The 113584-nt window shown below is 62.5% G+C and carries 101 protein-coding genes and 2 tRNA genes (1 of these 103 only partly in view); 55 read left to right on the top strand and 48 right to left on the bottom strand.

The genetic code is table 11. From position 1 onward, the window contains the following. Positions 1 to 2 precede the first annotated feature (2 nt). Positions 3 to 239: a TrbC/VirB2 family protein gene (locus KK137_RS09930; protein ID WP_214536283.1), complete on the bottom strand. Its 237-nt coding sequence runs from the start codon at positions 237 to 239 to the stop codon at positions 3 to 5. Positions 240 to 253: 14 nt separating this feature from the next. Next, positions 254 to 469 (bottom strand): hypothetical protein, encoded by a 216-nt coding sequence (locus tag KK137_RS09925; protein WP_250893813.1) that lies wholly within the window; start codon positions 467 to 469, stop codon positions 254 to 256. Between the two features lie 331 nt (positions 470 to 800). Here KK137_RS09925 and KK137_RS09920 point away from each other — a divergent pair, with 331 nt between their 5' ends. From KK137_RS09920 to KK137_RS09910, 3 genes are all read left to right on the top strand, one after another. Next, positions 801 to 1418, top strand: coding sequence for a hypothetical protein (locus tag KK137_RS09920; protein ID WP_214536282.1), 618 nt, complete (start codon positions 801 to 803; stop codon positions 1416 to 1418). Between the two features lie 30 nt (positions 1419 to 1448). Then, positions 1449 to 5864, top strand: a complete 4416-nt coding sequence (locus tag KK137_RS09915; RefSeq protein ID WP_214536281.1) for an RHS repeat domain-containing protein — start codon at positions 1449 to 1451, stop codon at positions 5862 to 5864. A gap of 581 nt (positions 5865 to 6445) precedes the next feature. Then, positions 6446 to 7234 (top strand): hypothetical protein, encoded by a 789-nt coding sequence (locus tag KK137_RS09910; protein WP_214536280.1) that lies wholly within the window; start codon positions 6446 to 6448, stop codon positions 7232 to 7234. On the opposite strand, the gene KK137_RS09905 is transcribed toward KK137_RS09910, so the two are convergent. The 4 genes from KK137_RS09905 to KK137_RS09890 all read right to left on the bottom strand — a co-directional run bounded on the left by KK137_RS09905 (position 7231) and on the right by KK137_RS09890 (position 11048). Beyond that, complete coding sequence (locus KK137_RS09905) at positions 7231 to 7941, bottom strand: hypothetical protein (protein ID WP_214536279.1); 711 nt, start codon at positions 7939 to 7941, stop codon at positions 7231 to 7233. The genes KK137_RS09910 and KK137_RS09905 overlap by 4 nt on opposite strands. A 32-nt stretch (positions 7942 to 7973) precedes the next feature. Next, complete coding sequence (locus KK137_RS09900; protein WP_214536278.1) at positions 7974 to 8774, bottom strand: hypothetical protein; 801 nt, start codon at positions 8772 to 8774, stop codon at positions 7974 to 7976. Position 8775: 1 nt separating this feature from the next. Then, positions 8776 to 9228 carry a hypothetical protein gene (locus KK137_RS09895; protein WP_214536277.1) on the bottom strand — a complete coding sequence of 151 codons (453 nt, stop codon included), beginning with the start codon at positions 9226 to 9228 and terminating at the stop codon, positions 8776 to 8778. A gap of 530 nt (positions 9229 to 9758) precedes the next feature. Next, on the bottom strand, positions 9759 to 11048 hold the full coding sequence (locus KK137_RS09890) for a S1C family serine protease (protein WP_214536276.1): 1290 nt from the start codon (positions 11046 to 11048) through the stop codon (positions 9759 to 9761). Positions 11049 to 11478: 430 nt separating this feature from the next. On the opposite strand from KK137_RS09890, the gene KK137_RS09885 reads away from it, so the two are divergent. From KK137_RS09885 to KK137_RS09875, 3 genes are all read left to right on the top strand, one after another. Continuing rightward, positions 11479 to 12639: a restriction endonuclease gene (locus KK137_RS09885; protein WP_214536275.1), complete on the top strand. Its 1161-nt coding sequence runs from the start codon at positions 11479 to 11481 to the stop codon at positions 12637 to 12639. Between the two features lie 57 nt (positions 12640 to 12696). Beyond that, positions 12697 to 13926 (top strand): hypothetical protein, encoded by a 1230-nt coding sequence (locus KK137_RS09880; protein ID WP_214536274.1) that lies wholly within the window; start codon positions 12697 to 12699, stop codon positions 13924 to 13926. A gap of 374 nt (positions 13927 to 14300) precedes the next feature. Next, positions 14301 to 15173, top strand: a complete 873-nt coding sequence (locus KK137_RS09875) for a hypothetical protein (protein ID WP_214536273.1) — start codon at positions 14301 to 14303, stop codon at positions 15171 to 15173. Positions 15174 to 15322: 149 nt separating this feature from the next. On the opposite strand, the gene KK137_RS09870 is transcribed toward KK137_RS09875, so the two are convergent. After that, positions 15323 to 17683 (bottom strand): hypothetical protein, encoded by a 2361-nt coding sequence (locus KK137_RS09870; RefSeq protein ID WP_214536272.1) that lies wholly within the window; start codon positions 17681 to 17683, stop codon positions 15323 to 15325. Between the two features lie 800 nt (positions 17684 to 18483). Between KK137_RS09870 and KK137_RS09865 the strand changes: the two genes are divergently transcribed. Genes KK137_RS09865 through KK137_RS09855 form a run of 3 tightly spaced genes read left to right on the top strand, consistent with a single transcriptional unit; the run spans position 18484 to position 20853 of the window. Next, a complete protein-coding gene (locus KK137_RS09865) occupies positions 18484 to 18816 on the top strand; it encodes a DUF3489 domain-containing protein (protein WP_250893812.1) in 333 nt (110 codons plus the stop codon). Next, a complete protein-coding gene (locus KK137_RS09860; RefSeq protein ID WP_214536271.1) occupies positions 18813 to 19256 on the top strand; it encodes a DUF2924 domain-containing protein in 444 nt (147 codons plus the stop codon). The genes KK137_RS09865 and KK137_RS09860 overlap by 4 nt, the downstream gene beginning before the upstream one ends. Beyond that, the gene (locus KK137_RS09855; protein ID WP_214536270.1) at positions 19249 to 20853 is read left to right on the top strand and encodes a recombinase family protein; all 1605 of its coding nucleotides are present in this window, start codon (positions 19249 to 19251) and stop codon (positions 20851 to 20853) included. The genes KK137_RS09860 and KK137_RS09855 overlap by 8 nt, the downstream gene beginning before the upstream one ends. 198 nt (positions 20854 to 21051) lie before the next feature. Here KK137_RS09855 and KK137_RS09850 read toward each other — a convergent pair. Beyond that, positions 21052 to 21127, bottom strand: a tRNA-Thr gene (locus KK137_RS09850). An 87-nt stretch (positions 21128 to 21214) separates the two neighbouring features. After that, positions 21215 to 22687 (bottom strand): FAD-dependent oxidoreductase, encoded by a 1473-nt coding sequence (locus tag KK137_RS09845; RefSeq protein WP_214536269.1) that lies wholly within the window; start codon positions 22685 to 22687, stop codon positions 21215 to 21217. A gap of 112 nt (positions 22688 to 22799) precedes the next feature. On the opposite strand from KK137_RS09845, the gene KK137_RS09840 reads away from it, so the two are divergent. Continuing rightward, positions 22800 to 22873 (top strand) — tRNA-Cys (locus tag KK137_RS09840). A gap of 204 nt (positions 22874 to 23077) precedes the next feature. Here KK137_RS09840 and KK137_RS09835 read toward each other — a convergent pair. Beyond that, on the bottom strand, positions 23078 to 23560 hold the full coding sequence (locus tag KK137_RS09835; protein WP_250893811.1) for a DUF2141 domain-containing protein: 483 nt from the start codon (positions 23558 to 23560) through the stop codon (positions 23078 to 23080). A 201-nt stretch (positions 23561 to 23761) separates the two neighbouring features. Between KK137_RS09835 and KK137_RS09830 the strand changes: the two genes are divergently transcribed. The 3 genes from KK137_RS09830 (at position 23762) to KK137_RS09820 (ending at position 27240) form a co-directional block, all read left to right on the top strand. Then, positions 23762 to 24289 carry a pyridoxamine 5'-phosphate oxidase family protein gene (locus KK137_RS09830; RefSeq protein WP_214536268.1) on the top strand — a complete coding sequence of 176 codons (528 nt, stop codon included), beginning with the start codon at positions 23762 to 23764 and terminating at the stop codon, positions 24287 to 24289. Between the two features lie 167 nt (positions 24290 to 24456). Next, complete coding sequence (locus KK137_RS09825) at positions 24457 to 25005, top strand: lipocalin family protein (protein WP_214536267.1); 549 nt, start codon at positions 24457 to 24459, stop codon at positions 25003 to 25005. 135 nt (positions 25006 to 25140) lie between these two features. After that, complete coding sequence (locus tag KK137_RS09820; RefSeq protein ID WP_214536266.1) at positions 25141 to 27240, top strand: PAS domain-containing protein; 2100 nt, start codon at positions 25141 to 25143, stop codon at positions 27238 to 27240. A 424-nt stretch (positions 27241 to 27664) separates the two neighbouring features. On the opposite strand, the gene KK137_RS09815 is transcribed toward KK137_RS09820, so the two are convergent. The 6 genes from KK137_RS09815 to KK137_RS09790 all read right to left on the bottom strand — a co-directional run bounded on the left by KK137_RS09815 (position 27665) and on the right by KK137_RS09790 (position 32068). After that, complete coding sequence (locus KK137_RS09815; RefSeq protein ID WP_214536265.1) at positions 27665 to 27922, bottom strand: hexameric tyrosine-coordinated heme protein; 258 nt, start codon at positions 27920 to 27922, stop codon at positions 27665 to 27667. Between the two features lie 95 nt (positions 27923 to 28017). Beyond that, positions 28018 to 28917, bottom strand: a complete 900-nt coding sequence (locus KK137_RS09810) for an alpha/beta fold hydrolase (protein WP_250893810.1) — start codon at positions 28915 to 28917, stop codon at positions 28018 to 28020. 353 nt (positions 28918 to 29270) lie between these two features. Continuing rightward, entirely contained in the window at positions 29271 to 29912 is a 642-nt protein-coding gene (locus KK137_RS09805; RefSeq protein WP_214536263.1) for a glutathione S-transferase N-terminal domain-containing protein, read from the bottom strand. 4 nt (positions 29913 to 29916) lie between these two features. After that, positions 29917 to 30684 (bottom strand): sensor histidine kinase, encoded by a 768-nt coding sequence (locus KK137_RS09800; RefSeq protein WP_214536262.1) that lies wholly within the window; start codon positions 30682 to 30684, stop codon positions 29917 to 29919. A 67-nt stretch (positions 30685 to 30751) separates the two neighbouring features. Continuing rightward, positions 30752 to 31216: a carboxymuconolactone decarboxylase family protein gene (locus KK137_RS09795; protein WP_214536261.1), complete on the bottom strand. Its 465-nt coding sequence runs from the start codon at positions 31214 to 31216 to the stop codon at positions 30752 to 30754. A gap of 54 nt (positions 31217 to 31270) precedes the next feature. Continuing rightward, entirely contained in the window at positions 31271 to 32068 is a 798-nt protein-coding gene (locus tag KK137_RS09790) for an SDR family oxidoreductase (protein WP_214536260.1), read from the bottom strand. 365 nt (positions 32069 to 32433) lie between these two features. Here KK137_RS09790 and KK137_RS09785 point away from each other — a divergent pair, with 365 nt between their 5' ends. From KK137_RS09785 to KK137_RS09765, 5 genes are all read left to right on the top strand, one after another. Continuing rightward, complete coding sequence (locus tag KK137_RS09785; protein ID WP_214536259.1) at positions 32434 to 33255, top strand: alpha/beta fold hydrolase; 822 nt, start codon at positions 32434 to 32436, stop codon at positions 33253 to 33255. A gap of 112 nt (positions 33256 to 33367) precedes the next feature. After that, positions 33368 to 34246: a hypothetical protein gene (locus KK137_RS09780; RefSeq protein WP_214536258.1), complete on the top strand. Its 879-nt coding sequence runs from the start codon at positions 33368 to 33370 to the stop codon at positions 34244 to 34246. A gap of 132 nt (positions 34247 to 34378) precedes the next feature. Continuing rightward, a complete protein-coding gene (locus KK137_RS09775; RefSeq protein WP_214536257.1) occupies positions 34379 to 34909 on the top strand; it encodes an RNA polymerase sigma factor in 531 nt (176 codons plus the stop codon). Continuing rightward, complete coding sequence (locus KK137_RS09770; RefSeq protein WP_214536256.1) at positions 34899 to 35891, top strand: FecR family protein; 993 nt, start codon at positions 34899 to 34901, stop codon at positions 35889 to 35891. Before KK137_RS09775 ends, KK137_RS09770 begins: the two co-directional genes overlap by 11 nt. Positions 35892 to 35963: 72 nt before the next feature. After that, complete coding sequence (locus KK137_RS09765) at positions 35964 to 36728, top strand: response regulator transcription factor (protein WP_214536255.1); 765 nt, start codon at positions 35964 to 35966, stop codon at positions 36726 to 36728. Here the strand turns inward: KK137_RS09765 and KK137_RS09760 are convergent. Further along, a complete protein-coding gene (locus KK137_RS09760; protein WP_214536254.1) occupies positions 36645 to 39692 on the bottom strand; it encodes a TonB-dependent receptor in 3048 nt (1015 codons plus the stop codon). The two genes, KK137_RS09765 and KK137_RS09760, sit on opposite strands and share 84 nt — an antisense overlap. 302 nt (positions 39693 to 39994) lie before the next feature. On the opposite strand from KK137_RS09760, the gene KK137_RS09755 reads away from it, so the two are divergent. Both KK137_RS09755 and KK137_RS09750 read left to right on the top strand, forming a co-directional pair. Then, on the top strand, positions 39995 to 40780 hold the full coding sequence (locus KK137_RS09755) for an SDR family NAD(P)-dependent oxidoreductase (RefSeq protein WP_214536253.1): 786 nt from the start codon (positions 39995 to 39997) through the stop codon (positions 40778 to 40780). 93 nt (positions 40781 to 40873) lie between these two features. Then, positions 40874 to 41836 (top strand): SDR family NAD(P)-dependent oxidoreductase, encoded by a 963-nt coding sequence (locus tag KK137_RS09750; RefSeq protein ID WP_214536252.1) that lies wholly within the window; start codon positions 40874 to 40876, stop codon positions 41834 to 41836. 83 nt (positions 41837 to 41919) lie between these two features. Here the strand turns inward: KK137_RS09750 and KK137_RS09745 are convergent, their stop codons facing one another. The 5 genes from KK137_RS09745 to KK137_RS09725 are packed head-to-tail and all read right to left on the bottom strand — an operon-like array spanning position 41920 to position 47069. Beyond that, a complete protein-coding gene (locus tag KK137_RS09745; RefSeq protein ID WP_214536251.1) occupies positions 41920 to 42624 on the bottom strand; it encodes a response regulator in 705 nt (234 codons plus the stop codon). A 10-nt stretch (positions 42625 to 42634) separates the two neighbouring features. Next, positions 42635 to 43219: a potassium-transporting ATPase subunit KdpC gene (kdpC, locus tag KK137_RS09740; protein ID WP_214536250.1), complete on the bottom strand. Its 585-nt coding sequence runs from the start codon at positions 43217 to 43219 to the stop codon at positions 42635 to 42637. Between the two features lie 11 nt (positions 43220 to 43230). Continuing rightward, positions 43231 to 45258: a potassium-transporting ATPase subunit KdpB gene (kdpB, locus tag KK137_RS09735; protein WP_214536249.1), complete on the bottom strand. Its 2028-nt coding sequence runs from the start codon at positions 45256 to 45258 to the stop codon at positions 43231 to 43233. A gap of 9 nt (positions 45259 to 45267) precedes the next feature. Further along, on the bottom strand, positions 45268 to 46968 hold the full coding sequence (kdpA, locus tag KK137_RS09730; RefSeq protein WP_214536248.1) for a potassium-transporting ATPase subunit KdpA: 1701 nt from the start codon (positions 46966 to 46968) through the stop codon (positions 45268 to 45270). A gap of 11 nt (positions 46969 to 46979) precedes the next feature. Further along, positions 46980 to 47069, bottom strand: a complete 90-nt coding sequence (locus KK137_RS09725; RefSeq protein ID WP_214536247.1) for a potassium-transporting ATPase subunit F — start codon at positions 47067 to 47069, stop codon at positions 46980 to 46982. 251 nt (positions 47070 to 47320) lie between these two features. On the opposite strand from KK137_RS09725, the gene KK137_RS09720 reads away from it, so the two are divergent. Then, positions 47321 to 49963, top strand: a complete 2643-nt coding sequence (locus KK137_RS09720) for a sensor histidine kinase (RefSeq protein ID WP_214536246.1) — start codon at positions 47321 to 47323, stop codon at positions 49961 to 49963. Between the two features lie 117 nt (positions 49964 to 50080). Continuing rightward, the gene (locus KK137_RS09715; protein ID WP_214536245.1) at positions 50081 to 50530 is read left to right on the top strand and encodes a DUF1810 domain-containing protein; all 450 of its coding nucleotides are present in this window, start codon (positions 50081 to 50083) and stop codon (positions 50528 to 50530) included. 215 nt (positions 50531 to 50745) lie between these two features. Here KK137_RS09715 and KK137_RS09710 read toward each other — a convergent pair whose 3' ends face one another. After that, positions 50746 to 52335, bottom strand: coding sequence for a GMC family oxidoreductase (locus KK137_RS09710; RefSeq protein WP_214536244.1), 1590 nt, complete (start codon positions 52333 to 52335; stop codon positions 50746 to 50748). A gap of 138 nt (positions 52336 to 52473) precedes the next feature. Between KK137_RS09710 and KK137_RS09705 the strand changes: the two genes are divergently transcribed. Together KK137_RS09705 and KK137_RS09700 are read left to right on the top strand one after the other, a co-directional pair. After that, on the top strand, positions 52474 to 52944 hold the full coding sequence (locus tag KK137_RS09705) for a DUF3237 family protein (protein ID WP_214536243.1): 471 nt from the start codon (positions 52474 to 52476) through the stop codon (positions 52942 to 52944). A 3-nt stretch (positions 52945 to 52947) separates the two neighbouring features. Then, positions 52948 to 53463, top strand: coding sequence for a nuclear transport factor 2 family protein (locus KK137_RS09700; protein WP_214536242.1), 516 nt, complete (start codon positions 52948 to 52950; stop codon positions 53461 to 53463). 9 nt (positions 53464 to 53472) lie between these two features. Here the strand turns inward: KK137_RS09700 and KK137_RS09695 are convergent, their stop codons facing one another. Beyond that, entirely contained in the window at positions 53473 to 54261 is a 789-nt protein-coding gene (locus KK137_RS09695) for an SDR family oxidoreductase (protein WP_214536241.1), read from the bottom strand. Positions 54262 to 54753: 492 nt separating this feature from the next. Between KK137_RS09695 and KK137_RS09690 the strand changes: the two genes are divergently transcribed. The 3 genes from KK137_RS09690 (at position 54754) to KK137_RS16605 (ending at position 58196) form a co-directional block, all read left to right on the top strand. Continuing rightward, the gene (locus tag KK137_RS09690) at positions 54754 to 56055 is read left to right on the top strand and encodes an alpha/beta fold hydrolase (RefSeq protein WP_338028037.1); all 1302 of its coding nucleotides are present in this window, start codon (positions 54754 to 54756) and stop codon (positions 56053 to 56055) included. 88 nt (positions 56056 to 56143) lie between these two features. Next, positions 56144 to 56809: a winged helix-turn-helix domain-containing protein gene (locus KK137_RS09685; RefSeq protein WP_275950699.1), complete on the top strand. Its 666-nt coding sequence runs from the start codon at positions 56144 to 56146 to the stop codon at positions 56807 to 56809. Beyond that, the gene (locus tag KK137_RS16605; protein WP_214536240.1) at positions 56799 to 58196 is read left to right on the top strand and encodes a sensor histidine kinase; all 1398 of its coding nucleotides are present in this window, start codon (positions 56799 to 56801) and stop codon (positions 58194 to 58196) included. The genes KK137_RS09685 and KK137_RS16605 overlap by 11 nt, the downstream gene beginning before the upstream one ends. 152 nt (positions 58197 to 58348) lie before the next feature. On the opposite strand, the gene KK137_RS09675 is transcribed toward KK137_RS16605, so the two are convergent. Then, the gene (locus KK137_RS09675; protein WP_214536239.1) at positions 58349 to 59491 is read right to left on the bottom strand and encodes a trypsin-like peptidase domain-containing protein; all 1143 of its coding nucleotides are present in this window, start codon (positions 59489 to 59491) and stop codon (positions 58349 to 58351) included. 309 nt (positions 59492 to 59800) lie between these two features. Between KK137_RS09675 and KK137_RS09670 the strand changes: the two genes are divergently transcribed. From KK137_RS09670 to KK137_RS09650, 5 genes are all read left to right on the top strand, one after another. Then, positions 59801 to 60238: an META domain-containing protein gene (locus KK137_RS09670; protein WP_214536238.1), complete on the top strand. Its 438-nt coding sequence runs from the start codon at positions 59801 to 59803 to the stop codon at positions 60236 to 60238. A gap of 180 nt (positions 60239 to 60418) precedes the next feature. Then, positions 60419 to 60877: an outer membrane lipoprotein gene (locus KK137_RS09665; RefSeq protein WP_214536237.1), complete on the top strand. Its 459-nt coding sequence runs from the start codon at positions 60419 to 60421 to the stop codon at positions 60875 to 60877. Positions 60878 to 61071: 194 nt separating this feature from the next. Then, complete coding sequence (locus KK137_RS09660; protein WP_214536236.1) at positions 61072 to 62532, top strand: basic amino acid/polyamine antiporter; 1461 nt, start codon at positions 61072 to 61074, stop codon at positions 62530 to 62532. Between the two features lie 31 nt (positions 62533 to 62563). Next, the gene (gene arcA / locus KK137_RS09655; RefSeq protein ID WP_214536235.1) at positions 62564 to 63811 is read left to right on the top strand and encodes an arginine deiminase; all 1248 of its coding nucleotides are present in this window, start codon (positions 62564 to 62566) and stop codon (positions 63809 to 63811) included. 2 nt (positions 63812 to 63813) lie between these two features. Beyond that, the gene (locus KK137_RS09650) at positions 63814 to 64356 is read left to right on the top strand and encodes an HdeD family acid-resistance protein (protein ID WP_214536234.1); all 543 of its coding nucleotides are present in this window, start codon (positions 63814 to 63816) and stop codon (positions 64354 to 64356) included. Positions 64357 to 64506: 150 nt separating this feature from the next. Here KK137_RS09650 and KK137_RS09645 read toward each other — a convergent pair whose 3' ends face one another. The 3 genes from KK137_RS09645 to KK137_RS09635 all read right to left on the bottom strand — a co-directional run bounded on the left by KK137_RS09645 (position 64507) and on the right by KK137_RS09635 (position 68142). Further along, positions 64507 to 65958, bottom strand: a complete 1452-nt coding sequence (locus KK137_RS09645; RefSeq protein ID WP_214536233.1) for an MATE family efflux transporter — start codon at positions 65956 to 65958, stop codon at positions 64507 to 64509. Then, positions 65955 to 66689 carry a 7-carboxy-7-deazaguanine synthase QueE gene (locus KK137_RS09640; protein ID WP_214536232.1) on the bottom strand — a complete coding sequence of 245 codons (735 nt, stop codon included), beginning with the start codon at positions 66687 to 66689 and terminating at the stop codon, positions 65955 to 65957. Before KK137_RS09640 ends, KK137_RS09645 begins: the two co-directional genes overlap by 4 nt. 253 nt (positions 66690 to 66942) lie before the next feature. Next, entirely contained in the window at positions 66943 to 68142 is a 1200-nt protein-coding gene (locus tag KK137_RS09635) for a retropepsin-like aspartic protease (RefSeq protein WP_214536231.1), read from the bottom strand. Between the two features lie 50 nt (positions 68143 to 68192). Here KK137_RS09635 and KK137_RS09630 point away from each other — a divergent pair, with 50 nt between their 5' ends. Beyond that, a complete protein-coding gene (locus tag KK137_RS09630; protein ID WP_214536230.1) occupies positions 68193 to 68780 on the top strand; it encodes a helix-turn-helix domain-containing protein in 588 nt (195 codons plus the stop codon). Between the two features lie 54 nt (positions 68781 to 68834). Here KK137_RS09630 and KK137_RS09625 read toward each other — a convergent pair whose 3' ends face one another. Next, complete coding sequence (locus KK137_RS09625; protein ID WP_214536229.1) at positions 68835 to 71606, bottom strand: valine--tRNA ligase; 2772 nt, start codon at positions 71604 to 71606, stop codon at positions 68835 to 68837. 128 nt (positions 71607 to 71734) lie between these two features. Here KK137_RS09625 and KK137_RS09620 point away from each other — a divergent pair, with 128 nt between their 5' ends. From KK137_RS09620 to KK137_RS09605, 4 genes are read left to right on the top strand one after another with little or no spacing between them, the layout of a single operon-like run. Beyond that, positions 71735 to 72844 carry an MlaE family ABC transporter permease gene (locus tag KK137_RS09620; RefSeq protein ID WP_214536228.1) on the top strand — a complete coding sequence of 370 codons (1110 nt, stop codon included), beginning with the start codon at positions 71735 to 71737 and terminating at the stop codon, positions 72842 to 72844. Further along, positions 72841 to 73737 (top strand): ABC transporter ATP-binding protein, encoded by an 897-nt coding sequence (locus tag KK137_RS09615; protein WP_214536227.1) that lies wholly within the window; start codon positions 72841 to 72843, stop codon positions 73735 to 73737. The genes KK137_RS09620 and KK137_RS09615 overlap by 4 nt, the downstream gene beginning before the upstream one ends. Positions 73738 to 73746: 9 nt before the next feature. Continuing rightward, positions 73747 to 74685 carry an MlaD family protein gene (locus KK137_RS09610; protein WP_214536226.1) on the top strand — a complete coding sequence of 313 codons (939 nt, stop codon included), beginning with the start codon at positions 73747 to 73749 and terminating at the stop codon, positions 74683 to 74685. A gap of 20 nt (positions 74686 to 74705) precedes the next feature. Then, complete coding sequence (locus KK137_RS09605) at positions 74706 to 75284, top strand: ABC-type transport auxiliary lipoprotein family protein (protein WP_214536225.1); 579 nt, start codon at positions 74706 to 74708, stop codon at positions 75282 to 75284. A 29-nt stretch (positions 75285 to 75313) separates the two neighbouring features. Here the strand turns inward: KK137_RS09605 and KK137_RS09600 are convergent, their stop codons facing one another. The 5 genes from KK137_RS09600 to crcB are packed head-to-tail and all read right to left on the bottom strand — an operon-like array spanning position 75314 to position 78386. Continuing rightward, on the bottom strand, positions 75314 to 76009 hold the full coding sequence (locus tag KK137_RS09600; protein ID WP_214536224.1) for an ATP12 family chaperone protein: 696 nt from the start codon (positions 76007 to 76009) through the stop codon (positions 75314 to 75316). After that, positions 76006 to 76227, bottom strand: a complete 222-nt coding sequence (locus KK137_RS09595) for a hypothetical protein (protein WP_214536223.1) — start codon at positions 76225 to 76227, stop codon at positions 76006 to 76008. Before KK137_RS09595 ends, KK137_RS09600 begins: the two co-directional genes overlap by 4 nt. After that, positions 76220 to 76870: an HAD-IA family hydrolase gene (locus KK137_RS09590; RefSeq protein WP_214537455.1), complete on the bottom strand. Its 651-nt coding sequence runs from the start codon at positions 76868 to 76870 to the stop codon at positions 76220 to 76222. Before KK137_RS09590 ends, KK137_RS09595 begins: the two co-directional genes overlap by 8 nt. Positions 76871 to 76872: 2 nt before the next feature. Next, on the bottom strand, positions 76873 to 77982 hold the full coding sequence (locus KK137_RS09585; RefSeq protein WP_214536222.1) for an RluA family pseudouridine synthase: 1110 nt from the start codon (positions 77980 to 77982) through the stop codon (positions 76873 to 76875). Beyond that, the gene (gene crcB, locus KK137_RS09580) at positions 77979 to 78386 is read right to left on the bottom strand and encodes a fluoride efflux transporter CrcB (RefSeq protein WP_214536221.1); all 408 of its coding nucleotides are present in this window, start codon (positions 78384 to 78386) and stop codon (positions 77979 to 77981) included. The genes KK137_RS09585 and crcB overlap by 4 nt, the downstream gene beginning before the upstream one ends. 204 nt (positions 78387 to 78590) lie before the next feature. Between crcB and rpsU the strand changes: the two genes are divergently transcribed. From rpsU to KK137_RS09545, 7 genes are all read left to right on the top strand, one after another. Next, the gene (rpsU, locus tag KK137_RS09575; protein ID WP_055922130.1) at positions 78591 to 78797 is read left to right on the top strand and encodes a 30S ribosomal protein S21; all 207 of its coding nucleotides are present in this window, start codon (positions 78591 to 78593) and stop codon (positions 78795 to 78797) included. Positions 78798 to 78882: 85 nt separating this feature from the next. After that, complete coding sequence (locus KK137_RS09570) at positions 78883 to 79485, top strand: FKBP-type peptidyl-prolyl cis-trans isomerase (protein WP_214536220.1); 603 nt, start codon at positions 78883 to 78885, stop codon at positions 79483 to 79485. 131 nt (positions 79486 to 79616) lie between these two features. Beyond that, positions 79617 to 81311: a DUF4153 domain-containing protein gene (locus KK137_RS09565; RefSeq protein WP_214536219.1), complete on the top strand. Its 1695-nt coding sequence runs from the start codon at positions 79617 to 79619 to the stop codon at positions 81309 to 81311. A gap of 47 nt (positions 81312 to 81358) precedes the next feature. After that, on the top strand, positions 81359 to 81661 hold the full coding sequence (gene gatC, locus KK137_RS09560) for an Asp-tRNA(Asn)/Glu-tRNA(Gln) amidotransferase subunit GatC (RefSeq protein WP_214536218.1): 303 nt from the start codon (positions 81359 to 81361) through the stop codon (positions 81659 to 81661). Beyond that, positions 81661 to 83145 carry an Asp-tRNA(Asn)/Glu-tRNA(Gln) amidotransferase subunit GatA gene (gene gatA / locus KK137_RS09555; RefSeq protein WP_214536217.1) on the top strand — a complete coding sequence of 495 codons (1485 nt, stop codon included), beginning with the start codon at positions 81661 to 81663 and terminating at the stop codon, positions 83143 to 83145. Before gatC ends, gatA begins: the two co-directional genes overlap by 1 nt. 1 nt (position 83146) lies before the next feature. Next, the gene (locus KK137_RS09550) at positions 83147 to 83692 is read left to right on the top strand and encodes a TIGR00645 family protein (protein WP_214536216.1); all 546 of its coding nucleotides are present in this window, start codon (positions 83147 to 83149) and stop codon (positions 83690 to 83692) included. 48 nt (positions 83693 to 83740) lie between these two features. Then, positions 83741 to 84901: an acyltransferase family protein gene (locus tag KK137_RS09545; protein ID WP_214536215.1), complete on the top strand. Its 1161-nt coding sequence runs from the start codon at positions 83741 to 83743 to the stop codon at positions 84899 to 84901. Between the two features lie 4 nt (positions 84902 to 84905). Here KK137_RS09545 and KK137_RS09540 read toward each other — a convergent pair whose 3' ends face one another. Continuing rightward, positions 84906 to 85334 (bottom strand): MAPEG family protein, encoded by a 429-nt coding sequence (locus KK137_RS09540; protein ID WP_214536214.1) that lies wholly within the window; start codon positions 85332 to 85334, stop codon positions 84906 to 84908. Positions 85335 to 85453: 119 nt separating this feature from the next. Here KK137_RS09540 and gatB point away from each other — a divergent pair, with 119 nt between their 5' ends. Further along, positions 85454 to 86956 (top strand): Asp-tRNA(Asn)/Glu-tRNA(Gln) amidotransferase subunit GatB, encoded by a 1503-nt coding sequence (gatB, locus tag KK137_RS09535; protein WP_214536213.1) that lies wholly within the window; start codon positions 85454 to 85456, stop codon positions 86954 to 86956. 8 nt (positions 86957 to 86964) lie between these two features. On the opposite strand, the gene KK137_RS09530 is transcribed toward gatB, so the two are convergent. Beyond that, positions 86965 to 87384 carry a YbaY family lipoprotein gene (locus KK137_RS09530; protein ID WP_214536212.1) on the bottom strand — a complete coding sequence of 140 codons (420 nt, stop codon included), beginning with the start codon at positions 87382 to 87384 and terminating at the stop codon, positions 86965 to 86967. Between the two features lie 201 nt (positions 87385 to 87585). On the opposite strand from KK137_RS09530, the gene KK137_RS09525 reads away from it, so the two are divergent. Then, positions 87586 to 88044: a tRNA (cytidine(34)-2'-O)-methyltransferase gene (locus KK137_RS09525; RefSeq protein ID WP_214536211.1), complete on the top strand. Its 459-nt coding sequence runs from the start codon at positions 87586 to 87588 to the stop codon at positions 88042 to 88044. On the opposite strand, the gene KK137_RS09520 is transcribed toward KK137_RS09525, so the two are convergent. After that, the gene (locus KK137_RS09520) at positions 88041 to 90887 is read right to left on the bottom strand and encodes a M16 family metallopeptidase (RefSeq protein ID WP_214536210.1); all 2847 of its coding nucleotides are present in this window, start codon (positions 90885 to 90887) and stop codon (positions 88041 to 88043) included. The genes KK137_RS09525 and KK137_RS09520 overlap by 4 nt on opposite strands. Before the next feature lie 163 nt (positions 90888 to 91050). Here KK137_RS09520 and KK137_RS09515 point away from each other — a divergent pair, with 163 nt between their 5' ends. The 4 genes from KK137_RS09515 to KK137_RS09500 all read left to right on the top strand — a co-directional run bounded on the left by KK137_RS09515 (position 91051) and on the right by KK137_RS09500 (position 96126). Next, positions 91051 to 91527 carry a nuclear transport factor 2 family protein gene (locus KK137_RS09515; protein ID WP_214536209.1) on the top strand — a complete coding sequence of 159 codons (477 nt, stop codon included), beginning with the start codon at positions 91051 to 91053 and terminating at the stop codon, positions 91525 to 91527. Between the two features lie 125 nt (positions 91528 to 91652). Then, entirely contained in the window at positions 91653 to 94232 is a 2580-nt protein-coding gene (gene clpB, locus KK137_RS09510) for an ATP-dependent chaperone ClpB (RefSeq protein WP_214536208.1), read from the top strand. Between the two features lie 108 nt (positions 94233 to 94340). Continuing rightward, positions 94341 to 94844: a hypothetical protein gene (locus KK137_RS09505; protein ID WP_214536207.1), complete on the top strand. Its 504-nt coding sequence runs from the start codon at positions 94341 to 94343 to the stop codon at positions 94842 to 94844. Between the two features lie 28 nt (positions 94845 to 94872). Beyond that, a complete protein-coding gene (locus KK137_RS09500) occupies positions 94873 to 96126 on the top strand; it encodes an aspartyl/asparaginyl beta-hydroxylase domain-containing protein (protein ID WP_214536206.1) in 1254 nt (417 codons plus the stop codon). Between the two features lie 104 nt (positions 96127 to 96230). On the opposite strand, the gene KK137_RS09495 is transcribed toward KK137_RS09500, so the two are convergent. Continuing rightward, a complete protein-coding gene (locus tag KK137_RS09495) occupies positions 96231 to 99119 on the bottom strand; it encodes a TonB-dependent receptor domain-containing protein (RefSeq protein WP_214536205.1) in 2889 nt (962 codons plus the stop codon). A 315-nt stretch (positions 99120 to 99434) separates the two neighbouring features. On the opposite strand from KK137_RS09495, the gene KK137_RS09490 reads away from it, so the two are divergent. From KK137_RS09490 to KK137_RS09480, 3 genes are all read left to right on the top strand, one after another. Beyond that, a complete protein-coding gene (locus KK137_RS09490) occupies positions 99435 to 100217 on the top strand; it encodes an SDR family NAD(P)-dependent oxidoreductase (protein ID WP_214536204.1) in 783 nt (260 codons plus the stop codon). 18 nt (positions 100218 to 100235) lie between these two features. Beyond that, a complete protein-coding gene (gene mtnP, locus KK137_RS09485; RefSeq protein WP_214536203.1) occupies positions 100236 to 101117 on the top strand; it encodes an S-methyl-5'-thioadenosine phosphorylase in 882 nt (293 codons plus the stop codon). A gap of 61 nt (positions 101118 to 101178) precedes the next feature. After that, the gene (locus KK137_RS09480) at positions 101179 to 101658 is read left to right on the top strand and encodes a MarR family winged helix-turn-helix transcriptional regulator (protein ID WP_214536202.1); all 480 of its coding nucleotides are present in this window, start codon (positions 101179 to 101181) and stop codon (positions 101656 to 101658) included. Between the two features lie 96 nt (positions 101659 to 101754). Here KK137_RS09480 and KK137_RS09475 read toward each other — a convergent pair whose 3' ends face one another. The 7 genes from KK137_RS09475 to KK137_RS09445 all read right to left on the bottom strand — a co-directional run bounded on the left by KK137_RS09475 (position 101755) and on the right by KK137_RS09445 (position 109104). Continuing rightward, positions 101755 to 102765 (bottom strand): type II secretion system F family protein, encoded by a 1011-nt coding sequence (locus KK137_RS09475; RefSeq protein ID WP_214536201.1) that lies wholly within the window; start codon positions 102763 to 102765, stop codon positions 101755 to 101757. Between the two features lie 19 nt (positions 102766 to 102784). Further along, positions 102785 to 103756 carry a type II secretion system F family protein gene (locus tag KK137_RS09470; protein ID WP_214536200.1) on the bottom strand — a complete coding sequence of 324 codons (972 nt, stop codon included), beginning with the start codon at positions 103754 to 103756 and terminating at the stop codon, positions 102785 to 102787. 68 nt (positions 103757 to 103824) lie between these two features. Then, a complete protein-coding gene (locus KK137_RS09465) occupies positions 103825 to 105117 on the bottom strand; it encodes a pilus assembly protein CpaE (protein ID WP_214536199.1) in 1293 nt (430 codons plus the stop codon). Continuing rightward, complete coding sequence (locus KK137_RS09460) at positions 105117 to 105764, bottom strand: CpaD family pilus assembly protein (RefSeq protein ID WP_214536198.1); 648 nt, start codon at positions 105762 to 105764, stop codon at positions 105117 to 105119. Before KK137_RS09460 ends, KK137_RS09465 begins: the two co-directional genes overlap by 1 nt. Before the next feature lie 16 nt (positions 105765 to 105780). Then, a complete protein-coding gene (locus tag KK137_RS09455) occupies positions 105781 to 107373 on the bottom strand; it encodes a type II and III secretion system protein family protein (protein ID WP_214536197.1) in 1593 nt (530 codons plus the stop codon). 72 nt (positions 107374 to 107445) lie between these two features. Continuing rightward, positions 107446 to 108537: a Flp pilus assembly protein CpaB gene (gene cpaB / locus KK137_RS09450; RefSeq protein WP_214536196.1), complete on the bottom strand. Its 1092-nt coding sequence runs from the start codon at positions 108535 to 108537 to the stop codon at positions 107446 to 107448. A 75-nt stretch (positions 108538 to 108612) separates the two neighbouring features. Beyond that, complete coding sequence (locus KK137_RS09445) at positions 108613 to 109104, bottom strand: A24 family peptidase (RefSeq protein ID WP_214536195.1); 492 nt, start codon at positions 109102 to 109104, stop codon at positions 108613 to 108615. 111 nt (positions 109105 to 109215) lie between these two features. Here KK137_RS09445 and KK137_RS09440 point away from each other — a divergent pair, with 111 nt between their 5' ends. Together KK137_RS09440 and KK137_RS09435 are read left to right on the top strand one after the other, a co-directional pair. Next, a complete protein-coding gene (locus KK137_RS09440; protein WP_250893809.1) occupies positions 109216 to 110169 on the top strand; it encodes an alpha/beta hydrolase in 954 nt (317 codons plus the stop codon). Beyond that, positions 110166 to 111263: an NAD(P)/FAD-dependent oxidoreductase gene (locus KK137_RS09435; RefSeq protein ID WP_338028034.1), complete on the top strand. Its 1098-nt coding sequence runs from the start codon at positions 110166 to 110168 to the stop codon at positions 111261 to 111263. Before KK137_RS09440 ends, KK137_RS09435 begins: the two co-directional genes overlap by 4 nt. A gap of 742 nt (positions 111264 to 112005) precedes the next feature. Here KK137_RS09435 and rnhA read toward each other — a convergent pair. The 3 genes in view from rnhA to ispH are tightly spaced (at most 5 nt apart) and all read right to left on the bottom strand, a layout consistent with a single transcriptional unit that may run on beyond the window. Further along, positions 112006 to 112443, bottom strand: a complete 438-nt coding sequence (gene rnhA / locus KK137_RS09430; RefSeq protein WP_214536193.1) for a ribonuclease HI — start codon at positions 112441 to 112443, stop codon at positions 112006 to 112008. Between the two features lie 5 nt (positions 112444 to 112448). Beyond that, positions 112449 to 113432: a homoserine kinase gene (gene thrB, locus KK137_RS09425; protein ID WP_214536192.1), complete on the bottom strand. Its 984-nt coding sequence runs from the start codon at positions 113430 to 113432 to the stop codon at positions 112449 to 112451. A gap of 4 nt (positions 113433 to 113436) precedes the next feature. Beyond that, positions 113437 to 113584, bottom strand: the 3' end of a protein-coding gene (gene ispH, locus KK137_RS09420; RefSeq protein ID WP_214536191.1) for a 4-hydroxy-3-methylbut-2-enyl diphosphate reductase. The gene runs 842 nt beyond the window's last position; only the last 148 of its 990 coding nucleotides appear in the window; its start codon lies off the right edge, out of view — the gene reads right to left on this strand; it ends in the stop codon at positions 113437 to 113439.

Here is a 113584-nt window from a genome sequence, read left to right as displayed (position 1 = left end):
GTTCAGCCCCCTACAGCGGCGCTGCGAATCCCGGCAACGATACTGGCGGCACCGAACAGGATAAAGCAACCCACAATCACCGTCGCGCCATGGCGCCAGTTGATCCGGCCGGTCAGCATCATGAAGCCGACAGCCGCTACGGCGATGACAGCCACGGTTGTGGCGACAGTACCGAGAAGGGTGCCCTGAAGCCAGTTAACGGCGCCCACGAGGACGCCTGAACCTTGAGGATTGGTCACGACAAAGCTCGCCCTTACGCCCCGGTTGTGGTGACGTTGGTGCGGTTGCCTTCCTTGTCGAGGGTATAGACCGTCTGCTCGTTGTTGTTCACGGTGCCCGTGCGGACAATCTTCACAACGCGCCCGCGTGCGTCATAGGTGTAAGTGATGGTTTCGGCCGCTGAAGCGGCGCTTGCGGCGACCAGCGCAGCCGTTGCGGCGGTCATGGCGACGGCGATTCTTATGGTCATGGTATCCTCCCCTAAGGCACCAAGCCTCTCGCAACTCGCGGCGCCGCGCAAGAGCTTTTTTCAGAAGTTATCCGTCCGTTATTTATCTCAACGCGATAAAATAGACGCAAATCGCGCCGGAACGCTTATTGGTTGGGTGATTTTCTCACTGCCGCGACGAACACTGGGAGTATAACCTCCGGATTACGCAATGTTACGTATAGACAAGCTGCTTTGCCTATGAAACGTTTCGCATGATTCGCGATGCTGACCGCAAATTAGGCGGCAGTAAGTGAGTAATCTGCCGACGGATGATTGCCGGCCTTAAATGCAGCTGGCGAAATGGGGGGATATGGCGGGCTTGACTATCGCCGGTAAATTGTGCGCGCCTGCGGGCAAGCATTCCGTCATCACGGCCCTTGCTGGCCTTGCGGTTTCCATCATGCCTCATACTGCCCTTGCTCAATCGAGCTCAGGCTATGATGCGCTTCCTCTTTCAAATGCGCGCATCTGCAACGTCGTGGCGCAACCCGCCTCGGCAGAGAGCGGCGAAGCGGTTCACGCCTGGTGCTGGGGAAACGGTGTCGTTCTCGGCGCTGCCGACCGGTTCACCTCCTCGACGAACATCGATCTCGAGACGACTGTAATCGAGATCGAGCACCAAGGGCGGACCCGCGTGCTGTTGGTGAGACCGGACAAATCGGGGCAGCCGCTAGTGGAAGACTTCAGCGGCACGCTCGCGGCCTCAGTCGGACGGGTGCCGTGGGACGGGCTTGCCGGACTAACGGTGGCTCTGGACCGCTTCATGAGCGATGGAACGCTCGCCGTGACAGCCGCCGAGGCGGCTACGGCCGATGGATTTCAGCGGCGTACGGTTAATATCGCGCAGTCCGCCTCGGAAGTTCGCATCGCCGACCACCTCGCGCACGATTCCGAGCGCGCGACCGCGTCCGCCGCGGACACTCACTAAGACATCTACTCGGCTCAGGGGAAACCGAAAATGGGCAATTCACCGCTCGGACGGCTTGTCGCCGGCGCGACACTTCTATGCGGACTTTTGCTGGGAGCAGTGCCGGCGACGGCGCAGGACACCCCGGTTCCTCCACCGCCAGTACGCTCGACCGTCGATAGTACCGGGGTAGACCTTCTTTCAGGCAAAGTCCTGGTCGGCGCGACTGACGTTGCTATCGGGCCCGACGATCATCGCGGCCTCAGGTTCGGGCGGCAGTTCGTCGAGAACGGCTGGCGCTTTTCCGGCATGCCCACGCTCAACGGTAGCACCTCCAATCCGATCGTGTCGTTTCAGGGCCAGTCGATTGCGTTCAAGCCGGTGACCGGTGGCGGGTATGAACCGTACTTCCAGAACGGCGCGACCCTCAATGCGGCGCGCACGCTGTTCACCGGCCCCGACGGTACGCAGATCGTATTCGGGCCGAGTGTCTATGCTTACCGGCCGATGGACTCGTCGCTCGGACGTCCTTCGACGGTCACCTTTCCCGATGGCGTGGTGTGGACCTATCACTACAATGACGTCAGCTACACGACCTCGACACCCCTGAATCTGCCAGAGATCTGCAACAATCCGCCGGATCCAACCACTGCCGCCAATTGCGGCGCGCTTTACTACGCGTGGCAACAACAGCAGGGCATCGTCCAGAACTGGTCGCGGTTGCGTTCGATTACCAGTTCGACCGGCTATCAAATCAAGCTCGAATACCTCGGTGACACTGCCGCAACTGACACAATCGGATCTTGGTTGACCCTGACTGCGGTAACCGCGATCAATAACGCGGTTGAGTACTGCTCGCCGACCGCCGCCTGCACGCTTACTGGGAGCTGGCCGCGCGCGACTTATACCGGTCAGGTTGGATATAACCTGGGGAGCGTCACCGGGCCCGAGAATCGTGTGACCACCTATACTTATGCTACCGGTTTGCTTACGGGCATCAAGCCGCCCGGAGCGTCGGCAAACGCGGTCACCTACACGTATACCAGCGGCAAGGTGACGAGTGCCTCGGTCGCGGGCGCGGGGACGACTGGCTACAGCTACGCTACCGGCACGACCACTGCGACTGATCCGTTCTCGAAGACAAGAATTGTTACCTACAGTGGTGGTGCGGTAAGCTCAGACACGAATGAGCTCGGGTATAAGACCGAGTTTGATTATTGCGAGACGGCCGATACGAACTGTCCCGCAGGGCTGCTGAAGACGGTGAGCGCGCCGCTCGGTAACTCGGTGACCTATGCTTATGACGCCCGCGGCAATGTGACTTCGCAGACCTTTGCGGGGACGGGCGTCACGAGCATCGTGACGAGCGCCGCCTATCCTGCGACCTGCACCAATCCCAAGACCTGCAACAAGCCGACGAGCACCACCGACGCTCGCGGCAAAGTCACGGACTATCGCTATGACGGTTCGACAGGTTTTGTGACCTCGGTGACACTGCCCGCGCCCAGCGGCACGTTGCGGCCCAAGACGACCTACAGCTACTCAGCCTACCAGGCATACTACAAGAACAGCGCGGGCAGTATCGTGGCTTCGGGTGTGCCCCTGACCCTGCTGACCGGTTCGTCTGCCTGCCAGACGACCGGCGTTGCCACACCCGATACGGCGCTTCCTTGTCTTGGCGGAACCGATGAACGCAAGACAGTCATCAACTACGGAGCGCAGACTGCTGGTACCGCAAATAATCTCAATCCTGTCAGCGCGACGACGTCTCTCGGCGATGGCACACTCGCCGCGACGACGACACTCACTTACGACAGTTATGGCCGCCCTCTTACGAACGACGGGCCGCTGACGGGTGCAGCGGATCTGACCCGCTTGCGCTACAACGCAGCCGGCCAGGTGATCGGCCAGGTGGGACCCGATCCCGATGATACCGCGCCCGCCAAGTTCCAGGCGACACGCTACACCTACAACGCGCGGGGCCAAGTCTACCTGACTGAGACCGGCACGGTGAACGGCCAATCGGATGCCGACTGGGCCGCGTTCAGCCCGACCGGCAACACGCTGACCGAGTTCGACACCCACGGCCGGCCGGTACGGCAGAAAGTGCGCAACGGCACGAGCGACTACCAGGTGGTCGACACGGTCTACGGCACCGGCGGCCGGGTGAGCTGCTCGATCGTGCGGATGACCCCGGCGAGCTGGGGCACGGTGGCCAGTTCGTGTACCCCGCCGCAGGCGGGCGACCGGGTAACTTACAACACTTACGATGCGCTCGGTCGCGTGAGCATGGTCACCAGCGGCTATGGCACGACCGAAGCGGCCAACGATCAGACGCTGACTTTCACCAACAACGGTCAGGTGGCGACGGTCAAGGACGCCCAGGCCAACCTCACTACTTACGAGTACGATGGCCACGGCCGCCTGGTGAAGACCCGCTTCCCGTCGCCGACCAAAGGCGCCAACGCGAGCTCGACCACCGACTACGAGCAGGTCGGCTATGATGCGGCCGGCAACGTCACCAGCTTCCGCACCCGGCGCAACGAGACGCTGACGCTGACTTACGACAACCTCAACCGTCTGGTGACCAAGGTCGTGCCCGAGCGTTCGGGTCTCGATGCTAACCACACGCGCGACGTCTACTTCGGCTACGACTTGCTGGGGAACCTGGCTTACGCCCGGTTCGACAACGCCACGGGTCCAGGGATCACCAACGCCTATAACGCGCTCGGCCAGCTGACCGGCTCGACCAGCAATGTCGATGGGACCTCGCGCGAGCTGTCGTACGGCTATGACCTGGCGGGTAACTTCATCCGTTTGACGCATCCTGATGGCTACATTTTCAAGTATGTCCGAACCGGCGCCGGGGCCTTGTATGCTGCGGACGTAAACGGTGCGGGGCTGTTCTACCCGACCTACGACGCGGCTGGGCGGGTGAATGTGCTTTATCGGCGTAACGGGATGCTCGGGACCTGGGGGCCGACGGCCGGCTTTGCGTCCACCTTTGGCTACGATCCCCTGTCGCGGCTGTCCTCGCTGGTCAATGACCTGACCGGCACGACGCACGACAGCACGAGCACGTTCACCTACAACCCGGCGAGCCAGATCGCGAGCAGCCAACGCACCAACGATCTCTATGCCTGGAATGGCGGAGCTAACGTCAACCGCGACTACGCCGCGAACGGGCTCAATCAGTACACCACCGTCTGGGGCTGGAGCTATGGCTACGATGCCAACGGCAACCTCACCTCAGATGGCACGCAGACCTACGTCTACGATGTCGAGAACCGGCTAGTGAGCCGCAGCGGGGGCGGTACGACGGCCACCCTCAAGTACGACCCGCTCGGGCGGCTCTACGAGGTTACTGGCAGCGTTACAGGCACGACCCGGTTCCTCTATGATGGCAGTGACCTCATCGCCGAGTACAACGCCAGCGGCACGATGCTGCGGCGCTACGCCCATGGACTGAGTGCTGGAGACGATCCGCTGGTTTGGTTCGAGGGCACCGATCCGATCGATAGCACCAAGCGTCGATACTTCTTCCCCGATGAGCGCGGCTCGATCGTCGCGGTGGCCGATGGCGGCGGTAACATCGTCAACGTCAACACTTACGACGAGTATGGCATTCCGGGATCAACCAACGCCGGACGGTTCCAGTACACCGGCCAGATGTGGATTCCAGAACTCGGCATGTATTACTACAAGGCTCGGATGTACTCGCCCACGCTCGGCCGGTTCATGCAGACCGATCCGATTGGATACGGCGACGGGATGAATATGTACGCCTACGTCGGCGGGGATCCGGTGAATGGCGTCGATCCGACTGGGATGATCTGCTGGGATGAGGGAAAGTTTGGCTTCTGGCAGAATGCCACCCCCGAATGGTGTCAGAAAGCCGGCCTGGAGTGGTTTAGCCCCGATACCATTTTTGTGTTCGGAAACGGACAACCGAACCAGTACACCCCTGGAAGCCAAGTAGTGGCAGACTACTGTCGCATGTATGGCTGCGACAATGGTGCCGGTGCCGGTGGCGGCGGCGGTAGCGGCGATGGCAGCGGCGGCGGCGGCGGTGACGGTGGTTCCGGCTCGGCGGGAACGCAGGAGCCTGAAGATACTCCACTCTGTCGACAATTGGCGAATCGGGCCAGCGAAGCGCGATCGCGGTTGCCCGCCCGGGTCACCGATCCGCGTGTTTGGAGTGATCCTGCTGCGTTAAAGTTCTTCCAAGCCACATATCAAGACAACGCGTTTGACGCCAAAGTCGCAAATAAGATCCTGGGGCTTGGTTCAATTCCACTCGCTCTTATTCCTCAGGCGAGGGCGGTTGGCGTCGCGACAGCGGCTGTCGGCTTTTCGGCCGCTGAGGGGCTTTCAAAAGTTGAAGATCACTATGCGGGGCTAGCTAACGACATCCAGATTAGGTTGGACGTTCTGCAGGCACAGGGAAATGGTTCATGCCCAAATTGACGAAGAGAGAGATACTTCGAGACTTTAGAGAGCATTCGCTGTCGCTGATTCTGGTGATCGCCCTATCGGCAATTACATTTGGAGCCGTGACTGGAGGTGGAAGTTCGGCTAGTCAGATCCTATTTGGCTTAGCCCGTTACTGGCCAGGCTTTATTTTTCTTGTCTTGTTCGGATTTGTTCTTAGGTACTGGTGGCTGTCCTGGCATTCCCGCGACCTCTGATTAGATAGAATTCTGGCTATTGGATCGATCGCCTGACCGGCAAAAGCAGTATTTCCCGGTACGGCCGACGACTGCGCCCGGCGGTGCCAGAAGTACGACCCCGAAACGGGTCCAGACGGAGCTTTAGCTTTCGGCATCACCCGAGCGCTCAAGCGACAATCGGTTGCGAGCATAAAGGGCGTTATCAATCTGGGTGGCGCGATGGGTGCGGTTGGGGATGGGATGACCGATATACGCCCGTTCAGCCTGGTTGAGCGCCCCCCGGAACCTGCCGTTCGTTCATCCGGCTCTGATATGGCGAGTTGATTAAACCGATAGCGCCACGTTGCGGCTTGGCGATGGCTTCTTATGTGAGAGCGTATGTTTAATTTGACCGACCGGGACTGGGCGCACTTTTACTTCGAGGAATACGATCTCGAGGCTCAACTGATCGCGATCCGCGCGTTTCTCGCAAGTTCCAGAGAGGCCGAGGCGGGACAGGCAACAGAGATCAAAGCGCTCGCAGAGCGAGCCGAAAAGGCGCGATCGGAGCACGTCGTGGGCATGTGGACCGATGCCCTTCACGCGTCGGTCTATCATGATGCGGCTCGCAGTGCCGCCGCCGTCGGCATGCTCGCGCCGTTCGTCGAGAACCTGTTCACCGGCATCTTTCGCGGTATCAGCAAAATGGGCGTCGACACTCTCGGCCCTGTTCCTGACAGCCCTCGATCGGCAAGAACGAAGGCGTTGTTCTGGGACCCTCACCATTATCTAGGAGACGGTGAGATCAAGGGTGATCTCGTCCGCGGCATCGTGCAGCTCGCAGATGCTTCAGGCCTCCGTCCACATCTACCTCAGGATCTCGAACCCGTGCTGCAGGCTCTGCTGGGCTATCGAAACCAAATTCTTCACAATGGGCTGGAATGGCCTCTCGAGCGTCGCGAGAAATTCGCGAACCAGGTGGCTAGATGGCCGAAAGGCTGGTTTGAAAAAGCCGAGAGCAACCGCAAGCCATGGGTCTGGTATATGTCCGACGCGTTCATTCAGCGCGTGCTACGTTTCATCGACGAGGTCCTCGATGCTGCCGGGCAGCACATCCGTCTACACTACGTGCCTGAGGAGGCAGCCTCGGAGGACGACATCGAGGCGTTGGCCCCATCCTCCGCCTAATATTCCTGCGATTTGATCGGCCTGACTGGGGCTCGCCCCATGATTGCTTCAGCTTCGGCGGCGGAAACAGGATATCCATGCGCGACACATGCTCCGAGGTCGAGATCGATGACCAGGTGCTGGTACCGATTGCCATTTTGCTCGCCGATAACCGAGCATGTGTCGAAGGCGATCCTGAAATTCCGCCCAGCGCAGAAGTTGTCCCACAACCCGTCCACCTTTAACAGGAAGTCTATGGGGCCATTCCGTGGCGGAACCTCGTTGACGCTCATCATGTCTGAAAACCACAACCAGAACAGATTGGCGAGAGTGTCGGGCTCCCAGTCGTGATAGAAGTACGAGACGTTCTTGGACGTTTTCTTCGGGCCAGCAATTGAGAAGTGCTTGCCATGAACGGACGGCCGCACGAATTGTAAGAGGCGTAGGCGGCCTATTTCGTTCATATAAAGTGCCTCCGCGGCGGGCTTTCGTGCTTCGAGATTTAGGCGTGTGGCCTCGTCAGGCGCATCATACAGGTCGTTGTCGAACAAGACGGTCTCGACGAGTTTGAGCTCCTCACTCGACACCGACACTTTCGCGATCGCTCTCACCCATTCGTAGTGGAGCAGTTCGAGCGCATCGGGGCATTTTTCACCGAAGCCGGTGATGTTCTTCCAGTCGACAGGACAGGCACAAAGATCACGAATCTCTTGCGTGGGTTCGTTCACATGATGTGGCATTCGATCCGATCCGCTACCCGTCAGAAACTGGCCACACGCGAGAGGGTATCGCGGAAGTTGTCTTGCAAACGGTTGATCTCGTTAGGGATCGTATAGACTGTTCGATAGTGCCCAATCGAGTAATGACCTGCAAGCGTCGTAGCTCCAGACTGGAACTGGCCGGCGCGCACGATTCCAAATGTGCCCTTTTGGAAGAACGCGATGTAGCGCGAGCTTTTCCGACCCCACCGAGTATGCGTGTTGGTTTCGAAGATTCGGCAGGACCACCCAGGAATGGGCTGAGTGACCAGCACGAGATCATACATGCGAGCAAGCGTCTGCCGCGTCTCGTCGAGGGGGCCATAACCCGTCTTGTCCTTGCACTCGACCGCGACAAGCGGAAGTCCGTGGGGATATCCGCCCCCATTGTCCCGGATGGCTTCACCAATCGACGCGGGAAGCATTGACACGTCGATCTCATGCTTGGCGTCGCTTCGGCCTTTCCATTGGACGCTACCCCGCAATTCGAAGCGGCGGTCGGTATGGATTTTATGCTCGATGAGGACGTATCCAGGAGCTGTCGCGCTGCTTGGCTGAATTCGCGAGCGTTGGCTGGGAAAATTGAACGTGGATCCCGCAGGCAGGTTGGTCCCGTCTCCCTTTCGCAACGATACGCGCCAGAACCGGTTCATTTGGAGGCTGACGGTGTTGGCGAGTTTCATTAAGACCCAGGCTTCGAGCGCCTTACCCTCGCCGGTGGGAGCGACCATGCCGGAATGCGCTGCCCGGAACGCGCGGAGGGTATTCCTTAACTCGGTTTCTGCCGCGATGCTCAGTGCCACATCAGACTCCGTTAATCTCGGGCGGGATGATCATATTGGGAAGCCGCGTAAGAAGAGCATCAAACTCATCGGCGATGCTGGTATCGCCCACGTCCCGAGTGCTGATTGGCGGTGTCGCGGTGCGTTGTTCGGGATCGATGAAACCTATGCGAACTTGACCATCCCCGACGAGTTCGCTCGCAATTCTTTCAGCCTCGACAAAGGCTCGGACGGGCAGCACGAGCCGTGATCGCAAGATGTCCATGGCAACTTGCAACTGATCGGGCTCCTCGATCGGTACACGCAGAACAATTGTCTCGACTGCGCGTGCCTTGTCCGACCGATCCTCTAAAAAGTCTTCCTTTTCGACCTCACGGCCTAAGCTGATCTCGGTGAGGATTTCCCCGGCGAGAGCGCCGAAACCCTCCTCTTCGAGAATCAAAATGATCTGTCGAACGTCGTCGCTAATTGCCAAGTAGCCGCCCCCTCTTGATTCTCCAGAAAGTCAGTGCGAACCCCTCCGTCGTACTCTTCTAGCTTACCTCACCATTTTCGTCTTTCTAGCGGAAGGCAATTCGACAGTGAAATGCGAAGATCGGGAATACCGTTCGATACCTAGGTGTCGATATCGGGACAAAGATATCGGGACGCATAGACGTCATTATTTGTCGTTACGGCCGCGTCGGCCCTCGCGATTACCATCCAATTTGTCCCAGGCGCACTTCAGGGCTCGCCTTCTTGCAGATCGAAGCGATGGGCGGCTTTTCGGTCTTGATGACCGAAAGCTGCCTATCAGTTCCCGGCCAATGTCTGCCAAAAGAATGCTGTTCAGTTGGCGACGGCTTGTGGCCGATTGCCGACCGTCCGCTTTCGGGCGGAACGGTCGGCAAAGAGGACGCGCTAGTCTAGCAGTAGGCGGCCTAACCGCCGCATGCGCTAGGGTTTTGCCCCAGGGAAATCACCGGATTAGCATCATTTTCACGACGAAGACGACGCATGGCAACTTCAGTGGCTCGGTGCGTTTGTAATGCCGAGGAAACTCTTTGCATCAGCGATGGGAATGAAAAGATTCACACCCAAAGGTATCCCAGCTTTGGTGAGACCGGCCGCCGTCATGCCTAGGACATTCCCGTCACGATCGAGGAGAGGTCCCCCACTATTCCCACCGATCACCGAGACGTCGCTCTGGATAAACGAATATCCTTCCACGACCCGATTTGCCGAAACAATTCCTCGAGTGACCGTATTTTGTAGGCCCTCGTCGAGGGGTGCGCCGATCGCAAAGACGTCTTCTCCAACCAGTGGCGCAGTGCCTCTAATTGGCAGAGGAACGTGCCCATTTGCCTCGGTCTTTAACACGGCGACATCGCGGCCCTGATCTACCCGCAGGACTTCACCAAGGCCTTCAGTGCCGTCGGACCAGCGAATCTTCAGATACTTGGCAGCGCCCACAACATGGGCGTTTGTTAAAATGTGGCCTTCCGGACTGACCAAGAAGCCACTTCCATGGCCGTCACCGGCAAAAATCAGCACAGTGGAACTTACGGCATCGCTTATCTGCACAGGCTTTGCCGGAAGTGCCGACATGGAGATTGCCTCAAGATTCGAAGGAGCCTGTCGAGCCACTGACATGTCAGTGGGGCTGCCCACGAAGATTTTCTTGAAGCCGTCGCTTGAAGCAAGCTGTCGCACGCTGTCGGCGAAGGCGTTCAGAAGGATGGAGTACGCCCCGCCGCTTTGGCTACCGCTCTTGATGTAGCCGGTAGTCTCATGAGTGCCGATGACTTTACGATCAAGCTTGGAGTAAATCTGCCACTCTACGGTGATGGACGCCTCGCCCTTCGAGGTGTCGAAGTCACCAAAACCGCCCATTGGAAAGCACACCGCCGCATTGATGTGCTTGATCCGGCCACCGATGAGGTATTCAGATCCGCTATCGCCGGCGTTCGCAAAGAGGTTGTTGGGATCGCCGGCCACGGTGTAGCCAATTCGCTCCAGTTCGTCGCGAAACGCGTCGTCGAACTCGGCGGTATCTAGCTCAAGCTGTCCGCCCGACTTCCAAGTGAGCGGCCCGCCAACCATGCAGATCACACCTTGCTTATAACGGCCGATGTTCTCACCGCGTCTCAGGTCAGCAACCAATCGGGAAAGTTCGACAGGTCGGGTCGGGGTCCCAGGGGCCAAAATCTCAGAGCCATCGCTGGCGGTGGTTGGCTTGTCATTGTCGCGGGCGATGGCCGGCATCGACGAACAGACAGCGCCTGCGAGCAGTGCCGCAGCTGCAAAACCTCTCATAAGTCCCCCATTTTGACGCACCCCCTGCGTCGAAATCAGGCTCTAGACAATCGCATATGCCAACTCAATCCTTCCTGAAAATGAGCGCGCGCTGTGATTTGGAGACAAGGCTTTCCCGTTTGTTGCATTTGCAGGGGCGGGGCTGCTTGGAGGCGGGCGAGGTGAATGTAAGGGACGCGTTAGAGCAGCATGAAGCCTTGCAGGGATGCTCACAAAGCTGTCTCGGTCGACCTGCGCAATGGCAGAATCTGGCCGTTAGCGGACGTTCCGCTTTCGGTAGTCAACCAAAAGAAGCCGACCCGCCTTCAAATAGCCAAGGCGCCTCACAACGCGGCCCAATTCGTCAATTTCAAGGTTCAGCTGGGTTGGGCGGCAAGTCCGCTGGGAGAAGGTCAGTTGATGATCAGTGTCTCTGCACTATCAATGCAGGATGATCAGCAACGATGAATATCTGGAGCGCGTGGTTGCTGGAATCCACGCGATAAGCAGCAACGACGCAGATGTACGTTGGAATGAAAAGATCAACGGCCGGCAATTTGACGTTGTCGTGCGTTTCCGGCTTGGGACGCTCAACTATCTGGTGCTGGTCGAGGTAAAGAACAGGACTCGGCGGGCAAGCGCCTCCGACGTCGAGGCTTTTGTCACGAAAGCGCGCGATCAACAGGCGAGTAAGGCAGTTTTCGTCACAATGGCGGGCTTCCAGGAGGGAGCCGTCTCCGTCGCGGAGCGACACGGCGTCGATCTATTCAAGATCACCTTCGACAGCGCTGCGATCGCGCTATCCGCGACGACCACCTATTTCACACATCACAACCCTGACTACGTTGGGGATCCAACCCCAACGCTGACGATCAGCGAACCCACGTTGACCGACGTGATTGAAAAGGTGCGGCTCCGATATGCCGACGCCCGTTGGTTCGATGTGCCTAGTGAAGCGTCGCAGATGAATTACTATGCCGCGCAGACGCAGCTCGAAGATGGCCGTGTACTGGGCGAATTGATGCAGACTGTGCCGCAGCGTTTTCTCGAGGAGGGAAGAAGCAGAACCGAGACGATCGAGCTCTCGCCTGCCCTCGAGATCATCCCGCCGGACGAGTATCACTTTCCCTTTGGAACGCTGGCGCGCATCGAGCTGACGCTGGTTGCGCGCATGTCGCGCTTTTTGTCAGGAAACATCGGCATTGAGCCAACCTCGTTCAGTTGCCCAGTCATCTACACCAACGTGCTCACGGGCGAGCATACAACCTACACGCTTGACCAGCTGCCACTCAACACAGCGCCACTGTCGGCTGGCAAGTTCTACTTGCAACTTCACCCGATGCGCTATTTCCATTGCGCAGAAGTCAAGAACAACAAGGTCACCTGGCATCTGATCGAGAGCTTCCAGCACCATCAGCTAATCCGCAGCACTTACATCCAAGACGAGAAATATGGCGCGTTCTATGTCCCGGTGAGCGACAAGCCGACGATCAAACGACTAGAGGGACGGCTCGCTGAGTATCTAAGCCCTTCTCGCCCGCCTACACCTGTAGAGCCAAGTGCACGGGCGCTTAAGCGTAAACGGAGGCCCAAAGCGCTACGCGGCAAATAGGGACCCACGCTTCTGGGCGGATTTTGTTAAGCACTCATCGTACTCTAATATGGGCGCATGACGACAAAGACCTTCACTTGGGAACGCGGCCCCTTTGACACTTGCTGGAAATGCGGAGAAAAAGAAGCATTCGGCATCTTGTCGGTCGGCGGTGATCGCGTGGTCAAGCGCTGCACGAAGTGTCGCCACTCCCATGCCGAAACGCTGCCCGATCTCGACAAGAAGGTTATCTACTTGGATCAGTTCGCATTCAGCGAACTGCACAAGGTGCGGTCCGGCACGCGGCGACCAGACAAGTGGAGCGACTTTTGGGCGCAGGTTGATGACCTGCTGACGCGGGCGGTTCTGCTGCAGCAGGCGGTGCTTCCCCACTCTGACATTCATCATAAGGAGACAATCGTTAGTCCGTTCGCAGGTGCACTGCGCGACACGCAGGAAGCTATTGGGGGGGACATCGAGTTCGTGAGCACGAACGACATCCAGCTCAGCCAGATCGAGGAATTCGCTAGGGCGTTTTTTGCTGGTGACGATCCTCGGGTGACTTTCGACGTTGACGACGTCTTGGAAGGCGATCGCAACTCCTGGCTGCCTGATATGCGCATTACCGTAGGCATGGATTGGTCAAGCTTCGTTCCCGACACCCGTAAGGGCCGGGACGAAACGCATGCGAGCGTCGCGAGCTTGATAGAAGGCTGGCGAAAAGCGGGAGACGGCTTCGATGAGGTGCTCGAGCGCGAATTCGGTGCCTACCTTGCCAGTCGACAGGACGCGCTACGGCATTCAATGAAACGGTTTGAACAGGGGCTGGCCGAGAACGACCTCTTCGCTCTTGCCGAGTTCAGCCATGGTTTCGTTCAGCGGGAGATAGAGCTGGTGCGGCGTCACGCGCGCAAGGCCGGAGTTGTCGAAGATCGCCTGACAGGGGCCACCACGGAGTTCTGGAACTGGAATGGAAACCGCGAGCAGCCATTCGCGAAAATTTCGGCGTACCTGTTCGCATCGTTGGCCGCCCAATTCAAAGGGGGTCGGTCCAAGATGCCGACCCCCGGTCTTTTGAATGATATCAATGCGATTTCGGCATACGCACCTTACGTCGATGCTATGTTGGTCGACAACGAATGCGCCGAACTATTGCGCCATGGTCGCTGTCTCAAAGAGCTATCCTATAAGGCGCGCATCTTCTCGCTAAGCAGCGCGACCGCCTTTATCGATTATCTGCGAAGCGTCGTGGACCTTACCCCCGTCAATGTCGGTCGCGAGGCGTCGCAACTCTACGGAATTGGCTGACCCGCGGCCGATATACCGTAGCCGCATTCGGCCGGACGTATAGCCTCTGGCTTGAAGACATTGGAGGCAAGTTCGTATTCGTAGAACACCAAGGGAACGACCGCTTTTGAGCGCTGGCAACAGTTGCTTGAATGGCGGCATCGGGCGGTTATGGCCGATAGCGGTCGGTCCGGTTTCGGTGCGAGAGCGGAGTGAAGCAGATCGACAGCTATCGGCAAGCCTTGCATCGTTGGGACAGGACACGCTGTTCCTGAGCTACGGAGTGACGCTCGAATCGGCTGATTACGCGGTCCGGACACCGATCGAGAAAAGGCCTGTTCTGATTTTGCTCCACATCGCTTGCACAGCGATCGCCGGGAAGGCTTAATGCGGGAATGGCGGGAGCTCCAAGCGAAGACGAGATCATGGCCGCGATCAGAGCGTCGGGCTACCTCATGGAACAGGAGGTTGCGACGCAACTCGAGGGGCGCGGCATGCATGTTCGCACGAACGTTGCATTCGAGGATTCCGAGGAGGGGAAGTCGCGGGAAATCGACGTGACGGCCATCACCCGGGTCGCTGTGGACGAGGATGCGAAAGTAGGTGCGCTCGTCGAATTGCTGGTCGAATGCAAGAACAGTTCCAATCCGTTCGTGTTCATCGCCAGGCCGAAGAACGAGGCCGACCGGCGGAGCAAGCCTGAGGAGTTCGTCTTCCCCTTCGAATACAAGATGAAGAAGGACTTGAGCGCTGGCCGAAGCACGTATCGGACGTTCCCGGCCTTCAATCACCTGGGCTTCGACAAGGTCTTTGACGGGCATGTGAAGCCGTGGAAGGCGGTTCAGTTCTGCCGGATCGACCGGAACGGCAAGGGCTGGCACGCAAACCACGGTGGTCTCTATGACGCCATTTTCTATCCCATGGCTAAGGCGTTGAACGCTCGGCGCAAAGAGCGGCCGAAGGGATCGCAACCTCAGGATTGGCGTTACATCTGGCTATATTTTCCACTTGTCGTCACTTCGGGTGACCTCTTTCTGGTGGACACGAGTGCAGACGAGCCACGGCCCGAGCCTGTCGACCACGTGTCTTTCCAGCGCGAACTAAAGTCGGCGAAGCTGTCCGGAACCTTTATGGTGACATTCGTCCGCCAGCAGGCGCTCGAGAAGTTCATGGCCGACGTGGTGGATCCGCTTTCGGAGCTGTGCCGTGACCTGATTGAGCGCCGCCTGGCGTTCCTAAAAGACACGGAGCTGCCTTGGGCCGAGTAGGCTGGAGGGCCATCGGCTGGAAGCGGGCTGTCAGGTTTTAAGGACGATTCTACCGGCACTGCCATCGGCGGCCGGCTCAGGATTGTGAAGCCAACCGGTAATCGAAAACTTCTGACAACCGCAGGCGCTGCACTTGATTCGTTCTCCCTTTAGCTATTCGCCGCCTGCGTTTTGCGCTTCGCTCTTCCCTGCGAAGATTTCGATCGGGACTGTTGATTGGCCGATGTCCACACCCGCCTCCGTGGCCCGTACTGAAGGTCGGCGACGACTTCAGGCTCCATTTCGAGGTGCAATTCCTGGGTGGCAGCGGCAAGGGTAGGAAAGTCAAAAATATGCTGGTGACGCAAAAACGCTTCTTTCGCTCGCCCTCCAGCCTCCTTCCAATCGTGAGATAACGGTCCGTCGCCAAACAACTCCAGGCCGGTCAAGACGATCAGTGGCGACGGACGAGGGAGCGACCAGCCCCACGCTGCTAGCTCCCTCAAGCGCGACAATTCATCCGTCGACAGGCGGTCCTTCATGCTCGCTGTGATCAAGTAGGCGCCAGGGATCAATTCCGCGAGATGTTTGAGGTTATTTATATCGGCATCCTTGAAGCTATCTGACCCAAGGCTTTTGCACTCGCCGATGAGTGTTAGCGGGCTACGTGACGCACGGCTGAAACCATCCGCAGAACGCCAAGCGTAGAAATCGGCTTCCTTCGTAACCCCATCTTTGCTGAGCTCGATACCGGTCGAGAATGTCAAATTGCCGAACGAACCGAGTTCGTCGTCTAGGAAACGCAACGCCAGAGCGACGGTATAGGCACCGCGAGCAAAATGCGGCGTCGCAAACGGCCCAATGACCCGATATGCCCAGTTCGCTGCTTTGCTGTTTCCTTGAGGAAACAGGAATTGCTTGAGACACCGTGAGCAGCGGATGTGACTTTCTACTTCGTCGATGCTGTACCAGTTTGCCTGGGTACAATGGGTGCAGTTTAGGGAAAGACCCAATCGTAGCATCCCACGCTCAACCAGAGTGTCGAGGGTGCGCCACCTGCCCCAAGTCCTTTTTTGCAGCGGCCCGAGCACTTTAAGCCATTCCTGCACGGTAGCGGTTCGATCACCAAACTCGTCGCTCGATCCGTCCGAGTACTCCCGTCGATTTCGAGCCATTTTGTCGAGTAATTCGACAATACGTTTGTCACGAAACGCATGAGTGCCGCCCAGGCCGCCAACAGATTCGATGATTTGCTCCGCCACTCGGCCGGCATCGGATGGTTTCGCCTCGATACCGTCTGCAGCCAACCAACTCGTAATCGCTTGGGCTGGAGATGGGAGTTCAAGGTAGGCTTCGTCATGCGCGAATTGCTGAAAAGTCACAAAGCCTTCGCGCGACACGAATTGCTTGCCCAACCCGACGCTCGGGTAGCGCCTTTTTCCTTCAAATCCGGCCGATGGCAGAACCAAGGCGATATCGGGCTTCGCGCTGTATTGCTTCACAGCAACCGTGTTTACCCACTTCGGGCCTGCTCCGATCGCTCCTCCGTCGAATTCTGGGGCGAGCGTTGGGAAGCGAAGCATAATTCGTCCCTCGCCTGTTGGAGTGATCTGAATGTCGCGCTCAAGGGCCGAGAGGATCGACGCTGTCGGACGCAAGACGCGATCATCGTCATCCCAAGCCTGCCAAACAGGTTGATACCAATCTTGGAAGGTGCAGCTGTTTTTCGGCAGTTCGAACTCGGTAAGGTTGAGCTCGTCGATCACACTCTTTAGGTCAAGCGACCGCGCTATGTGAATCGACGCATTGATCATCACCCCGTTTCGGTTTCCTGGTAGGGGTCGATAATTCTGCCTGATGAATCTCCCGATGAACTCTCGCGACTGAGCAAGCCAGCGACTGTTTACCGGCAAAGCGGTTGGAGTAAAAATCCGGAAATTCCAAAAGTCGATGACATCTGAAGGCTTTGACGGGTCGAAGATGAAGATCGCTGGATTTGATCGGTGCCCGGACTGCACCTCCATGTCTCGGCAAGTGTAATAGAGCGGATATCCGGCCCTTCTTTCAACAATCTCAAGCCAAGTTTGGGCTGATGGAGCCGCTTCTTCTGTTTCCAGGCTGCGACAATAAAGTTCAGAGAAATAAGGGAGCTCTTCCTTCGGAAAATATCCGAAGGCAGCTTCAAAGAAAGCTGTATCTGCCTTGGATCCTTCGCGAAAGCTCAGGATTCGGGGCTTCTTTCGTTTCTTGAACTGAAATTCGGTCTTGAAGAGGTGTTGGTATCGGCAGCACATATTCAAACCAACATCGAGATCGGCTTCCATTCCCGCTTCCCGCCTGATTACTCGATCGAGTGAATAATATCGCCTCTTCTCGAAGGACTGACCATCATCAAGACCCAATCTCTCAAACTGATCGGGCCGCGTTTGTATTAAAACATCCGGCTCAAAGAAGCGCAGATAACCCTTTGACATATCGAGCGGCTTGATCTGAAAATGGTCCTGGCGCCATTGAGAGGGAAGCTGGCGCATAACTGGAATGATTGGACACATCTGTCCGCCCCACATGGTCGTAGCTAGCCGCAGCACGCTCGATATAGCTGCTTGATCGCTAGGACTTACTAAGAACCCGACCCGAACGGGCCGCAGGTTAATCTTGGCGTTTACGGGTTCCAGTGGTTAGCTCCCAACAACAACGGTGCCACGATGGAGCCCTTCGCGTCTATCGGGCTGGCCGAGTAAACCGTGCAATGCTCGACAGCCTTCGACATTTCAACTTCAGCCCATCAGCTTTCCAACATCCAGCGTAACCGTTCGGATTTGGCGAAGACATCCGTTTCTAGAACGTGAAACGTCTACCTTCGTGAACCCATTTATTGCGGCCGCTTATGGGATCGCGTCGCACCTCGCTGAATGACCAACTTGGGCGCGAAGCTGCCTTAGAGCTCCAGAGCCCGTACAGCCCTGACCAATTCGTCCATCTTCTCGATCGCGTTAGCTAACTGAGCGAGTGAATCCGTTCTCGCACCGTTCCTGAGAGAACCGACACTCAGGGCGATAACGCAGGCGTCTTCCATTAAGATGCCTATCCGCGTGCAAAGAAGCGTGACCAATTCGGCCGTGTCGTCGTCCATGGCGGACACCACGCCGAGACCTGTCTGACAAGTCCACAACCAGCTTTCGACATCTCGCGACTTTTCCATTCGACTTCGCTGTCGAACCGAGCATTGGAGAAGTGCGCCAGAAGATGCGGCGTTCGCCCTGGCCGGCACGACTGGCGGGGCTTCAGGTGGTGGGAACAGCAACGGTGCTGTCCCGATGGAGGATCACCGATGACCCCGACTGCCAAACCCAAACGCCAATTCGCGCGGATGCCCAAGGCTGAAGCAACCCTAGGAAGTGCTGCTCCCCAAACGCCGCCCAAAGCGGCAGCCTGCGACTCCGCATCCCTTGCCCCCAATCCCGCCAGCAAAGCGATGCGCATTACTCTGCTCATGCAGCGGCCTGAAGGTGCAAGCCTTGACGAGATGGTCGCTGAGACCAGCTGGCTGCCTCATACCGTGCGCGCGGCTCTGACTGGGCTTCGCAAGAAGGGGCACAAAATCGCAAAGTCCAAGGTCGACGAGGTGACTCGCTACACGATTGCCCCGGCATCCTTGTCATGAGCTGTTTCAATATCGACCTGGCCGGGCTGGCGAGCCTTTCGCCGGCCCAATTGCGAGCCGAATGGCATGTTCAGTTTCGCACCGTAGCGCCGCCCATCGGTCCCGACCTTTTGCGAAGAGCCATTGCTTGGAAGCGGCAGGCACGCGTTTATGGCGACCTGCCGACACCCGCCAGGAAAGCGATCGAAGCAGCCCTGGCACAACTCGAACGAACCGGTCGAGTCGAGGCAGCCGCGCTTCGCATCAAACCGGGCACGCGGCTGGTCCGGCGATGGCATGGAAAAACCCATCATGTGCTCGTGCTAGAGGACGGCTTCGAACACGACGGTCGCCGCTATGTGAGCTTGTCGCAGATCGCTCGCGCTATTACCGGCGCTCACTGGTCGGGACCGAGGTTCTTCGGTCTGCGCAAGAATGCGTCGGACGGCGGCGATGACTGAACGCAAACGCTGCGCGATTTATACCCGCAAGTCGACCGAGGAAGGACTGGAGCAGGCCTTCAATAGCCTCGATGCGCAGTACGAGGCATGTTCCGCGTATATCTTGAGCCAAGCTCACGAGGGCTGGGAACAGGTGCGCGAGCGCTACGATGATGGCGGCTGGTCTGGTGGTAACATGGACCGGCCAGCGCTCAAGCAACTGTTGCAGGATGTCGAAGCAGGTCGGGTCGATATCATCGTCGTCTACAAGGTCGATCGGCTGACACGCAGCCTCGCGGACTTCGCGCGGATTGTCGACACGCTGGACAAGGCCGGCGCTTCCTTCGTGAGTGTGACCCAGGCGTTCAACACCACCAACAGCATGGGCCGGCTGACCCTCAATGTCCTGCTCTCCTTCGCCCAGTTCGAGCGCGAGGTCACGGGCGAGCGCATTCGCGACAAGATCGCCGCCTCGAAGCGCAAGGGTATGTGGATGGGTGGCCCGGTGCCGCTCGGTTATCGGGTGGAGGATCGCCGCCTGGTGATCGAGTCCGATGAAGCACGGACAGTGCAAATCATCTTCGAACGGTACGCCGCGTTGGGATCCATCCAGACCGTCGCGGATGAACTGAACGGGCAAGGTCTGCGCACAAAGGTAAAGCGCTTGCGCGATGGCCGGGTGCAGGGCGGGGTGAAGTTCAGTCGCGGTCCCTTGTCGCAGCTGCTCAAGAATCCAGTCTACATCGGCAAAGTGCATCACAACGGCGAGCTCTACGAGGGACAGCACGAGGCGATCATCAGCGCCGTTCTGTGGGAAGATGCGCAGCGCATTCGCAACACAAATGGGAGCGAGCGGAAGCTCGGCACGAAGTTGCTCGCGCCCAGCTTGCTTACAGGGTTGATCACCGACCCCGACGGCCGCGCCATGACCCCCTCGCACTGTGTGAAAGGGGCGCGTCGATATCGGTACTACATCTCGCGCGATGACGAAGAGCAATCGCGGGCAAGTCTGTGCCGCGTTCCGGCCCGAGAACTGGAAACCGTCGCTCTGAGCGGATTGAAGACGTTGCTTCTCCGGCGGGCCGAATGCGCATTGATCGAGGGCAGTGTAAGCGAAGATGAGTTCGAGGGTGCTGTGGATGTCGCCACGAATCTCGTTGCCCTATCGATCCCCGAGCAGCGCGCTGTCGCACTCGAGGTGGGATTGAGTGTGCGCCTTTCCGAAACAGCGATTTCGCTCCACTTGGCGGCGGGAGAGGGCGAGCTTCGACTTGACCTGCCGGCACGGCTGGTGCGCCGGGGCCATGAGTTAAGACTTGTCCTGGCACCAGACCACCACACACCCGGTCGCTCGCCCGATCCGGTGCTGCTCAAGCTCCTGGTTCAAGCAGCGGCTGCGCAGCGAATGATCGTCTCGGGAGAGGATCGGCCAACTGTCGCTCGGTATGGCAAGCGGCACCTTTGGCAGCTGCTGCGGATCAGTTGGCTGGCCCCCGATATCACGAATGCCATTATCGAAGGCAGGCAACCGGTCGAGTTGACCGGGCGCACTCTTCTGCGGGCCACGAACATTCCGCTCGACTGGAGTGAACAGCGCGCCTTCTTCGGTTTCGCCTAAGCGCCCCCGGCGTATCGAATCTGGAATCCGCAAATTGCCGAGCAGAGATATCGGCCTGAATTGGACGTCGTTCGGCGGGCCGAAAACGTCTCTGCTCAGTGTGCGTCGACCATTCGCAGAGCTAACTGACGGAAGTGTCGCGCTGATTTCGCTCGAAGGAGCGCCAAAGTGGCGCCAGTGCCGAAGTGTGGGACTGAGTGGTGCCGCTTACGTGACTCGAACACGTGACCCCATCATTACGAATGATGTGCTCTACCAACTGAGCTAAAGCGGCACTGCGGCGGGCCCTTATCGGCCTTGGGCGTGACCTGCAATGCCTGAGATAGCGGAGGTCCCCGGAAATAGTGATCCGGCAGCCCTGCTACTCGGCGGCTTCGGCGTGTCCGGCAGCGGCGACCGCAGCATCGTCACTGAGGTGGGCACCTTGCTGGCGCAAGATGGATCGCACTTCGTTAACGTCGACTTCGCGTGGCTGAACGCCGCGATTGGCGGCGACGGCGGCGCCGACGCCGGCAGCATGGCCGGTCAGCCAGCACTGGGGAATCTCGCGCATGAAGCCGTGGCTGTTGGCGTCGCAGCTAATGTGCCGGCCGGCCGCGAGGAGGCCATCCAGGGCACGAGGGACGAGGCTGCCGTAGGGTACCGAGACCACCGGGAACTTCGGACTGATCGACGGGCTCACGCCCACCTCGTCGGCCGCCGCGGTGCCGTCGCCCCAGTTCTTGCGCTCGATACGGCCAATACCGGCGAGGCGCCGCGTGTGGCGCACGCCGAGCTGGCTTGCGCTCTGGAGGCTATAGACCGCCTCGAACCCCGGGGCATGGCGACGGAAGAACTGGCAGTGACCTTCCATCAGGCGGTGGCTGCGAATCTCGACCTCGGTCATGTCGTCGACGTCGAGGGCCGAAAGCCCGGACTGGCGCGGCCCCAGAAACAGCGCAATATCCTTGCGCCAGCTGACATAGGGCGTCTGGAAGAAGCCAAGCTCCTTGCGCCCCATCTCCATGAACTCACGCAGCTGGTCCGGGTTATGGATTTTCCAGTCGATCCATCGGTCCATGTCGACGCCGCCGAGCACCCAGCCGGTGTTCATCGAATGGTGGACGTCGCCCTCTTCTATGTCAGTATCGAACTCTGCCCCCGCGCGGGCGAACATGTCGCCGTCGCCTGTGGTGTCGACCACGACCTTGGCGAGAATCGCGTTCCGGCCGGCCTTCGACTCGAAGATCACGCCCCTGGCCGTGCCTTGCTCCACCAAGGGGCGCGCGGCCCAGGCGTGGAACACGATGCGCACGCCTGCCTGCAGCAGCATTTCCTGATTGTTGAGCTTCATCCGCTCCGGATCGAGGGTGGGGGCCCACTGGACGATGCCGTGGAACGCGGTGGTACGGTTCCCCCAGTACTGAACCTTCGCGGGGTCCTTGCTCCCCCAGTCGGCCATCGGCGGCCCGGCGACGCCGTCGCGCGGCATCCGCTCGATGAACTCGCGCGCGAAGCCCTGGATGACAGGGTTGCCTTGCCAGTCCGTCATGCGGTCGATCCACATGACGAGGCCGCCCGTGGAAAGCCCCCCAAGGCAGTTGTAGCGTTCGACCAGGGTCACGTCGGCCCCGGCCTTTGCCGCAGCCCAGGCCGCGGCGCAGCCGGCAGGGCCGCCCCCGATCACCACCACGTCGCATTGGTGATAAATGTCGATCTCTCGCGCGTCCTCGCGCAAAGTGCCGCCCTTTCGCGGCGGCGGGAGATTGCGGCCGGAGCTTTCGAATACGTCGGATCCGAGGAATCGCTCCTCGCTATGCCCAGCGATCCGTTGCATCTTCACTTCGTCGGCCATCGCATCCTCGCCCTATTTCGATAGCTCGCTAATCATTAACTGGCCTCACGGCAAGCCGAGGGTCGAATGTCCGTTGCGCCGCCGCCACCCTTTCGCTAGGGGCGCCCATTCCGGCCCGATGGCGGAGTGGTTACGCAGAGGACTGCAAATCCTTGCACGCCGGTTCGATTCCGGCTCGGGCCTCCACCTTTTGACGCTCCAAACTAACGATGTGAATCGTTAGGCGCGGAGTCCGGGCTCTCCGCACGGACAGAAGCCGCTATCCTCGCGATCTGAGCTATCCGCAAAGGGTTCGGACCATCTTACAGGCTTTTTTGTGGTTTTGAGCGACTGGGATCGGTCCTCCCCTCCGCGTGACGGTAGGCGGCCCGACTAAGGCAGCCTCAGGGACTAAAGGAGGTAACGCATCTTCACCACCTGCAGGTTCGGACCGGGCGTCAAAGTAAAACTGGCTTCGCCGAATTTGGGCGGGCCGAACCGCATCGGCGGGTTACCTGAAAAGCCAAACCCCTCTCGCGGGATTTTAGCGAACGTGTCGAGCTTTCCGTTGCCGTTCTCGTCGTGGATGATGGATAGCGCATAGGTACCGCTGGCCAAATGACGAAACGTCAACTCGCCCGCCTTGCTCGCCGCGACGCTCAGGCGATGGGCCCGAGCATCGGACTTGCAGTCGGGGAAGTTGGCTTGGTCCATCGTGAGGCAGACGTGGACCACTCCCTTGGCGTTGCGCAGTTGGGAGACTTCGACCCGAAGCTCAAATTCCTGAGGCTCGGCCGCCTGCGTTGCAACGGAAGTCGCCAAGATGCCGGTCAGCACGGCAGATCCAAACCCAAAAACGGGGATAAAGCTCATAGTAGCACCTGTGATCGCCATGATGTCTCTGGCCGTGCGCCACAGCTATCAGCCATTTGCCCACCCGACCATGAACCAGTCGCGAGGGCAGTAGGTCCTCGGGGCTCGCATGATGGACGGCATCACGCAAGGAACAGTTTCGGCTCCAGCAGGACGGGAACCAATCGGGAGTGCGAGGTATTCAGGAGCCCTGTCAAATCTAACGGCTTTGAGGCTCATGTCATGGTCAGTGCTAACGACGAATTGGATCTAAAGCGAGATTTCTGGAACGCGCTTGAGGAGAGCCAGACGCTAATGCTGGGTCTCGTCGGGGACAGTACGAAAATGCTCAGGCCGATGACCGCTCAAATCGATCGCTCGCCCCTAGATGAAAGCGATAGCTCAGCAGAAATCTATTTCTTTGCCTCGCGGGGGGAGGGTGTTGGCGCGAGCCTTTTGCAGGGTGGAAGCGGGAGCGATGCTATCGCCGCCTTCCAGTCGAAAGGACATGAGATTCTTGCCTCCATCCGGGGGAGCCTCTCTGTTGTCGAAGAACGCGCGACGGTCGATCGGCTTTGGTCACCTTTTGCTGAACTCTACTACGAAGAGGGAAAGGCAGATCCCAACCTGCTCTTGCTCCGACTGGATTCAGCCACCGCCGAGATTTGGCGAGCCGACGCGACCGGATTCTTCAAGTCTATCGCATTCAAGTTGCTCGGAAAGGATCCGGGCCGCGCAAATCCCGAGGACCGAGGTGCGATCTCCATTTAACGAGACGAAGAGCTGCCGGAGCCAGCCTCTCGTTCGCTTCGCTTGATGGTCGCGTCAGGCGAACGCCAACCGTCTTGTTGGCCAGGGAGCGCAGGAGACGAGGCCCTGGCTAGCTGCAACCCGCGCGGGATCGGAACGTATTGTTCTCAGACCTTGAAGGAAATCCGATGAGAAAGGCGATTCTGGCGGGCGGCATGCTCGGCGCCACGATTTTGATGGCAGCTTCTGCTCTCGTCTCGCGGCGAGGGCCCGTGGGCAACAAATCGGTTCCGGAACCGGCAAAACCTGTCGCCCTCGAACCTTACATGGGTCGGTGGTATGAGCAGTTCCGCTATGAAGCGTGGTTCGAAAGGGACCTCGATGCTGTCACAGCCGACTATCGACTGAACGGCGATGGCACGGTTACCGTCCTTAACAGAGGCCGAAAGGGTGGGCGCGGCGGGCGGATAAAGCAGTCCACCGGCAAAGCGAAAACTGCTGATAAAGTCACCAATGCTAAATTGCGTGTCGCATTCGTAATACCGTTCTACGGAGATTATTGGGTATTAGATCATGGCGACGATTATGAGTGGTCCATTGTTGGTGAGCCCTCGGGTCGTTATCTTTGGATGCTCACAAGAGAAGCGAATCCAAACCCGGAACTCTTGGAGCAGCTAAAAACTCGAGCGCAGGAGATGGGGTACGATCTTTCGACATTGAGAACTACCAAGCACTGATGGGCTGCCGCGAGGCTGACTTAGGCGCGGACGCGGGATATTCGCCGGCCTGCAAATCGGAAGACGAGGAACCGGCTTTTTTGTAGAGAGTTGCGATAAGGGTCCGACGGGGAACGGATCTGGGGGCGGCCAAAAATGCACGTTAGGTTAGAGAGCACCTGTTCGACGCCCGCTGAAGGCGCGTTCCTGGGTGACAGCGACACCGCCAGGCTAATCGCACAACGCGACTGGTCGGGAACCTCGATTGGCCCAATCGCGCAGTGGCCTCAGTGCCTCAGAGCGACCGTAAGTATCATGATGCATAGCACCGTTCCGATGGTGCTGTTGTGGAACGAAGACGGCGTCATGCTCTATAATGACGCCTACTCGCGCTTCGCGGGGGGGCGACATCCCGAGTTGCTCGGCACCAAGGTCCGCGAAGGCTGGCCCGAAGTGGCCGACTTCAACGACAACGTCATGCGGGTGGGCCTTGCCGGCGGAACCCTGTCCTACAGGGATCACGAGTTGACGCTACGGCGTCATGGCCATCCCGAGCAGGTATTCCTGGACCTCGCCTATTCGCCCGTGCTTGACGAGAGCGGCCGGCCGGGCGGCGTGCTATGCGTCCTGGCCGAGACGACCGAGCGGGTGCAATCACAGCGTCAGACTGAAACCGCCGAAGCGGCGCTGCGCGAAGCCAAGGAAACCCTTGAACGGCGGGTGCAAGAGACGCTGGCCGAACGCAACCTGCTGGCCGACGTGGTCGAGAGCACCGACGCCATCGTTCAGATCGTCGCGCTCGATTATACTTTTCTCGCAATCAATCGCGCGGCGGCCGATGAATACGAGCGCATGTTCGGCTTTCGTCCGAAAGCGGGCGACAACAAGCTCGATCTGTGCCGGGATCAACCCGCCTATTGGGCCATGGCCCACCGTCTGTGGGGACGTGCCCTTGCGGGGGAGGAGTTCGCCGAGGTGCACCATATGGTGGATCGCGGGGGCCAGGAACGCTCCTACGAGATGCGCTTCAATGTGCTGCGCGATGCCGAGGGCCGGCAGATCGGCGCCTCCCAGTTCGCGCATGAGATAACGGAGCGATTGAACGACCATCGGCGTTTGGCCGAAGCGCAAGACGCACTGCGGCAGAGCCAGAAGATGGAAGCCGTCGGCCAGTTGGTTGCGGGTCTTGCTCACGATTTCAACAACGTGCTGGGCGCGGTCATCGGTGCGCTCGACCTGATCGGCCGCCGGCCCGATGACGGGGATCGGGTACGCCGCTTTGCCGAAGCTGGCCTACAGGCTGCGGAACGCGGCTCTAAGCTGACATCGCAACTTCTCGCTTTTTCGCGTTCGCAAAGGATCGAACTGAAGCCGATTTTCGTGTGCGACGTGATCGAGAATTTGCGCGAGATGCTCACTCGGACACTCGGCCCGATGATCGAACTCGACTTCGGGCTCAATCCCGATCCGGTGCCCGTCCTCGCCGATGCCACGCAAGTCGAAATGACCGTCCTCAATCTCGCGCTCAATGCGCGCGACGCGATGCCCGAAGGCGGCCGTCTCAGCATTTCCACCAGCACTCGGTCGATCTCCGGTGACGCAGAGTTGGCCGACGGCGACTATGTCGAGTTGACCGTGGCGGACACCGGCACAGGAATGGACCGGCACACGTTGGCGCGGGCTATGGATCCCTTCTTCACCACTAAGCCGCTGGGGAAGGGGACTGGACTGGGCCTGGCACAAGTCTACGGGAGCATCCGACAGGCCGGAGGAGCCGTGCGTATCGAAAGCGTACCGGCCCAGGGCACGGCCGTGCGCGTCCTGCTTCCCCGTACCGATCTCATCTCTCATGGGCCCGAGAGCGGCAGCGTGGCCTCCTCGTCGAGCGAGCCCGGAAGAGGCCTTGTTCTTGTGGTCGACGATGATTTCGACATGAGGGGTATGATCGTGAACTCGCTTGAGACGCTCGGCTTCAGTGTGCTCGAGGCGGCAGATGGTGCGGCGGCTCTCGCGGTACTCGAGACAACGCGCCCTGACGCACTGGTCGTGGATTTCGCCATGCCCGGTATGACCGGCGCCGAACTCGCCGCGGCCGCTCGCGATCGTTATCCAGATATCCCTATCGTAATTGCCAGCGGCTACGCGGACAGCGCCTCGATCGAAAGGGCCGTAGGAACGAGCGCGCGTCTTTTGCGCAAACCCTTTCGCGTCGACGAACTCCTGAGCGCCGTGAGCGAAGCCATTCGCATGGGCTGAGCAGGAGTTTGATAGAAGCGCCGCGATCGTCGCTCGCCTTAAAGCGGGGCGTCTGCAAGCGACCCATGGGCGAGATCGACTCTTACCCGTTTTCCGTGGCCCCCCGGCGCTCGCGAGGCTTCCTGATCGAAGCCAACGCGGCCTTATGCCAGTTTACGATGCGTCGACTTCAAGCGGAAAGCGATCTTTCTCCCCGACGTACGGGCCGAAGGGCTACTCAAGCGAGGCACGGGAGATCGCTCGCGAAGCTGCGCGAGCTTCCTTCCTCACTCGGTAGGTCTGGTCACGTGGGGGCGGTCGTCCTAGCCTTCGCCTTCAAAAAATGTCGGTCTAACGGCTGAATGAGGAAGACCGTTTGCCGTTGCTCGGATTAATCCGATCAAATGGCAATTGCGTCGCCCTCGGAGCACTGTCGCCCCGAGCTCTAGACCGTTGCGCCGCGCCAGTAGCCGTTGGCGGCAGCAATAGTCGCGAACTCAACGGCGATGACGTGACTGGCGGCGATGAGTCCAAATGGGTCATGCGAATACTGGGCCCGACCATTCGTAAGGACCTCCAGTTCGTGTTGCATCGCATGGACGGAATGCCGAGCAAGTGTGATCGCAAGTGCTCTCCCGTCTTCGGGCGTGGCCGTGATCAGCGTGTTGTCGGGCACGAGTGGTGTGCTGGGTACTTGGGTCATATCGGACTCCCTCAGGTAAGCCGAAGCGCGGCCAGTCTTTCAGTCAGACGGGTGCTCTTGGCTGCTGTTGACGTACGTGGATTCTGGCGGTTGCTTCACGCCAAGGCAGAAGCCTCGGAGATGGCGTCACTGAACGCTCTGGGTGCTTCTTGAGGCAAATTGTGGCCTATGCCGCCTTGGATCAAGCGGTGGACATAGGGTCCCCTAAACTTGGCGGCATAGCTCGCAGGGTCGGGGTGTGGCGCCCCGTTGGCATCACCCTCGAGCGTGACGGTGGGGACCGTTATATCCGGCATTTGAGCCAAACGCAGCTCGTAGGGTTCCAAGCGAGGTTCGCCGGCGGTCAGGCCGAGCCGCCAGCGATAATTGTCGATCACGATAGCCACGTGATCGGGATTGTCGAATGCCCGGGCCGAGCGCTCGAAAGTGGCGTCCTCGAAGCTCCATTTCGGTGACGCGGTCTGCCAGATCAACCGAGCGAAATCCTGTCGATTGGCCTCATACCCGCGGCGACCGCGCTCGGTGGCGAAGTAGAATTGATACCACCACGCGAGCTCCGCGCGGGGCGCGAGCGGCGCTTGGTTAGCGGCCTGGCTACCGATCAGATAGCCGCTTACCGAAACATGCGCGCGGCACCTTTCAGGCCAGAGCGCGGCGACGATGTTCGCCGTTCGCGCACCCCAGTCGAACCCGGCGATGATCGCCTGCGGAATGGAGAGCGCATCCATCACGTCGATCACGTCGAGGGCCAACGCCGACTGCTGCCCGTTTCTCATTGTCTCTGTCGAGCGGAACGAGGTGGTCCCATAGCCCCGCAAGAACGGGACGATTACGCGAAACCCCCGCTGAGCCAGGTCCGGGGCCACTTCGGCAAAGCTGTGAATGTCGTAAGGCCAGCCGTGCAACAGGATCACCGGGGGTCCTTTCGAGGGACCAAATTCGGCATATCCCACATCGAGAACCCCGGCAGCGACTTGCTTTAGCGAAGCTGACATCGAGATTCCCGCGCTTTCTGTCTGGCTGACTGCAGGAGAACTGACCTGTACCGCCGCCAGTACGAAAGCAGACTGACCGAGAAAGTGGCGTCTATCACCGACGAAACTTGGGGGCATGGTTGGAGATCCTGTCACGGTTCGCCTTGCATCCTAATGCTCGGACGTACGGCTGGGAATGAGGACTTCGATTGCGGCTTCGAGGATGCCAGAGCCTTGCTTAACACCTTGGGCGACACAACCGGGCAAAACCCGGGACTGCGATTGCCGTGTGACCCTAACGATCTCGTACTGCCCGCGTTTGCGTTCGGGTGATCTCTGTTGCGCTCTTTCCGGCGGGCGGAGCGAGCCTTGGGCTACATTGCTGTTTCCTGGGCACTCGTATGACTCCCAAAGAACGGTGAATGGAGATCGCCGCGCAGCCCCTCTTCCGCCAGAGATTGGCGGACGGCGGGTCTTTCGGCGACCCGCTCAAAATAGGCGAGAAGTTCAACCGGCATCCAGGCTCCGAAGGCCTTTGCCCAACGCAACATCACGAACAAATAGGCATCCGCTACGGTGAAGCGCGGACCGAACAGGTAGAGCTCACGAATCTGTTCCGCGACCAACTCCAGCCTACTGGTAACCGCTTCGCGGGCCGCAGCCTTCTCGATGTCATGAGCACCGTGCCAGAGCGGCTTAAAGGCAGGATGGAGCTCGGTCGCCAGGTACGACAGCATTTCGACCAGCCGAATTCGTCCTAGCGGATTGCCCGGTTCGAAGGGCGGCTGCCGGTCGGCAATAAGCAGCAGGATCGCGATGTTCTCGGTTATGGCCTTCCCATCTTCGAGAACCAACATCGGCACGTAGCCCTTTGGGTTGAGCTGCGAATATTCTTCCCCGAATTCGGTGACCTTCGACTTCAGATCAACCCTTTCGAATTCTACGGGCACTTCGGCCTCGTGAAGTGAAATGCGGCTCGCCAGACTGCAGGCGCCTGGAGCGTAATAGAGTTTCATCGAGCTAACTCCGGTGGAGGGAAGCGTTTGGGATCGCGGGCAAGCGCAGGGTCACGCGCGTTCCGACACCTCGTTTGCTTTCAAGGCCAATGTCGCCTCCTGCGTCGCGAACGAAGCGATCCACCATGGCCAGGCCCACGCCGCCCAGTCCGTCGCTCTTGGTCGTAAAGAATGGCTCCAACGCACGGACGATCGTCGCGCGTGACATACCGATTCCGGTGTCGACGACGCGAAGTTCGACACTCGTGCCGTCGCTATCCGCCCGCGCCGAAACCGACACGAGTCCGCCTCCGGGCATGGCGTCCCGCGCGTTGAACACGAGATTGAGCACAGCATTCTGCAAGCCCATCGCCTCGCACCTCGCTCGCGGTAGGCCAGGTTCGATGTCGAACTTGAGGGCCAGCCCCGGTTCGCCCATGGCCTCGACCAAGGTGGCGACATCATCGAGGCATGCTGCGATATCAGTGCTATCACTACCGGCGATCGAGCGTCCCCGCACAAGGCCGATGTTCTTCCTGACGAGAGCGCCGGCTTGGTCGAGACAGGAGCGAGCCCTTTCCAGCATCGGTCCGGATTGTGCGGTTGGCATGTCTGGATTGCGTGCGATCACAGAGATCGCAGATGTCGCAACTTGGATCAGGTTGCCGAGGTCGTGAACCACACCGGCTTCGGATATGTCGGTTTGGTCGTCCCACTGCCTGTTCGATCCTTCGATATCGGCAAGCCGGGCGTGGGTGGGTAAGGGATCGATTGGATGGCCAACGGGCACCATGGGAGCCTCCCTAGTGAGCCGGGTGCGGGACACGGGCTCTGCCACATGCCCCAGACCCTTCCGGCGATCAGGCGGCAGCAGCCGTCGGCTCTTCGATCGGGTGGACTGCGCGGAGGCCGACCTGAACCCGATTCCAGACGTTGATCGAGCCAATGAGCAGCGTGAGGAAGGCGATCTCCTTTTCGCTGAACTGACTCTGCAGCATCGCGAAGTCCTCGTCCGGTGCGTGCGTCTTGGAGATGCGCGTGAGCGACTCTGTCCAATTGAGCGCGGCCCGCTCGCGATCGGTGAACAACGGTGAGCCGCGCCACGCGTCGAGCATGTGGATGCGCATATCGCTCTCTCCGTTCTTCACTGCGTCCTTGACGTGCATGTGGATGCAGAAGGCGCAGCCGTTGAGCTGAGACGCGCGCAGTCGCACCAGCTCGAGCAAACCGTGCTCCAGTCCGCTTTGTTCGATGCTCGCTTCAAGGGCGAGCATGGCCTTGGTGCCTTCCGGGGCGACCTGGAAAATGTTCATGCGGGGAGTCATCGTATGTTTCCTTCGTGGTTGAATTGGACCGGGGGTCGAAACCGCCAATCGCGGTCAGGCGCGCGCACCTGGAATGGTGACGAGAGGCGGGACCGAGCGCGGCAGCGGCGCGCTGGAGAGCCACTTTTCGAAGGTCGTGGTTCCGAGCCGAGCGTTCCCACCCGGCATCAGCGAAGCCTCGTTCAGCCTGACGCTGAAGTAGGGCGCGTCCGCGCTGCTCACGACGGCGCGCTTGTCTCCGTCATGTTCGAGCACATGCGCTACCAACTCGTCCATGAAGTAGCTTTGAGGGCCCGCCACCTCGATCATGCCGCCAGTGGGTTCATCGAGGGCCGCTTGCACAAGGGCGAAGGCGACATCCTGTGCTGCCATGGGTTGGAAGAGCGCGTGGGGTAATCGGACCTCAGCTCCGCGCGTCGCGTCGTCCGCAATACGCCGAAGGAACTCGAAGAACTGGGTTGCCCGGACAAGGGTGTGGGGGATCGCCGAAGCGGCGATCAGGCTTTCTTGCGCCAGCTTTGCTTGGAAATAGCCGCTGTCCTGCAGTCGTTCGGTGCCGACCACCGAGAGGGCCACGTGATGACGCACACCGACGGCCTTCTCGGTGTCGAGGAGATTGCTTCCCGAAGTCAGGAAGAAACGCTTCGCCTCGCGCCCGTCAAGGGAAGGCGAGTTGGAGGCATCGATCACGACGTCTGCACCATCCAGGGCATCGTAAAGACCCTCGCCGGTTATGGTATTCACTCCGGTATCGGGAGCAGCCGCGATGGTCTGGTGACCTCTCTCGTCGAGAAGCGCCACGACCTTTGAGCCGATCAGGCCCGTTCCGCCGATCACCACGATCTTCTTCATCTCTCACCTCGTCGTTGGGCAGGCCGCGAACGCTACTGCCGGTCGAAATCGAGATGAAAACTGCCCCCCGCAGACTGTTGGCGCCATTGTTCGAAGTGCGGTTTAGGCCTGTACCGCCCGTCAACTCTCAGGCGACGAAGGGATAGATTCGCGCCGAGTGTGGTCAGCAAAAAGGTGTGGTGAACGATGCCGAACTTACGCCCTTGGCATAGTCGGGCCCAACCTTTCGGCAGTCCGTCCCGGCCTTCCGCACAAGCCGCACTGGGCACGGGTTCAATCGACCGCGGGGGCCGGCCGCCTCAGATCGGGCGGGCGCGGAAGGCGGACCGCTGCGGATCGCCGGCGCTTACGAACAGGTGACTTGTATGCCCACCATCAGACTCCGCGACGGACATGAGATCTACTACAAGGATTGGGGAAAAGGCCCGATCGTGACCTTTTCGCACGGCTGGCCGCTCAATGCCGACGCCTGGGATGGTCAGATGCTGTTCCTTGCCCAGAACGGCTATCGTGTGATCGCTCACGACCGGCGAGGTCACGGCCGTTCCGCACAGACCTCCGAGCGCAACGACATGAATGGCTATGCGGACGATCTTGCTGAATTGATCGAGACGCTCGACTTGCGTGACATCACCATGGTCGGTCATTCGACGGGCGGTGGCGAGGTCGCCCGATACATCGGCCGCCATGGTACCGATCGTGTCATCAAGGCGGTTCTGCTCGGAGCCGTTCCGCCGATCATGCTTAAGACCGACGCCAATCCGGAAGGAATTCCGATCGAGGTGTTCGACGGCCTGCGTCGTGACATCGTGCGTGATCGGTCGCAGTTCTATCGCAACTTTGCCCTGCCGTTCTACGGCGCGAACCGGCCGGGCGCCCAGGTCCCGCAAAGCCTGCTCGACGAGTTCTGGCTGCTGAGCATGCAGGCGGGCCTCAAGAACGCGTACGATTGCATCAGCTCCTTCTCGGAAACCGACTTCACCGAGGATTTGAAGAAGTTCGACATTCCGACGCTCGTCGCCCACGGCGAGGATGACCAGATCGTGCCTATCCAGGATACGGCGCACAAGTCAGCGCGGATTCTCAAGGATGTGCGGGAAATCTACTATCCGGGCGCGCCACACGGTCTGACTGCCACGCATGCCGATCGGTTCAACGCCGATCTCCTTGCCTTTCTCCGCAGCTGAGCGACAAAGGCTCGCGACGAACGCTCGGTCCGATCTAGTATCGGGCGTTCGATCGCGAGAATCCGATTCCTGATCGTAAACGACCGGATCAGCTTGAATCTGGGAGGTGTTGATGAGCAATGCGCCGATCAAGATCCTGCTCCAGACTACCATCGAGACGACCGAAGACGATTGGTCGATCGCCCGGTTCGGACGCTTGGCCGAATTGCTGAGCACCGCAGTCGGCGACAACGAATTGGGGCTTTACGAGGTGACCGCTCGTGATCGCGGTCCTTTGACCGCTCCTGATCCGGTGCTCTCGGCACTGGACCAGAGCGACTTTGACCAGCTGTGGCTCTTTGCCGTCGATTCCGGTGACGGCCTCAGGCTGGAAGACTGCGAAGGCATCACGCGTTTTCGCCAGCGGGGTGGCGGGCTGCTGGTGACAAGGGATCACATGGATCTCGGATCGTCAGTCTGCTCGCTCGGAGGCGTGGGTGCCGCTCACTATTTCCATACCCGCAATCCCAATCCGGATCCGAGCGTTTGCGTGCCGGACGACCCTTTCACCACCGCCATTTCATGGCCGAATTTTCACTCGGGCGCGAATGGCGACTTCCAGACGGTGGAACCCACCTTCCCCATTCATCCCGTTCTGCGCAATGCGGCCTCTCCCGATGGCATCATTCACTTCCTGCCCTCACATCCGCACGAAGGAGGCATTCGCGTCCCTGAAGGGGCAAACGCGCGTGTCATCGTCAGCGGACACAGCAAGATTACGGGCCGGGCGTTCGATATAGCCGTGGCCTTCGAAGAAGGGCCCGACGGGGGCCGCGCCATCGCGCAGAGTACGTTTCACCACTTTGCCGATTACAACTGGGACACTCGCTCGGGATGTCCCAGCTTCGTGACTGAAGCGCCGGGGGAGGCCCTGCGACGCCATCCTGAGGCCTGGGCCGACACCCGGGCTTACGTGCTTAACCTGGCCGAGTGGCTGGGATCCAAGTCGTAGTCGGTAGCCGGCTGGAGCGTCGCAGTCACCCGCGTGACTGGAGAACTTGAGGGCGGTTCGGGTAGAGTGATTCCCTACATCTAGAGATCTGCCTTGGCCTTCCCGGGCGGGATATGGAAGAAGGGCCCCGCGATGGAGAGCGGCCAGGCCCAGTCATCAATTGAATTGCTCGCCCGCGAGGCGAAGCCCGTGCGCCACTGGCTGAAAGGGTATTTTCGCCGACGGATTGGAGCCGAGAGCGACGTCGACGATCTCGTCCAAGAGGTGTTCAGGCGGATCGTTTCGCGCGACAGCATCGAGCCCATCGGAAGTCTGAACGGCTACGTCATGAAAGTCGCGGCCAACGTCCTCACGGACAACGCGCGCCAACGATCCTCGCGTCACGTTGGCCGGCATGTCGAATTCGACGCCGATCTGCATGGCGATATGGAATTTGACCCGGAGCGCGTCCTTACGGGAAAGGAAGAACTTGATGCCGCTACCAGCGCGCTGTTGTCGTTGCCCGAGCGTACGCGGACGGTGTTCATCCTCCGGCGGCTCGAAGGCTGGCGGTTCGCCGACGTGGCCAAGCACCTTGGCATTTCGGTCAGCGCTGCGGAAAAGCATATGGTGAAGGCGATCCGACACCTCAGCGACGAAATGGAGAGACGCCATGCTCCGTGAGGCGCTGACCCTCGAGAGACTCAGCGCCATGGCGCCCGATGAGGCGGCCGCGTGGTTCCTTGCCCAACGTGACGAGGGGCTCGCGGCGCACGAAGAGACGATACTCGCGGATTGGCTTGCCGCGGATCAGGCCCATGGTGAAGCCTATCGGCGTGCGGAACGCGCATGGGAGGCATTCGCGGGGGCTGAGGACAACGAAGTCGTCGCTGCCATGCGTACCCATGCGCTTTCCGCGAAGGCGCCGTCCCGGCGGCCAACTCCTCAGATGGCCATGGCGGCCGCCGTGCTGATGGCCGTCGTGTTGGGCGTGGTATTGCTCTTTGGGCGCATGACGACACCCCAGGCGGAAGTCGTTCGCTATGATACCGAGCGCGAAGTCCGGGACATTAGGCTGCCGGACGGCAGTTTGATGACCCTGGACGCTCAGAGCGAGGCCCTCGCGAGCTTCAGTGACCAGGAACGCTCCCTGGAATTGAGACGCGGGCGGGCGCTGTTCGCTGTCGAAAAAGATCGGTCGAGGCCGTTTGTGGTCAGTGCCGGGGCGCGGCGGGTCGTCGCCTTAGGCACCCAATTCGAGGTCGATCTCCTGCCGGCTGGTCTGACGGTCACGCTCTTCGAAGGCCGAGTGGCGATCGAGCCAAAATCGGGCAAGGCCCTCGCCACACTTTCGCCAGGTGAACAGTACCTAGAGACCAACGGCTCGTCAGTTGTGCGCAAGCTTGCCGGTGACGATCTTGAGCCCGCCGCGTGGCGCAACGGCTTGCTGAACTTCGACGATCGGTCCCTTGAAGAGGCTGTGGCCGAGGTTAACCGCTATGCCCGAGAGCCCATCGTCATCCGGGATCCCAAAGTCGGCGCGATGCGTATCTCCGGACAGTTCAAGGCAGGAGACGCGGAACGCTTCGCGCGCACCGTCGCCGAGGTTTACCCGTTGCAAGTTGTGCGTCAGGCAGGCCAGCTCGAACTGGTGACGAGCGACTAACGGCGTAACCCGAAAATTGAAGTGAGGGTTTTTGCTCGCCTCGCGTCCTTATGCGCGAAGGGAGTGAGAAGCATGACTTCGATCACGGCGTTGAATGGGTATGGAAACGCATCGCAACCGGGCATGCCTGCCACGACGTTGGAGCCTTTCGAAGAACACGCCACCGTCCATGCGGTGGGTTTCGATCCCCCGATGCAAGATCAAATCGGCGACTTGTTCCGCTCGGTAGGGCTCAAGACCCGGATGCATGCCCACCTCGATGCCTTCGCCGGTGACCCATCACTGGACAGCGGATGCGTCATGGTCCGCGCGCGATCGGCTTTAACAGGGGTCATGGACTTCCTCTCGCAACTCCTTCGAGGAAGGTGCACGCTCCCGATGATCGTTGTCGCCGACCGCGCCGACGTACGGATGGCCGTCCTGGCCATGAAGGCCGGCGCGATCGACTTCCTCGAACATCCGCTACGCGATCACGACGTGCTTGAAGCTGTGGGACGAGCTCTTCGAATCGATTACGCGCAACGCCAGGTCGAAGCGCCACGGCGGGAGTGGCAAGCGCGCTATGCGCGGCTTTCTCCGCGCGAGCGACAGGTCATGCTGCTCGTCGCTCAGGGGCGCCTTAATAAGCAAGTTGCCGGCGATCTCGGTCTGAGCGAAGTGACCGTGAAAGTTCATCGGAGCTCGGCGATGCGCAAGATGGGAGCCCGAACGCTCGCCGATCTGGTGCGCATGGCCGATGCCGTGACGGCGAGTTCAGAATTCGGCGCTGAGAACCAGTTGAAAGCGGCGCCCGCGCGGATCGCCGTACATGCTGTAGAAGGCAGGCCCCGATGCTAGAGTGGCCTCGCGCGGCGGTGCCTGGTCGAGCGCGTTGATGATCCCGAAATCGAGGCTCGCGTCAAAGGTTTGGGTTCGAAACCGTCGGCCGACATATATATCCAGATAGGCCTGCGAGCCGACCCATTGCGAACCCTGAAGTTCGACCGCCCTTTCGTCGACACCTAGGTTGGAAGCGGAGACTCGGTAACGGCTGAAATATTGCAGATTGGCGCCCAAGGAGAGGGGGCCCGAGGTGAAGTCGAAGCCGCCGTTTGCTCTCCACCCCAGCGGCTCGCCCAAATATCCCACTCGTTCGACGGGGTCTGCGAAGGGTTCGACCAGTTCGTTGCTGATTTGCCAGGTCGCCACGGCGTAGGGGTGTAGCGTACCGCCGAGAAACGGTACGCTCCACTCGAGAACACCGTCGACCGTTTCAACTTTCACCCGCCCGGCATTGGTCACGCTCGAGTCGAGCAGCAGGATCTTGCCTCCAGTATAGCCCAAGGCCCGGTCCTCGTCTGTCAGCGGCTCGCGGATCACACGCTCGGGCCAGTCATCCTCGTGATCGAGGACCGACGCGGGCATGAAGGGATCGCCAGTCCTGTTGATGCGCGAGTAGTCCAGCGAGAAGCGCGGAGCGTTGTCGCCGAAGGGGTTGAGCACGGCTCCCAGCGACAGCGTGCTGGCCTCGATTTCCTCAAGATCGGGATTTCCGCTCATCCCCTCGATATAGGTCCCCTCGTCGGTGAAGAAGGCGTTGCCGCGCTTGGGATCCAGCAGGAACATCCGGTCGGCTTCTATTTCCAACGGGACGAGCAGGTTCGGGGAGGGCGGTTGCGCACCGGTGGCATAACTCGCGCGCAACATCAGCCAGGGGAGGGGCGAAACTTTCGCTCCGGCCGTGACTGACGTGCCGGAGAAGCGCCTGTCCGCAAAGGTAGACGTTTCGGGTTCATAGGCATCCGACGCGAACACGAATTTCTGGCGGTCGTGACGCAGGGCGAGTTGCAGCTCCAGATTGTCGAGCAGCGGCACCGGCGCTCCACTTCCAAATATCGGCGCCCGCAGTTCGCCATAGAGCGATTCCTCGGCAACCGAGCGAGCCAGAGCCTGCGTGCCGCTCCTTTCCGGAAGCTTGTCCGTCAGGGATCGCACATAGCGTGGCACCCGCTCACGGCGGCGTTGCGCCAGAACCGTGAGCGTGGTCGCGCCGCTTCCCAAGTCGAACAAAGGGCCCGCGAGGCGAAGCGACTGTTCCTGGTAGCGATTGCGCCCTCGGTCCGCCGAGGATCCGTCGGTTTGATACTTTTGGGTCGCCTGCAGGAAATCGTCCCAATTGCCGAAAGGCGTGAGTTCTGGATCGTCGCCGGGAAAGCCGAACAGAAAGAGCGGACCGTCGTAGGAATGCTCGGTACCTCCGGCGCGATCATACTGCGAATAGCCGAAAGTCGCTTCGGCGGTTCCGCTCCAACCGAGCGGCAGCGGTACGATGGCCCCCGCCGTTAAGCGGGCGCCCTCGAATGTGGTGCGCGCGTATCCGTCTTCCGGTGATGCGGGGAAGTATACGGTAACGAAGTCGGTAAAGGGGTTCTGCGGCGCGTCCGGTGACATCGTGAGCGAGCCAAAGGACGTATGGAAAAAGTTGGTCCCGCGGTTGCGCAAGTAGAGCGCGTCGAAATAGCCTTCCACGCCGCCGCCGAAATCGTGTCGCAGGCTGGCGATGCCGGAAAGTGTATTGGCGTTCGAGCCCATCTGGCTCTGGGCTTCGGCTTCGGTGATGCCGAAATCCGGCAGCCCGCCATTCGGGCTCAGGGCTGCAAAAAGGTCTGAAGGATTTCCGCCGAAACCGACCGGTAAGAAGGCATAGCCACCGCTCAGCTCTCCCCCGCCGTATTCGGGTTTCAGCACGAGCGGCCCAAAGCCCAAGGGCCCAATCGCGAGAGCTCCATTCGCGTTGGCGGGAAGTAGGAACATGCTGTCCGGTGAGAGTTGGAAGTTCCGACGCCGGTTCTTCACCGTGTAGTCCCGCTGGCCAATCAACAGGGGTTCCTCGGATGACCAGCCAAATCCAAGCATGACGTCGGTGCGTCCGTCGTCGGGTGTGAAGCCGAACCGTCCCTCGAGACCCAGCCGCTCTGCATCGCCGCGCGCGCTGATCCCACCCGTCGCATGCAGCTCGGCACCACGATAATCGCGCTTCAGAACGACGTTGACCACGCCGCCCAAGGCGCCGAACCCGTGGATACCGCCAGCCGTGCCGGTCAACGTCTCGATCCGCTCTACGGCGTGCAACGGTATCGCGTTGATGTCGGGCTGCGCAGTCCCCAAATTGATGTCCGGAACGCCTGGCATCCGCCGCCCGTCGATGAGGACCATCGTTCCTGCGGTACCCATACCGCGCAAGTCGATCTGCGAGTTGGTCGCGCCGCGGTCGAACAGGTTTGGCGGAAGGGCCTGGGTGTTCCCGGTGATACGGCTGCGGAAATACTGGTCGAGATTGTCCCGGTGGGACCGGACGATCTCCTCCCCGGTCGTCACCTGATAGGGCTGGATGTCATTTTCGCGCCGTTGGATGTCGACGTTTTGGCTACGGCGTGCGGTAACGAGAATCTCGGGCGCCGGCAGATCGACCGGCGGTGGGATGAATGCAGGGATCTTCGATGGCGACTCTGCCGGGCGCCGCCGCTCGATGACCCAGGCGCCTGATGAAGCCCGCCGCGTGGTCAGGTCGGTTCCAGCGAGAATCTGCCTTAGCGAGGCCTCGACCGTGAGGTTGCTGCGGATGCGGGGAGAGCGCTTGCCGCGCAGAACAGCCTGGTCGTACAACAGCTCGCTGCCGGTTTGGCGAGCCAGGTCGCGCAAGGCCGACGTGAGCGGCTGAGGACGGATGTCGATCGGAAAGGCGTATCCCTGGGCCGTCGCACTAAGAGGCAGCATGAGCGCTGATAGCACCAGGGCGCCGCCTACCATTTTCCGGAACATACCCGTCCCCCCTACGAGTGGTCCGCCATCCTTGACCAAAAACCACGAGAGCCGACAACCAACAATTTCTCCTTTGAAGTAACGATTTGGCGATAGCCTCCCAACCACTCCGCAGGAGCAGGCCATTTGTACCCGGTTGACTGCCTTCATTGCAGGCGCCTTGATGCGCGTGAAGCGGAGAGGCACGAGCCCAAGGTGTATCTGAGGGTGTCCTTCGGGATCGAAAAGCTAGACCTAAGAACAATTTAGTCCGCCAGGCGCGGCCCTATTCTCCGGAGGATCAGTCTGAAAGGAACGATCTCATGGAAATGCTGGCCGGGAAAACGGCGATGATCACAGGAGCGGCCAGCGGGATTGGGCTGGCCATTGCCAAGCGCTTCGCAAGGGAAGGGGCGCAAGTGATCATCTCGGGCCGGCGCCAGGCCCAGTTACAGGAAGCGGTTCGTGAGATCGGCCCGGGTACCCTCGCCATAGAAGGCGATGTAGCCGACCCGATGCACCACGCGCAGGCAGCCGACGAAATCGCCACGCGGTTCGGTGGGCTGGATATCTACGTGGCCAACGCGGGCATCAACACGATCCGCCATTCGGCCCTTGTTTCCGAAGCCGACTATGACGCGCAGTTTGCCACCAACGCGCGCGGCACCTTTTTCGGTGTGCAAAAGATGGTGACCGTGATGCGCGATGGTGGCGCCATCGTTCTGACCGGCTCGATTGCGAGCGAGAAGGTGCTCGACGGTCATGCCGTCTACGCTGCCACAAAGGCGGCCATTGGCGCTTTCGCTCGGAGCTGGGCGATCGAACTCAGCGAGCGCCGCATTCGGGTCAATGTGCTGAGCCCGGGACCGACGAACACGTCGATCCTCGCCAAGCTGGGCGTACCGGAAGAACAGCGCGAAACGTTCGAGCGAGCCATGGCCTCTGCCATTCCGCTGGGGCGGTTGGGTGACCCCGACGAGCTGGCGCAGGCGGCGCTGTTTCTGGCCTCCGACGCGAGCCATTTCGTGACTGGCATCAACCTGAGAGTAGACGGGGGGATGACGATCTTTGACGGGTCATCGAAGAAAAAGGGCCCGCCAGTCAGTTGATTTGAGGCGCGTCGCCCAGTGATTTCCACGCGGCCCGGAGATGGAGAGGCGAAGGATGTTCGGCCTTGCAGCCCGCAGACTGAGATGGATCGAATGCAAACAGTTCAACGTCCCATCGGATCGGGCTTCGATGCCTTCACCACCGCCGCAGAGGTAATCGCTGGCGTGGATCTCTCGGGCAAAGTCGCGATCGTGACGGGTGGCTATTCTGGACTTGGCCTCGAAACCGCTCGACAGTTGGCCGGGGCAGGCGCCGAAGTCTTCGTCCCGGCACGTTCGATAGACAAGGCGAGGGCGCAGGCTGCGGGCATTCCGCGCTTAACCCTGCTACCGATGGATTTGCTCGATCGTTCGACGGTCGATGCCTTTGCCGACCAATTCCTGGCCACGGGAAGGCCGTTGCACTTCTTGATCAACAGCGCGGGCATCATGATGCCACCACTCTTCCGCGATGACCGCGGCAACGAGGGGCAATTTGCCGTCAATCACCTGGGTCATTTCCGCCTGACCCAGCGGCTCATACCCGCGCTTGAGCGAGCGAACGGGGCTCGCGTGGTTTCGGTCTCATCGCGCGGCCATTTTCGTGCCGGTGTCGACTTCGACGATCCAGCCTTTCAGGCTCGCGCCTATGATCCCGGTATCGCCTATGGACAATCAAAGACCGCCAATGCGCTTTTCGCCTTGGGTCTGGACATGCGTTATCAGGATCGAGGCGTTCGCGCGTTCTCGCTTCACCCGGGCGCAATCTTCACCGAGTTGATGCGCAACATCCCGCGGGGAGTGCTCCTCGAAAATGGCATCACGGATGAACAGGGCGGAGCCGTGGTCGATCCGGCCAAAGACAGGAAAAGCGTGCCGCAGGGCGCAGCCACTCAAACATGGTGCGCGATCAGCCCCCAGTTGGAGGGCATGGGCGGCGTCTACTGTGAGGATTGCGACATTGCATGGCCCTCTCCAGCCGACTCTTCTATCGCGAAGGGAGTGAGGCCCTGGGCCATGGATCCCGGTCTCGCAGATCGGCTCTGGACACTTAGCGAAGATCTAGTCGCGTCCTAAGCTGTCGATCCGCATGGTGGGGTTCTCCATTGGTCCAAGTTTTGGGCGATCCAAGTGTTGGTTCCTCACTGACGCATTTGAGGTCAGTCCAGGACCTTCTCCCCGCTATTGATCCGGTATCCCACGCCTAGCTCGTTGACGATGACTCGTGGCCGCGAGGAGTCTTCTTCCAGCTTCTGCCGCAAGTTCCGCACCACGATGCGCAGGTAGTCAACGCGAGTTTCATGCGCCGGGCCCCAGACAGATCGCAGCAATTGGGCGTGGCTGATTACGCGATCAGGGTGTTTCGCCAGTTCGGCGAGGACATCGTATTCCTTGCGCGACAAGTGCACGTCCTTGCCAGAGCGCGTAACTCGTCGATGGCCCAGATCGATCACTATATCACCGGCCTTGATAACCTCGCGCTCGGCATGACTGGCCAGCCGGTGGCGAAGAGCGGTGCGGATCCGGGCAAGCAGCTCTTCCGTGTCGAAGGGCTTGGTCAGGTAATCGTCCGCCCCGAGATCTAAGGCTGCCACCTTCTCCGCGACGTCCTCGCGAGCCGATACAACCATGAGCGTCGCATCCGAACGGGACTTGATAAGCGGGATCATCTCCAGGCCGTCACGATCGGGCAGGCCAAGGTCGAGGAGCACTGTGTGGGGTTTGACGATGTCGATTAGCGACAACCCCTCTCGCGCCGTCCCCGCCTCGGTAACCTCGTGCCCCGCGCGCTGGATAGCGGCGCGGAGCAGTCGGCGAACGTGTCCGTCGTCCTCGACGATCAAGATCCGGGTCGGCGGTGCCATCGCTTTCAATTTAGGGGCGCGCGTTCAATCGGTCGAGATCACGGTTGAGGGCGAGGACATTTACCCGCGGTTCGCCGAGGAAGCCTAGCGCCGGTCCCTGGACATGCTGCCGGACCAGGTTGCGCAAGTCATCGGCCGCGATGCCTCGCGCCTCGGCCACCCTGGTAACCTGGTAAAGGGCGGCTTCGGGGCTGATGTGGGGGTCAAGCCCCGAAGCCGAGGTGGTCACCAGATCAGGTGGGACATCAGAGTCTGGCGATTGAGGAAGAGCGGCGAGATCGCCTTTCACCCTGTCGACCAGCGCTTGGCTAGTCGGCCCCAGATTGGAGCCCGCAGAGGCTGTCGCATCATAGCCGTTGCTCCCCGCGGCTGACGGGCGGCCATGGAAGTAGCGGTCAGTGGCGAAGGCTTGACCGAGCAGCTCGGAGCCGATCACACGATCGTTCTCGCGGATGAGGCTGCCGTTTGCCTGGTGCGGAAAGAACGTTTGCGCGAGCCCGGTGATCACAGCCGGGTAGAAAAGACCCAGCAACGCGGCGAACAGGAGCGTCAGTACCAAGGCAGGACGCAGGGCGGTCTTGATGTCAGTAAGCATTGGGTCTGTCCTCAGGCAAGCTGGAAGCCGGAAACGGCGAGATCGATGAGCTTGATGCCGATGAACGGCGCCAGGAGGCCGCCGAGGCCGTAGATCGCGAGGTTACGTGCGAGCAGGGGTCCCGCACCCATTGGCTTGTAGGTCACCCCCTTCAGCGCCAGTGGCACGAGTGCCGGAATGATCAGGGCATTGAAGATGATTGCGGAAAGGATCGCGCTCTCCGGGCTGGCGAGACCCATCACGTTGAGCACTCCGAGGCCGGGATAAAGCGCGATGAACATCGCCGGGATGATCGCGAAATACTTGGCGACGTCGTTGGCGACCGAAAACGTGGTCAGCGCCCCGCGTGTCATCAGCAGTTGCTTGCCGAGCCCGACGATCTCGATAAGCTTGGTCGGATCGCTGTCGAGGTCGACCATATTGCCGGCCTCGCGCGCGGCCTGGGTGCCGGTATTCATCGCCACGCCGACATCCGACTGCGCGAGCGCGGGCGCATCATTGGTCCCGTCACCGCACATCGCCACCAGACGCCCGCCCGCCTGCTCCTTGCGGATCAGCTCCAGCTTGTCCTCGGGCGTCGCTTCGGCGAGGAAGTCGTCCACGCCGGCTTCAGCCGCAATCGCGGCCGCGGTCAGCGGATTGTCGCCAGTGATCATCACCGTGCGAATGCCCATGCGGCGGAGTTCGGCGAAACGCTCGCGCACGCCGGCCTTGACCACGTCCTTGAGCGCGATGGCACCCAGCAGCTTGCCATCGCGGCTCACCGCGAGCGGCGTCGCGCCGGAACGGGCAATCTCGTCGGTGATCTCGCGCAATTCGGCCGCGGCTGGGGTGTCGGCAAGCTCCGGCTCGGCCTTGAGGATGGAATCGACGGCTCCCTTGCGGATGACAACGCCGGCGACCTCGACGCCCGAAACGCGCGTTTGGGCTGTGAACGGGATCACTTTGGCATCGGAGGGAAGTTCGCGGGTGGGCATCGCGTACTTCTGCCGGGCCAGCATCACGATCGATCGGCCTTCGGGCGTCTCGTCGGACAGACTGGCGAGCAGGGCCGCGCTAGCGAGAGTGTCGGTGTCGACGCCGCTGAGCGGGCGCAGCGCGCTGGCTTGGCGGTCGCCGATGGTAATCGTGCCGGTCTTGTCGAGCAGCAGCACTCCGATGTCGCCGGCGGCCTCAACTGCACGGCCCGATTTGGCGAGGACGTTGAAGCGCACCAGCCGATCCATGCCCGCGATGCCGATCGCCGAAAGAAGCGCGGCGATCGTGGTTGGGATGAGAGTGATCAGCAGCGCTGCAAGTATCGCCACCGGCACACCGCCCCCGGCATAGCTCGCAAAGCCCGGAATGGTCGAAACCGCGATCAGGAAAATGATCGTAAGGCCGACCAGCAGGATGGTGAGCGCGATCTCGTTAGGGGTTTTCTGGCGTTCGGCACCCTCGACGAGCGCGATCATCCGGTCGAGGAAGCCCTGTCCGGGTTCTTGTGTCACGCGCACCTTGATCCGGTCGGAAATGACCCGCGTGCCGGCGGTAACGGCCGATCGGTCGCCACCGGCTTCACGGATCACAGGCGCGCTTTCGCCGGTGATTGCGGCTTCGTTGACTGAGGCCACGCCTTCGATGACCTCGCCGTCAGCAGGTATCAGGTCGCCGGTCTCGACCAGGACCACTTCACCCTTCTCCAGTTGCGAGGCGGCGACCATTTCATAGAGATCGTCCGTGCCTAGCAGCAACTTGGCCTTGAGTTCGGACTTGGCCGCCCGCAGGGATGCGGCCTGCGCCCTCCCTCGACCTTCCGCTAGCGCTTCGGCGAAAGTCCCGAACAGCACTGTCAGCCAGAGCCAGACGATCAGTTGCACCTGGAACCCGACCGCGAGACGTTCGCCGCCGATCAGCAGCAAGACCGTCAGGAGGGTTGCCACTACCGCCGTTGTGAACAGGACGGGGTTGCGGACGAGCTGGCGCGGGTTGAGCTTCTTGAAAGCGTCGCCGATCGCGGGAAGGATCAGGTCGGCTGTGAATACGCTGGGTTTGGTCATGGACGTCACTCAAAAGAGCTGGCCGCGGACCATCGCGATGTGGTCAGCGATGGGTCCGAGCGCGAGGCTGGGAAGGAAGGTCAGACCGCCAACGATCAGGATGATCCCGACGAGCAGCCCGACCCACAGCGGGCCGGTGGTGGGGAAGGACCCCGCGGTCTCCGGAGTATACTTCTTGGCGGCGAGGCTGCCGGCCACCGCGAGGATCGGGACGATCATGAAGAACCGCCCCAACCACATCGCAGTGCCAAGCAGGCCGTTGTAGAACGGTGTGGCCGCCGTCAGCCCGGCAAAGGCCGAACCGTTGTTTCCGGTCGCCGACGTGTAAGCGTAGAGGATCTCCGTAAAGCCGTGTGGTCCCTTGTTGAGCGGGCCGGCCAGGCCCTGCGGCAGGACCGCCGAGAGCGCGGTCAGGCCAAGGATCGACAGCGGCAGGATGGCGATCGCCAGCACGGCCAGCTTGACCTCGCGGCTTTCGATCTTTTTGCCGACGTATTCCGGAGTGCGCCCCACCATTAGCCCGGCGACGAACACTGCCAGGATGGCGAAGACCAGGAAGCCGTAGATACCCGCGCCGACACCGCCAATGACGACTTCCCCGAGCTGCATGTTGAACAGCGGGATCATGCCGCCTAGCGCGGTGAAGCTGTCGTGCATGGCGTTCACCGCCCCGCATGACGCGGCCGTTGTGACGACAGAAAACAGCGCGCTCGCGGCAATGCCGAAGCGGACTTCCTTGCCCTCCATGTTGCCCCCGGTGAGCCCAAGGACGTGAAGGTTGGGATTGCCTGCGGCTTCCTGCCAGTAGGTCACGCTTGCGCCGGCGAGGAACAGGATCATCATCGCGGCGAGGATGGCCCAACCCTGTCGGGTGTTGCCCATCGCCTTGCCGAAGCACCACGTCATCCCCGAACCAATCGCGAAGATCGAGAGCATCTGCACCAGGTTGGTCAGCGCGGTCGGATTCTCGAATGGGTGCGCCGAGTTGGCATTGAAGAAGCCCCCACCGTTAGTGCCGAGCATCTTGATCGCTTCTTGCGATGCGACCGGCCCGAGCACGATCGATTGCTTGGCGCCTTCAAGCGTGGTCGCATCGACGAGGCTGGCAAACGTCTGCGGCACGCCGCTGGCGACAAGGAACAGGGCGTAAACGAGGCAGATCGGAAGCAGCAGGTAGAGCGTAACCCGTGTGAGATCGGCCCAGAAGTTGCCGATTCCGCTGGCCTGCCGTCGCGCGAAGCCGCGGAACAGCGCGAAGGCGATCGCAATGCCTGTCGCCGCCGAGAGAAAGTTATGGATCGTCAGCCCGAGCATCTGACTCAGGACCGACAAGGTCTCGCCCGAATAGCTCTGCCAGTTCGTATTGGCCGTGAAGCTGATCGCCGTGTTGAAAGCGAGATCGGGGCTCTGCCCGGCCAGATCTCGGGAGTTCAGCGGAAGAACGGCTTGTAACCGCAGGATCGCATAGGTGAATAGCAGCGTCGCGACCTGAAACAGCAGCATATGCACCGCGTACCGGCGCCAGCTTTGATCAGTCGTGGGGTCTATCCCGGCGAGCGTGTAGAAGCCGCGCTCGATCGGACCGAGCACGGCATGGAGCGGCGTCCGCCGTCCGTCATAGAGTGCGTAGAGCCACAGCCCGATCGGCTTGGCCAGGGCGACGGTGAGTGCCGCGAAGATGAGGATCAGCGCCCATCCCTCGAATGTCATGGTGAGTGCCTTCAGAATTTCTCAGGCCGCACGAGCACGGCGAGGAGGTAGAGGAGGAGGCCAAGGGCGGTGAGGCCGGCGAGCGCCAGATGGGTCGTCATAATCACGCCGCGTCGCACAGACGGACGTAGGCCAGCGTGGCCGCGAACAACCCTCCGAGCCCGGCAAGCCAGAGCAGATCCTGCATTGGGAGAACCTTCGTTCTGCGCCGCGCAATTGTGGCGGCACAGCTCAACTAGGCGTTCCTGGCATTAAGGTTCGACGGCGAAAGCTGGCCGCTGACATTAAGATCGCATTAGGATCGGCGTCGTCTCGTTGGCATTCGGCGTTAACCGGACGTAATTGGGCAGCGATGTCGCCGAGCGAATCCCGCCCCTCACCCGAAGCCCTGCTTCGCGCCGCCAGGCGCGAGGCGCGCGGCAAGCTCAAGATCTTCCTTGGAGCCGCTCCAGGCGTAGGCAAGACCTTCGAGATGCTTCGCGAGGGCGCTGAGCGGCTGAAGTCGGGCGTAGATGTCGTGGTCGCGGTCGCCGAGACTCACGGCCGGGCCGAAACCAAGGCTCTGCTCGAACCCTTCGAGATCATTCCCCGGCGGCAGATCGACTATCGCGGTCATGCGCTGGGGGAGATGGACCTCGACGCGCTGCTCGTTCGCCAGCCGGAGCTCGCCCTGGTTGACGAGTTAGCGCACACCAATGTCGAGGGCAGCCGGCACCCCAAGCGCTGGCAGGACGTCATGGAACTGCTCGACGCCGGAATCGACATCTACACGACGCTGAACGTTCAGCACGTCGAGAGCCTGAACGACGTGGTCGCCAGTTTCACCAAGGTCCGGGTTCGCGAAACGGTGCCGGACAGCGTGTTCGATGGCGCAGAAATCGAAGTTGTCGACCTTCCGCCGGACGAGCTCATAGAGCGCCTCAAGGAAGGGAAGGTCTATATCCCGGACGAGGCCAGCCGGGCGCTGGGTCATTTCTTCTCCAAACCCAATCTCTCGGCTCTGCGCGAGATGGCGCTGCGCCGGGCGGCGCTAAGTGTCGATCGGGCCTTGCTGGACGATCTCGACGCAGGAGCGGTCGTCGGATCTTACGCTGGCGGAGAGCGTGTGCTGGTTGCCGTTAGCGAGTTGCCGGGCTCAGACACGATTGTTCGTGCTGCGAAGCGGCTTGCCGATGCGCTCCGTGCTCCCTGGCAGGCCGTCTATATCGAGACGCCTCGAGCCCAATCCTTCAGCGAAGACCAGAAGCACGCCGTTGCCGATGCGTTACGCCTGGCCGCAAACCTGGGCGCGACCATAGCCACTGTTCCTTCCGAAAGCGTGATCGAGGGACTCACCAGCCAGGTCCAGCAAACCCGTGCTACTCAGCTTGTGTTGGGAAAGTCCGTCAGGAGCTGGTGGTTCGAGGTTCGTCACGGCTCGGTCGTGAACGCCATGCTGCGCGCTGGCGAAGGACTGGCGGTGCATGTCATTCCCGCAAGTCCGGACGCGCCGCCCAGCCGCAAGTCCCCCGGCGTGTCGGGTCGCTGGGGCAAATCCTCCGACTACCTTGCCATCGCCGGCCTCATCGCCGGGACCACCGCCGTCGGCAAACTGGTCGAACCGTTGATCGGGCTTGGCGGGGTGGATCTGGTCTACCTTCTGCCCGTGATCCTGGCTTCGGGCCGGTTCGGGCTTCGGCCGGGACTTGTCGCCGGCGTCGTATCAGCGCTCGCCTATAACTTCTTCTTTCTGCCCCCGATCTACACATTCACGATTGCCGCCCCGCAGAGCTTGCTGACGATGTTCGTCCTGATCGCGGTGGGCGCCTTTACGGCAAATCTCGCTGGGCGGCTCAAGGCCCGCGCGTCATTAGGCGCTCGCAGCGCCCAGGAGAACGCTGCGGTTGCGGCCTTCGGGCAGATGCTCGCCCGAACGTCCGACTGGAAGTCGACCAGCGAGCTCGTCTGCAACGAGATCGCGCGGCTGCTCCAGCTCAACGTCCTCGTCCTCAACGACGATGCCGGAAAGCTTCATATTGTCGCAACGACTTTGAATGTCGACGAACTCAGTCCGATCGATATGGCCGCAGCCGAATGGACCTGGGCACGAGGTGAAGCGGCCGGCGCGGGCACGGGAACGCTCAACGCCGCTGATTGGCAATTCCAGCCACTGAAGACATCTCTCGGCGTATTGGCCGTAGTCGGCCTCTCAAGGGAGGACGGCCAAGATCCCGTCTCAGCCGACCGGGTCCTTTTGCTCCAGACCTTGCTTGGGCAGGCGGCGCTCGCGCACGAAAGGTTGAAGCTGGAGGCAGAGGTCCGCGAGATAACTGTGCTCAAGGAGCGTGATCGTCTGCGTGCCGCCCTGTTGTCTTCGATCGGACACGATTTGCGTACGCCGCTGACATCGGTGTCGAGCGCGATCGAGGCCATCGCGGTTGAACATCCCGGCGCGAGCACTCTTCCGGTCGCGCGCATGGAGCTGGCAAGACTCCGGCGTTTTCTCGACAATCTGCTCGACATGGTGCGGATCGACGCCGGCGCGCTGGCCATGCATCCCGAACCGATCGACCTGGTCGATGCCATCGGCAGCGCGGTGCACGATCTCAAGGATCTGTTTCGAGGCCGGCACATCGACTTGAAGGTGCCGGCAAACCTTCCTTTCGTGACCGCCGATCCGACTCTGCTCCACCACATCCTGATCAATCTACTCGCCAATGCCGCTCAGCACGGCGGAGAGAGCGGTGTCATCACGATCGAAGGCAAGCGCACACCCGATGCGGTAGTGCTTTCGATCAGAGATCAGGGGCCTGGGCTGGCTCCTGGCAACGAGCAACGGATCTTCGAAACCTTCGCGCAAGGACGTGGCAGCGATCGCCATGGGGGAAGCGGTCTGGGCCTGGCCATCGTAAAGGGGTTTGCGGAAGCGATGGGCGTGAAGGCCACGGCCTTGAATCATGCCGACGGCGGAGCCGAATTCAGACTTACGTTTGGAGACCCCATCTCTCCGTCCTGATGCAGGGGAGGGCACGGAGGCTTCGAACGAGGCGCGGCCGAGACCGGACCGCCCTCTATCGGTCTGGACCAAAAGTTGATCGATGCGATGGACCCGTGGATTTGCTAAACGGAGTCTATGTCACCGGTTCAGTTCGAACAGGATGCCGACCCGTTCAATCTTAAGCGGTTTGTTGTCGCACAGCAGGCCACCTATGCAACGGCGCTATGCGAACTTAGGCGCGGGGCTAAGCGCACCCATTGGATGTGGTATGTTTTTCCCCAGCTCAGGGGACTGGGTCGCAGCGAATTGGCTCAGCGGTTTGCGATCACCTCGATCGAGGAAGCGAAGGCCTATCTAGCCCACCGGCCGCTCGGGACACGTCTGCTGGAATGTGTCGAGGTACTGCAGGAATTGCCCGAGATGAGGGTCGAGCAAGTGTTCGGCGTGGTCGACGCCATGAAACTGCGATCCTCCCTCACGTTGTTCGCGGAAGCATCGCAGGCGAAGTTATTCCAAGCGGCCCTGGAGCGATGGTTCGATGGGCCCGATCTTATGACACTCCGTCTGTTGAACGAGGGCGACTAGCACCTCGTCAATCCGGCCTAGCGCCGAGGGGACATCCAAGCACGGCATCGCGAGGCCAAGGCATCAATTGAAGCGACCAGTGGGAGCTTTTCTCTCTCCCTTGGTGTCCTGGCTTCGTTGCTTATCGTGGCCTTCTTCGTGATCGCCTGGGGCCCGTCGACTAGCGTTGCTAGGAATGCATCACTCCGTTGAGACGGGTATCCCGACGCGCAAGATCAGCTTCGACCTGCAATCAAGTCAGCCGCCTTTTCCGCGATCATCACGGTGGGCGCATGGGTGTTCCCGCGAATGATGGTGGGCATCACCGATGCATCGGCCACGCGCAGTCTTTCCACGCCCATGACGCTCAAGTCACCGTTCACCACGCTTCCCATGGCGCAGGTGCTGGTCGGATGGCCCGCGCTGATCAGGGACTGTCGCAGCCAGGCATCGATCGCCGCGTCGCTTTGTGCGTCGGGACCGGGGGCAAGCTCGTGTTCCACCAGATTGCGGGCCGGCCGGGTCTCGAAGAACGTCCTGATGAAACGGAAACCCCTTCGCAGCCGCTCGCGGTCCCCTTCCGCGCTCATGAAGTTGAACTGCACTTGGGGCAATGCCAGGGGATCCGCCGAGACAAGCTTTACCTCCCCCCGGCTTTCCGGATTGAGCAGGATGGACCCGCAGGAAAACATGGGTGTCGGTGCCTTGCGCCAACCTGGAAACCACGGGCGTGCATCATACCCGCTGTGAACTATCTGGAATTGCAGATCGGGCCGCTCCTGTTCTGTATCCGACCGGATGAAGCCCTGGATCGACATGGGGCTCTGGCTAAGCGGACCGGTCCCGAAGAGCTGCCACCGCAAGTAATTCAGGGCCAGCCGATCGAGGCGGATGTCCCTGTTGAAACCAATCTTGGCCGCCGATTTCCACATCCCCATCGCGATCGGATGGTCCTGTAAGTCCTGGCCTACGCCTGGAAGGTCGACCAGCGGCTCGATCCCGAACTGGGTTAGGGCTTGGCCGGAACCAATGCCTGACACCATCAGCAGGTGCGGACTGTTCAAGGCCCCTGCGCACAAGATCACCTCGCCCTTGCAATGAAGCGTCCTCGAGCCCGATCTGTCGGCAAGTTCGACACCCCGCGCCCGACGTCCTTCGAAGAGGATGCGCGTCGCCGAGCTATTGGTGACGATGTTGAGATTAGGCCTGTTGCGGATCGGATCGAGAAAGGCACGTGCGGTACTGTCCCGGCGGCCGCTCCTTATCGTGCAGTCAGGCATGCCGAACCCTTCGGGCCGGGCCGTGTTGAAGTCGTCACACCTCGAATAACCAAGAGCCTCCGCTGTCTCCAGAAAGGCAGGATAGAGCTGGGGGTCAGGGCGCATGGGCGTGACATGCATTTCCCCGCTCGCCCCATGGCCGGCGGTAGCTCCGCGCCAGTACGCTTCGGACCGCCTGAAATAGGGCAGGACGTCATCGTAGCCCCATCCCGCAAGTCCGCCGTCGCGCCAGCCATCATAATCCGCGGCCGCCCCACGGATGTACATCGTGCCATTGATGGAGGAGCATCCACCCAGGACCTTGCCGCGGGGTATTGGCTGAGTCCGCCCGTCGAGGTTGGGATCGGGGGCGCTTTCGTATCCCCAGATGAACCGATCCGAAGCGGCCGCCTGCATCCAGGTGAGCGGCATGTCGATCAAGGGATGTCGCCCCTCACCACCCGCCTCGACGAGCGCTACTCGCCTCGAAGGATCGGAGCTCAGGCGGTTGGCCAGGACACAGCCCGCGCTTCCTGCGCCGACGACAATATAGTCGTACTCTTCCAACCCTCGCGACCCTCCGTTAAGACTTTGCCGGTGCCTAGCGAATCGCTTGAGGCAGCAAAGACTTTTCTGCCGCCAGGGCGCCGCGCCATGCCATAAACGCGGGGCCTGTTGCACCGCGCATCGGGAGGGAGAGACGGCTTGGATAGACCTGCGCTGGATTTGGCGTTTCATGTCCGGCTGGACTTTGGTGACGGGCCAAGAACCCGGTTCGTGCCCGGCTTCAAAGGCTTCACCAGAGGCTTTGTCTCAGTTGTAGGAGGCGAAGTCAGTGGACCTCGGCTCAAGGGCCGGGTCGTACCCCATTCCGGCGGTGACTGGCCGCACATTTGGCCAAGTGGGCTGATAGAGTTCGACGCTAACTACATGTTAGAGGCGGACGACGGGACGCCGATCTACATTCAAAATCGCGGCCTTGCTTATTCCAACCCGGAAGCCATGGCCCGGATTGAGGCTGGTGAGAGCGTCGATCCGAAAGAAACCTATTGCCGGATCACTCCCCGCTTCGAAGCTCCGGCGGGACAGCATGATTGGCTCAATCGCACCATCTTCGTCGGGGTGGCCGAGCGCCGCGGTTCATCAACCCAATTCGACTATTACGCGGTCACCTGAGCCATGGCGCAGCCCCTGTCGACCGACGACCAGCTCGCCATTCGGGATGTGATATCTCGCTACGCATGGGCGCTCGATACCGGAGATGTCGCGGGTTTCGTCGCGTGCTTTTGCAGCGACGGCGCGTTGATTTGGGATGCGTTCGAGGCGCCGGAAGAGTGGCGGGGCACAGAGGCTCTGCGCCATTTCGCCACCTTCTTCCGCGACCTGCCGTCGTCGGCGGGGCGTCAGCATCATGTAACCAATACGTTGATAACTCCCAGTGAGAACGGAGCGCGCGCAGTGTCGTATGCCGCGGTCGCTCTGCGACAAGGCGACGGTCCCCACCTCCTCAATGTGATGGGGTACTACGAGGATCTCTTTCGGCACGAAGCGGGCCAATGGCGCCTGGCGGAACGCATCATTCGCGATTGGTCGGGCCCCGTTCTGAAGGCATTTGCCGGACAAACCGGTGAGCGGGTCGCTCGGCCGAAACCTGCGCCGCTCGCGGGAGCCGCCTTCAAACCGGCCAAACTCTGAGCCAGGTCCTCAGAACGTCGATGTCGTCGCTCCTCCGTCGATTACCAGGCTTTGTCCGGTAGTGTAGTTCGCAAATTCGCTGCAAAACATGGCCACGAAGGCGCCCACGTCATCGCAATCGCCAAAGCGCCCAGCAGCAATTCGCCACTCGCGAGAGAATTCCGCCACTTCCTGCTCGTAAGTCGTACCCTTGGTTCTTGCTCGTTCGGAGAACTGTTCTTCGACGAAGGCGCTGTGATGCATCCCCGGCAAAAGGTTGTTGATGGCAACGTTGTGTTTCGCCACCGCCTTGGAAATCGCCACCGTATAGTTTGCCAATGCGGCGCGCGTGCTGCCTGATAACACCCGGATTTCTCCGGGATATTTTGCGGCAACCGTCGCGATATTGACGATCCTGCCCCATCGGCGCTCGACCATCCCGTCCAGCACCCGGCGCATGAACTCGATCGGCGAGAGGAGCGAAATGTCGATCGCTTCGCGCCACTGCTCGCCAGTGATCGACCGATAATCAGGTGTCATGGGAGGGGGCGCGCAAGTCCCGACCAGGATGTCAGGATCGGGACAGCTGGCGAGGATCTTCTCTCTGCCCTCGTCAGTGCTGTGATCGGCGCAGATCGGAATAACGTTTGCGCCAGTCTGGTCAGCGATTTCGCGGCAAGTCTGTTGCAGCCTAGCTTCGCCGCGGGCAGAGACGAAGAGTTCGACGCCCTCCCGAGCCAATGCCAGGGCAGCGCTTCGTCCCATGCCAGCGCTGCCGCCATTGACGATTGCCTTTCGACCCCTGATTCCCAAATCCATCTTGATGCAGTCCTTGCTGTCGTTGCTCCAACCTACACCGCTAATCGCCAATGGCGTCTTCAGGCGAATGCCCTGATAGGATTTCGCACGCTGACGGCTTGCACGTGATACAGGCCAAGGTCCAGAAAGCTAAGCCGTTGAACCAAAGACAGTCCCGGCGCCAGCGGGCGCAGGATTGCGATCGGTGGCGACCCTGGGGAAGCGGAAGGCGCCATTCCCGCCGCGCTCGGGGCACACGGTAATCGGAGACCGGGGTTTTGCCTGATTGCCTCCACCGAGAGGCTCAGCGAGTTTCGGCTAGCTACGGCACACGCCGCGGCCCCAACAACCAAAGTACCAGGAGCCGGTATGGCCGCGACGACTGAATAGGGAGTCGCGAGGGAAGATCACATCTGCGGATCCTCGATGACTGACCACGACCGGTAACCTGCCGCTTTCGGCATGCTCCCGGGAGGTGACGTCAGAGGATAACCCCGAATAAGGAGATCGATCGTGACCGATGCGACTGTCAACCGACGCACTGTCCTGGCTGGGTCAGCAGCCGTTGGAGCCGCGACCCTACTGAGCCAGACTGCCGCGTCAGCAGCGGAGGAGGCTCTGATTGGCCGAACCGCCGACGCGGACTCCATCCGTCCATTCCGGGCGCAGTTTTCCGATGAAAGCTTGGACGATCTGCGACGGCGGATACGGGCCACGAATTGGCCCGAGCGCGAAACTGACCCGACGCAAGGGGTCCACTTGGCGACGATCCAAAAGCTCGCCGACTATTGGGCGAACCATCACGATTGGCGCCGGGCCGAGGCGCAAATCAATGCCTACCCGAACTTCATTACGAATATCGACGGAGTCGACATCCACTTCATCCAGGTGAAATCGAAACACCCGAACGCGCTGCCGGTAATTGTCACCCACGGCTGGCCCGGGTCGATCATTGAACAGCTGAAGATCATCGGTCCGCTGACAGACCCGACCGCGCATGGAGGGACCCCTGCCGATGCGTTCGATGTCGTGATCCCGTCTCTCCCAGGCTACGGCTTCTCGGGCAAGCCGGCCGTCAACGGCTGGGACCCGCAGCACATAGCGCGCGCCTGGGCGGTCCTGATGCAGCGTCTCGGCTACGATCGCTATGTCGCCCAAGGCGGAGACTGGGGCAATGCCGTCACCGAGCAAATGGCGCTTCAACAGCCGCCCGGTTTGCTGGCGATCCACACCAACATGCCGGCCACGGTTCCACCTGATATCGCCCCACTCATACCCGGCGGGCCTGAACCCGCAGGCTTAAACGCCGAGGAGAAGCATGCCTGGGATCAGCTAGTCGATTTCTACTCGAATGGTCTTGGGTATGCGCAGGAAATGGCCGGCAGGCCACAGACACTCTATGCGCTTGCCGACTCGCCGGTGGGACTCGCTGCCTGGATCATCGACCATGACATCCAGAGCTATAATCTGATCTCCAGGGTGTTCGACGGGGCGAGCGAGGGCCTGACCAGGGACGATATTGTCGACAATATCACGCTCTATTGGCTGACCAACACGGCGGTGTCGTCGGCTCGACTTTACCGGGAAAGCAAGCTTCCCTTCTTTGCGCCAAAGGGGGTTCCGCTGCCGACCGGTGTGAGCGCCTTCCGGGAAGAGATCTATCAGGCCCCAGAGAGCTGGACGCGCAAGGCCTATCCGCATCTCGTCTTCTACAGGCGTCACGACAAAGGCACGCATTTCGCGGCCTGGGAGCAACCGCAAGCATTGAGCCAAGACCTTCGTGAGACGTTCAAGTCGGTGCGCCGAGCCCAATGATGCGGCCATCGGTCTTGGCGGGCACCCCTGATCATCCTACTCTATCATCAAACGGCAAAGTGATTGGGAGAAGATCCTGAAACTTCTGTTGATCGAAGACGATCCGTCCACGGCGTCCTTCATCGTACAGGGCCTGGCCGAGCTCGGTCATAGCTGCGACCACGTCGTGGGAGGGCTCGACGGCCTCACAGCTGCGATGACTCACGAATACGATGCCATCATCCTCGATCGCAATCTGCCGCAGATGGACGGGCTGACGGTGCTGACCGCGTTTCGTGCCGAGGATCGCGATACGCCTGTCCTGTTCCTGTCCGCGCTCGGGCAAGTGGACGACAGGGTCGCAGGTCTGAACGCCGGGGCGGACGACTACTTGCCCAAGCCCTTCTCCTTCCACGAACTGCTCGCGCGGATCACGGCCTTGAGCCGGCGACGCAGTGGCGGCAAGGAAGCCGAGACCGTACTCACGACGGCCGACCTGTCGCTGGACCGGATGAGTCGGGCAGCGACGCGCGGTGAGCGCAGGATCGAGTTGTTGCCCAAGGAATACCAGTTGCTCGATTACCTGATGCGCCACGCCGGTCAGGTGGTCACCCGAACGATGTTGCTCGAGGCCATCTGGGACTACAGTTTCAATCCCGGAACCAACGTCATCGACGTGCACATCAGCCGGTTGCGCGGCAAGATCGATGCAGAGGGCGAGACACCCTTGATCCATACAGTACGCGGTGCCGGATACAGGCTCGGTGGTAACTGAGCCCCGCAAGCCGACCCACGCTGCGGCCTTTCGCGGCGCGTTGTGGATCACGCTCATTGCTCTGCTGACCACGAGTATCGCGCTGACGGTCCAGTACGTCCAGACCAGCCGCTACCTGGACGAGAAGACGCAAGGCTTGCTCGACGACGAGACGGCCAGCCTGGTGGAGCGCTTCGAAGTGGGCGGGCCGGTGGAACTGGCCGCTTTCCTGCGGCGACAACAGGCGCTGTCGCGTCTGAACGAGTTCTTTTATCTCCTGGCCGCCCCCGATGGCACGCCGCTGGTCGGTAATCTTACGGCGTGGCCGGGCGAGGTTGACCAGCCGGGGTTCAAGCGCTTCTCCACCAACGTCATATCCGCCGATGGTACGGTTCACGCCCGTACCGTGATGACTCGCGCGGTGCTCCTCGACGGCGGATACCGGCTGCTGGTGGGTCAGATTGCCGAGAGCGGCATCGCCCTGCGCGACCGATACCTCGTGGCGTTGTTCTGGTCGTTGGTCATCACCGGATTGCTGGGCCTGTTGCTGGGCTGGCTCCTGAGCAGACGCGCGCTTGCGTTCGTGGAGAAGGTCTCGACCACGGGGACGCGCTTCCTGGCAGGCAACCTCGAGGAACGCGTGCCGCTATCGGGCCATGATGACGAGTACGAACGTCTGGCCGAGACGATCAACGCGTGCTTCGTCGAGATCGAGCACGTGGTGCGATCCTTACGCGCGGCCACGGACGGCATGGCGCACGATCTCAAGACGCCGCTCACGCGTATCAGTGCCCGGCTCGAGCTGGCCGAGATGCGAGGCGCGAGCGCGGGGGAACTGCGCCAGATCATCGCCGACAGCCGTAACGATCTGGCGGGGTTGCTGCGGATCATCGAGGACATGCTGAACCTGGCCCGCGCCGAAGCGACCACTTCGGTCAGCTTTGCGGACGTTGATCTGGCCGCGATTGCCGCCGACGCCGTCGAACTCTATCAACCGGTCGCCGAGGACAAGGGAGTGGCGCTGGAGCTTCGATCGACGCCGGCCAGCGTCAGGGGTGCCCCGGCCTTGCTGGGCCAGCTAGTCGTCAATCTCATCGACAACGCCGTCAAGTATTCGCCCTCCGGAGCCAGCGTCGAGGTGGCGATCGAACGGCAAGGGGACTCGGCAGTGCTGACCGTTTCCGACCAGGGGCCTGGCATACCACCCGATCGGCGCGCGGATGTTCTGTCCCGGTTCGTGCGGCTCGACGAGAGTCGGGGAATGCCAGGGGTTGGTATCGGGCTCAGCATCGTGGCCGCTGCGGCGCGGGTTCACCGGGCCGCGCTCGACCTGCAGGACAACAATCCCGGGTTGCGAGTGGTTGTGCGCTTCCCCCTGTCGGATCCGCAGGAAGTCGTACCGGACTGACTGACTGTCTGTCTGTCTGGTGGAGGGAGAGGGGCCGGCGGGGGACTGCCAAAACTTGCGATCGACAGGGGGGGGAATCGACCGCGGGCAAACCGGCCCCTCTCCCACCCTCTCCTGAGTGGGGAGAGGGGAGAAGGTTATGTGTCCCCGAACTAACTGTCGGACATCTCCGCGATACGCAGGTTCACCCTGCTGTCGTGGCCGTCGCGAATGAAGTCCGCGGACAGGGTTGCGCCTGGCTTGGCCGAGGCCACCGCCCGTGCGAGTTCGCGGCTGTCAGGGATCGGACGGCCGTTGAACGCCGTCACGACGTCGCCGCGCTGAAGCCCGGCGGTCGCGGCCGGGCCGCCGGATTCGACGTCGGCGATCAAGGCACCCTTCGTATCCGAAAGGCCAAGCTGCTGCGCGATCTCGGGATTGAGCGGCTGCAATGCAACGCCGATACGGCCTCGCGAGACGTGGCCTTCCTTGACGATCTGCGCCACCACCGATTGCGCGAGGCGCGATGGGATCGCGAAACCGATGCCGACGTTGCCGCCAGAAGGCGAGAAGATCGCGGTGTTGACGCCGATCACGTGGCCGGCGGCATTGAACAGCGGCCCCCCGGAATTGCCCGAATTGATCGGGGCGTCGACTTGCAGGAAATCGTCATAGGGACCCGCGCCAATCTCTCGACCGCGAGCCGATACGATGCCCGAAGTTACGGTATTGCCCAGTCCGAACGGGCTACCGACGGCAAAGATGTCGTCGCCGACCCTGGCATGATCGCTGTCGCCCCAGGCGATCGCCTCGAACGGGCCGCCTCCTTCGATCTTCACGACTGCGAGATCTGTCTTGGGGTCGCGGCCCAGGACACGGCCCGGAAGTTCGCGTCCGTCACTGAGCTTGACGGTGATCTGCTGGGCGTTCTCGACGACGTGGTTGTTGGTAACCACGATGCCGCTCGCGTCGATCACGAAGCCTGAGCCCACTGCCATTTCCGGCTGGCCGTTGCCGCGACCCCCGAAGGGGCTTCGCGGATCCACACCGAACGGAAGCCCGTCGAACGCCATTTCGGAAACCTGGTCGCCAATCCGCGCTTCGATCTGGACGACCGCCGGCCCGACGCGCTCGACCATGTCGGCTAGCGAACCGCCATTGGCCGGGGCTTCGGCAAAGGACTGGCTGGCGCTCGTCCCGCCTTGCGTGAAACCATCGCCAAGATCCTGCAGCGAGGTCGTGGCCGCAAACGCGCCCGCGGCCGTGCCGAGCAGGACGGCGCCCAGAAGCGCCTTGCGATGCGATGATGCGAACATTCCGTCGTATTCCTTTGCGTGTCTACAGGACGGCCTTGTGCACGCGTTGGATGACCCCAGCCTGTCATGAAGATTAAATCGATTTAATCTTCGGTGGCCCTGCAAGCGTCGGGGCTTGGCCAAATTGAGCCCGTGTCAGGGAAAAGTCCCGCCAACTTGCGGGTTTATACCGATGATCGCTCCACCACCCGTGCGATATTCTCCTGACAATCCAAGCGCAAAAGATGTCTGGATAAACATAGGTTTAGTCGGGAAAGGGCCCCCGCGGTGCGCAAATTTCTACTTCGTAAATCCGGGTTGTTGCCGGGGGTGGCACTGTCGCTCGCCGTAGCGCTTTCGGCCTGTGCCACGGACTCCTCGGGGGGCTCGTCGTCGCAGAGCGGCGGCCCATCGCTTACCGGGACCGAATGGCATCTCGACCATTTTCAGTCGTCGGATGACTCCATCGGTACGATCAGGCCGAAGCAGGACGAGGTCTACACACTGACGCTCAACGCGGACGGAACAATCGCGATGCAGCTCTCCTGCAATCGCGGGGGTGGCCAATGGACATCGGCCGATTACCGCAAGAGCAGCGGCAGCCTCGAGCTCAAGATGGGTTTCTCCTCGATGGCTGCCTGTCCGCCAGGCAACTTCGACAACATCGCCATGCGCCTGCCCAACGTGCGGACCTTCGTGATCCAGGATGGGAAGCTCCACCTCAACCTCATGATGGATGCAGGCAATTATGTCTGGCGACCGAAGTGAGGGGGAAACCCCATCCGGCAGGTCCGGTGACGGCATGCGGAACGTGCGGTCATCGAGGAGGAGGGCGAGTTCCAAGTCCCGTTACCACTCAACGGATCGGCATCACCCGCGACGATCGTCTTCGTGGCACGCGATCGCCGCATTCAGCGCCAAGTGGCCACTGTCTGTGAGGAGAATAAGATGAAAAGAGTGATCCTGATGATCGCGGTACCGCTTGCCGTGGTCGCCCCCCTTTCCGCCTGTAAAACTTCCCCGACCAATGCCAGCGCCGCCACGGCCGGCCAGATACAGCCGGTCCAGTTCGGCACGATCACCGCGGTTCGCGGGGTCGACATTCGGCCGGGCAACACTCGGCTCGGTGCCATTACCGGGGCCGTGATCGGCGGTGCCGTCGGCAGCACGATCGGTGGTAGCACCGTGGCCAACATCGCCGGTGCGACGGCCGGTGCGGTGACTGGCGGCGCCGCCGGCAGCACGGTTCAGGGAGCGGGTCGCCAGCAAGGCGTCGAATTCGTGATCCAGCTCGACTCAGGCGAGACGGTCTCGCTGGTCCAGCCGGGCAATGCGCGCGACTATCGCGTCGGCGACCGCGTGCGTGTCACCGGCACCGCGGAGAACGCGAGAGTGGATCGTCGCTGATCCCGATCGTGACCCAAGAGGGGGAACACGAAGTCCAACGGGCCAGGTCCAGGGGGCGCTGAATGCCGGACCAGACGCAACGGAGAATGCCACTCTTTATCCAGCCCGCGCTCGTCATCGGATCGATGGCGGGCGCGGGCGCAGTCTCGCGGCCGCGCTCGTGACGGTGACATCGACAACGGAGGGAACAATCGATGCCGGATGAAACAATCCAGAAGGCCACCGACAAGCTGACCCTTCCCGCCCTGACCGCGATGGTCGTGGGCTCGATGGTCGGAGCGGGGGTCTTCCAGCTTCCGGCGCGCTTTGCGACTGTCACGGGCGTCTACGGTGCGCTTATCGCCTGGGCCATTGCGGGCACGGGCATGCTGGCGCTGGCGTTTGTCTTTCAGACGCTCGCGATCCGCAAGCCCAACCTCGACAACGGAGTCTACGTCTACGCCCGCGCCGGATTTGGGGTCTATCCAGGGTTCCTTTCCGCGATCGGCTTCTGGGCTTCGGCCTGTGCGGGGAACGCCTTCTACTGGGTGCTCATCATGACCACCGTTTCGCAGCTGTTTCCCGAGCTGTCGGGCACATTCGGCAATGGAGACACCTGGCCAGCGTTCTTTGTCTCGGTGGTGGCGGTGTGGGGGTACTACTTCCTTATCAGTCGCGGAGTGAAGGAAGCGGCCTGGATCAACTATATCGTCACGATCGCCAAGCTGGTCCCGCTGGCGCTTTTCCTGGTGCTCATTGTCGTTTTCTTCGACGGCAAGGTTTTCGCCGACAACCTCACCGGAGGGTACGACGTTCCCGGCGGACATTCGCTGTTTGATCAGGTGAAGGGCACGATGCTTATCACCGTCTTCGTGTTCCTCGGTATCGAGGGAGCGAGCGTCTATTCCCGTTACGCCAAGCGGCGCGAGGACGTGGGCAAGGCGACGGTGTTGGGGTTCCTCAGCGTGCTCGCGCTGTTCGCCTCCATCTCCATCCTTTCGTATGGCATCCTCCCTGCCGCCGAGATCGCCCGGCTGGCGCAACCTTCGGTCGGGGGCGTGCTCGAAACGGCGGTCGGCCCATGGGGCGGGACCTTCATCCGGCTCGGCCTCATCGTCTCGGTGCTCGGCGCCTACCTCGCCTGGCAGTTGCTGGCCGCCGACGTCATGTACGCGGCGGCGAAGGACTCCGACATGCCGAGCCACTTCGCCCGGCTCAACAGCGCCGAAGTTCCCGAGCGCGCGGTCTTCTGGACCTCCGTCTTCGTGTCGGTGATCCTGTTTGCGGTGCAGTTCGCGGAGAACGCGCTCGACTTCACATTGGACCTGACAGCGGCGCTTTCGTTGGCGCCGTTCGCACTCGCGAGTGCTTATGCGCTCAAGATCGCCTGGCAGGGGGACGGATACGGCGCCGGTGCGGCAGGCAGCCGCAACCGCGAGATGGCGATCGCCGCTGTCTCTACGGCCTATACGCTGTTCCTGATCTGGGCGGCGGGATACGTCTTCCTGTTCCTCGCCTGTATTCTCCTCGCCCCGGCAACCGCACTCTACTTCATCGCGCGGCGTGAACAGAACGCACCGGTGTTCACCAAGCCGGGGCTCATCGTTTTCCTGATCATCCTGGCCTTTGCGGTGATCGGCATCGTCCTGCTCGCCAAGGGCGTGGTGCAGATCTGATGGGCCAAAACCGCGTAGGAGGTATCGATAGATGACCACGGCATTACCATTCGGCGTTCATTCCGAGGTTGGTCAGCTTCGCAAGGTCATGGTCTGCGCGCCGGGCCGCGCACACCAGCGGCTCACACCCAGCAACTGCGACGACCTGCTGTTCGACGACGTGCTGTGGGTCGATGTGGCCAAGCGAGATCACTTCGATTTCGTCGCCAAGATGCGCGACCGCGGGATCGAAGTAGTCGAGATGCACAACCTGCTGGCCGAAACGGTCGCCATTCCGGAGGCCAAGGCCTGGATCCTCGACCACGAAGTCGTCGCTAACGAAGTGGGCCTCGAACTGCTGGGGGAGATCCGCTCCTACCTCGACGGCCTCCCGCCGCGCGAACTGGCCGAAACGCTAATTGGCGGACTTTCGACCGAGGAATTTCCCGAGGCCATCGGCGGCGAGACCTTGGGCCTCATCCGAGAGGCGGCGGGCGTCAACGAATACCTGCTGCCCCCGCTTCCGAACACGCTCTACACTCGCGACACCACCTGCTGGATCTATGGCGGGGTCACGCTCAATCCGCTGTACTGGCCCGCCCGGCATGAGGAGACGATCCTCGCCGCCGCCATCTATCGCTTCCACCCGGACTTCGCCGGCAAGGTGAAAGTATGGTGGGGCAATCCGCTCGAGAACCACGGGCTTGCCACGATCGAAGGCGGCGACGTCATGCCGATCGGCAAGGGCACCGTGCTCATCGGCATGAGCGAGCGCTCCTCCCGCCAGGGGATCAGCCAGCTCGCCGCTGCTTTGTTCGAACAAGGCGCGGCCGAGCGGGTGATCGTCGCCGCCATGCCCAAGCTGCGCGCGGCGATGCATCTCGACACGGTGTTTACTTTCGCCGACCGCGATTGCGTGCTGCTCTACCCGGACATCGTCCACAAGGTTCAGGCGTTCTCGTACCGTCCAGGTGACAAGCCGGGCACCGTCACTCTGCACAAGGACAAGGGCCCGTTCATCGAGACCGTCGCCGAGGCGCTTGGCGTCAAGAAGATGCGCGTCGTCGAGACTGGCGGTACCGCCTACATGCGCGAGCGGACCCAGTGGGACAGCGGCGCCAACCTCGTGTGCGCCTCCCCGGGCGTGGTCTTCGCCTATGACCGTAACACTTACACCAACACCTTGCTGCGCAAGGCGGGGATCGAAGTGATCACCATCGCCGGGGGGGAACTCGGCCGGGGCCGGGGCGGCGGACATTGCATGACCTGTCCAATCATCCGTGATCCAGTGGAGGACTGACTATGAACACAGCTACCGAAGCGGCAGACACCGCACCCAACGCCCCCAACAAGCGAATGGGCACCAGTATCTTGATGGGTATTGTCTTCATCATCGCCGGTACGCTCGCGATCCTTTCGCCGCTCGCCGCGACTTGGGCGCTCACGATTATCGTCGGGGCTTCGCTGATCGTTTCAGGCATTGCCCGGATCATCCACGCCTTTTCGAAGAGCTGGGGCAGCTTCTTCCTCCACCTCTTGCTGGGCTTGCTCTACGTGGGTGGCGGCCTGGGCTTCTGGTTCGCGCCAGTGAGCGCGGCGATCCTTCTCACGGTCCTGCTCGCCTGGCTGTTGATCCTTCAGGGCATTGGCGAGATCTGGCTCGCCTTCACCGCAAAGCCGGCCAGGGCCTGGGGCTGGGTGCTCGTCGCGGGTGTCATCACGCTTGCGTGCGGCGTCTGGCTGGTCTTCCGCTTGCCGAGCCTTGGCGTGTTCATGCCTGGCATCTTCCTGGGAGTGTCGCTGATCATCGAAGGATGGGCCTCGCTGCTGATGCGGCGGCCGTAAGGGGTGGTCCTCCCTGTGAGGCGCCGCCTCACGGGGAGAGGAAGCCTCCGTGCAGCTGAGGGTGGAGGGGCCGGCGGAGTGCCATTCGCCCCTTCGTCAACCGCCTGCGGCGCCTGCCATGTCCCCGTCGGCTACGCCGACAGGCAGGATTTAGCCGCCCGGGACCATTCGGCCCGCTGGTTCGCCGTCGGCATTGGCTTGCTCCTGCGCTTCGTCGCTCGTTTCCGGCATCGCGTGCTTGCGCCAGCCGGAGTAGTGGTAAAACCCCCAGCCGAGCACCAGTCCTGCGAGGGAGCCGACCGGGAACGACAGCCAGATCGCGTCCGAGCCGAGCCGCTCGTAAGTCAGCCAATAGAAGCCCAGGCGCACGGGGTAGAGGGCGATGGCGATGATCAGCAGCGGAACCCACACCGCACCGCCGGCACGCATCGTGGCCGAATACACCATGGTCACGCCGAACACCATGAAGCTCCAGCCGGCGAGCAGCTGGATGTGCCGCGCGAGCGGAACCGCGGGGCTTTCGGGGCCGAGGAACAGCACCAGCGCGGCGCGGTCGAACACCAGCAGCAGGACTGTGAGCACACCGGTCATGACGAAGTTCATCGTCACTCCGGCGCGAGTAATATGATCGAGCCGGTCCCACTTCCGCGCCCCGATGTACTGGGCGGCAATCGCACTGACGGCCCCGCCGACGGCCATCGCCGGCATCTGAATGTAGGTGAACAGCTGCATCGCCGCGCCGTAGGCGGCGGTCATCAGCAGGCCTTCCTGGTTGACCAGGCCCACGATGATGATGCCCGCCGCGCTCATCACCAGCATCTGCGCGCCCATCGGGATGCCCTTGCTGATGATGAAGCCGAGCTCCTCCCGCTGCGGCTTGAGGTAGCCGAGCTCGCTTCCGCGCAGCCGCAGCGGCAGGTCCTTGGCGTAGACGTAGATCAACATGCCCAGGAACGAGACCAGACTGGCGATGATGGTGGAGGTCGCCGAACCGGCGATGCCCATCGCCGGGAACGGGCCGACACCGGCGATCAGAATCGGGTTGAGCACCGTGTCGATCGCCACCGTCACGCCCATGAAGATCAGCGGCGTGCGCGCGTCGCCTGTGCCGCGCAGGCCCATGGTCAGGATCACCGAGACCATCATGAACGGCATCGAGACGAACATCAGCCGGATGTAGATCAGCGCCAGGGGATAGGCCCCGCCCGGCGTGTGCAGCGCGGTCAGTAGCGCGGGCGCGGTGAGGTAGCCGAGCAGCGCGATCGCCGCCATCAGCACCGCCGAGAACCCGACCACCGTACCGAAGGTCTTGCGCGCTCCATCGATATCGCGGGCGCCATATCGCTGGCCGATCTTGACCGTTCCGGCCATACCGAAGCCGAACGCCGCACCGGCGACCAGGAACATGATGATGTTGGCATTGGCCGTTGCCGCCAACGCCTCTTCACCGATCAGCCGTCCGACCCAGATCGAATTGATCGTACCGCTCAGCGACTGGAGAATATTGCTGAGCAGCATGGGTACGCTGAACAGCAGCAATGTCTTGAAAACCGGACCTTCGGTGAGGTCGCCTTTAAACGGCGCGGGCGCGGGCTTGTTCATGTACCTCTAGTGTCGCCGTAGAGTTGGATGTGCAAGCGTTTGGACAGAGTCAAATTGTGGGAAAGGCAAAGTTCCGCCAACCACTGCTCGCGCGCTTCGAGCGTCCGAGTGTCGGTGCCCTCCGCCATGAGGTAGATGCGCGATGAGGGAATGGCGTGGGTTTCCGCCAGTTTCAGGACTTCCTCAACGTTAGCCGGCTCGGCGATCACGAACTTGAAAAACGCGCGCGGCTCTTGCGCCCAGTGTGCGAGCCGGTCCGGCACCAGGGCCAGATCGGCAGGGTTGCCCGAGTGCGCCAGCTTCGGGCTGACGTTGTACTGATCGACCAACGCGTCCAGTGCGTCGGTCGGCGCGACCGAACCGTTGGTTTCGATCTCGACCTTCGTGTCGTGCAGCAGCGCGAGCATCCGGGCGAGGGCCGGTCCCTGCAGCAACGGTTCGCCACCGGTGACGATGAGACGCGGCTTGCCGAGCGCGGCGATGCGCGCGGCGACCTCCGCTTCGTCAAGCGTGAGCTGGTTGGCCTTACGCTCGTAGGTCTCGCCGCCCCGGTGGGGGCGGTTGTCGCCCTCGAAATGCCAGGTGTACGGCGTGTCGCACCAGACGCAGGCGAGGTTGCAGCGGGAGAGGCGCACGAAAGCGCAAGGCTTGCCCATGCTCGGACCCTCGCCTTGCAGGGAGGCGAAGATCTCCGGTTCGCCCGGAGTGGTCGTGGCCAGAGTCAGCGGCACGATGCGGCCAGCCCGAGTGTGTAAGTTGACAAGGGGTGACGGGGTGACACGGTTCTTGGCGTAAACCGAAAAAGTGTCACCTTGGGGCCTAAAAGTGTCACCTTGCCTGCGATGGGCCGCGCCAGGTAGGGGAACGTGCAGCTCAAAAACTGCGCAGACGGGGCCGCGGATCGAGTCATCGCCTTGGCCTTGTCAGAAACAGAGCTTGTAGGAAAGTTTTCCAGACCCTCGTCAAAGCGGCGAGGGCGCTGGTTCAGCAGCTCTCGGTCACCAGCTTCATGGCGTCGAAATCGAACGTCAGGCGACTATCGCGAAAGAAGCTGTGGGAGATGATCCCGGAGGAGACGAACGGAAATCCGGCCAGGGGATTCCCGCTGGCCATATAGGCGCCCCGCAGATCGGCGCGTGTGAGGTTTCCGAGTGTTGCCGCGGCGGTGAAGGGCACGAATTGCACGGCGCCGCCGCCGCCCTGGCCGGTCAAGGTGTTGCTCTCGTCCACGGTGACGCCGGCGGCTTCGAGTGTCGCCTTGGGTGCTGCCAGCCCGCCGCCCGCAAGGCCGGTGTCGATCAGGAACAGCCCGTCGGCCTGGTTCAATTTCCCGCGCGCGAACATGAAGTGATCGCCCACCAGCCAGAACGGCACACTGTTCGCACCCGTCGCCGCTGCCCTCTTCCCGAACTCGCTGGCGGAGCTGCGAGGCGCCAGCACCAGTTGGCCCTGGCAATAATCGATCGTCGACAGGAAGTGCATCAGCAGACCCGTCCCTATCACGCCGTCGAGTGCCACCCCCGGAAGCTGCAGCGAAGCGGCATTGACCCCGGCGGGAACATTACGGATGCGCACGCCGCCGATCTCGAGTTCCGGGACGACTGTGCGCTGGACTTGTGCCTGCCGTCCTCCGGCGAAAATGCCCATCCCCGCATCGGTCAGTGGCAGTCCGAGCGCTTCGGCGAACGGCCGCCTGAGCACGATATCCGGCCCGCCGGTATCGATGAGAAACTGGGCCTCGCGCCCGCCGATCTTCACGCGCACCACCGGCAACGGATCGGTAATCACGAAGGGTACCGAGATGGCACCGGCGGGGGCCTCGATCTGGTAAAGGTCGGCGCCGAAGTTGCGCTGCCGTTCGGTCGCGACGCGCAGCGTCGTCGTCGCGATGGGGTCGCCAGGCGCCAGCGCCAGCGCCTTGCGCGCCAGCTCGATCGCCTCGTCCTCGCGCCCCTCGTAGAGGCGCATGCGCGCCACGCGGGCGAGCGCCTGCCCTGAATTGGGCGCTGCAGCAGCGGCCTGTTCGTAAACCGGGGTGGCTTCGTCAAACCGGCCCTGCGCGAACAGGTCGTCTCCTGGAAGCGACGGTGAAGCTGAGGGCGGCGGCGAGCCAGGCTGGGCCTGTCCCATAAGCGCGATCGAGCCGGTGAAGAGCAGTATCAGCTTGAGGGAAGACTGCGGCATCCATCTCTCCTTTGTTGGCAGAGCCGAAGCTAGGGGCTAGGCTACTTCAAATGCAATCAGCCGCCCAAAGTAGCGAAATGCGGATCGCCAATCCGGCCCAGGCAGCCGCGTTGGAAAATCCGTTGCGGGCGCGGTTGCTCATGGCTTGCGTGGCCCAGGAACGGAGCTTGACCGATCTGCGATGGCACTCGGGCCAGACCCTCTCCAAGCTGCATTATCATGTCACACGCCTGCTCGATGCCGAGCTTCTGCACGTGAGCCGCGAGCAGGCGCGCGGGGGGCGGCCCATCCGCTTTTTCCGGGCGATTGCGCAGAGCTTCCTCGTGCCGCAGGAATTTCTCGGCGAATTACCCGGAGAAGGATTGGCGGCGGAATTGCGCAACCTACTGCAGAGGAGCCGCAGGGACATGTCGTTGCGCTATGCGTCGGACGCTCGCGGCAACCTCATGGTGACCCTCGTGCGTGACGAGCCCGAGCATGCGCCGAAGGCCATCGAACTTTGGCAGACCTTCAAACTCAGCCGACAGCAGCGGGACGCGCTCGCGAAGGAGTTGAGGGAACTGTTCGAACGCTATGCCAAAGCCGAAGGAGGCAGCGAGACCCTTCTCGCGCATGCCGCCTTCGCGCCGCGACACTAGCAGCCCGCAGCCAGCGCTAGCTGGCCCTCGCGGCGGCACCTCTCGCCCGGCGAATTACCCCAGCCGCGCCAGCGCTGCTTCCAGCCGCTCCGCTTCCGCCGCGTGGTGGGCGTAGTCAGCGCGGGCCTTTTCGACGGCTTCGGGCTTGGCCTTCTCGACGAACGCGGGGTTCTCCAGCCGCTTGGCGAGGCTGTCGCGTTCCTTGAGAGAGGCTTCGCGCGCCTTGGCGAGACGGGCCTTCTCGGCGTCGATGTCGATGATCCCGTCGAGCGGGATGACGAACTGGTCCGACCCCGCCGACACCTGCAGCGCCGCGCCACCGGGAGCATTCTCGAAGCGAATGCCGGAGAGACGGGCCAGTCGCTCGATCGCGCCGGGGTTCTTCTCGATCGCCGCCCGGCCGACTGGCGAAGGCTCGGCCAGGAAGGCTTCCAACTTCGCGCCCGGCGCGATGCCGAGCTCGTTCTTCGCGGCGCGGAGATTGCCGGTGAGGGCGATCAGCCAGTCGACCTCGCCCTTTGCTGCGGAATCGACCGCCGCTTCGGGGGCGGGCCACTTCGCCACAATCAGGTCGTAGTCCCGCTCGCCCTGAGCGCTCCACAGTTCCTCGGTCACGAACGGCATGAAGGGGTGCAGCATGACCAGGATCTGGTCGAGGACCCACCCGGCCACGGCCTTGGTTTCATCGTCGATCTGGCCCTTGATCAGTTCCAGATACCAGTCGCAGAAGGTCGCCCAGGTGAACTGGTAGATCGCGTTGGCGGCCGCATCGAAGCGCAAGTCGGCCATGGCCTTGTCGAGCTCGGCCAGCGTTTCGACCACCTCGCCGATGATCCAGCGGTTGACTGCCGTGGTGGCCGCCGGGGCCGCGACCGAGCTGCTTGCCCCGATCCCGTTCGCCTGGCAGAAACGCGTGGCATTCCAGAGCTTTGTCGCGAAGTTGCGGTAACCTTCGACGCGGCTCTCATCCATCTTCACGTCACGGCCCTGGCTTTCCATCGCTGCCATGAAGAAGCGCAGCGCGTCGGCGCCAAACTTGTCGATCAGGCCCAGCGGGTCGACCACGTTGCCCTTGGACTTGGACATCTTCTGCCCGTCCGCCGCGCGCACCAGGCCGTGAAGGTAGAGCCGCTTCCACGGTACCTCGCCCATGAAGTGCATGCCTTGCATTGCCATGCGGGCGTCCCAGAAGAACAGGATGTCGAAGCCCGAGATCAGCAGGTCGTTGGGGTAATGCCTGGCGAGCAAGTCCCCCTCCCGCTTGCCGGAGGGGTTAGGGGTGGGTGTGTCCGCGGTTGCGCCTGTGCCCACAGGACCACCCCCGACCCCTTCCGCAAGCGGGAGAGGAGATTCCTGCTCCGGCCACCCGAGCGTGGCGAAGGGCCAGAGGGCAGAGGAGAACCAGGTGTCGAGGACGTCCTCGTCGCGGGTCAACGCCTTGTTGCCGGCCAGGGTCTGCGCCTCTTCCTCGGTCTCGGCGACGAACACGCTGCCGTCGTCGGCATACCAGGCCGGAATCCGATGCCCCCACCAAAGCTGACGGCTGACGCACCACGGCTGGATGTTCTCCATCCAGTTGAAGAACGTCTTCTCCCAGCTCTTGGGGACTATCTCGATCCGCCCGTCGCGCACCGCCTGTAGCGGCGGCTGGGCGAGGGTTTCGGCATCGACGTACCACTGGTCGGTCAGCCACGGCTCGATCACCACGCCGCCACGATCGCCGAACGGGGTCGCGACCACGCGCGGTTCGGCGTCGTGCTCGTTGCCGTCCTTGTCGATGTGCGGCACCAGGAAACCGAGTTCCTTCATCCGCTCGACCACCAGCTTGCGGGCGTCGAAGCGGTCCTTGCCGAGGAACTCGGCCGGGATCAGCCCGTCCTGCGTCTGCACCACGCGCGCTTCGGCATCGAACATGTTGAGCATTTCGCCGGGCTTGATCCCGGCGCGTTTGCCTACGTCGAAGTCGTTGAAGTCATGCCCGGGCGTGATCTTCACCGCGCCCGAGCCCAGCTCGGGATCGGCATGTTCGTCGGCCACGATCTTGAACCGGCGCCCGGTGATCGGCTGGAGGATATCCTTGCCGATGACCGACTTGTAGCGCGGATCCTCGGCATTCACCGCCACGGCCATGTCGGCCAGCATCGTCTCCGGACGAGTGGTGGCGACGACGATATGGTCGGCGCCGTTATCGAGCGTGACCCCGTCGGCCAGCGGATAGCGGAAGTGCCAGAAACCGCTCTTGATATCCTGCGTCTCGACCTCGAGGTCGGAGATCGCTGTCTTGAGCTTGGGGTCCCAGTTCACCAGCCGCTTGTCGCGGTAGATAAGGCCCTGGTTGTAGAGATCGACGAACACCTTCACCACGGCGCGGGTGAAGTGCGGGTCCATTGTGAACTGCTCGCGGCTCCAGTCCATCGAGCAGCCCAGGCGGCGCAGCTGGCCGGTGATCGTGCCGCCGCTTTCGGCCTTCCACTCCCAGACCTTCGCCACGAATTCCTCGCGCGAGTAGTTGGTGCGCTTGTCCTGCGCCAGCTCGAGCTGGCGTTCGACGACCATCTGGGTGGCGATGCCGGCGTGGTCGGTGCCCACGACCCACAGCGCGTCCTTGCCGCGCAGCCGCTCGTAACGCACGACCACGTCCTGCAGCGTGTTGTCGAGCGCGTGGCCGATGTGCAGGCTGCCCGTCACGTTCGGCGGCGGATTCACGATCGTGAACGGCTGGGCGTCCGGCCGTTCCGGGCGGAACAGGCCATTCTCTTCCCAATGAGAATACCACTTCGCCTCAATCGCGGCGGGGTCGAATGTCTTGGATAGCTCGCTGGTCATGTTGGGAAGCGCCTTTGCCAGCGTCCCCGGCGCAGGGCAATGTCGGGTTTGCCCGGAAGCGTTTTCAGCGTTTAGCCGTAGCGTGTTGTTCTTGCCGCGAAAGCGTTTTCGAAGCATAGCATGCCGTTATGCGGGATTGGGCGGACTTCACCGTAGAAGAAGCGGGTGGCCGCATGACGGTGGTGCTTGAAGGCGCGCTACTCGTCTCCACGATTGCGTTGCTCGATCGCAAGCTGCGCGCGATGACCGATCCGGTGCAGGAAATCGACATGTCGCGGACCGGCGACATCGACACCATCGGTGCCTGGACGGTGTACCGCTTCGCCAACGAGAACAATGCGGTAATCGTCGGAGCGAGCGAACAGGCGGACATCCTGTTGCAGGCCGTGCGCGACAGTGCCAGCACCGCACCGATCGAGCCGCCGCGGCTGCCTGTCATCCCCCGGGTGCTCGATGACACGGGACGCAAGGTCGTCGCCTTCGGCCAGGGCGTGCTCCGGTTCCTCGGTTTTCTGGGCGCCGTGATCGTCGCCCTGGGTGCGGTTATTCGCCACCCGCGGCGTTTCCGCTATCGCGCGCTGGTCCGGCAGTTCGACCTCGTCGGCGTGTCCGCGCTGGGCATCGTCGGGCTGATGAGCTTTCTCATCGGCATCGTAATCGCGCAGCAGGGCGCGGCGCAGTTGCGGCAGTTCGGGGCGGAAATCTATACGATCAACCTCACCGGTCGCCTGTCTTTCCGCGAACTGGGCGTGCTCATGACCGCGATCATGGTCGCCGGCCGTTCGGGCTCCGCCTTCGCCGCGCAGATCGGCACGATGAAGCTGACCGAAGAAATCGACGCGATGCGCACCATTGGCGTCGCTCCGCTCGAAGCGCTGATCGTGCCGCGCATTCTCGCCGCGGTCCTGATGATGCCCTTGCTCGGTTTCTATTCGGCCTTGCTCGCGATCGTGGGCGGCGCGTTCATCGCTGACCTGACGCTCGGCATTCCCTTCATGACCTTCCTCAGCCGGATCCAGGAAGTCGTGCCGATTCACGACTTGTGGGTCGGCTTGGTGAAAGCGCCGGTGTTCGGCCTGATCATCGCGCTCGCCGGGTGTTACCAGGGCATGCAGGTCCAGGGTAACTCGGAAGACGTCGGCCTGCGCACCACCAAGGCTGTGGTGCAGGGCATCTTCATGGTAATCGTGCTCGACGCATTCTTCGCTGTGTTCTTCTCGGAGGTCGGCTGGGGATGATCGACGAGATCGAAAACGAGGAGCTGCTCGAGGATGTCCTCGACGAGGCGCGCTCGGACGTAGTCGGGCACTTCGACGGCGAGTACCCGATCGAGATCGAAGGACTGCGCAACAGCTTCGGCAGCCAGGTGATCCACGAAAACCTCTCCCTGAAAGTGCGGCGAGGGGAAATTCTGGGCGTGGTCGGCGGCTCGGGCACGGGCAAGTCCGTGCTCATGCGCTCGATCATCGGCCTGCAGATGCCGGACGAAGGTGAAATCCGGGTGTTCGGCAAGAACACCATCGGCGTGATGCCGGACGAGGAAAGCTCGGTCCGCAGCCGCTGGGGCGTGCTGTTCCAGGGCGGGGCGCTGTTCTCGACGCTGACCGTCGCCGAAAACGTGGAGGTGCCGCTCAAGCAGTTCTTTCCGGAAATCGACGCCGAACTGCGGCACGAGATCGCCCGCTACAAGGTGGTCATGAGCGGCCTGCCGGAAGAGGCGGCGGCCAAGTATCCGTCCGAGCTTTCGGGCGGCATGCGCAAGCGCGCCGGTCTCGCCCGGGCACTCGCGCTCGATCCCGAGCTGCTGTTCCTTGACGAGCCGACCGCCGGCCTGGACCCGATCGGCGCGGCGATGTTCGATTCCCTGACGCGGGAACTAACCGATACGCTTGGGCTTACCGTTTTCCTGATCACTCACGATCTCGATACCCTCTATGCGATTTGCGACCGCGTGGCCGTGATCGCCGACAGGGAGGTGATCGCGGTGGGCACGATCCCGGAGCTGCTCAAGACCGATCATCCCTGGATCCAGGAGTACTTCAACGGGCCGCGCAGCCGCGCGGCGCGGGCAACTTCAGAAGCCGCCGGCCGCGGGAAATCCGTGGACAAGGGCGCCGACGGAAAGGCATAGGGCACGCCGATGGAGACAAGAGCCAACTATGTCTGGGTAGGGGCTATCACCTTGACCCTGCTCGCCGTGGTGCTGGCGGCCATCATCTGGATCGCCGGACTTGGCGCCAATAGCCGCAAGGAATACGACATCTTCTTCCCCCAATCGGTGGCGGGTCTCGCCCGGGGATCGGGGGTGACGTTCCAGGGTGTGCCGGCCGGGCAGATCAGCCAGATCGAGCTGTGGAAGAAGGATCCCGAATTCGTGCGGGTGCGCGTCCAGCTCGATCCGCAAATTCCGGTGCTCCAGGGCACGACGGCTACAATCTCCGCCAGCTTCACCGGCGTTTCCACGCTGTCGCTGAGTGGTGGCGCGAAGGGGCAACCGCCGATCACCGAGCCCGGACCCGAAGGTGTGCCTGTGATCCCGGCCGAACGCGGCGGCCTCGGCCAGATTCTCGCCAGCGCGCCGCTCTTGCTTGAGCGCCTGGCGACGCTGACCGATCGTCTTACCCGGCTGCTCTCGGACGAGAACCAGGCCTCGATCACCGGAATTCTCGCCAACACAGACCGCATGAGCGCCCAGCTTGCCGACATGGCGCCGGAATTGAAGGCGGCGCTGGTCGAACTCCAGGGGACCTTGGCCCAGTCCACTCGCACGCTCAACGCGTTCGAGAAGACGCTTGCATCGACGGACAGCCTCATCAACCGCGATGGCCAAAGCCTGGCGGCCGAATTGCGGACCACTATGCAACGCGCTCAGGCCGCGGCCACCGCGCTCGAAACGACGCTGAACGACACGCGCCCCGCAGCCCGCGAACTCGCCAACACGACACTGCCGATCGCCAACGCCACGCTGCAGGATTTGCGGCGAACCAGCGAGGCCCTGCGCGCCGTGACCGAGCGGATCGACAACGGCGGCGCCGGTGCGATCATCGGGGGCAATCGCCTGCCGGACTACAAGCCATGAGGGCCAAGGGAATGCACCACATGCTGAACAGGGGCCTGCTGGCCGCCATGCTGGCACTTCCGCTCGCCGGCTGCCTGAGTCTGGGCGGGGAAGTCCCCGATCAACTGCTCACCCTGACGCCGCAGAGCCCGGCTCCGGCCGGCGCGAGCGCGACGGGGCAGGCGAAGTCGGCCATCGCGATCTTCGAGCCCGGCACCGACCAGCGGCTCAACGTCACGCGGGTCCCGGTGCAGATCGACGCGTCGAACCTGGCCTATCTGCAGGACGCGACCTGGGTGGAGAAGCCCGCGCGGCTATTCAGGGATCTCATTGCCGAGACGGTACGCGCCAAGGGCAACCGGCTCGTGCTCAACGAAGGCGACCTCGGTCACGCGGCTGAGACGCGGTTGTCCGGCCAGCTCCTCGACATGGGCTATGACGTCGCCACCGGCAGCGCCGTGGTCCGCTTCGACGCCGTGCTGCAAATGCCTGACGGCACGGTCAAATCACGCCGCTTCGAAAGTCGCGTCCCAGCGGCGGCGGAGGCGGTTTCGGTAGGGCCCGCGCTGAATCAGGCCGCCAACCAAGTGGCCGGCGAAGTGGCCGCCTGGATCGGCTGAACGTCTAATCCACTCCGATCAGGAAAGGGTTAGGCCTTCGCCAGCCGCGCGAAAGTGGCTGCGGTTTCAAACGCGCTCAGACGTCGGGCCCGCGCGTTCTCGGCTTCCAGATCCCAGCCCCAGAGTTCGGCCTGCCAGTCTTGCTCGCAGTTGGCGGCGGCGAACAGCGCCTGGGTGTCGGCTCCGTCTTCCAGTGCCGCCAGCGTCACTGTGAGCGAAGCGGCAATCGGCGTCATCGTGCGCAGGGCGGCGAGCGCGAAATCGTCCAGCCCTTCGAGCACGCTCCGCAGGCGGGCCACGGTGGCTTCGGGCTGAGGCCGGTGGACAATGCCGCTAACGCGCGTGAAGTGGATATCCCATCGCGCTTCGGCCGCGCCCAGAAGGGGCTCCCACATCTCAAGCTGACGGCGATACAGGTGCTCTTCGGGATCGGCGCGATAGCAGAGTGTGTCCGTTTCGGCGTAGCGCAGCAGTTCGGCGATCGTTGCGGCCCGCTCGGGCCGTACCTGGTCGATCGCGAAGTCGGCCATGTCGCGCATGACGAAGCGGACGGGATCGATGTCCTCGCCTTGCCCCCGCCACTCTTCGGCCAAGGCCTCGGCCAGCGGGCGCGTGGGCACGACTTGCGCCCCGCCGCCTTGGGTGCGGATTGCCCGGCCGTCGAGAGTGACCCGAAAGGTCCCGTCCAACTCTTCAACCGCGACCTCTTTCCAGAACCGCTTCATTTGGAAGGGCTGCGCCATTTGCGGGCGAGAAGCTGGGGAACCATGAAAACCACGAATAATCCCACGAAGACAAGAGGGTAACCGATCCACTGAGGCGCCGGAAGCCTTTCGGCCGTGATGAGCAGCCCGACCACCGTCATCACCGCACCGCCGAGCCGGGCCAGGATGATGACCATCCAGCGGCCAAGCGCGGCATCGTCGCTCACGGGCTCAGACATCGAGCAGGTCTCCCAGGTCTTCGGGCGTCTGCACCACGGTTTCGGCGCCGGCGGCGATCAGTTCCTCCGGCGCGTGGTAGCCCCATGACACCCCGATCGCGCGGCAGCCTGCCGAACGGGCCATGTCGATGTCATAGACGGTGTCGCCTATCATGACCGTATCGGCAGGAGCGGCGAGGGCTTCGGCCATCGCGGCCTCGAGCATCGCCGGGTGCGGCTTTGACGGATGCCGGTCGGCGGTCTGCAGCGTCAGGAACAGGTCGAACACGCCGTGGGTCTGGAGACAGGACCGCAGCCCCCGGTCGGACTTGCCCGTGGCCACGCCGAGAAGCCAACCGGCCACTCGCAGGCGTGCCAGGAGGGCGGGAATGCCTTCGAACAGCGGTTCGTGCAGTGAACCGTCGAGGCGCGCGCCACGGAAGGCAGTCTTGTAAGCTTCCACCGCGTTCGCCTGGATTTCCGGGGGAGCGTCAGGCGCCAGGCGCGCGATCGCTTGCGGCAGGCTCAGTCCCACACTGCGGCGAACCTGGTGCAGGTCCGGGGTGGGCAGGCCCGCATCGCCAAAGGCGGTGACCATGGCCTGGCACACGGCGGCCTGTCCATCGCTGAGCGTGCCGTCGCAGTCGAACACGGCGAGGCGCACGCTCACTTACCGCCCTTCCGCATTGGCGCTCCGCGATTCCGCCGCTCGCCCTTGCGGGCCTTGCGGTATTGCTTGGCGTGCTGCCTTGCCGCCTGCTTCTTGGCCTCGCGTCCTGGCGGAGGCGGGCCCTTCTCGGGCTCGGCCTTGCTCGCGGAGGGATCGAAACCGAGCTGCTCCATGCTCGCGGCGAAGTGCTCTGGTAATTCCGCCGTCGCGTCGAGCGAACCGCCGCCCGGCGCGTCGATGATCAGGCGGCGGGCATGGAGATGCATCTTGCGGCTGATCGACCCGGTCAGGAATGCCTCTTGCCCGCCGTATTTACCATCGCCGACGATGGGATGCCCGATGGCGGCGAGGTGAACTCGCAACTGGTGGGTTCGGCCGGTCAGAGGCTGCAATTCCACCCAGGCGGCGCGGTTACCGGCGCGGTCGATCACACGGTAGCGAGTCTTCGCGGGTTGGCCGTTCTCGGTGTCGACATGCATCTTCTCACCGCCCGTGCCGGGCTGCTTGGCAAGGGGAGCGTCGATCGTGCCATCGTCGACGTCGGGCACGCCGACAACCAGCGCCCAGTAAATCTTCTTGGCCGAACGACCAGAGAAGCGCTTGGAGAAGAACGCCGCGCTTCCCGGGGTGCGGGCCACGAGCAGGACGCCGCTCGTATCCTTGTCGAGCCGGTGGACCAGGCGCGGACGCGGCTCGTCCTCGCCGGCGAAGGCATCGAGCAGGGCGTCGACGTGCATGTGCGTGCCGGTGCCTCCCTGAGTGGCGAGGCCCGGCGGTTTGTTGAGCACCAGAGCCGCGGCGGTACGCTGGATCAGCATCGCCTCCGCCTGCTCGAGCTGCTCGGCGGTCGGCTTGCGCCTTTGTGGCTTGGGCCGGTCGGTCGATTCGCCCCCGGGCGGCACTCGTAGGACCTGGCCGGCAGAGAGCCTGTCTTCGGGCCGCGCCCGCTTGCCGTCGACGCGAATCTGTCCGGTCCGCGCCCAGCGCGAGACCGTGGCGAATCCCACTTGCGGCAGGTGGCGCTTGAACCAGCGATCGAGACGCACGCCTTCGTCATCTTCGCCGACAGTGAATTGGCGGACGCCGGGAAGGGGGGTGTCGCTCATCCCGTCACCCGCATCACGATCAGGCCCACGTAAAGCGCGGTCAGTCCGGCCAGCACCGAAATCGCAGCGTAGGCGAAGGCGCTACCGGCCTGCCCACGCTCGACCAGCACCATCATTTCCAGGCTAAAGGCCGAGAAAGTCGTGAATCCCCCGAGGACACCCACGCCCAGGAGCAGGCGCATCGGCTCTCCGCTTTCGCCATGTCGAGCGAGCCATCCGGCCAGCAGGCCCATGGCCATGCTGCCTACCACGTTGATGATCAGGGTTGCCCAGGGAAAGGCGGTGACGGTTTGCACGCCAAGCCAATGGGTCACCCCTCGGCCAACCTGGTAACGCAAGACCGAGCCTATGGCGCCGCCAAGGGCGACATGGGCGGAGGCGACGAGTGGGGAGGGGGGTGACATGCGGGCCGCCTTAGCCCCGACACCCCCCGTCCGTAAATCCTAACGGGTAAACTTGCGTTGTGTGTGGCTTTGGACTATCGGCGCCGACGTTCGAGCCGGACCGTGAGGATTCGGCACGTCTGTCTATTTGCAATTCATATGGTGCAACCCGCTTTGATCTCGCGGGCTCTCCCGTCCCGAATTTGAAAGAGGTAGCTTTAATTTATGCAGATCATGGTCCGCGATAACAACGTCGAGCAGGCCCTGCGCGCGCTCAAGAAGAAGCTGCAGCGTGAAGGTGTTTATCGCGAGATGAAGCTGCGCCGCCACTACGAAAAGCCGAGCGAGAAGCGCGCCCGCGAAAAGGCTGCTGCCGTTCGCCGCGCCCGCAAGCTTGAGCGTAAGCGGATGGAGCGTGACGGGGTTAAGTAAGCCTCGCTGCTTGCCACCCTATCGTAGCTAAGCCAAAGGGCGTGGGGCTGATACCCGCGCCCTTTTCGCATTCAGGAATCCTGTCATGGCCGAAGTCACTCGCGTTCCCCTGAAGCCGCTTTCCCGCGGTTCGCTGCTGATGCTGTTCCTCGGCATCCTGCTCGGTCTCGCGATCGCTGGTGGCATCGCCTGGTTCACCGCGCCGGCAGGTGTCGATGTGGATGAAGTCGTCGCGGGCAAGGGTGAGCACCCGAAGGAAAGCGACGTGGTCTTCGTTCACTATACCGGCAAGCTGAAGGACGGCACGGTGTTCGACAAGTCGCAGGACATTCCGCTGCCGGTCGAAGGCATCCTGCCTAAGGGCACTCCGCTGCCGCTGCAGAACATGCTCCCGGGCTTCCGCGAAGGCATGCTCGAGATGCAGAAGGGCGGTAAGTACGTCCTGACCATCCCGGCCGAGAAGGCCTATGGCGCCAACCCGCCTCCGGGATCGCCGATTCCGGCCAACGCCGACCTGACGTTCGATATCGAACTGGTCGACTTCATGCCGATGGCCGAGGCTGAGCGCCGCATCCAGCAGCTGCAGATGATGATGATGCAGCAGCAACAGCAGCAGGGCGGCGCGGGCGCGGGAGCTGGCGTGCAGGCTCCGGTACCGGCTCCGGCTCCGGCGCCGACTCCGCAATAAGGTCATAATATGCTCCGGCTCCCGCCGCTCATTGGGGTGGGGCCGGACGATTTCACAGGGTCCTCACGAATTGCTCATGCAATTCGCGGGGTTTGAGGTCATTAACGGCTTCTCGAACAGGAGGGGGCCGGATGACCGAACAGACTGTGGCTAGCGATAGCGTCGAGGTGCCCGCTGCGGCGGATCAGGGTTCGCTCCACGATTGGCCGCTGCGGCCGTGGCTCCTGGCGGCGCTGTTGGGCCTGGCTGGCCTGCTGATCCACTTCGCGACTCAGGATAGCGGGCAGGTCGCCTGGCGCATGGCGCTGGCGGCGTTCCTGTTCTTCGGCCCGATCGCCGCGGCCTTTACGATCGAGCGCGAACGCTGGAAGGAACCGGCGATCTTCGCGGTGGCCGTCGGTCTCGTCATGGCCGGGCTCACCTGGCGGGCCGTCCGCTACGGCGAATATCTGCCAGACGAACAGTACGGCTTTGCAGCGGGCGTGGTGGCTACCGCCCTCGCGCTCCCGCTGTTCCAGGCGGACTTCCACCGTCGGCGGCTGCAGACGCCCTACAGCGAGATCTACGGCCACGTCTGGACCGACGCCATCAGCGCGGCTGGGGCGTTGGCCTTCACCGGGCTGTCGTGGCTCGTGCTCTTGCTGATGTCCGAGCTGTTCCACCTGCTCAAGATCGACCTGTTGCGCGACGTGATGGACGAGGAGTGGTTCGGATGGACCTTCTCAGGTCTCGCCGCTGGCGCGGCACTCGGCACGATTCGTAACCAGCTCAAGGTTCTGGCGACGATGCAGACGGTGGTGTTGCTTGTGGCCTCGCTGCTGGCGGTGCCGCTGGCGGTTGGCCTCGTGGTCTTCCTGCTCGCGACGGTCGTGTCGGGGCCCCAGGTCCTGTGGGATGCGACACGCAGCGCCACGCCGCTGCTGCTTGCCTGCGCGGCGGGATCCTTCGTGCTGGCGAACGCGATCGCGCGTCAGGACGACGAGGCGATGACCCGGTCGCGAGTGATGCGCGTCGCCGGCCTGGTCCTGGCCGCGGTGATTCTGCCGCTAGCGGTATTTGCGGCGTTCTCGATGGGGCAGCGCCTCAGCCAGTACGGTCTGGCGCCCGAGCGACTCTGGGGCCTTGTCGCCATCGTCGTCGCCTGCGTCTGCGGGGTCGGGTACTGGGTCGCTCTCATACGGGGGCGGAGGACGGGTTGGGCGACGCAACTGCGCTCGGCGACGTTCCACTTCACCTTGTTCGTGTGCGGGTTCGCCGTGCTGCTGGCACTGCCGATCCTCGACTTCGGAGCCATCTCGACGCGCAGCCAAGTCGCGCGTCTGGAAAGCGGCCGGGTTCCGGTCGATAAATTCGATTTCGCAGCCTTGCGTTGGGATTTTGGTGAACCGGGGAAGCGAGCGCTGGAGCGGCTGGCGAAAAGCCGAAATTCTCGAGTAGCCGAACTGGCCGGGGCCGCGCTCGCCCAAAAAGAGCGGGGCTACTGGGACCTAGACCGATCAGTCCGCGCAGAAGAGGATTTCAAGCTTCGAGTTCAGCCCGATGATCCCGATTTGCGACGACTCGTACTCGATCACCTGAGGGACTATTCTTCGCTGTGCGCCGAAGCTTGTGTGGCGCTGGATTTGGGTGTGGGAGAGGCAGGAGGCCGGCGTATCGCGCTCGTTTCCGGGTCCACCTACCAACTGATCGAGCTGGGCGGTAAGCCGAGGGACGTCGACAGCAGGCCGCCCCGCATGATTACGGACGATTCGCAGGTAGAAATCCGGCCTTGGACTGGCAGGAGGATCTACGTCGATGGCGAACCGTTCGGAGAACCGATCGAATAACCACCGCGCCGCTTGAAGGCAGCCTTCCACCCCGCTAACGCGCGGCAATGTCTGTCACACGCGAAACCGTGGCGAAAATCGCCTCCCTGGCGCGCATCCGCATGGGCGAGCCAGAGCTCGACCGGATGGTGCCCGAATTGAATGGGATCCTTGAATGGGTCGAACAGCTCGGCGAGGTCGACTGTTCCGGCGTCGAGCCGATGACCGCGGTGATCCCCCAGAAGCTGCGCTTGCGCGACGACGTGGTCGATGCCGACCCGCTCACCGGCGGGGGCGTGCGGGAAGAGGTGTTGGCCAATGCGCCCGCTCCCGAACATGGTTTCTTTGGCGTGCCGAAGGTGATCGAATAATGACTGAGATCACCGAACTCGGCGTCGCGGCGATCCGCGACGGTGTGGTCTCTGGCGCCTTCAGCGCGCGTGAAGTGGCGGAGGCGTTCAACGCCAATGTCGCTGCCGCCAGCCAGCTCAATGCCTTCATCGTGACCACGCCCGAAAAGGCCCTTGAGGCGGCCGACAAGGTCGATGCCGACCGGGCCGCGGGCAAGCCGCTGGGCAAGATGGCCGGAGTGCCGATCGGGATGAAGGACCTGTTCGCCAGCAAGGGCGTGCAGACCACCGCGGCGAGCCACATCCTCGAAGGCTTCAAACCCGAGTATGAAAGCACCGTAAGCCAGAAGCTTTGGGATGCGGGCGCGGGCATGCTCGGCAAGCTCAACCTCGACCAGTTCGCGATGGGTTCGTCGAACGAGACCAGCTACTTCGGCAACGTCATCAGCCCCTGGCGCCGCAACGACGGCGGCAACGCCGCGCTCGCGCCGGGCGGCTCCTCCGGCGGCAGCAGCGCGGCCGTCGCGGCGCGGCTGTGCCCGGCGGCGACCGGCACCGACACCGGCGGCTCGATCCGCCAGCCGGCCGCCTTCACTGGCATCTCGGGCATCAAGCCGACCTACGGCCGCTGCAGCCGCTGGGGCATCGTCGCCTTTGCCAGCTCGCTCGACCAGGCGGGCCCGATGGCGCGCGACGTCACCGATTGCGCCATCATGCTCGAGAGCATGGCCGGGTTCGATCCGAAGGATTCGACCAGCCTCGACATGCCGGTGCCCGAATGGAGCAAGGCGCTCGATGCCAACCTCAAGGGCAAGAAGGTCGGCATCCCGCGCGAATACCGGATGGACGGCACCGACGAGGAAATCCTCAAGTCGTGGGACGACGGCATCGCCTGGCTCAAGGACGCCGGTGCTGAAGTCGTGGACGTGAGTCTGCCGCACACCAAGTACGCGCTACCGACCTACTACATCGTCGCCCCCGCCGAAGCTTCGAGCAACCTCGCGCGTTATGACGGCGTGCGCTACGGCCTGCGCGAGCTGCCCGACGGTGCCAACCTCCAGGACATGTACGCCGCCACCCGCGCCGCCGGCTTCGGCGACGAGGTCAAGCGCCGCATCCTGATCGGCACCTACGTGCTTTCGGCCGGGTTCTACGACGCCTACTACACCCAGGCGCAGAAGGTCCGCACGCTGATTGCACGCGACTTCGAGAAGGCCTGGGCGCAGTGCGACGTGATCCTCGCCCCGACGACGCCGACCGCGGCGTTCCCGCTGGGCGACAAGGTCGACGATCCGTTGGCGATGTATCTGAACGACGTGTTCTCGGTCCCCGCCAGCCTCGCCGGTCTCCCGGCCATGTCGGTGCCCGCTGCGATCAACGCCGACGGTTTGCCGCTTGGCCTGCAGATCATCGGCAAGGCGTTCGACGAGCAGGGCGTGCTCAACGCCGGGCTGGCCATCGAACAGCGTGCGAGATTCTCCGCCAAGCCGGAGAAGTGGTGGTAGGATGGCGAGCACTCCGCTCTCCGAACAGACGCGGCTCAAGCCGCTGCCGCTTCTGATCTTCAGCTCCCGCTGGCTGCAGTTGCCGCTCTACGTGGGCCTCATCGTCGCGCAGTGCGTCTACGTGTTTCTGTTCCTCAAGGAACTGAGGCACCTGGTGATGCATGCTTGGGAATTCACCGAGCAGCAGATCATGCTGGTGGTACTCGGCCTCATCGATGTGGTGATGATCTCCAACCTCCTGGTGATGGTCATCGTCGGCGGCTACGAGACGTTCGTTTCGCGCCTCGGCCTGCAGGGACACCCGGATCAGCCCGAGTGGCTCAGCCACGTCAACGCGGGGATCCTCAAGGTCAAGCTGGCAATGGCGATCATCGGCATTTCCTCGATCCACCTGCTGCGGACCTTTATCGAGGCGGGGGCCATGGGCACACCTACGGGCCGCGTTACCGAAACCGGGGTGATGTGGCAGACGATCATCCACATGGCGTTCATCGCTTCGGCCATAGGCATCGCCTGGGTCGATCGCATGACCCACACCAAGAACTGACATGGAGCGCGCGGCGAGCCTTGACCTCAATGCTTGCTTGAGAAGCCCGTGGTAGCCGACACCGCCGAAACATCTCGCCCGACGGAAGGCGAAAGGTTCATCGCCTTGGACTCGCTGCGCGGTCTGGCAGCGGTGATGGTCGTGGTGTTCCACATGGGTGCCTTCGGCCTTATCGCGAGCCTGGAGATGTTCCGTCACGCCTGGCTGATGGTCGACTTCTTCTTCGTCCTCTCGGGCTTCGTGATCGCGGCCAGCTACGGCGACAGGCTGACTGGGGGCTTCTCACGCACGCGGTTCATGCTCCTGCGGCTGGGCCGCGTAGTGCCGCTCCATGCGGCGACGGTGCTCTTATTCCTGGCATTCGAGGTGCTGTTCGTGCGTCTGGTGCTGCACCAGAACCACGACGTGTACTATTTCTGGCGCGGGTTCCTGCTGCTCGACGGTTTCGCCGAGCATACCGGGAATTTCTACGCTCCGGTCAGCTGGTCGATTTCGGTAGAGGTTCTGCTCTACCTCGCTGCTGCCTGCCTGTTCAGCCTGGGTCGCACTGGTCTGGCGATCGCGGTTGCCGGGGCGACCGCGGCGCTGCTGGCGATGGCGACGGGGTGGAACCACGCCGGCTTTGGAATCCTCCTGCAGCGGGGCGTGCTGGGCTTCTCGCTCGGGGTCCTGTGCTTCACGCTTCACCGCAGGTGGAACTGGCGGATCGATAAGGCTTCGATCACCGCCCTCGAAGTGGCCCTGATCGCGGCGGTCGTCTGGCTGCTGGTCGAGATGCCGTTCGGCCGCTTTACCACGATCGCCTCCTATCCGCTGTTCGCGGGCACGGTCCTGGTCTTCGCCCGCGATCGCGGCTGGGTGAGCCGGTGGCTGCAGCTCGGTCCCCTGGTGTGGGTCGGAACGCTGTCCTACTCGATCTACATGACGCACATGCTGCTGCTGCGGCCGCTCAACCGGGCCATGCCCACGGTGCTCGAAGCGCTCGGCCGTCCCGATCTGATCGGCCGGCCGTCGGACACCTTCGGTCTCATGACGATGGAACTGGGCGACACGGCGGAAACGCTCGTGACCGTCGGGCTCGTCGCCCTCGTGCTCGTGATGTCGAGCTACAGCTGGCGTTATCTCGAAGAGCCCGCCCGCCAGTGGTCGCGGCGTCAGGCGAAGCGCTGGGCAGAAGCGCGGGAAGCGCAGGGCGCGGTCCCGGCCTGAGCGGCTAGAACACGACCATCGCCGCGTGCACGATCAGGGCCACGAGAACGAGGCTCGACAGCACGAAGATCACGAAGCGCACGGTCACCTTGTTGACCGTCGCCTGCACCAGCGAGTGCACTACCCGCAAGGCCACGTACGCCCACCCGAGGAGGGCGTTCAGCCCATCGCCTGCCCCGACCATCGCCAGCACTATCGCCACCGCATAGAATACCGTCGGCGCTTCATGCAGGTGGTTGTAGTTATGCGCTTTCCATTGCACTTGCGCCGGCAGTACGGCGTCGAGCGACTTGTTCGGATCGCGCACGAGTTCGTCGGGATCGACCTTCGAAGCCATGAGCGCGGGTATGCGTGTCGCGTACATCCAGAACCACATCACCATGGTCCAAGCTGCCAGCGCTACTACCGGCTGCAGGATTGCCATTCCGATCATTGGCTGTCCCCCTGTCTTGTGGCCGGCAACCTAGCGCAGCGGGTGCCGGCTGCAAGCCATCGACCGCAGGATGCATCTAACGCTTTCCTACTTGGGAATGGCGCATTATCGGCTTGGGCATGACTGAATCCACTTATCGCATTCGTGGCGCCACCGGTGATTGGGAGGTCGTGATCGGCCTCGAGGTGCACGCCCAGGTTACCAGCAAGGCCAAGCTGTTCTCGGGCGCGGCTACCGCCTTCGGGGCAGAGCCGAACGCGCAGGTCAGCCTGGTCGACGCGGCGATGCCGGGCATGTTGCCGGTGCCGAACCGGGAATGCATCCGCCAGGCGGTTCGTACCGGCATGGCCATCGATGCCCAGATCAACAAGTGGAGCCGGTTCGACCGCAAGAACTACTTCTACGCCGATCTTCCGCAGGGCTACCAGATCAGCCAGCTCTACCATCCGCTGGTGGGCGAAGGATCGCTGGTGGTCGAAGCTGACGAAAAGGCCGGCATCCCGGCCGACAAGCGCATCGGCATCGAACGCATCCATGTCGAGCAGGACGCGGGCAAGCTGATGCACGACCAGCACCCGACGATGTCCTATGTGGACCTCAACCGCTCGGGCGTGGCGCTGATGGAGATCGTCAGCCGCCCCGACATGCGGTCACCGGCAGAGGCCGGGGCCTATGTCCGCAAGCTGCGTTCGATCCTGCGTTATGTCGGCAGCTGCGACGGCAATATGGAGGAAGGCTCCATGCGCGCCGACGTGAACGTTTCGGTCCGCAAGCCGGGCGACGAATTCGGCACGCGGACAGAGACCAAGAACGTCAACTCGGTGCGCTTCGTCATGCAGACGATCGAGCACGAGGCACGGCGTCAGGTCGACCTGATCGAAGACGGCGGCAAGGTGGTGCAGGAAACTCGGCTGTTCGATCCGAGCACCGGCACGACCCGTTCAATGCGAAGCAAGGAAGACGCGCACGATTACCGCTATTTCCCAGATCCCGACCTGCTGCCGCTGGAGCTGGACGACGCGTTCCTCGACGAATGCCGCGAGAGCCTGCCTGAGCTGCCGGACGCCAAGCGTCGCCGTTATGTGGAGGACCTGGGCCTGAGCGCCTACAATGCGCAAGTGCTGACCGCTGAGGTGGAGACCGCTCGCTGGTTCGAGGCTCTGCTGCTGGAGACGGCCACCGCACAGGGCAAGCAGCCCGCCGATGTCGCCAAGCAGGCGGCGAACTGGCTGATCTCGGAGTTCTTCGGGGCGCTCAACAAGGCCGGTCACGAACTGGAGGACAGTCCCGTCGGCCACGCCCAGGCGGCCGAGCTGCTGGCGCTGATTGGCAAGGGCACGATCTCGGGCTCGATCGCCAAGCAGGTCCTCGAGAAGATGCTCGAGACGGGCGATGGCGCCGCCGCGATCGTCGAGCGCGAAGGGCTCAAGCAGGAAAGCGACAGCGGCGCGATCGAGGCCGCGGTCGACAAGATCCTGGCCGATAACGCCGACAAGGTCGAACAGTACAAGGCGGGCAAGGAAGCGCTGTTCGGCTTCTTCGTCGGCCAGACGATGAAGGCGATGCAGGGCAAGGGCAACCCGCAGGTCGTCAACGAAGTGCTGAAGGCGAAGCTGGGGTAGGCCTCAGCCTATCGGTTTGCGCTCACCAGGTTGAGTGCGATCGACTGTCCCGGCGGCGGCAGCGGGTTGTGGGTATCGGTGATCCACAGCATTCGGCCCGCCGCGTCATCGATGCGCGCAAAGACGGAGTAGGTACGCCTCGGCTCGATCTTCGCGGGATCGTATTTCAGCGAGAACGGGATCGGCACCTGGCGCCCTTCGGACTTGAACTCGGTCGAAGCGATGGTGACCGAAGGAGCGTCTTGCAGGCTGACATCGCGGATCTGCACCGTGACCACCGCATCAGGGATCAGGGCGATGCGTTCGCGGTAGGCGACCGTGCCTTGCAGCGTCACATGATTTGCGGCCGAACCACCGCCACCGTCCGAAGGAGTCGAACAGGCGGCGAGGCCGAGGGCCAGTAACATGGCTGAATAGCTGCGACGCATCCGGTGCCCTCCTCTTAACCAATACCGGATGAACAGACTTTCATTGCGAGCGTTCCCTGAATTTCGATGGTTCGACACGCTCACCACGAACGGGGGAGAGTGTGGCGTTGCTCCTATCCCCGATTATCCTGAGCTTGTCGAAGGATCCGTTCCAGCACGAGCCCCCTAGCCAGGCGGCCAACGCCGGAGCAGAGGGAGCGGATGTCGCTTTCCATCGTCCTCGTCCAACCCGAGATTCCCCATAATACCGGTGCCGTCGGCCGGACATGCGTGGCGCTCGATCTTGAGCTTGTGCTGATCCACCCGCTGGGCTTCGAAATCACCGACAAGTCGGTGCGCCGCTCCGGGCTCGACTACTGGCAGCACGTCCGCCTGACCCAATTCGCAAGCTGGGATGAGTTCGTCACCGAGCGCGCGCCGCGCCGCGACCAGCTGTTCTTGTTCGAGGAATACGGGGCGCGCTCGTTCCAGGAACCGGAGTACCCCGAAGACGCCTATCTGGTATTCGGACGCGAAACGAAGGGTTTGCCTGACACGATCGCTGAGCCGCTGGCGGATCGTCTGTTCCGCCTGCCCATGCGCTCGCCGCACATCCGCTCGCTCAATCTGTCCAACACCGTGGCGGTGGCGGCCTATCAGGCGCTTCGCGGAAGGCTCTAGAGGTCCTCCGCCTTCAGGTATTCGATCGGCAGGCCCAACCCGGCCAGCTGGCTGTCGATCTGGTCGCGGTCACCGACCACGATGACCACCAGATCGTCAGGCGAGAGATATTGCCGAGCGGCGCCATCGATTTTCCCAGCGTCGATGGCCCGGTAGATGTCCGGCAGGCGCGCCTGATAGTCGTCCGGGCGACCGAACTGCTGGTTGGCGAGCAGCGCGTTCAGGACCTGGCTATTGGTCTGGTAACGGTTCGGAAGACCGCGCACGTTGCCTTCGGTTACGCGCTGGAGTTCCGTCTGGTCGACACCCTTGCTGGTGGCGAAGGCGGCCATGTCATCGAGGATCAGACGGATTGAATCCGCGGTACGATCGGACTGCACGGGGGTGTATACTGTCAACGCCACCGGACCCGTCACGCCGCTGATCCCGCTGCGAATGCCGTAAGTCCAGCTCTTCTCCTCGCGAAGGTTCATGTTGAGGCGCGAGAGGAAGCCGTCGCCGATCACTTCGTTGGCAAGGTCGAGCGCCTCCATGCCCTGCTGCGTCCCTTCGAGCGGCAGCACGCGGGCAAGGAGCAGGACCGATTGCGGCGAGTTGGGCCGGTCGATTACGACAAGCTTGCGCTGGGGTGCCGGAGTGGGGGCGGCGAGGTTCTTGACCGGCTTGGCGGCCGCGGGAGCCTTCCAGTCGCCGAATGCCGTTTCGAGTGCCGGCATCAGCTCCGCCATCGTCACATCACCAACGACAGTGATGCGCGCGGCGTCGGGTCGCAGCCATTTGTCGTGTTCCGCCCGGAGGTCCGCGGGGGTCAGGGCTTCGATGACCGAGACCTTGCCCGTGCCCCCGACCGATCCGTACGGATGCGCGTCGCCGTAGATCAGCGGCCCGAGCGCGCGTTGTGCCAGGCCTGAGGGATCGGCCTGCTCCTGCGCGATCTCTGCCAGGCGCTGGTCCTTCACGCGCGCTACTTCGGCCGGTTCGAACGCCGGGTTGCGGACGATGTCGGCCATGAGTTCGAGCGAAGGCACGAGGTTCGCCGTCAGGGCGGTAAGCGACACCGTGCTGTCATCGGTCGAAGCACCGGTGCCGATCGAGGCGCCGAGCCGTTCCTGGGCGACCGCGATATCGAGCGCGCTACGCGTCTTGGTGCCTTCCTTGAGCAGCTCCATCATCAGCGTCTGCGTGCCCGCACGGGAGCCGCCGTCCGCGGCCTCACCGGCGTCGAAAGACATGGCGAGCGAGACCTTGGGAATGGCCGTCCGGCGAGCGAGAGTCACCTCGATGCCATTGGAGAGGCGGGCGTGCTCGACTTGCGGGAAAGTCAGCGCTGCGACCGGAGCGACCGGCGGATAGTCGCGCTTAGGTCCTTCGGTCAGCGCCGGGGCGGGAGCCTTGGCGTCTGGGGCGGGCGGAGCCACGGTGCCTTCGTCACCCCAGCCGCCCATAAGCGCGCCGTCCTCGGTCCGGTCACCCGGCACGACCGACAGGGTGTAGGCCGGGCGCGACAACCAGCGCTGGAGGGCGGCCTGGACCTGAGCGGGAGTTAGGGCGGCGAGCTCGGCCAGTTCCTTCTTATAGTTCGCCGGATCGCCTGCGTAGATCAGGCCCTCGGCCAGCGTCGCGCCCTTGCCGGAAAAACCGCCGACTTGTTCGAGCAGGCCGATCTGCGAGGAGACAAGCTGGGTCGCGGCGCGCTTGAGCTCGTCCTCAGTTGGACCTTGCGCCAGCAGTTCGGCAATCACCTGGTCGAAGCGCGCCTCGGCCTTCGCGGGATCGACGCCCGGCTTGATGTCCATCGTCGCCTGCAGGAAGCTCAACTTCTCGAACTGCTGGGCTCCGGCGCTCACGCTAACCGCCAACTGCTCGCCACGCACCAGCACGTTGTCGAGCCGCGAGCTAGCCAGGCCCCCGAGGACGTGAAGGCCGACCGCGAGCGGCACCGCATCGGGATCGGTCCATGAAGGTCCGGTCCAGGTGCGATAAAGGCGCGTGACGGGAATCTGATCCGCCATTTCCTCCCGCACCGGGGCGGCCAGGGCCACGGGCTCGGCTGCCACCGAGTGAATCTCGGGGCCGCGCGGAATATCGCCGAACCAGCGTTCGACCATCGGCTTTGCGGTAGCGGCATCGATGTCGCCGGCCAGGACCAGCACCACGTTGTTCGGCGCGTAGTTGTCGGTGAACCACTGGCGCACGTCGGTCAGGCTCGCCGCATCGAGATCGGCCATCGAGCCGATCGTCGAATGGCGATAGGGGTGGCCGACCGGGAACAGCGCGTCGCCGATCTTGTAGTCGACCAGGCCGTAGGGCTGGTTGTCGCCCTGGCGCTTCTCGTTCTGCACTACGCCGCGCTGCTTATCGAGCTTGTCCTGCGTCACCGCGCCCAGCAAGTGCCCCATGCGGTCGCTTTCCATGAACAGCGCCAGGTCGAGCGCGCCGGTCGGCACGATCTCGACGTAGTTGGTGCGGTCGTACCAGGTAGAGCCGTTGGTGCTGGTGGAGCCTGCGGCCTCCAGCGGAACGTCGAAGTTGTCGACGTTTTCGCTGCCGCCAAACATCAGGTGTTCGAACAGGTGGGCAAAGCCGGTGCGGCCACGCGGCTCGTTCTTGGAGCCGACGCGGTAGTAGATCGTCACGCCGACCACGGGGCTCTTGCGATCGGTGTGGACGATCGTCGTCAGCCCGTTTGGCAGGGTGAAGGTCTCAAAGGGAATGTCCACCTCCGCTACGAGCTGCGACAGCGGCGCTGCTGGCGTGGCCGCCGGGGCCTGTGCACCGGCAGGACCGGTGATGGCGAGCGAAACGGCGAGGGGAAGGGTGAGCAGACGGTAGAGTGGCTTCATGCGCGATGGATAGCACGCTGCGAACGGGGCGCCAGCAGCGGAATCGCAGTTGGTCGAACGGTGTTTGCGGTTCGCCTGTCCCCTCCGGCTTGCGGTAAGGATTCTCCGAGGGGTGACAGGGCGGGTGAGCTTACCCTAACCCTCCTGCAGCGAAGGAGAGACCATGACCGAGTTTACCCCCCGTCCGCCGCTGCCGCCGTTCACCTCCGAAACTGCCGCGCAGAAGGCGCGCATGGCGGAGGACGCCTGGAACGGGCGCGATCCTGAACGGGTTTCGCTCGCCTATACTCCGGACAGCAAGTGGCGGAACCGCGCCGAATTCTTGGAGGGGCGTGAGGCGATCGTAGGGTTCCTGCAGCGTAAGTGGTCACGAGAACTGGATTACCGGCTGATCAAGGAGCTCTGGGCCTTCACCGGTAACCGTATTGCCGTGCGTTTCGCCTATGAATGGCGCGACGACAGCGGCTCGTGGTTCCGCTCGTATGGAAACGAGAACTGGGAATTCGACGAGCACGGCCTGATGCGGCTGCGGATCGCCAGCATCAATGACCTGCCGATCACCGAGGCCGAACGGAAGTTCCACTGGCCGCTGGGTCGCCGTCCCGACGACCATCCCGGACTGTCGGAACTCGGACTCTGAGGAACTCGTTATCGGAGTATCAGATTGACCTGCCTTCCACTGGAATAGGACACTAAGACACCAGCCACTCTTGCGTTGCCCAACCGCGAAACCATCTTAGGCTCGACAGGATTTGAGGGGCTTCCATGAATCTCGAAAAGTTCACCGACCGCGCCAAGGGCTTTCTCCAGGCTGCGCAAACTGTCGCCATTCGCTTGAGCCATCAGCGCATTACGCCCGAGCACCTGCTTAAGGCGTTGCTGGACGATAGCGAAGGCATGGCAGCGCAGTTGATCCAACGCGCCGGCGGCGACGCCAGGGTCGCTGTCGACGGGGTAGATGCGGCGCTGGCCAAGATTCCGGCGGTGTCAGGTGGCGGAGCCCAGTCGACGCCGGGCCTCGACAACGACACGGTCCGCATCCTCGACCAGGCGGAGCAACTGGCCACCAAGGCGGGTGACAGCTTCGTTCCGGTCCAGCGCATCCTGCAAGCGCTTGCGCTCGCCACGACCACGGCGGCGGGGCAGGCGCTAAAGGCGGCGCATGTCGATCCCAAGGCGCTCGAAACCGCGATCCAGGACGCGACGGGCGGGCGGTCTGCCCACAGCTCTTCGGCCGAAGAGAGCTACGACGCGATGAAGAAGTACGCGCGCGACCTGACTCAGGCCGCGCGTGACGGCAAGCTCGACCCGGTGATCGGCCGTGACGAGGAAATCCGCCGGACAATCCAGATTCTCGCTCGCCGCACGAAGAACAACCCCGTCCTGATCGGCGAGCCCGGTACCGGCAAGACAGCCGTGGTCGAAGGCCTCGCGCTGCGCATCGCCAATGGCGACGTGCCCGACAGCCTCAAGGGCCGTAAGCTGATGAGCCTGGACATGGGTTCGCTGATCGCCGGGGCGAAGTATCGTGGTGAGTTCGAGGAACGGCTCAAGGCCGTGCTCGACGAGGTCAAGGGCGCCGAGGGCGACATCATCCTGTTCATCGACGAGATGCACACGCTGATAGGCGCGGGCGCGTCCGAGGGCTCGATGGATGCGGGCAACCTGCTCAAGCCCGCCCTGGCTCGCGGGGAGCTGCATTGCATCGGCGCGACCACGCTCGACGAGTACCAGAAGTACGTCGAAAAGGACGCCGCGCTTCAGCGTCGCTTCCAGCCGATCTACGTCAACGAGCCCAGCGTAGAGGACACCATCAGCATCCTGCGGGGGCTCAAGGAGAAGTACGAGCTCCACCACGGTGTGCGGATCACGGATGGTGCGATCGTTGCGGCCGCGCAGTTGTCAAACCGCTACATCTCCGACCGCTTCCTGCCCGACAAGGCGATCGACCTGATGGACGAGGCTGCCAGCCGCATCCGAATGGAAGTGGAAAGCAAGCCCGAGGAAATCGAAGGGCTCGACCGGCGCATCATACAGCTCAAGATCGAAGAGTCCGCACTTGCCAAGGAGAAGGACGAGGCGTCCAAGGATCGCCTCATCGCCTTGCGGGAAGAGTTGGCGAACCTCGAACAGCAGTCCTCGGAACTGACCACCCGCTGGCAGAACGAGCGCGAGAAGATCCACGCCGAGGCGAAGATCAAGGAGCAGCTCGACCAGGCGCGGATCGAGCTGGAGCAGGCGCAGCGGACCGGCGATCTGGGCCGCGCCGGGGAGCTTTCGTACGGTCGGATTCCCGAGCTCGAGAAGCAGCTTGCCGAGGCGCAAGGGCACCAGGAAAACGCCTTGCTGCGCGAAGAAGTGACCGAAGACGATATCGCCTCGGTCGTGAGCCGCTGGACCGGTGTTCCCGTCGATAAGATGATGCAGGGCGAGCGCGAGAAGCTGCTCAGGATGGAAGAAGTCATCGGCACGCGGGTCATCGGCCAGGAGCAAGCGGTGGAGGCCGTCTCAAAGGCCGTACGCCGCGCGCGTGCCGGCTTGCAGGACCCCAATCGGCCGCTCGGCAGCTTCCTGTTCCTCGGCCCCACGGGCGTCGGCAAGACCGAACTGACCAAGGCTCTCGCCGCGTTCCTGTTCGATGACGACACAGCGATGGTGCGCATCGACATGAGCGAATTCATGGAGAAGCATGCGGTCGCTCGCCTGATCGGCGCGCCTCCGGGCTATGTAGGCTACGAGGAAGGCGGCGTGCTGACCGAAGCCGTGCGGCGGCGGCCCTATCAGGTCGTGCTGTTCGACGAGGTCGAGAAGGCGCACCCGGACGTGTTCAACGTCCTGCTCCAAGTTCTGGACGACGGGCGCCTGACCGACGGGCAGGGCCGGGTGGTCAACTTCTCGAACACCCTGATCATCCTGACCAGCAACCTCGGCAGCCAGTACCTCTCCAACCTGGACGAAGGCCAGAAGGTAGAGGATGTCGAGCCGCAGGTAATGGAGGTCGTGCGCGCACATTTCCGACCCGAATTCCTCAACCGTCTGGACGAGATCATCCTGTTCCACCGGCTTGCGCCCGAACACATGGCGCCGATCGTCGATATTCAGGTCGAGCGGGTGCAGCGCCTGCTCAAGGATCGCAAGATTACGCTCGAACTGACCGACGCGGCGCGGCGCTGGCTCGGGCGGGTCGGCTACGACCCCGTCTACGGCGCCCGGCCGCTGAAGCGAGCCGTGCAGCGGTACCTGCAGGATCCTCTGGCCGAGATGCTGCTCTCAGGCGAGGTCCCGGACGGCAGCACGGTCAAGGTCGACGAAGGCGACGGGGTACTCAACATCGCTGTCGCCTGAGGCAAATCGCACGGGGCTAACGGCCTCTTCGCGCTTGAGACTGCAGGGGAAGCCACTAGTCTGACTCTCGAAGCTGGCCCTCCGGTCGGCAAGGGACGAGGCCTCTCGATGACCAAGCGGTGGATGTGGGCAACAGCAGCGGCCGTCTTGGCCACGCAAGGCGCAGCGGCCTGGGCCGCGCCGACGGTGGAAGAATGTCGCGCCATTGCCGATCGAGAGCAACGTCTCGCCTGTTATGACGAGGTGCCCGTCGCGACTCCTGCCAGCCCCGCTCCGGTCAGTGCGGCACCGGCCAGTGCGGCTGCGGCCATTCCAGCCCAGACCTCAGCGGAACGGCAAGCCGCAGCGGAACAGAACTTCGGCCTCGCGGCAAACCAGGTACGGACGGAGCCTGAGCGCGTGACCGCCAAGATCGTGGAGATGCGGCCGGGCCGGAAAGGTCCCCTCCTCGTGCTCGACAACGGTCACGAGTGGCAGGTCACCACTGATCGCAATCTCGCCGATCGGTTGCGGGTGGGGCAGACTGTCGAGATCAAGCGCGGCATGATGAGCGGTTATCGTGTCTACGTCGATGGCGTCACCGGCATGGAGACGGTGCAACGCATCAAGTGAGCCCGATTGACGGCATGGCGACTAAAGCATGAAATCGATCAGCGAGTTCGAACAGACGGCGCGGCAGGCCATGGCACGGGGCGATGTCGCTACGGCGATGGCGCAGTGGACGGCATTGCTCGAACAGGACCCTGGCCACGGTCCAGCGCTTAATGCGCTTGGGAACTGGCACCTCGCCAAAGGAGAGGCGATCGAGGCGCGCGACCTGTTTCGGCGGGCCAATGCTGCCGATCCCGGGCAGCCGGCTCTCCTGTTCAATCTCGCGGCGGCGGAGAGGGCCGCGGGGGACCAGCTGGCTTCGTTGAACGCGCTGGACGGCGCTCTCGCCATAGATCCCTATTTCGTCCAGGCGATCTTCCAGAAGGCCGTACTCCTGGAAGACATGGGGCGCCCGCGCGAGGCGGCGATCGTTTACCGCCAATTCCTCGACACCGCGCCGGAGGATGTCCGGGGCTCTCCCCGCTTCCAGCCTCTCATCGCACGAGCGGAGGAGGCCGTCGCGCGCGACAACGAAGCGCTCGGCCGGTCGATGGAGGCACCGGCGCCCAGTATCAGGATGAGCGAGGCGAGGGCGGCCCTGCTAGGTGAGCAGCCGGTCTACGTTGCCGAACCGACGTTCCTTTCGATCCCGCGTTTGCCGGCCATTCCCTTCTTCGATCGGGCCGTGACGCCGTGGTTCGAAGAGCTTGAAGCCGCCACACCGGAGCTGCTTGCCGAGGCGACGGCCGTTGCTGCCAATGCGGACGATCCGGCGTTCGTACCCTATGTCGACAATCCGCCAGGCGTTCCGGCCAACCAGTGGGCGGAGCTCGATCATTCCAAGCTATGGAGCGCCTTCTTCTTCTGGAAGCATGGCGTGCGCAATGAAGCCAATGCGGCCCGCTGCCCGCGCACGATCGCTTTGCTCGATCGGATGCCGTTGGCGGATATGCAGGGCCGGACGCCGAACGCGTTCTTCTCCGTTCTTGCACCCAGGACGCGTATTCCGGTTCATACCGGGGTGAGCAACGCGCGCGCTACTGTGCACTTGCCGTTGATCGTTCCGCCGGGCTGCGGCTTTCGCGTTGGCGCGGAAACGCGCGAGTGGGTGCCCGGGCAGGCCTGGGCGTTTGATGACACCATTCAGCATGAAGCCTGGAACGATAGCGACGAACCGCGCCTGATTTTGATTTTCGACGTCTGGAACCCATTCCTCGATGCAGAGGAGCGGGAATTCGTGCGCCAGATGCTCGATGCGCACGCAGCCCATCATGGCCGCATAGGCTTTAGCGACACTCTTTAGCCAGGCATGAGCGGACGGCTCGCCGGCTCGATCCCTTCAACACCACACAAAAAAGGGGGCGGCGGAATGATCCGCCGCCCCCGATTTTTGTCGGCCTACTTCGATCAGAAGCGCGCGTTGGCGCCGATGAAGAAGTTCCGTCCGAGCGGCTCGTAGGTCGCCGGGAAGGTGTTGCCGCTGTTCTCGGTCGTGCCACCGTAGTCGTTACCGACGATCGGCGGCTTCTTGTCGAGCAGGTTGTTGATGCCGAAGCGGAAGGTCATGTTGTCCGTGACATCGACGCTGCTGAACAGGTCGAAGTAGCTACGCGCACCGATGACCGGCACCGCGAAGTCCGCCGCATCAGCCGTGCCAAAGGCAACCGTGTCGTTGGTCAGCTTGCCGATGTAGCGCCAGCGGAGCTGGACCATGGCCGGACCCGACTCGAACGTCGTCGTCTGGACGAACTGCCACTTCGGAACTGGGCGGAGACAGACCTTACCGACGAGGCCTTCGCATTCGACGACGTCAGAGAGTTCGGTGGATTGGAATTCGCTGGCGAGGGTGCGAGTTGCATTCACGCCGAACGCCAGGGTCGAATCCGCACCTACGTCGAACTGATACTGCGCCGTGACGTCGATGCCCTTGGCCGCGAGGAAGCCCGCGTTGGTGTTAGTGGCGTCCACACCGGTTTCGGTGCCGCCGCTGAGGCTGCCGTCAATCGGATTGCGGTGAATCCGCTGGCAGAACTCGCTGGAAGCATCCTGCTCCACAAAGTAGCAGAGGCGGACGATTTCTTCCTCCGGGAGTTGAAGGATCGCGTTCTTAACCTTGATGTCATAGTAGTCGACGGTTGCCGAGAAGCCAGGCAGGAATGACGGATTGAAGACGATCCCAGCTGTGATGGTTTCCGACTTTTCGGGCGTAAGGCTGATTTCGCCGCCAATGTAGTTGTTGATCTGTCCAGCGATCGGACCGCCGACCACTTCTGCGGCCGCGGCAGCTGCCGGAACGCCGGTGGCAAGACAGAGCTGAGCAAGCGGTCCTCCCGCTGCGTAAGCGGCCGCATCCAGGTTCGGATTGCCATCGTCATCGAACGAAGAGCAGGGATCGGCAGTAAGGTCACCGGTGCTGGGAGTGATCGGCTGACCGATCTCGTTCAGGTTCGGGGCACGGACCGCACGCTGGTACATGGCACGGAGACGAATACCGTCGATCGGCTCGATATCGCCGCCAATCTTCCAGCTGGTCGTGTTAAACTTATTGCCCTGACCCGTGAGATTGTCGCGGTTCTGGTAGTCGGCATAACGGATACCGGCTTCAATGCTGGCGATGTCGAAGATTGGAAGCTTGGCTTCGCCGTAGACTTCCTTGATCTCGATCTGAGCGTCGATCGGAGTCGATGAACCGAAGCCGGGCGCATTGCCCTGGATCAGGTTCTCGTCTGGATTAGCCGTCGAATGCTCTTTGCGGTACTCGACACCGCCGACAAGACCACCGGTCTTCGTGCCACCGAGCGCGAAAGGCAGATCGTAGGTGAGGTAGCCGCCCGCAACCGTCTGCGAGGTGGTATCGTATTGTTGCAGGTCAAGACGGATCGCGTTGCCCGCCTCCTGAGTCAGATTGCCGGCACCGAACAAGTTGACCGTACCGTCAGTAATTCCCGCCTGAGTACGGGCGAACGAGATGTCGTTCGCAAAGGTCTGCGTACGGCTGGTGCGGCCCCACTGACCAAATGCTTCCCAGCTTAAACCTTCGACGATCTCGCCACGGAAGCCGCCCACGAACTGATAGGCAGTGTTTTCATAGATTGAGTCACGCGTACCGATTTCAATGGTTCGGCGGCCAATTGGCACTCTGACGACGCCATCGCCGTCTGTGTCATTTTCAGCAAGGACGCCAATCGCTTGAGCGTTCAAATTCGGGTTCGCGAGTTCAACTTCCGGCGTCGAGGGGTCGTCACCGACCCTAATGTCGAACGGGAAGTTGAAAGTGCCCGAATGGGCAACAATCGTCGTAACGCGCGTGTTTGCGAACGAAGCACGTCCGAAGAACTCGATCGCGTCGGTGATCTCATAGCTCCCGAGTGCCGTAGCGGTCCACTTTTCCTGCGGCGCTTGCAGCAGGTTGTAGGGATTGAAGTTGAAGCCGTGAATTTCGGCAACATACGGGATCAGGTTGCCGTTCGTATCGAAGGTGCAGACGCCAGCAGTCGTGCCGCCAAGGCAGGCCGACGAGACGAGACCGCGGATGGTGCCTGCGGCGTTCGTGGAACTGCCGCCGCCCGCGCTAAGCGTTGAGTCCAGCACATTGCGCGAGTACGCGCGGTCACCCTGCGTCACAGCGTCGGTCTTAACCCAACCGACATTGGCGACAAGGTTGCCCCGGCCGTCTTCGCTGTTGACGCCCATGGTCACGCTGAACGAACGCTCGAAACCGTCGCCCTTCTGCGTCAGACCGAGCTGGCCGTCAGCCTCGAGGCCTTCGAAGTCTTGCTTGAGCACGAAGTTGACGACGCCGGCGATCGCGTCCGAACCGTAAACCGACGAGGCGCCGCCGGTCAGAACTTCCACGCGCTCGATCAGAGCGGCCGGGATCATGTTGAGGTCGACAACGCCGTTGGAGTCGTAAGGAACGAAGCGCTTGCCGTCGACGAGGACGAGCGTGCGCTCTTCACCGAGGTTGCGGAGGTCGACCGTGGCCACGCCCGGGTTGCCGTTGTTGGTGTTGCCACCAATGGCCGGAACGGCCTGCGGCAGGGTGCGGATGAATTCTTCCGGAGTGTTGGTACCGGAAATCTGCAGCTGTTCGGCGGTGACGGCCACCACCGGGCTCGAAGCGTCGAGGTCAGGCCGGTTGAGGCGCGAACCCGTGACGATGATCACTTCGCCTTCGCTGGTCGCAGCCTGTCCGCTGTCGGTCGTGGTATCTTGTGCAATAGCCTGTTGCCCGACGAACGCGGCAACGATGGCGATGGGCGCAACGGCGCCCTTCAAATAGCTTTGGATGTTCACAGATCAGTCCCCAATCGTATCCGGCGTGCCGGACGTTGACCTGCAATACGCTCCTTCCCGCCCGCCTAATCGTCCCTGCGAACTTGGGTGAGATTGTATTGCCTGAACGGGACGTGCTGGACTGGCGAACTCGTTTCAATTCAAATCACATTCATGTGGCGCTTTCGATTTCGTCCTGTGACAAAAGCGCAACAGGTTTCGATTGAGACCTCTTGGGGCTCGTTCGGGCAGGATGCTTGACCGTTGTCCGGTGCGCGCTAAGGCGCCGATCGAGAAGTTTGAGAGGCGGATTTCCAGGCTGAAGGACCGGGGACGATGAGAATTGATTCTTCGATTGCCGCAATCGTCACGGGTGGCGCGTCGGGCCTCGGTGAAGCGAGCGCCAGGGCGCTGGCGGCGAAAGGCGCCAAGGTCGCCCTGTTCGACCTCAACGAGGAACGCGGCCGCCAGGTGGCTGAAGAGATAGGTGGGATCGTCTGCAAGGTCGATGTGTCCGACGAGGCTTCGGTCGATGCCGGCTTCGCCAAGGCGCGCGAGGCGCATGGGCAGGAACGAGTGCTGGTTACCTGCGCCGGGATCGGCACCATCGGCAAGACAACCCGCCGCGACCGGGAGACCGGTGCGATCAGCCATTTCCCGGTCGACCTGTTCATGAAGACCATCAAGGTGAACCTGCTCGGCACCTTCCAGTGCGTGGCGAAAGCCGCTGCCGGCATGATGACGCTCGACGGACTCGAGGATGGGGAGCGGGGCGCCATCGTCTGCACGGCCTCCGTGGCCGCGGTCGACGGGCAGATCGGACAGGTGGCCTATGCGGCGTCCAAGGCAGCCGTTGCCGGGATGACCCTGCCCGTGGCGCGCGATCTGATGTCGGAAGGAATCCGCGTCAACACGATCCTGCCCGGTATCTTCAATACTCCTTTGCTGGCGGGCCTGCCCGAAGCGGCGCAGCAGTCTCTGGCGGCGGCGGTTCCGTTTCCCAAGCGACTTGGGCGGCCGGAAGAATACGCCAATCTGGTCATGACGATGCTCGAGACCGGGTACTTCAACGGCGAGACGGTGCGCCTCGACGGCGCGATCCGTATGCCCCCGAAATAGCGAAGAGGACGGCCCCCAGTGGCGCATTGGCATATCGGGGTCATCGGCGGGTCGGGTCTCTACACCGCCCACGCGCTTGAAATGGCGCAGCAGATCAACGTCGCCAGCGCCTTCGGAGATCCATCTGCGCCCGTGACAACGGGATTGATCGAAGGCGTGCGCTTTACGTTTCTGCCGCGTCACGGCGAAGGCCATCGGCTGGCCCCGTCCGACATAAACTACCGCGCAAACATCGATGTGTTGAAGCGCTGCGGCGTGACCGACGTCCTGGCATTGTCCGCCATCGGATCGCTGCGGGAGGAGATGGCGCCAGGCGATTTCGTCGCGGTTGACCAGTTGATCGACCGAACAGAGGGCAGGGCGAGGTCTTTCTTCACGCCGGGAATCGTCGCCCATGTCGGGCTGGCGGATCCCATGTGTCCCCGACTTTCAGGCTACGCGGCCGCCGCCGCAGAGGAGACCGGCGCGCGCGTGCACCGCGGCGGCTGCTACATCGCGATCGAGGGGCCGCAGTTCTCGACCCGCGCCGAAAGTCGCCTGTACCGCCAGTGGGGCGCGGACGTGATCGGGATGACGGCGATGCCCGAAGCACGCCTCGCCCGCGAGGCGGAGCTGCCCTACGCTCTGCTTGCGATGGTCACGGACTTCGACTCCTGGAAGGAGGATGGGGCGGCGGTAGAGGTCTCGGCGATTCTCGAGGTGATGCGCCAGAATGTGGAACGCGCTCGAGCGACCCTGGTGCGGTTGGCTGGCTCGTTGCCTGCGGTACGAGAGCCAAGCCCTATCGACCGCGTGCTGGATCAGGCTTTCGTGACTCCGCCGGAGCAGTGGGATCGCCGCGCCGCGGCAAGGCTGGACGCGGTCGCTGGTCGCTTCGTCTTGCCTGCCTCGCTACGCTAGAACTCGTGCACTGCCCCGCCACCGCTTGCATTGCGCCTCTCACTGGAACACATTCGGTCCGATGAACCAGAAAACGCCTCTTAGTGAATTCCTGCCTTACCAGCTGTCGATTACCTCGAATGCGGTAAGCGGCCGCATCGCTTTGGAGTACCGTCAGCGCTTCGGTCTTAGTGTGCCCGAATGGCGGGTAATGGCGGTTCTCGGCGATTCCGGCCCACTGACGCAGCGCGAACTGACCAGTCTTACCGTGATGGATAAAGTGGCAGTCAACCGGGCGTGCAAGGTGCTGGAAGAACGGGAATTGGCCGAACGCCGCCCGAATGCCCAGGACGGTCGTTCGCATCTGCTCGAGCTTACGGCTTCGGGAGTAAGGATGCGGGACGAGATAATGCCGCTGGCACTGGAGATGGAACGGCGCTTGTTCGCCAATTTCGCCACGGAGGAAGTCGATCAGTTTCGCCGCCTGTTGGAAAGGGTGCGGGGCGAAGTCGTCGACCTCGACGCGGACGATATCGATAACGACAACTTCGGCGTCCAATAGCGAAAGGCCCCGGCGTCCAATAGCGAAAGGCCCCGCGGCCGAGACCGCGGGGCTCCCCCTCTCGCCCATCGGGCAACTGATTAGATATTCCGGAATTTAGGTACCGGGCGCCTTGCCGCCAAAGGCATCCGAGAGATCGCAAGCTGCCGGTCCGAGGATGGCGATGAACAGGACGGGCAGAATGAACAGGATCAGCGGCACGGTCATAATCGCCGGCAGTCGCGCCGCCTTCTCTTCCGCGCGCATCATGCGCTCGTTGCGGAATTCGGCAGAGAGGACGCGGAGCGCCGAAGCCAACGGCGTACCATAGCGTTCGGTCTGAATCATCGTCGTCACGACGCCCTTGATCGCCTCGAGGTCGACACGATAGGCGAAGTTCTCGAACGCCTGCCGCCGCTCTGTGAGGAACGACAGTTCGATCGCAGTGAGGGCGAATTCGTCCCCCAATTCGGGATAGGCGCGGCCCAGTTCCTTGGCGACGCGATTGAAGCCGGCATCGACAGTAAGGCCCGCTTCCGCGCAGATCACCAACAGGTCTAGCGCATCGGGAAGGCCCTTGCGGATCTCGTCGGTGCGCTTCTTCGCCTTGTTTTTCAGGAAGGTTTCAGGGCCTTTATACCCGCCGACGACGAGCGCGGCGAAAGCCATGAAGCGCTTGAAGCTGCTCCAGTCGGGGAACATGTCCATCCAGTAGAGGGCGACGACCCCGATAAAGCCAAGCACGATCGGCAGGATCATGCGCGCGAAGATGACGATGACCGCGTATTCCTTGTTGCGGTATCCGGCTTGCGCGAGCAGCTGTTGGATCGCCTTGATCTGGCTGTCCTGAAGGACCTTCATCCCGGCCAGAGTCTCTTTCACCCGGTCCGTGGTCTCGGTTCGGCGCAACAGGCTTTGGCGCTTGCGGCCGGTGGAAGTCGTTAGACCCGACTTCAACTCGTCGCGGCGAGCGTTGAGCGACTTGATACGCTTGGCCATCGGGTCCCGGACGGTCAGGACGCCGTAGATGACGTACAGCATCGCTGCCGCGGCAACGCCCGCGAGTAGCGAACCGACTAGGACGACGTCGACTCCGAGGAGGGTGGGACCTGCGGCCGGGGTGATCATGGTTGTGTCCGTTTCCCGCTCAGATTTCGAAGCTGACCATCTTGGCCATGATGAAGGCCCCGATCGACATCCAGACGAGCCCGCCAAGACCAGTCACGATGAGCCTCTCTTCAACGAAGAATCGCGTCGCGTAGGTGGGATTGATCCACCAAATGGCGGCGAAGACGATGAAGGGCAGAGCGCCGACGATGTAGGCGGACGCTTTTGACTCCGAGCTCATCGCGCGAATTTTCAGCTTCATCTGCGCGCGCTTGCGCAGCACGTCGGCAAGGTTGCTCAAGGTCTCCGCCAGGTTACCGCCGGTCTCGCGCTGGATCGCCAACGTGATCACGAAGAACTGGAACTCCGCAGTGCCCAGCTTATCTGCGGTGACCTGGAGGGACTCTTCCATCGTGCGCCCGATCTTCATGCGTTCGACGGCTGTCCGGAATTCCTCCCCGACGGGCCCCGGCACTTCCTGGCCGACGACTGAGAGTGTTTCGGAAACCGGCAACCCCGAGCGCAGGCCGCGGACCAGCAATTCGATCCCGTCCGGGAACTTGGCGTTGAACTTGTTGGTGCGCTTCTTGATCAGATGACCGACAACAAGGTGAGGCAGTCCGGCGCCAACCAGCACGGCCAGCGCCAGGGAGAGCGGGGCCGAACCACTGCGCAGATACATGATGACCAGCGTGGCGACCGCGAGACCGAGCGAGCCATAGAGATATTGCGATACTGTCCAGCTCTTGCCCGTGCGCTGCAGCCGAATGGCAAGCGCCTCCTGGCGAGAGCCGGAGCCCGCTACCCGGTGGAACTTCGGCTTTCGCGCCGCGATGGCCTTCTTCAACTGGGATTCAACGCGGTCGAGCGTGTTTTCGGAATGGCGGTATCGGACGGATTGCAGCCGCCGTTGCCCCTCCTTCACCGGAGATTTTCCGGCAAAGGCCAGATAGGCGAGGATCAGCACCGTCAAGAGGCCGCCGCTCACTAGCAATAGCTGGATGATGCTCATGTTCCGCCCTTGCGTGTCCGATCGCTTGTCCAAACCGGTGCGGGCCATGGACCCGCACTTTCACTCACTTAGCCGAGCTCGGCTTCCCGCGTTTTGCCCTTTGCCTTCTTGGCCAGCAGCGACTTCAGATCCAACTTGCCCAGCAACGAAGCGTTGGTGGTGCCTTCCGCCAAGCTGGCGCCGTCGTCGTCACTCACGCCCAGGATAGCTTTGGCGATATCGCGGATCGTCTGGCCCGACTTCGCCGTCCGATTGGCATCGGCAAAGGTCTGGCCCAGCTTCGCCGCGTTGGTTGCGGCCTTGAGGTCGTAGGGGATCAGGTAATTGACCTTGCGTTCGATCGAGGCTTCGAAGTCGTTTCGGCTGATCTCGCTCGCGCCTGCCTGAACCTTGTTGGCCACGATCAAGGGCTGTGCGTTGGGCGCGTTGCTCTTGAGCCAGGCAAGGATGCGGATGGTGTCGCGAGCGGATGCCAAGGTCATCTCAGTGACCAAGGTCACCACATTCACGTCCGCCAGCAGATGCGGGAAGTTGATCAGCATGTTGCGCGGCATGTCGATGACCGTCATTTCGAACGCCTGGCGGAATTCCTCCTCCAGTTGCACGAAGGCGGCCCCATCGGTCAGCAGCGGCGAGTTGATCGGTGCTTCTGCCGAAAGGACCGACAGGTGATCGTTGGCGCGGATCATCGCGCGTTCGATGAACAGACCGTCGATACGGCTCGGGTTCTCGATCGCGTCGGTAAGGCCGCGGCCCGGTTCAAGGTCGAGCGCAAGCGCACCGGTGCCGAAGTGCACGTCGAGATCGAGCAACGCGGTCGGCCGCTTGTGATCGGCACTCAGCAGCCAGGCGAGCGAGGTCGCGAGGGTAGAGGCACCGACGCCGCCACGCGTACCCACCACCGCCGTCGAGACGTGGGACTTGACCCCCTCGCCATCGGCATTGCGCGGGGCCATGAACACGGCTTGAGCCTGGGTCAGCGAGTCACGCACCTGGCTCGCCGAGAGCGGCTTCAGCAGGTAATCGTGAATGCCGCTGGCCAGCAGATCGCGATAGAGGCGCACGTCATTGACCTGGCCGACGGCAATCACCACCGTGCCGGGTTCGCAGACTTCGGCCAGCGCGTTGATGTCATTGAGCGGATCGCCGCTTTCCGACAGGTCAACCATGAGGATCGCGGGACTGGCCGAGATCGACAGCGACTGGACCGCGTTGCGCAGCCCGCCCTTGTTACACTTCTCAGGCTGCCACCCCATCTCGATGACAACCGGCCGCAAAACGTCGAGCGCGCTCTCGTCGCAGATGAACGCCGCGAAGGGATCGCGATTGCCCAGGGGGCCTGGTTTCCAAGGCGAATTCATCACTTAGCTCCTTGAGTGGTGCTGACGCCGCTGAGCGGTTGGCCGCCAGTCGGCTTCTGCTCACGATAGCTGTCGATCGCTTTCGTCGAACTCATGACCACGGTTTCACCCGTGCCCGTGGCGCCATGCAGCAGATGCTCCGGATCGGCGACCATCGCGGCAAAGTTTGAATTAATCGCGCAGCCAAATCCGCTCGAAGTGCCATTCCCCTGGGCCTTGTCGGTCCAGTTGGGGCAATCGGGGACGTAAGCGCGAGTGCGCGAAACCACGACGCGAACGGTGCCCGGATTGACGAACCCGTCCGTGACCGGCGCACCCGCGCTGAGCAAGATGCCATAACGAGCGGCGATAGCGGAGACCTGGTCCTGGACGGCCTGGTCGATGACCGCACCGTCGAGGGCAACCCGGTCACCGTACTTGAGGTTCATCGTCTCAAACCAGCCGGCCAGCCGTTGCTGTTCGGGGTAGGAGAGACCGTTGGCATTGGAAGCCAGGTCGATAGCGAAATTCTGGCGCTCGACAACGGGCTGGGCGACACTGTTCAGTGTCATGTTGCCTTGATTGTCGGACGTGGAGCAGCCGGACAGAACCACTCCGAGGGAGAGGGCGAGTGCCGCGGCGACCGGGCTGTTCTTGCGAAGGATCATCTGGTTCACCTTTCCCTTAGAGGCTGAAGCCGGGTGACGCGGGTTCGGCACCGGCGGTTTCCTCGCCAATGCGGCGGCGGTTGTCGGCAGTCTGGTCCGGAGTGACCTGCTCGGCCTGCCCGACCTGCGGAGGTGTGCCACCCTCGGCAGCACGCGGCATCGGGCGGGTCCCGCCGGTTGCACCGTTGTTGTCCTTCATCAGCAGGTATTGCTGGACCGGGTCAGGGACCTGGAAACCATCGGTCGGCAAGCGGATCTCGCTGTCGTCGACCGGACGCACGAGGTAAGGCGTCACAACTATTACGAGTTCGGTCTGGTTGCGTTGGAAATTGGTCGAACGGAACAGGGCGCCCAAGATCGGAATGTCGCCGGCTCCCGGCGCCTTGTCGATCAGGTTCTGCGATTTGTTGCTAAGCAGGCCGGCGATCATGAAGCTCTGGCCAGAGCCGAGTTCCACCGTCGTTTCGGCACGCCGCACGGTCAGCGCCGGAACCTGCACGCCGCCGAGCGTCACCGCACCCTGCGACGTCAACTCCGACACCTCGGGTCTTACCCGCAGGGAAATTCGGCCGTTGGCCAGCACCGTAGGGGTGTATGCCAAGCTGACGCCGTAGTTCTTGTATTCGATGGTGGTCGTGCCGAGACCCTGGCTCAGCGGGATCGGGAACTCGCCGCCCGCGAGGAATTCCGCGGTCTCACCAGAAAGAGCCGTCAGGTTCGGCTCTGCGAGGGTCGTCGAAAGGCCGTCTTGTTCGGCAAGATCGAGCGAGCTGAGAACATCAAGTCCAAGGAAGCGGCCGAGGCCACCGAGCGTGGTCCCGCCGGTCACCGAATTCACGCCGGGGCCGGTGATCGAGGTAGAACCATCGGGAAGGGTAACTCCCGGCGGAAGCATCACCGAGGGATTCCCGATACCTGGTCCGACGCCGAGAGGGCCACCATAGTTAAACGCGCCGTTGACCGTGGACCGGCCTTGGCCGATGCCGAAACGGAATCCGCTGGTTGTGTCCACCGTCGTCAGGTTCACACCCAGCGCGCGAACCAGCGAACGGCTGACCTCCGCAAAGCGAACGCGCAAGTTCACCTGCAGCGGCGTTGCCATGCGAAGGCGGGAGACCACATTGGTGGTGTCGCCCATGAAGGCGGTGACCAGGCGCTCGGCCTCGGCGGCATCTTCCGGAGCCGCAACCGTTCCGGTCAGCAGCACGGTGTTGATGCCCATAGTGGCAACACGGATGTTCGCATCGGGCATCGCCAAAGTCAGCATCTGATCGACGCTGTCGATGTTCGAAGCGACGCGGACATTGGCCGACCAGATGATATCTCCGGCGCCGTTGCTGGCGTAGACCGTGGTCTCGCCGCCGGCCTTGCCGAAGACATAGAGCTGGCGTTGCGACTTGACCTGGACGTCGGCCACGGTCTCGTTGGAGACAAAGATGTCGGCCATGTTGCCCGGTACGGTAACCAGTTGGCCGCGTCCGATAGACAGGGCGATATCCTGCGCCGGGCTGACGATAGCCTGGGCCATCGCCGGGCCAGAGGAGGCAGCGGCCAGCGGCGCAAGGGCGCAGGCTGCGACCAGCACTGTCTTGAGAACGCGACTCTTCATTGTCTTGCCCCTTACCTTCTCGCTAGCCTTGGTTCGGCCGAGGTTTCCCGCTTCGAAAATCATGAAACTACCTTAGAAAGCTGTCATGGCGGCGCTGGCGGCGGGCGCGGTCCGTCCGACTGCGCGCGCGCCTTGACCAGTGCGGTCGAGCAGCGCCCCAGCGCCTCGGCCGACCGATTCTACCGTGGTGTCCTTGCCGCGGGTCACGCGGACTGTCGGGCCCGAGGGAACCACCGGGCCTGCCGCGACCGCTGCTCCGGCCGGAGCCGGGGACGACGAGGACTGGGCCGGCATCGAGCTACGCTGGAAGCGCGAAATATCGCCGCCGGTCACAAAGGTCGAAGCCCCGTCCTGCGGACGCGCCATCGCCTGGCGCAGAAGCTTTTCTTCCTGCTCCTTCGTGGCGCCTTCAGGCAGGTCCACCGCGCCCGACGCGATCGCGCGTTCGAGCTCGGTCTGGTTGTCGGCGATCGAGCGGAGCGACAGGCTCAGCGAACCCACCGTCTGCGCGACGGAGATCTTTTCGGCGATCTTCGGCGTCACTTCGAGCGTGACCGTGCTGACGTTGCGGACGACGGTCTTGCCGTCTGGCGTCGTTTCGGTTTCTGTGAACTTGTCGGTCGCCAGGACGCGCAGGTTGCGCAGAATGGTCTCGGTGGCCTTGAGTTCCTGACCTTCGCCCGAGACCGACTGCGTCAACATCAGGTCCACCCGGTCACCCGGGAAGATGAAGCCGCCCACGCCGGTCTGAGCGGAAACCGGAACGGTCACCGCACGCATGCCCGGTCCAAGCGCCGCGGCGAGGAAGCCGCGATCGCCCGGGCTCACCAGCGAGCCCTGGGTGACCGGCTCGCCCGCGGTGATCGGATTGCGAACGACTGTGCCGATGAGCTTGGACATGTCGGCTTCGCCATCGAGGAAATAGGCGTCCTGAACCATCTCCTGCGGCCAGAGCTGGAATCCAATGGCGTCTGCAGTGATGATCGTGCCAATCGGCAGCGCACGCTTGGCGACCAGGACCTTGGGACCCTGGGGCTCTGCAGGCACTGCAGCGGCATCTACTTGCGGAGCGGCCGCCCCGGTCAGCATGCTGCGGGCGGCGAAAGCGGTACCGATCGCTACGATCAGCGCTCCAAGCAGCAGAACCAGCTTTTTCCTGTCCATGATGCGTGTTGCCTTCTTAAGGGTCCAAATGAGACGATTGCGGAGGTTCTAGGTGAGTAATGGTTAAGATCGGGTTCAACCGGCCGTAGCGGTGGCCGAAGCCACCGCTAGGTAGGTGGAGCCAAGGATCCAGAGCCCCGCCGCGGCGATTGCCAATCCGTACGGGATCGCGATCTTGTCACGCTGACGGCGCATGAGATGCCAGGCGCCGAACAGTATGGTCAGGAAGCCCCCGATCAGCGCCATCAGCACAAGCAGCTGGAGGAACGCGAAAGGAGCTATCCATAGCGCCAACGCGGTCAGCAGCTTGATATCGCCGCCTCCCATTTGGCCGAGAGCGAAGAGGCCGCATAAAACGGCAAAAGTGAGCAGGGCCAGGGCAAGCTGCATGGCCACGTCCGGCCAAAGATCCATGCCGCTTGCCCACCAGAACAGCGGCGCCGCCAAAGCGATGCCGGCGTTCAGCCAGTTAGCGATCTTGCGGCTGCGCAGGTCGGTAATTGCCGCCGTCAGCAGTGCAATTGCCAAAGCAATAAGCAACCCGTACCGGAATGGATCGTCTAGCATCGAAACCCCATCTCGCCGGGGAGATCCCCAATGCGGCGGTCTGGTGCTAGCGGAGATGACTTACTAAAAAGTAACCACTGGCGGGAGGCCGGAGTTAGCCAAGTAACCAACTTGACCACCAAGCTATTCGATCGCCGAGCCATTCCGCCTGGCGCAATCGAAAGCCGCTGGACAGCGCCCGATGGACATCTGATTCGCCGGATCGACTGGTCGGAGCCGTCAAAGGCGCGGGGATCGCTGCTGTTCATGCCTGGTCGCGGTGATGCATATGAAAAGTATCTCGAGGTGCTGGATCACTGGCATGGCCAGGGTTGGCGCGTGACTGCCGCCGATTGGCGCGGCCAGGCCGGGTCCGGACGCTTTGGACTAGACGAGGTAACCGGGCATATAAGTGAGTTCACGGAGTGGACCGCGGATCTGTCGGCCTTCTGGCGCGAGTGGGCCGAAGGCAGAAAGGCCCCCCTGGTCCTCGTTGGTCATTCGATGGGAGGACATCTCGCCCTGAGGGCCGTTGCCGAACGCGGGCTGGTTCCAGCAGCCGCCGCCCTGATCTTGAGCGCGCCCATGCTCGACGTCCCGCCCGAGGTCTTGCCGCTTGCGCTTAAGCACGCCTTCGCTCGCTTCATGGCGTCGCTGGGCGACGCGCGCCGGCCGGCCTGGAAATGGAGCGAGAAACCTGGAGAGCTGCCCGAAGGGCGCCAAGCCCTGCTGACTCACCACGATGAGCGCTACGCGGACGAGCTCTGGTGGAGACATGAGCGGCCCGAACTGGTCATGGCTACCGGGAGCTGGGGCTGGGTAGCTGGCGCGCTCGCATCGATAAGGTGGCTCAATAGGCCGGGCGCCCTCGAGGCCATTGACCTTCCGGTCTATATTGTCGCAACGCGTGCTGACCGGCTTGTCGGATCGCGTGCCATCCACCAGGCGGCGAAGCGACTGCCTCGGGCGCGGACTCTGTGGTTCGGGCCGGAGGCGGGGCACGAGATTCTTCGCGAATCCGACGCGGTCCGTCAGCGGGCTTTGGCCGGTATCGACGCTTTTCTCGAGGAAGTTTTGCCGACGTGAGTACCCGTTACGATATTGCCGTCATCGGCGCCGGAATGGCCGGCGCGAGTATGGCCGCCGAACTCGCTCCCTATGCCAAGGTGCTGGTTGCCGAAGCGGAGAATACGCCTGGCTATCATGCGACTGGCCGCTCCGCCGCGTTCTGGGAAGAGTGCTACGGCGGCCCGGGAGTGGTCCCGCTCACGCTCGCGTCCGGCCAGTACCTGCGCCATCACGGCATGTTGGCGCCGCGAGGGGCGCTCTACCTCGGGCGGGCCGAGGATGAACCGGCGATCGACGCCTTCCTCGAGCGTTTCGGGGGCACCGGGGTTCATATCGACAAGCTCGGCCGTTCGTCGCTGGAGCAGCGGATGGCGGGACTCCGGCCGGAATGGACGCTTGCCATATCCGAACCCGCTTGCGCGGACATCGACGTCGCCGGGTTGCACCAGCACTATCTGTCGCTTGCGCGGCAAGCCGGCGCCGAGTTGCGCACGGGCTGCGCGCTCGAGAGCGCCGAGCGTGAAGGCGAGGGTTGGCGGCTCTCTTTCGGGCGAAGCGGGGAAGCTCACGCAGGCATCCTGGTGAACGCGGCGGGAGCATGGGCCGATCGGGTCGCCGGACTGGCGGGCGCGCCAGCCCTGGGCATAACACCGCTGCGCCGTACGGTGATCCAGCTTCGCACCGACCCGCCGCCGCCAACCGACTTGCCGCTGGTGCTCGACATCTCAGGGCAATTCTACTTCAAGCCCGAGCACGGCCGCTTGTGGCTCAGCCCGCATGACGAGACGCCGAGCCCGGCGAATGACGTGGCGCCCGAGGAACTCGACGTGGCCATCGCCATCGATCGCTTCGAACATGTGGTCGATTGGCGAGTTGCCGCGGTGGAGCGCAAGTGGGCGGGACTGCGCAGCTTCGCCCCCGACAGGCTGCCGATCTACGGCTTCGACGGCTCGCGCGACGGGTTCTTCTGGTTCGCCGGACAAGGCGGATTCGGCATTCAGACCGCTCCGGCCGCCGCGCGTTTAGCAGCGCAACTTCTGTTGGAGTTGCCGCGTGACGAGATGACCGAGGCGCTCGACGCGGAGCTCTATTCACCACGGCGCCTGGGCTAGTTCTAGATATCGTGGGCGAGAGTGGACTGTCCGAGGGGACTACTTTCCAATCACGTCACTCAGGCAGACTGGTAGGCCCGTTCCCTTCTCCTGAGCAGGCGGAGGAGTTCATCGTCGCGACCTCCTGGTTCAACGGACAGCCGAGCTAGTTATTGTCCGCTTCCACCCACTACAAAAGTTGAGTGCCTCATCTGAGCTGGGTAGATCGATGCATGACCGCACCACCCAGAGACCGCCTGACGGCCAAAACGCAGACATGGCTTGACGGCCACTCGCCCGGTGACGGTTTCGGCATTTTACGGCACCTGGCGCTTCGAAGAGAACCGAATGCTTTGACCGAGCTAAGTCGGCTCACGGCGAAACGGGGTCGCATGGCGGACTCCCATTCTTCTCCTGGGTTGGCCTACCGTGCCGCTCGTCTCGGGCATCCGCCAGCCGCCTACAACTTGGCTATGACCTGCTTTAATCGTGGCGATCTGCAGGACTACCGGCGCTGGCTCAGGCGTGCGGCCCGTCTCGGTGACTCCGATGCGGCAAAACAACTCGTCCGATTTGAGACGCGCCTGCCTCACGACGCGGCGATGGCGATAGGGCGAGGGCGACCCTACCGCGCTGACGATTGAATGTCCGCTAACCACCCATCTCGGGCATTCAAGCGCGACGGCAGAGGACCCAAAGACCTAGCGGCCGCGTCAGCCGCCAGTAACGCCTTTCCGAAGGGGTGGGGCCTTCGGGCGTCAGCTCAACCCCGCGCCGCCTCAGCCGCCTCACACGCCAGGCGATCGACGCGTTCGTTCTCGACGTGGCCGTCGTGTCCCTTGACCCATTGCCAGCTGATCCGGTGCGGCGCGGCCGCGGCGATCAATTCGTGCCACAGGTCTTCATTGCGGACCGGCTTCTTGCTGGCGTTGACCCAGCCCTTCTTCTGCCAGCCGTGAATCCACTTGGTCATGCCGTCGATCACGTAGCGGCTGTCCGAATGGATTGTGACCTCGCAAGGTTCGATCAGCGCCCGGAGGCCGCGGATGACGGCGGTCATCTCCATGCGGTTATTGGTCGTGTGCGCCTCGCCGCCGCTCAGTTCCTTCTCGTGCGGGCCCATGCGCAGCAGCACGCCCCAGCCGCCCGGACCCGGGTTTCCCTTGCAGGCACCGTCAGTGAAAATGTCGACGTGCTTCATGTCGCTCAGGCCACCACGCGCGGGAAAGCCCGCTCGCCCTCGGTGGCATAGAAAGCCAGCCGGCGGGCGAAATCCATCGGATCCTTGCGTGTCACGAGCGCATCGGCCGGGGTGTTGAGCCAGTCATACGCGCGCGTCGCGACGAACCGCAGCGCGGCCCCGCGCGCCAGCAGGGGCAGGGCGCTCCACTCGGCGGCGGACAGGCTGCGACGTGACGCATATCCCGCGACGAGAGCCTCGGCGATGTCCGGCTTGAAACGGCCGTCCTTCGCAAAGCACCAGGCCGAATGGGTTACTGCCAGGTCGTAGGCGGTGATGTCCGTGCAGGCGAAATAGAAGTCGATCAGGCCACAAACCTGATCGCCCAGCAACAGGACGTTGTCGGGAAAGAGATCGGCGTGGATGACCGAGTGGGGCAGGTCTTCGGGCCAGTTCGCCGAAAGGAAATCGAGTTCGCGCCTGACGAGACCGGGAAGCTCGGGGTCGATCGAGCGCAAGCCCGCCTCTCCGCAGTCATCGAACAGCTTGTGCCACTGCGGCAGCGACATGCCGTTGGCGCGCTGGCCTGCGAAGTCAGCCGACGCGATGTGAATACCGGCAAGCGCCTCACCCACGGCGCGAGCCTGCTCGGCGCTGGGATCATCGACCGAGACACCGGGGAGAAACTCGATCAAGGCCACGGCCTTGCCCTGAACCGTCCGCGAAGCCGCGCCATCGCGGTCGTGGATCGTGCGAGGAACCGGGCTGCCCCTGGCGGCGAGATGATCGAGGAGTCCGAGGAAGAACGGCAAGTCCGCCGCATCGACGCGGGCTTCGTACATCGTCAGGATGAATCGCTCGGCCTGACCGCCATGTCCGGACGTTTCGATCAGCCAGTTCGAATTGGACACGCCCTCGGCGATGCCCTTGGCTGAGACCAGTTCGCCGACATCGTACTGCGCGATGAGCGCGGCCAGCTCGGCGGCCGAAAGCGTTGTGTAGACGGCCACGAGCTTAGTCGATCAACTGGCGCGGCAGCTTGAAGACGATCTGTTCGTGAGCGGTGACGACCTCATTCACTGCCAGTTCCCGCCACTCCCGGAGACGCTCGATGACTTCGAGGACGAGCGGCTCGGGCGCGGAGGCTCCGGCAGTCAGGCCG

Source organism: Croceibacterium selenioxidans, assembly GCF_018599195.1.
GTDB classification, from domain to species: Bacteria; Pseudomonadota; Alphaproteobacteria; order Sphingomonadales; family Sphingomonadaceae; genus Croceibacterium_A; species Croceibacterium_A selenioxidans.
Note: the sequence above shows the minus strand (reverse complement) of the source record. Positions and strands in the feature narration are given on the sequence as shown.

Excerpts from the sequence above, each read along its gene's own strand:
- KK137_RS09925 (WP_250893813.1), bottom strand. The coding sequence starts at position 469 with ATGACCATAAGAATCGCCGTCGCCATGACCGCCGCAACGGCTGCGCTG.
- KK137_RS09920 (WP_214536282.1), top strand. The coding sequence starts at position 801 with ATGGCGGGCTTGACTATCGCCGGTAAATTGTGCGCGCCTGCGGGCAAG.
- KK137_RS09915 (WP_214536281.1), top strand. The coding sequence starts at position 1,449 with ATGGGCAATTCACCGCTCGGACGGCTTGTCGCCGGCGCGACACTTCTA.
- KK137_RS09910 (WP_214536280.1), top strand. The coding sequence starts at position 6,446 with ATGTTTAATTTGACCGACCGGGACTGGGCGCACTTTTACTTCGAGGAA.
- KK137_RS09890 (WP_214536276.1), bottom strand. The coding sequence starts at position 11,048 with ATGAGAGGTTTTGCAGCTGCGGCACTGCTCGCAGGCGCTGTCTGTTCG.
- KK137_RS09885 (WP_214536275.1), top strand. The coding sequence starts at position 11,479 with ATGATCAGCAACGATGAATATCTGGAGCGCGTGGTTGCTGGAATCCAC.
- KK137_RS09880 (WP_214536274.1), top strand. The coding sequence starts at position 12,697 with ATGACGACAAAGACCTTCACTTGGGAACGCGGCCCCTTTGACACTTGC.
- KK137_RS09875 (WP_214536273.1), top strand. The coding sequence starts at position 14,301 with ATGGCGGGAGCTCCAAGCGAAGACGAGATCATGGCCGCGATCAGAGCG.
- KK137_RS09870 (WP_214536272.1), bottom strand. The coding sequence starts at position 17,683 with ATGCGCCAGCTTCCCTCTCAATGGCGCCAGGACCATTTTCAGATCAAG.
- KK137_RS09865 (WP_250893812.1), top strand. The coding sequence starts at position 18,484 with ATGACCCCGACTGCCAAACCCAAACGCCAATTCGCGCGGATGCCCAAG.
- KK137_RS09860 (WP_214536271.1), top strand. The coding sequence starts at position 18,813 with ATGAGCTGTTTCAATATCGACCTGGCCGGGCTGGCGAGCCTTTCGCCG.
- KK137_RS09855 (WP_214536270.1), top strand. The coding sequence starts at position 19,249 with ATGACTGAACGCAAACGCTGCGCGATTTATACCCGCAAGTCGACCGAG.
- KK137_RS09845 (WP_214536269.1), bottom strand. The coding sequence starts at position 22,687 with ATGGCCGACGAAGTGAAGATGCAACGGATCGCTGGGCATAGCGAGGAG.
- KK137_RS09835 (WP_250893811.1), bottom strand. The coding sequence starts at position 23,560 with ATGGCGATCACAGGTGCTACTATGAGCTTTATCCCCGTTTTTGGGTTT.
- KK137_RS09830 (WP_214536268.1), top strand. The coding sequence starts at position 23,762 with ATGGTCAGTGCTAACGACGAATTGGATCTAAAGCGAGATTTCTGGAAC.
- KK137_RS09825 (WP_214536267.1), top strand. The coding sequence starts at position 24,457 with ATGAGAAAGGCGATTCTGGCGGGCGGCATGCTCGGCGCCACGATTTTG.
- KK137_RS09820 (WP_214536266.1), top strand. The coding sequence starts at position 25,141 with ATGCACGTTAGGTTAGAGAGCACCTGTTCGACGCCCGCTGAAGGCGCG.
- KK137_RS09815 (WP_214536265.1), bottom strand. The coding sequence starts at position 27,922 with ATGACCCAAGTACCCAGCACACCACTCGTGCCCGACAACACGCTGATC.
- KK137_RS09810 (WP_250893810.1), bottom strand. The coding sequence starts at position 28,917 with ATGTCAGCTTCGCTAAAGCAAGTCGCTGCCGGGGTTCTCGATGTGGGA.
- KK137_RS09805 (WP_214536263.1), bottom strand. The coding sequence starts at position 29,912 with ATGAAACTCTATTACGCTCCAGGCGCCTGCAGTCTGGCGAGCCGCATT.
- KK137_RS09800 (WP_214536262.1), bottom strand. The coding sequence starts at position 30,684 with ATGGTGCCCGTTGGCCATCCAATCGATCCCTTACCCACCCACGCCCGG.
- KK137_RS09795 (WP_214536261.1), bottom strand. The coding sequence starts at position 31,216 with ATGACTCCCCGCATGAACATTTTCCAGGTCGCCCCGGAAGGCACCAAG.
- KK137_RS09790 (WP_214536260.1), bottom strand. The coding sequence starts at position 32,068 with ATGAAGAAGATCGTGGTGATCGGCGGAACGGGCCTGATCGGCTCAAAG.
- KK137_RS09785 (WP_214536259.1), top strand. The coding sequence starts at position 32,434 with ATGCCCACCATCAGACTCCGCGACGGACATGAGATCTACTACAAGGAT.
- KK137_RS09780 (WP_214536258.1), top strand. The coding sequence starts at position 33,368 with ATGAGCAATGCGCCGATCAAGATCCTGCTCCAGACTACCATCGAGACG.
- KK137_RS09775 (WP_214536257.1), top strand. The coding sequence starts at position 34,379 with ATGGAGAGCGGCCAGGCCCAGTCATCAATTGAATTGCTCGCCCGCGAG.
- KK137_RS09770 (WP_214536256.1), top strand. The coding sequence starts at position 34,899 with ATGCTCCGTGAGGCGCTGACCCTCGAGAGACTCAGCGCCATGGCGCCC.
- KK137_RS09765 (WP_214536255.1), top strand. The coding sequence starts at position 35,964 with ATGACTTCGATCACGGCGTTGAATGGGTATGGAAACGCATCGCAACCG.
- KK137_RS09760 (WP_214536254.1), bottom strand. The coding sequence starts at position 39,692 with ATGTTCCGGAAAATGGTAGGCGGCGCCCTGGTGCTATCAGCGCTCATG.
- KK137_RS09755 (WP_214536253.1), top strand. The coding sequence starts at position 39,995 with ATGGAAATGCTGGCCGGGAAAACGGCGATGATCACAGGAGCGGCCAGC.
- KK137_RS09750 (WP_214536252.1), top strand. The coding sequence starts at position 40,874 with ATGCAAACAGTTCAACGTCCCATCGGATCGGGCTTCGATGCCTTCACC.
- KK137_RS09745 (WP_214536251.1), bottom strand. The coding sequence starts at position 42,624 with ATGGCACCGCCGACCCGGATCTTGATCGTCGAGGACGACGGACACGTT.
- kdpC (WP_214536250.1), bottom strand. The coding sequence starts at position 43,219 with ATGCTTACTGACATCAAGACCGCCCTGCGTCCTGCCTTGGTACTGACG.
- kdpB (WP_214536249.1), bottom strand. The coding sequence starts at position 45,258 with ATGACCAAACCCAGCGTATTCACAGCCGACCTGATCCTTCCCGCGATC.
- kdpA (WP_214536248.1), bottom strand. The coding sequence starts at position 46,968 with ATGACATTCGAGGGATGGGCGCTGATCCTCATCTTCGCGGCACTCACC.
- KK137_RS09725 (WP_214536247.1), bottom strand. The coding sequence starts at position 47,069 with ATGACGACCCATCTGGCGCTCGCCGGCCTCACCGCCCTTGGCCTCCTC.
- KK137_RS09720 (WP_214536246.1), top strand. The coding sequence starts at position 47,321 with ATGTCGCCGAGCGAATCCCGCCCCTCACCCGAAGCCCTGCTTCGCGCC.
- KK137_RS09715 (WP_214536245.1), top strand. The coding sequence starts at position 50,081 with ATGTCACCGGTTCAGTTCGAACAGGATGCCGACCCGTTCAATCTTAAG.
- KK137_RS09700 (WP_214536242.1), top strand. The coding sequence starts at position 52,948 with ATGGCGCAGCCCCTGTCGACCGACGACCAGCTCGCCATTCGGGATGTG.
- KK137_RS09695 (WP_214536241.1), bottom strand. The coding sequence starts at position 54,261 with ATGGATTTGGGAATCAGGGGTCGAAAGGCAATCGTCAATGGCGGCAGC.
- KK137_RS09675 (WP_214536239.1), bottom strand. The coding sequence starts at position 59,491 with ATGTTCGCATCATCGCATCGCAAGGCGCTTCTGGGCGCCGTCCTGCTC.
- KK137_RS09665 (WP_214536237.1), top strand. The coding sequence starts at position 60,419 with ATGAAAAGAGTGATCCTGATGATCGCGGTACCGCTTGCCGTGGTCGCC.
- KK137_RS09660 (WP_214536236.1), top strand. The coding sequence starts at position 61,072 with ATGCCGGATGAAACAATCCAGAAGGCCACCGACAAGCTGACCCTTCCC.
- arcA (WP_214536235.1), top strand. The coding sequence starts at position 62,564 with ATGACCACGGCATTACCATTCGGCGTTCATTCCGAGGTTGGTCAGCTT.
- KK137_RS09650 (WP_214536234.1), top strand. The coding sequence starts at position 63,814 with ATGAACACAGCTACCGAAGCGGCAGACACCGCACCCAACGCCCCCAAC.
- KK137_RS09645 (WP_214536233.1), bottom strand. The coding sequence starts at position 65,958 with ATGAACAAGCCCGCGCCCGCGCCGTTTAAAGGCGACCTCACCGAAGGT.
- KK137_RS09635 (WP_214536231.1), bottom strand. The coding sequence starts at position 68,142 with ATGCCGCAGTCTTCCCTCAAGCTGATACTGCTCTTCACCGGCTCGATC.
- KK137_RS09630 (WP_214536230.1), top strand. The coding sequence starts at position 68,193 with ATGCAATCAGCCGCCCAAAGTAGCGAAATGCGGATCGCCAATCCGGCC.
- KK137_RS09625 (WP_214536229.1), bottom strand. The coding sequence starts at position 71,606 with ATGACCAGCGAGCTATCCAAGACATTCGACCCCGCCGCGATTGAGGCG.
- KK137_RS09620 (WP_214536228.1), top strand. The coding sequence starts at position 71,735 with ATGCGGGATTGGGCGGACTTCACCGTAGAAGAAGCGGGTGGCCGCATG.
- KK137_RS09615 (WP_214536227.1), top strand. The coding sequence starts at position 72,841 with ATGATCGACGAGATCGAAAACGAGGAGCTGCTCGAGGATGTCCTCGAC.
- KK137_RS09610 (WP_214536226.1), top strand. The coding sequence starts at position 73,747 with ATGGAGACAAGAGCCAACTATGTCTGGGTAGGGGCTATCACCTTGACC.
- KK137_RS09605 (WP_214536225.1), top strand. The coding sequence starts at position 74,706 with ATGCTGAACAGGGGCCTGCTGGCCGCCATGCTGGCACTTCCGCTCGCC.
- KK137_RS09600 (WP_214536224.1), bottom strand. The coding sequence starts at position 76,009 with ATGAAGCGGTTCTGGAAAGAGGTCGCGGTTGAAGAGTTGGACGGGACC.
- KK137_RS09595 (WP_214536223.1), bottom strand. The coding sequence starts at position 76,227 with ATGTCTGAGCCCGTGAGCGACGATGCCGCGCTTGGCCGCTGGATGGTC.
- KK137_RS09585 (WP_214536222.1), bottom strand. The coding sequence starts at position 77,982 with ATGAGCGACACCCCCCTTCCCGGCGTCCGCCAATTCACTGTCGGCGAA.
- crcB (WP_214536221.1), bottom strand. The coding sequence starts at position 78,386 with ATGTCACCCCCCTCCCCACTCGTCGCCTCCGCCCATGTCGCCCTTGGC.
- rpsU (WP_055922130.1), top strand. The coding sequence starts at position 78,591 with ATGCAGATCATGGTCCGCGATAACAACGTCGAGCAGGCCCTGCGCGCG.
- KK137_RS09570 (WP_214536220.1), top strand. The coding sequence starts at position 78,883 with ATGGCCGAAGTCACTCGCGTTCCCCTGAAGCCGCTTTCCCGCGGTTCG.
- KK137_RS09565 (WP_214536219.1), top strand. The coding sequence starts at position 79,617 with ATGACCGAACAGACTGTGGCTAGCGATAGCGTCGAGGTGCCCGCTGCG.
- gatC (WP_214536218.1), top strand. The coding sequence starts at position 81,359 with ATGTCTGTCACACGCGAAACCGTGGCGAAAATCGCCTCCCTGGCGCGC.
- gatA (WP_214536217.1), top strand. The coding sequence starts at position 81,661 with ATGACTGAGATCACCGAACTCGGCGTCGCGGCGATCCGCGACGGTGTG.
- KK137_RS09550 (WP_214536216.1), top strand. The coding sequence starts at position 83,147 with ATGGCGAGCACTCCGCTCTCCGAACAGACGCGGCTCAAGCCGCTGCCG.
- KK137_RS09540 (WP_214536214.1), bottom strand. The coding sequence starts at position 85,334 with ATGATCGGAATGGCAATCCTGCAGCCGGTAGTAGCGCTGGCAGCTTGG.
- gatB (WP_214536213.1), top strand. The coding sequence starts at position 85,454 with ATGACTGAATCCACTTATCGCATTCGTGGCGCCACCGGTGATTGGGAG.
- KK137_RS09530 (WP_214536212.1), bottom strand. The coding sequence starts at position 87,384 with ATGCGTCGCAGCTATTCAGCCATGTTACTGGCCCTCGGCCTCGCCGCC.
- KK137_RS09525 (WP_214536211.1), top strand. The coding sequence starts at position 87,586 with ATGTCGCTTTCCATCGTCCTCGTCCAACCCGAGATTCCCCATAATACC.
- KK137_RS09520 (WP_214536210.1), bottom strand. The coding sequence starts at position 90,887 with ATGAAGCCACTCTACCGTCTGCTCACCCTTCCCCTCGCCGTTTCGCTC.
- KK137_RS09515 (WP_214536209.1), top strand. The coding sequence starts at position 91,051 with ATGACCGAGTTTACCCCCCGTCCGCCGCTGCCGCCGTTCACCTCCGAA.
- clpB (WP_214536208.1), top strand. The coding sequence starts at position 91,653 with ATGAATCTCGAAAAGTTCACCGACCGCGCCAAGGGCTTTCTCCAGGCT.
- KK137_RS09505 (WP_214536207.1), top strand. The coding sequence starts at position 94,341 with ATGACCAAGCGGTGGATGTGGGCAACAGCAGCGGCCGTCTTGGCCACG.
- KK137_RS09500 (WP_214536206.1), top strand. The coding sequence starts at position 94,873 with ATGAAATCGATCAGCGAGTTCGAACAGACGGCGCGGCAGGCCATGGCA.
- KK137_RS09490 (WP_214536204.1), top strand. The coding sequence starts at position 99,435 with ATGAGAATTGATTCTTCGATTGCCGCAATCGTCACGGGTGGCGCGTCG.
- KK137_RS09480 (WP_214536202.1), top strand. The coding sequence starts at position 101,179 with ATGAACCAGAAAACGCCTCTTAGTGAATTCCTGCCTTACCAGCTGTCG.
- KK137_RS09475 (WP_214536201.1), bottom strand. The coding sequence starts at position 102,765 with ATGATCACCCCGGCCGCAGGTCCCACCCTCCTCGGAGTCGACGTCGTC.
- KK137_RS09470 (WP_214536200.1), bottom strand. The coding sequence starts at position 103,756 with ATGAGCATCATCCAGCTATTGCTAGTGAGCGGCGGCCTCTTGACGGTG.
- KK137_RS09465 (WP_214536199.1), bottom strand. The coding sequence starts at position 105,117 with ATGAATTCGCCTTGGAAACCAGGCCCCCTGGGCAATCGCGATCCCTTC.
- KK137_RS09460 (WP_214536198.1), bottom strand. The coding sequence starts at position 105,764 with ATGATCCTTCGCAAGAACAGCCCGGTCGCCGCGGCACTCGCCCTCTCC.
- KK137_RS09455 (WP_214536197.1), bottom strand. The coding sequence starts at position 107,373 with ATGAAGAGTCGCGTTCTCAAGACAGTGCTGGTCGCAGCCTGCGCCCTT.
- cpaB (WP_214536196.1), bottom strand. The coding sequence starts at position 108,537 with ATGGACAGGAAAAAGCTGGTTCTGCTGCTTGGAGCGCTGATCGTAGCG.
- KK137_RS09445 (WP_214536195.1), bottom strand. The coding sequence starts at position 109,104 with ATGCTAGACGATCCATTCCGGTACGGGTTGCTTATTGCTTTGGCAATT.
- rnhA (WP_214536193.1), bottom strand. The coding sequence starts at position 112,443 with ATGAAGCACGTCGACATTTTCACTGACGGTGCCTGCAAGGGAAACCCG.